110 protein-coding genes and 5 pseudogenes (1 of these 115 cut by a window edge) are annotated in these 110073 nt (G+C 35.4%); 109 read left to right on the forward strand and 6 right to left on the reverse strand.

What is annotated here, in order from left to right; all coding sequences use genetic code 11:
* The 5 genes from mtaB to T513_RS0102180 form a co-directional block, all read left to right on the forward strand.
* A protein-coding gene (mtaB, locus tag T513_RS0102160) for a tRNA (N(6)-L-threonylcarbamoyladenosine(37)-C(2))-methylthiotransferase MtaB (RefSeq protein WP_029072242.1) crosses the window boundary here: on the forward strand, positions 1-512 show its 3' end. It extends 793 nt beyond the left edge of the window; only the last 512 of its 1305 coding nucleotides appear in the window; its start codon lies beyond the left edge, outside the window; the stop codon is at positions 510-512.
* Complete coding sequence (locus T513_RS0102165) at positions 499-1965, forward strand: UDP-N-acetylmuramoyl-L-alanyl-D-glutamate--2,6-diaminopimelate ligase (protein WP_031588713.1); 1467 nt, start codon at positions 499-501, stop codon at positions 1963-1965. The genes mtaB and T513_RS0102165 overlap by 14 nt, the downstream gene beginning before the upstream one ends.
* Positions 1955-2599 carry a deoxyribose-phosphate aldolase gene (gene deoC / locus T513_RS0102170; RefSeq protein ID WP_031588714.1) on the forward strand — a complete coding sequence of 215 codons (645 nt, stop codon included), beginning with the start codon at positions 1955-1957 and terminating at the stop codon, positions 2597-2599. Before T513_RS0102165 ends, deoC begins: the two co-directional genes overlap by 11 nt.
* 122 nt (positions 2600-2721) lie before the next feature.
* Positions 2722-2907 carry a 30S ribosomal protein S21 gene (gene rpsU / locus T513_RS0102175; protein WP_029070322.1) on the forward strand — a complete coding sequence of 62 codons (186 nt, stop codon included), beginning with the start codon at positions 2722-2724 and terminating at the stop codon, positions 2905-2907.
* A 72-nt stretch (positions 2908-2979) separates the two neighbouring features.
* Positions 2980-3930 (forward strand): PhoH family protein, encoded by a 951-nt coding sequence (locus tag T513_RS0102180; RefSeq protein WP_029070323.1) that lies wholly within the window; start codon positions 2980-2982, stop codon positions 3928-3930.
* A 36-nt stretch (positions 3931-3966) separates the two neighbouring features.
* On the opposite strand, the gene T513_RS0102185 is transcribed toward T513_RS0102180, so the two are convergent.
* Both T513_RS0102185 and mutY read right to left on the reverse strand, forming a co-directional pair.
* Positions 3967-5394 (reverse strand): 6-phospho-beta-glucosidase, encoded by a 1428-nt coding sequence (locus T513_RS0102185; protein WP_029072245.1) that lies wholly within the window; start codon positions 5392-5394, stop codon positions 3967-3969.
* A 78-nt stretch (positions 5395-5472) separates the two neighbouring features.
* Positions 5473-6480, reverse strand: coding sequence for an A/G-specific adenine glycosylase (gene mutY, locus T513_RS0102190; protein ID WP_180364531.1), 1008 nt, complete (start codon positions 6478-6480; stop codon positions 5473-5475).
* Positions 6481-6609: 129 nt separating this feature from the next.
* Between mutY and T513_RS0102195 the strand changes: the two genes are divergently transcribed.
* The 6 genes from T513_RS0102195 (at position 6610) to ppdK (ending at position 14912) form a co-directional block, all read left to right on the forward strand.
* The gene (locus T513_RS0102195) at positions 6610-6936 is read left to right on the forward strand and encodes a cyclic-di-AMP receptor (RefSeq protein ID WP_029070326.1); all 327 of its coding nucleotides are present in this window, start codon (positions 6610-6612) and stop codon (positions 6934-6936) included.
* Positions 6937-6978: 42 nt separating this feature from the next.
* Positions 6979-8556, forward strand: coding sequence for a bifunctional folylpolyglutamate synthase/dihydrofolate synthase (locus T513_RS0102200; protein ID WP_035876463.1), 1578 nt, complete (start codon positions 6979-6981; stop codon positions 8554-8556).
* A gap of 128 nt (positions 8557-8684) precedes the next feature.
* Positions 8685-9152 carry an L-serine ammonia-lyase, iron-sulfur-dependent, subunit alpha gene (locus tag T513_RS0102205; protein WP_031588717.1) on the forward strand — a complete coding sequence of 156 codons (468 nt, stop codon included), beginning with the start codon at positions 8685-8687 and terminating at the stop codon, positions 9150-9152.
* A 73-nt stretch (positions 9153-9225) separates the two neighbouring features.
* Positions 9226-10392 carry a deoxyguanosinetriphosphate triphosphohydrolase family protein gene (locus T513_RS0102210; protein ID WP_029070329.1) on the forward strand — a complete coding sequence of 389 codons (1167 nt, stop codon included), beginning with the start codon at positions 9226-9228 and terminating at the stop codon, positions 10390-10392.
* 100 nt (positions 10393-10492) lie between these two features.
* Entirely contained in the window at positions 10493-12061 is a 1569-nt protein-coding gene (locus tag T513_RS0102215) for a DEAD/DEAH box helicase (protein WP_029070330.1), read from the forward strand.
* Between the two features lie 196 nt (positions 12062-12257).
* The gene (gene ppdK, locus T513_RS0102220) at positions 12258-14912 is read left to right on the forward strand and encodes a pyruvate, phosphate dikinase (RefSeq protein ID WP_031588718.1); all 2655 of its coding nucleotides are present in this window, start codon (positions 12258-12260) and stop codon (positions 14910-14912) included.
* Between the two features lie 130 nt (positions 14913-15042).
* Here ppdK and T513_RS11880 read toward each other — a convergent pair whose 3' ends face one another.
* Positions 15043-15249, reverse strand: coding sequence for a transposase (locus tag T513_RS11880; RefSeq protein ID WP_422723611.1), 207 nt, complete (start codon positions 15247-15249; stop codon positions 15043-15045).
* A 48-nt stretch (positions 15250-15297) separates the two neighbouring features.
* Between T513_RS11880 and T513_RS0102225 the strand changes: the two are divergent.
* The 22 genes and pseudogenes from T513_RS0102225 to T513_RS0102345 form a co-directional block, all read left to right on the forward strand.
* Positions 15298-15684 (forward strand): annotated as a pseudogene (locus tag T513_RS0102225) (hypothetical protein); the annotation flags it as partial.
* 316 nt (positions 15685-16000) lie between these two features.
* The gene (locus T513_RS0102235; RefSeq protein ID WP_031588720.1) at positions 16001-16246 is read left to right on the forward strand and encodes a hypothetical protein; all 246 of its coding nucleotides are present in this window, start codon (positions 16001-16003) and stop codon (positions 16244-16246) included.
* A 94-nt stretch (positions 16247-16340) separates the two neighbouring features.
* On the forward strand, positions 16341-16778 hold the full coding sequence (locus T513_RS0102240; protein WP_013282512.1) for a radical SAM mobile pair system MarR family transcriptional regulator: 438 nt from the start codon (positions 16341-16343) through the stop codon (positions 16776-16778).
* Positions 16775-17473 carry a radical SAM mobile pair protein A gene (locus tag T513_RS0102245; protein WP_031588721.1) on the forward strand — a complete coding sequence of 233 codons (699 nt, stop codon included), beginning with the start codon at positions 16775-16777 and terminating at the stop codon, positions 17471-17473. The genes T513_RS0102240 and T513_RS0102245 overlap by 4 nt, the downstream gene beginning before the upstream one ends.
* Positions 17449-18372 carry a radical SAM mobile pair protein B gene (locus tag T513_RS0102250; RefSeq protein ID WP_031588722.1) on the forward strand — a complete coding sequence of 308 codons (924 nt, stop codon included), beginning with the start codon at positions 17449-17451 and terminating at the stop codon, positions 18370-18372. Before T513_RS0102245 ends, T513_RS0102250 begins: the two co-directional genes overlap by 25 nt.
* A 308-nt stretch (positions 18373-18680) precedes the next feature.
* Positions 18681-18905, forward strand: coding sequence for a hypothetical protein (locus T513_RS0102255; RefSeq protein WP_031588724.1), 225 nt, complete (start codon positions 18681-18683; stop codon positions 18903-18905).
* A 99-nt stretch (positions 18906-19004) separates the two neighbouring features.
* Positions 19005-19502, forward strand: a complete 498-nt coding sequence (locus T513_RS0102260) for a GNAT family N-acetyltransferase (protein ID WP_031588725.1) — start codon at positions 19005-19007, stop codon at positions 19500-19502.
* A 282-nt stretch (positions 19503-19784) separates the two neighbouring features.
* Positions 19785-20760: pseudogene (locus T513_RS12375) on the forward strand (DUF4368 domain-containing protein); the annotation flags it as partial.
* A gap of 66 nt (positions 20761-20826) precedes the next feature.
* The gene (locus T513_RS0102280; RefSeq protein WP_031588729.1) at positions 20827-21264 is read left to right on the forward strand and encodes a hypothetical protein; all 438 of its coding nucleotides are present in this window, start codon (positions 20827-20829) and stop codon (positions 21262-21264) included.
* 117 nt (positions 21265-21381) lie between these two features.
* Positions 21382-21546 (forward strand): transposon-encoded TnpW family protein, encoded by a 165-nt coding sequence (locus T513_RS0102285; protein WP_031588730.1) that lies wholly within the window; start codon positions 21382-21384, stop codon positions 21544-21546.
* Between the two features lie 41 nt (positions 21547-21587).
* Positions 21588-22817, forward strand: a pseudogene (locus T513_RS0102290) (VirD4-like conjugal transfer protein, CD1115 family); the annotation flags it as partial.
* Positions 22818-22914: 97 nt separating this feature from the next.
* Positions 22915-23550 (forward strand): hypothetical protein, encoded by a 636-nt coding sequence (locus tag T513_RS0102295; RefSeq protein WP_031588733.1) that lies wholly within the window; start codon positions 22915-22917, stop codon positions 23548-23550.
* Positions 23551-23723: 173 nt separating this feature from the next.
* Complete coding sequence (locus T513_RS0102300) at positions 23724-24677, forward strand: Abi family protein (RefSeq protein WP_031588734.1); 954 nt, start codon at positions 23724-23726, stop codon at positions 24675-24677.
* Between the two features lie 163 nt (positions 24678-24840).
* Positions 24841-25170 (forward strand): Maff2 family protein, encoded by a 330-nt coding sequence (locus tag T513_RS12710; protein WP_479691147.1) that lies wholly within the window; start codon positions 24841-24843, stop codon positions 25168-25170.
* A 251-nt stretch (positions 25171-25421) separates the two neighbouring features.
* A pseudogene (locus T513_RS11645) lies at positions 25422-25778 on the forward strand (VirB6/TrbL-like conjugal transfer protein, CD1112 family); the annotation flags it as partial.
* Between the two features lie 369 nt (positions 25779-26147).
* Positions 26148-26918 (forward strand): nuclear transport factor 2 family protein, encoded by a 771-nt coding sequence (locus T513_RS0102315; RefSeq protein ID WP_031588737.1) that lies wholly within the window; start codon positions 26148-26150, stop codon positions 26916-26918.
* A gap of 57 nt (positions 26919-26975) precedes the next feature.
* A complete protein-coding gene (locus T513_RS0102320) occupies positions 26976-27416 on the forward strand; it encodes an Rrf2 family transcriptional regulator (protein WP_031588739.1) in 441 nt (146 codons plus the stop codon).
* A 54-nt stretch (positions 27417-27470) separates the two neighbouring features.
* On the forward strand, positions 27471-28091 hold the full coding sequence (locus T513_RS0102325; RefSeq protein ID WP_031588740.1) for a 4Fe-4S binding protein: 621 nt from the start codon (positions 27471-27473) through the stop codon (positions 28089-28091).
* Between the two features lie 5 nt (positions 28092-28096).
* A complete protein-coding gene (locus T513_RS0102330) occupies positions 28097-28900 on the forward strand; it encodes a protein-ADP-ribose hydrolase (RefSeq protein ID WP_031588742.1) in 804 nt (267 codons plus the stop codon).
* Positions 28884-29864, forward strand: a complete 981-nt coding sequence (locus tag T513_RS0102335; protein WP_031588743.1) for an SIR2 family NAD-dependent protein deacylase — start codon at positions 28884-28886, stop codon at positions 29862-29864. Before T513_RS0102330 ends, T513_RS0102335 begins: the two co-directional genes overlap by 17 nt.
* Positions 29865-30405: 541 nt before the next feature.
* The gene (locus tag T513_RS0102340; RefSeq protein ID WP_031588745.1) at positions 30406-30882 is read left to right on the forward strand and encodes a MarR family winged helix-turn-helix transcriptional regulator; all 477 of its coding nucleotides are present in this window, start codon (positions 30406-30408) and stop codon (positions 30880-30882) included.
* 70 nt (positions 30883-30952) lie between these two features.
* Entirely contained in the window at positions 30953-31477 is a 525-nt protein-coding gene (locus T513_RS0102345; RefSeq protein WP_031588746.1) for a flavodoxin domain-containing protein, read from the forward strand.
* A 173-nt stretch (positions 31478-31650) separates the two neighbouring features.
* On the opposite strand, the gene T513_RS12630 is transcribed toward T513_RS0102345, so the two are convergent.
* Positions 31651-31812, reverse strand: coding sequence for an IS3 family transposase (locus tag T513_RS12630; protein WP_155266059.1), 162 nt, complete (start codon positions 31810-31812; stop codon positions 31651-31653).
* Between the two features lie 80 nt (positions 31813-31892).
* Here T513_RS12630 and T513_RS0102350 point away from each other — a divergent pair, with 80 nt between their 5' ends.
* The 35 genes and pseudogenes from T513_RS0102350 to T513_RS0102510 all read left to right on the forward strand — a co-directional run bounded on the left by T513_RS0102350 (position 31893) and on the right by T513_RS0102510 (position 62624).
* Positions 31893-32729, forward strand: a complete 837-nt coding sequence (locus tag T513_RS0102350) for a hypothetical protein (RefSeq protein WP_051654356.1) — start codon at positions 31893-31895, stop codon at positions 32727-32729.
* Positions 32730-32741: 12 nt separating this feature from the next.
* Positions 32742-34169: a hypothetical protein gene (locus T513_RS12380; protein WP_201783575.1), complete on the forward strand. Its 1428-nt coding sequence runs from the start codon at positions 32742-32744 to the stop codon at positions 34167-34169.
* A 29-nt stretch (positions 34170-34198) separates the two neighbouring features.
* Entirely contained in the window at positions 34199-34390 is a 192-nt protein-coding gene (locus tag T513_RS12635; protein ID WP_422723612.1) for a transposon-encoded TnpW family protein, read from the forward strand.
* Entirely contained in the window at positions 34299-34790 is a 492-nt protein-coding gene (locus T513_RS11375) for an ADP-ribosylglycohydrolase family protein (RefSeq protein WP_238551719.1), read from the forward strand. The genes T513_RS12635 and T513_RS11375 overlap by 92 nt, the downstream gene beginning before the upstream one ends.
* A gap of 167 nt (positions 34791-34957) precedes the next feature.
* Positions 34958-35113 carry a DeoR family transcriptional regulator gene (locus tag T513_RS11890; RefSeq protein WP_081347152.1) on the forward strand — a complete coding sequence of 52 codons (156 nt, stop codon included), beginning with the start codon at positions 34958-34960 and terminating at the stop codon, positions 35111-35113.
* 279 nt (positions 35114-35392) lie between these two features.
* The gene (locus T513_RS0102375; protein ID WP_031588752.1) at positions 35393-35680 is read left to right on the forward strand and encodes a helix-turn-helix domain-containing protein; all 288 of its coding nucleotides are present in this window, start codon (positions 35393-35395) and stop codon (positions 35678-35680) included.
* 97 nt (positions 35681-35777) lie between these two features.
* Positions 35778-36233, forward strand: coding sequence for a hypothetical protein (locus tag T513_RS0102380; protein ID WP_029072260.1), 456 nt, complete (start codon positions 35778-35780; stop codon positions 36231-36233).
* 330 nt (positions 36234-36563) lie between these two features.
* Positions 36564-36704, forward strand: a pseudogene (locus T513_RS12605) (helix-turn-helix domain-containing protein); the annotation flags it as partial.
* A 215-nt stretch (positions 36705-36919) separates the two neighbouring features.
* Positions 36920-37174: a hypothetical protein gene (locus tag T513_RS12385; RefSeq protein WP_029072261.1), complete on the forward strand. Its 255-nt coding sequence runs from the start codon at positions 36920-36922 to the stop codon at positions 37172-37174.
* A gap of 75 nt (positions 37175-37249) precedes the next feature.
* Positions 37250-37480: a hypothetical protein gene (locus T513_RS12390; RefSeq protein ID WP_202961734.1), complete on the forward strand. Its 231-nt coding sequence runs from the start codon at positions 37250-37252 to the stop codon at positions 37478-37480.
* Positions 37481-37890: 410 nt separating this feature from the next.
* Positions 37891-39507, forward strand: a complete 1617-nt coding sequence (locus tag T513_RS11665; protein ID WP_051654359.1) for an HNH endonuclease — start codon at positions 37891-37893, stop codon at positions 39505-39507.
* 177 nt (positions 39508-39684) lie between these two features.
* On the forward strand, positions 39685-40626 hold the full coding sequence (locus tag T513_RS12470) for an MBL fold metallo-hydrolase (protein ID WP_029071041.1): 942 nt from the start codon (positions 39685-39687) through the stop codon (positions 40624-40626).
* Positions 40627-40679: 53 nt separating this feature from the next.
* Entirely contained in the window at positions 40680-40934 is a 255-nt protein-coding gene (locus tag T513_RS0102400) for an alcohol dehydrogenase catalytic domain-containing protein (RefSeq protein WP_031588757.1), read from the forward strand.
* Positions 40935-41352: 418 nt separating this feature from the next.
* A complete protein-coding gene (locus T513_RS0102405; RefSeq protein WP_031588758.1) occupies positions 41353-42474 on the forward strand; it encodes an HNH endonuclease domain-containing protein in 1122 nt (373 codons plus the stop codon).
* Positions 42464-43072 (forward strand): class I SAM-dependent methyltransferase, encoded by a 609-nt coding sequence (locus T513_RS0102410; RefSeq protein ID WP_031588759.1) that lies wholly within the window; start codon positions 42464-42466, stop codon positions 43070-43072. The genes T513_RS0102405 and T513_RS0102410 overlap by 11 nt, the downstream gene beginning before the upstream one ends.
* Positions 43073-43158: 86 nt before the next feature.
* Positions 43159-43476 carry a nucleotide pyrophosphohydrolase gene (locus tag T513_RS0102415; protein WP_201783574.1) on the forward strand — a complete coding sequence of 106 codons (318 nt, stop codon included), beginning with the start codon at positions 43159-43161 and terminating at the stop codon, positions 43474-43476.
* Complete coding sequence (locus T513_RS0102420) at positions 43473-43835, forward strand: hypothetical protein (RefSeq protein WP_031588762.1); 363 nt, start codon at positions 43473-43475, stop codon at positions 43833-43835. Before T513_RS0102415 ends, T513_RS0102420 begins: the two co-directional genes overlap by 4 nt.
* A gap of 309 nt (positions 43836-44144) precedes the next feature.
* Entirely contained in the window at positions 44145-45194 is a 1050-nt protein-coding gene (locus T513_RS0102425; protein WP_031588763.1) for a Fic family protein, read from the forward strand.
* Between the two features lie 3 nt (positions 45195-45197).
* Positions 45198-46700 carry a type I restriction-modification system subunit M gene (locus T513_RS0102430; protein WP_031588764.1) on the forward strand — a complete coding sequence of 501 codons (1503 nt, stop codon included), beginning with the start codon at positions 45198-45200 and terminating at the stop codon, positions 46698-46700.
* A gap of 46 nt (positions 46701-46746) precedes the next feature.
* Complete coding sequence (locus T513_RS0102435; RefSeq protein WP_051654360.1) at positions 46747-47868, forward strand: restriction endonuclease subunit S; 1122 nt, start codon at positions 46747-46749, stop codon at positions 47866-47868.
* The gene (locus T513_RS0102440) at positions 47868-48296 is read left to right on the forward strand and encodes a ubiquitin family protein (RefSeq protein ID WP_031588766.1); all 429 of its coding nucleotides are present in this window, start codon (positions 47868-47870) and stop codon (positions 48294-48296) included. The genes T513_RS0102435 and T513_RS0102440 overlap by 1 nt, the downstream gene beginning before the upstream one ends.
* Before the next feature lie 45 nt (positions 48297-48341).
* Positions 48342-49310 (forward strand): site-specific tyrosine recombinase/integron integrase, encoded by a 969-nt coding sequence (gene xerA, locus T513_RS0102445; RefSeq protein ID WP_031588768.1) that lies wholly within the window; start codon positions 48342-48344, stop codon positions 49308-49310.
* Positions 49311-49323: 13 nt separating this feature from the next.
* Positions 49324-49887: a DUF1643 domain-containing protein gene (locus tag T513_RS0102450; RefSeq protein WP_031588770.1), complete on the forward strand. Its 564-nt coding sequence runs from the start codon at positions 49324-49326 to the stop codon at positions 49885-49887.
* Between the two features lie 42 nt (positions 49888-49929).
* Entirely contained in the window at positions 49930-51000 is a 1071-nt protein-coding gene (locus T513_RS0102455; RefSeq protein ID WP_031588771.1) for a restriction endonuclease subunit S, read from the forward strand.
* Between the two features lie 11 nt (positions 51001-51011).
* Positions 51012-51167, forward strand: a complete 156-nt coding sequence (locus T513_RS12130; protein WP_155266055.1) for a hypothetical protein — start codon at positions 51012-51014, stop codon at positions 51165-51167.
* Positions 51168-51496: 329 nt separating this feature from the next.
* Positions 51497-54859 carry a DEAD/DEAH box helicase family protein gene (locus tag T513_RS0102465; protein WP_031588772.1) on the forward strand — a complete coding sequence of 1121 codons (3363 nt, stop codon included), beginning with the start codon at positions 51497-51499 and terminating at the stop codon, positions 54857-54859.
* Between the two features lie 1285 nt (positions 54860-56144).
* Entirely contained in the window at positions 56145-56354 is a 210-nt protein-coding gene (locus T513_RS12135; RefSeq protein WP_155266056.1) for a hypothetical protein, read from the forward strand.
* Between the two features lie 138 nt (positions 56355-56492).
* Entirely contained in the window at positions 56493-57482 is a 990-nt protein-coding gene (locus T513_RS0102475) for an IS30 family transposase (protein ID WP_031588773.1), read from the forward strand.
* Positions 57483-57678: 196 nt separating this feature from the next.
* Positions 57679-57942, forward strand: a complete 264-nt coding sequence (locus tag T513_RS0102480; protein WP_031588774.1) for a hypothetical protein — start codon at positions 57679-57681, stop codon at positions 57940-57942.
* Positions 57943-58223: 281 nt separating this feature from the next.
* Positions 58224-59096: a hypothetical protein gene (locus tag T513_RS0102485; protein ID WP_031588775.1), complete on the forward strand. Its 873-nt coding sequence runs from the start codon at positions 58224-58226 to the stop codon at positions 59094-59096.
* Positions 59097-59230: 134 nt separating this feature from the next.
* Positions 59231-60232, forward strand: coding sequence for a DNA-processing protein DprA (locus T513_RS0102490; RefSeq protein WP_029072280.1), 1002 nt, complete (start codon positions 59231-59233; stop codon positions 60230-60232).
* A complete protein-coding gene (locus T513_RS0102495) occupies positions 60225-60839 on the forward strand; it encodes a rhomboid family intramembrane serine protease (RefSeq protein WP_031588776.1) in 615 nt (204 codons plus the stop codon). Before T513_RS0102490 ends, T513_RS0102495 begins: the two co-directional genes overlap by 8 nt.
* A gap of 10 nt (positions 60840-60849) precedes the next feature.
* Complete coding sequence (galU, locus tag T513_RS0102500; RefSeq protein ID WP_031588777.1) at positions 60850-61743, forward strand: UTP--glucose-1-phosphate uridylyltransferase GalU; 894 nt, start codon at positions 60850-60852, stop codon at positions 61741-61743.
* Entirely contained in the window at positions 61743-62189 is a 447-nt protein-coding gene (locus T513_RS0102505; RefSeq protein WP_029070359.1) for a hypothetical protein, read from the forward strand. The genes galU and T513_RS0102505 overlap by 1 nt, the downstream gene beginning before the upstream one ends.
* 9 nt (positions 62190-62198) lie before the next feature.
* A complete protein-coding gene (locus T513_RS0102510; RefSeq protein ID WP_031588778.1) occupies positions 62199-62624 on the forward strand; it encodes a hypothetical protein in 426 nt (141 codons plus the stop codon).
* Between the two features lie 30 nt (positions 62625-62654).
* On the opposite strand, the gene def is transcribed toward T513_RS0102510, so the two are convergent.
* Positions 62655-63224, reverse strand: coding sequence for a peptide deformylase (gene def / locus T513_RS0102515; RefSeq protein ID WP_029070361.1), 570 nt, complete (start codon positions 63222-63224; stop codon positions 62655-62657).
* A gap of 120 nt (positions 63225-63344) precedes the next feature.
* Here def and T513_RS0102520 point away from each other — a divergent pair, with 120 nt between their 5' ends.
* From T513_RS0102520 to T513_RS0102620, 21 genes are all read left to right on the forward strand, one after another.
* Positions 63345-63605, forward strand: a complete 261-nt coding sequence (locus tag T513_RS0102520) for a UPF0223 family protein (protein WP_029070362.1) — start codon at positions 63345-63347, stop codon at positions 63603-63605.
* Positions 63596-64843, forward strand: a complete 1248-nt coding sequence (locus T513_RS0102525) for an FtsW/RodA/SpoVE family cell cycle protein (protein ID WP_031588780.1) — start codon at positions 63596-63598, stop codon at positions 64841-64843. Before T513_RS0102520 ends, T513_RS0102525 begins: the two co-directional genes overlap by 10 nt.
* Complete coding sequence (locus T513_RS0102530) at positions 64840-65214, forward strand: YlbF/YmcA family competence regulator (protein ID WP_029070364.1); 375 nt, start codon at positions 64840-64842, stop codon at positions 65212-65214. Before T513_RS0102525 ends, T513_RS0102530 begins: the two co-directional genes overlap by 4 nt.
* Positions 65195-65746: a 16S rRNA (guanine(966)-N(2))-methyltransferase RsmD gene (gene rsmD / locus T513_RS0102535; protein ID WP_029070365.1), complete on the forward strand. Its 552-nt coding sequence runs from the start codon at positions 65195-65197 to the stop codon at positions 65744-65746. The genes T513_RS0102530 and rsmD overlap by 20 nt, the downstream gene beginning before the upstream one ends.
* 2 nt (positions 65747-65748) lie before the next feature.
* Positions 65749-66228, forward strand: coding sequence for a pantetheine-phosphate adenylyltransferase (gene coaD, locus T513_RS0102540; RefSeq protein ID WP_029070366.1), 480 nt, complete (start codon positions 65749-65751; stop codon positions 66226-66228).
* A 10-nt stretch (positions 66229-66238) separates the two neighbouring features.
* Entirely contained in the window at positions 66239-66994 is a 756-nt protein-coding gene (locus tag T513_RS0102545) for a dihydroorotate dehydrogenase electron transfer subunit (RefSeq protein WP_031588781.1), read from the forward strand.
* Entirely contained in the window at positions 66987-67904 is a 918-nt protein-coding gene (locus tag T513_RS0102550; protein ID WP_029070368.1) for a dihydroorotate dehydrogenase, read from the forward strand. Before T513_RS0102545 ends, T513_RS0102550 begins: the two co-directional genes overlap by 8 nt.
* Before the next feature lie 49 nt (positions 67905-67953).
* Positions 67954-70095 carry an ATP-dependent helicase gene (locus T513_RS0102555; protein WP_031588783.1) on the forward strand — a complete coding sequence of 714 codons (2142 nt, stop codon included), beginning with the start codon at positions 67954-67956 and terminating at the stop codon, positions 70093-70095.
* A 64-nt stretch (positions 70096-70159) separates the two neighbouring features.
* A complete protein-coding gene (ligA, locus tag T513_RS0102560) occupies positions 70160-72145 on the forward strand; it encodes an NAD-dependent DNA ligase LigA (protein ID WP_029072288.1) in 1986 nt (661 codons plus the stop codon).
* A complete protein-coding gene (locus T513_RS0102565; RefSeq protein WP_236700934.1) occupies positions 72142-73239 on the forward strand; it encodes a CamS family sex pheromone protein in 1098 nt (365 codons plus the stop codon). Before ligA ends, T513_RS0102565 begins: the two co-directional genes overlap by 4 nt.
* Positions 73240-73249: 10 nt before the next feature.
* Entirely contained in the window at positions 73250-73534 is a 285-nt protein-coding gene (gatC, locus tag T513_RS0102570) for an Asp-tRNA(Asn)/Glu-tRNA(Gln) amidotransferase subunit GatC (protein ID WP_029070372.1), read from the forward strand.
* The gene (gene gatA, locus T513_RS0102575; protein ID WP_031588784.1) at positions 73535-74977 is read left to right on the forward strand and encodes an Asp-tRNA(Asn)/Glu-tRNA(Gln) amidotransferase subunit GatA; all 1443 of its coding nucleotides are present in this window, start codon (positions 73535-73537) and stop codon (positions 74975-74977) included.
* Positions 74978-74980: 3 nt separating this feature from the next.
* Positions 74981-76414 (forward strand): Asp-tRNA(Asn)/Glu-tRNA(Gln) amidotransferase subunit GatB, encoded by a 1434-nt coding sequence (gene gatB, locus T513_RS0102580; RefSeq protein WP_029070374.1) that lies wholly within the window; start codon positions 74981-74983, stop codon positions 76412-76414.
* Positions 76415-76469: 55 nt separating this feature from the next.
* Positions 76470-77159, forward strand: a complete 690-nt coding sequence (locus tag T513_RS0102585) for a hypothetical protein (protein WP_051551110.1) — start codon at positions 76470-76472, stop codon at positions 77157-77159.
* 37 nt (positions 77160-77196) lie between these two features.
* Complete coding sequence (gene rlmD, locus T513_RS0102590) at positions 77197-78546, forward strand: 23S rRNA (uracil(1939)-C(5))-methyltransferase RlmD (RefSeq protein WP_031588787.1); 1350 nt, start codon at positions 77197-77199, stop codon at positions 78544-78546.
* Between the two features lie 165 nt (positions 78547-78711).
* Positions 78712-79218: a helix-turn-helix domain-containing protein gene (locus T513_RS0102595; RefSeq protein ID WP_031588788.1), complete on the forward strand. Its 507-nt coding sequence runs from the start codon at positions 78712-78714 to the stop codon at positions 79216-79218.
* 87 nt (positions 79219-79305) lie between these two features.
* Complete coding sequence (locus T513_RS12350; RefSeq protein ID WP_031588789.1) at positions 79306-80472, forward strand: hypothetical protein; 1167 nt, start codon at positions 79306-79308, stop codon at positions 80470-80472.
* A gap of 85 nt (positions 80473-80557) precedes the next feature.
* Entirely contained in the window at positions 80558-81199 is a 642-nt protein-coding gene (locus T513_RS0102605; protein ID WP_031588790.1) for a CatB-related O-acetyltransferase, read from the forward strand.
* Positions 81199-81348, forward strand: a complete 150-nt coding sequence (locus T513_RS12145; RefSeq protein ID WP_155266057.1) for a hypothetical protein — start codon at positions 81199-81201, stop codon at positions 81346-81348. The genes T513_RS0102605 and T513_RS12145 overlap by 1 nt, the downstream gene beginning before the upstream one ends.
* A gap of 8 nt (positions 81349-81356) precedes the next feature.
* A complete protein-coding gene (locus T513_RS0102615) occupies positions 81357-81572 on the forward strand; it encodes a hypothetical protein (protein WP_031588791.1) in 216 nt (71 codons plus the stop codon).
* Entirely contained in the window at positions 81566-83239 is a 1674-nt protein-coding gene (locus tag T513_RS0102620; RefSeq protein WP_031588792.1) for a nuclease-related domain-containing DEAD/DEAH box helicase, read from the forward strand. The genes T513_RS0102615 and T513_RS0102620 overlap by 7 nt, the downstream gene beginning before the upstream one ends.
* Before the next feature lie 39 nt (positions 83240-83278).
* Here T513_RS0102620 and T513_RS0102625 read toward each other — a convergent pair whose 3' ends face one another.
* Positions 83279-83692 (reverse strand): YjdF family protein, encoded by a 414-nt coding sequence (locus T513_RS0102625; RefSeq protein ID WP_031588793.1) that lies wholly within the window; start codon positions 83690-83692, stop codon positions 83279-83281.
* 249 nt (positions 83693-83941) lie between these two features.
* Between T513_RS0102625 and T513_RS0102630 the strand changes: the two genes are divergently transcribed.
* The 20 genes from T513_RS0102630 to T513_RS0102730 all read left to right on the forward strand — a co-directional run bounded on the left by T513_RS0102630 (position 83942) and on the right by T513_RS0102730 (position 109806).
* Positions 83942-84850 (forward strand): AEC family transporter, encoded by a 909-nt coding sequence (locus T513_RS0102630; protein ID WP_029072296.1) that lies wholly within the window; start codon positions 83942-83944, stop codon positions 84848-84850.
* A gap of 589 nt (positions 84851-85439) precedes the next feature.
* Entirely contained in the window at positions 85440-86000 is a 561-nt protein-coding gene (locus tag T513_RS0102635) for a DNA-3-methyladenine glycosylase I (RefSeq protein WP_031588794.1), read from the forward strand.
* A 122-nt stretch (positions 86001-86122) separates the two neighbouring features.
* Positions 86123-87565, forward strand: a complete 1443-nt coding sequence (locus T513_RS0102640) for an amino acid adenylation domain-containing protein (RefSeq protein ID WP_029070383.1) — start codon at positions 86123-86125, stop codon at positions 87563-87565.
* Positions 87566-87567: 2 nt separating this feature from the next.
* Positions 87568-88023 (forward strand): GNAT family N-acetyltransferase, encoded by a 456-nt coding sequence (locus T513_RS0102645; RefSeq protein WP_031588795.1) that lies wholly within the window; start codon positions 87568-87570, stop codon positions 88021-88023.
* Between the two features lie 2 nt (positions 88024-88025).
* A complete protein-coding gene (locus T513_RS0102650; RefSeq protein WP_031588796.1) occupies positions 88026-88706 on the forward strand; it encodes an alpha/beta hydrolase in 681 nt (226 codons plus the stop codon).
* 61 nt (positions 88707-88767) lie between these two features.
* Positions 88768-89859: an Mbeg1-like protein gene (locus T513_RS0102655; RefSeq protein ID WP_035876472.1), complete on the forward strand. Its 1092-nt coding sequence runs from the start codon at positions 88768-88770 to the stop codon at positions 89857-89859.
* A 241-nt stretch (positions 89860-90100) separates the two neighbouring features.
* Positions 90101-91486, forward strand: a complete 1386-nt coding sequence (gene mgtE / locus T513_RS0102665; protein ID WP_029072302.1) for a magnesium transporter — start codon at positions 90101-90103, stop codon at positions 91484-91486.
* 307 nt (positions 91487-91793) lie between these two features.
* The gene (locus tag T513_RS0102670) at positions 91794-95528 is read left to right on the forward strand and encodes a SpaA isopeptide-forming pilin-related protein (protein WP_031588798.1); all 3735 of its coding nucleotides are present in this window, start codon (positions 91794-91796) and stop codon (positions 95526-95528) included.
* 67 nt (positions 95529-95595) lie between these two features.
* Complete coding sequence (locus T513_RS0102675; protein WP_031588799.1) at positions 95596-97278, forward strand: SpaA isopeptide-forming pilin-related protein; 1683 nt, start codon at positions 95596-95598, stop codon at positions 97276-97278.
* Between the two features lie 64 nt (positions 97279-97342).
* A complete protein-coding gene (locus tag T513_RS0102680; RefSeq protein ID WP_031588800.1) occupies positions 97343-98191 on the forward strand; it encodes a class C sortase in 849 nt (282 codons plus the stop codon).
* Positions 98169-99002 carry a class C sortase gene (locus T513_RS0102685; RefSeq protein WP_031588801.1) on the forward strand — a complete coding sequence of 278 codons (834 nt, stop codon included), beginning with the start codon at positions 98169-98171 and terminating at the stop codon, positions 99000-99002. The genes T513_RS0102680 and T513_RS0102685 overlap by 23 nt, the downstream gene beginning before the upstream one ends.
* A gap of 13 nt (positions 99003-99015) precedes the next feature.
* Complete coding sequence (locus tag T513_RS0102690; RefSeq protein ID WP_031588802.1) at positions 99016-99879, forward strand: Cna B-type domain-containing protein; 864 nt, start codon at positions 99016-99018, stop codon at positions 99877-99879.
* Complete coding sequence (locus T513_RS0102695; RefSeq protein ID WP_051654361.1) at positions 99876-100457, forward strand: sortase; 582 nt, start codon at positions 99876-99878, stop codon at positions 100455-100457. The genes T513_RS0102690 and T513_RS0102695 overlap by 4 nt, the downstream gene beginning before the upstream one ends.
* A 308-nt stretch (positions 100458-100765) precedes the next feature.
* Entirely contained in the window at positions 100766-104596 is a 3831-nt protein-coding gene (locus T513_RS0102700) for a SpaA isopeptide-forming pilin-related protein (protein WP_031588804.1), read from the forward strand.
* 60 nt (positions 104597-104656) lie between these two features.
* Entirely contained in the window at positions 104657-106324 is a 1668-nt protein-coding gene (locus T513_RS0102705) for a SpaA isopeptide-forming pilin-related protein (RefSeq protein WP_031588805.1), read from the forward strand.
* A gap of 70 nt (positions 106325-106394) precedes the next feature.
* Positions 106395-107222 (forward strand): class C sortase, encoded by an 828-nt coding sequence (locus T513_RS0102710; RefSeq protein ID WP_029070394.1) that lies wholly within the window; start codon positions 106395-106397, stop codon positions 107220-107222.
* 2 nt (positions 107223-107224) lie between these two features.
* On the forward strand, positions 107225-108058 hold the full coding sequence (locus T513_RS0102715; RefSeq protein WP_035876474.1) for a class C sortase: 834 nt from the start codon (positions 107225-107227) through the stop codon (positions 108056-108058).
* 13 nt (positions 108059-108071) lie between these two features.
* Positions 108072-108962, forward strand: a complete 891-nt coding sequence (locus tag T513_RS0102720; RefSeq protein ID WP_031588807.1) for a Cna B-type domain-containing protein — start codon at positions 108072-108074, stop codon at positions 108960-108962.
* Complete coding sequence (locus T513_RS0102725; protein ID WP_035876475.1) at positions 108959-109540, forward strand: sortase; 582 nt, start codon at positions 108959-108961, stop codon at positions 109538-109540. The genes T513_RS0102720 and T513_RS0102725 overlap by 4 nt, the downstream gene beginning before the upstream one ends.
* Entirely contained in the window at positions 109540-109806 is a 267-nt protein-coding gene (locus T513_RS0102730; protein WP_159048253.1) for a S26 family signal peptidase, read from the forward strand. Before T513_RS0102725 ends, T513_RS0102730 begins: the two co-directional genes overlap by 1 nt.
* The last annotated feature ends 267 nt before the right edge of the window (positions 109807-110073 follow it).

Genomic DNA, 110073 nt, shown 5'->3' on the forward strand with positions numbered 1-110073 from the left:
ATAAGACATTAAAACGCATGAATCGTACTTATACTACAGCAGAATTTGAAGAGAAGCTCAATGCCTTGAAAAAGGCTCTTCCAACATTATCAATTACTACTGATGTCATTGTGGGATTCCCTGGTGAAACAGAAGAAGATTTCATGTCCACTTACCAGTGGATCAAGAAGAACCACTTCAATCAGCTTCATGTTTTCCCTTATTCACAAAGAAAAGGAACACCTGCAGCGAAATTTAGAGATCAGGTTCCAGGTGATGTGAAGAAGGATCGTGTTAGAAGACTTATGGAGCTTTCACATGAATTAAAAGAAGATTTCGCATCTTGGCAGATTGGCAAGACGCTGAATGTATTGTTTGAAGAAGAAAAGGATGGCTACAAGGTTGGTCATGCTTCAAACTATCTCATGGTTAAAGTTAAAGATCCTCGTGTAGAATTGGGGACAATCTATAATATCAAGGTTGTTGCTCAGGATGGGGAAGACTTGATAGGAGAATATCATGAAAAAGATTAATGAGCTTTTTGATGTAGAAGAAGATTTTAAGGTACTATCTTTACATAGCGACTCGCGCTATGTCGGGAAAGATTCGGTCTTTTTCTGTATTGAAGGCTTAACGACGGACGGTCATCGCTACGCGGATGACGCTGTCTTCCAGGGGGCGAAAGCCATTGTGCATTCTGCACCCTTAAAGAAAAAGTATCCAGGTGTTCTTTATATTGAAGTAAAGGATGTTCTTGATGAACTTAACCGTGTTGTTAATATTTTCTATGATTATCCTTCTTACAAGATGACAATCATCGGGGTGACAGGAACAAGCGGCAAGACGGTTGTCGCGCTCACCATCAGAGATGTGTTAAGTCAGTATTTGAAGATGGGCTATATTGGTACCAATGATGCACAGTATGGCAGTTCTGTCATTCAGTCATCTTATACAACACCGGAGTCGATCTTTATGCATCGTACATTAAATGAAATGGTCAAGAGTTCGGTGAAAGGGGCAACAATCGAAGTCTCTTCTCATGGCTTGGCCTTAAAGAGAGTTGACAGCATTAATTTTGATATTGCGGTCTTTACCAATGTACATGATGAACATCTTGATTTCCATGGTACGCTTGAAAATGTCATGAAAGCCAAGACGAAGCTCTTTGAGCTTCTTGATGAGAAGGGCTATTGTATCTTGAATGCGGATGAAGTGAGATTTAATCATTATCTAGAAAAAAATGGACATGTCAAAGCCCATAAGATATATTATGGTATAGAACATCGGGCAGATATTATGGCCAAGAAGATCAAGGTTTTCCTTGATCATACAGAATTTGATCTGTTTATTCGTGATGAAGTCTTTCATGTCAGTGTACCCGTGCTAGGGGTCTTTAATGTTTCTAATACATTAGCTGTTTTAGCAACATTGATGGCGCTTGAAATGACAACGGAACAGATTGTCGATGGACTTAAGTATATTGGCAATGTAGATGGACGTATGGAACTTATTAAGACCTGTCATAACTTCAATATCATCGTTGACTATTGTCAATATATCAGTGCCTACAGTGAAGTGTTTAAGTTTGCTAAGAGTGTAACGAAAAAGCCTGGACGTATTATTGCGGTATTTGGTATTTCCTTTAAAAGAGATATCGAGAAGAAACGTAAGCTTGCGAAACTAGTGAATCTCTATTGTGATCAGGTCATCTTGACACAGGAAGATTCTAGTGAAGATGAAGTGCTTGATCTATGTGATGATATGCTGGATATGATTGAATGTACTTCCCTTATCATTACGGATCGTAGAATTGCGATTAGACAGGCTATTGAGCTTGCTGGCAATCAGGATCTTATCTTGATTTTAGGAAAAGGACATGAACAGTTTATGAAGACTTCAGTGGGTAATATTCCATACCCTGGAGATAAATATATTGCCAAGAAGGCAATCGAAGAAATTTATAAAGGAGACGACTATGAACTATAGTAAATTTATCGATCATACTAACTTAAAACAGGATGCTACAAAAGAAATGATCGCCAAGCTTTGCGAAGAAGCAAAAGCCAATGATTTTGCATCAGTATGTGTCAATCCATACTGGGTACCATTCTGTAGTGAAGCATTGAAGGGAACTGATGTGAAAGTATGTACAGTCATCGGTTTTCCACTAGGTGCTACAAGTACTGCTTCTAAAGCTTTTGAAGCAAAGCATGCGATTGAAGAAGGTGCTAATGAAGTAGATATGGTTATCAATGTTGGCGCATTGAAAGATCATGATGATGAAACAGTCTACAATGATATCAAGGCTGTTGTAGATGCTAGCACTGGCGCATTAGTAAAAGTCATCATTGAAACTTGCTTATTGACTGATGAAGAAAAAGTAAGAGCCTGTGAATTATCTGTAAAGGCAGGGGCTGATTTTGTTAAGACTTCCACTGGTTTCTCAACAGGTGGAGCAGTTGTAAGCGATGTTGCTTTAATGAAGAAAACAGTAGGTGAAAAGGCACTTGTTAAAGCAAGTGGCGGTATCCATACAAGAGAAGAAATGTTAGCGATGATTGAAGCTGGAGCTTCTCGTATTGGTGCAAGTGCAGGGATGACTTTAATCAAAGAAGATTAGTTGATTTTTTCACAAAATAAATTGATTAAATTTGAATAAAAAAATGTCAAAAAACCATTGCATTACTTGAGGTGAATGAGTATAATACTTTTGTATGTTATAAGAAAAGGGGGGAAAGTTCAATGGCAAAGACAGTGGTTAGAGAAAATGAATCTTTAGATGATGCATTACGTCGTTTCAAAAGACAGGTCTCTAGAACAGGAACCCTTGCTGAAGCTCGTAAAAGAGAATTCTATGTAAAGCCTGGTTTAAAGAGAAAAATGAAATCAGAAGCTGCTAGAAAAAATCAGAAAAGAAGAAGAAGATAATCTTTTGGAAAAGAGTCTTAGGACTCTTTTTTTTCATATTGTTTTTTAGTAAAATAAGGGTAAGGAGAGCTTATGGGAAAGATTATTACATTACAAGATTATACGATAGAAGAAATACAATCATTCTGTGGTCCTAATGAAGAAAACATTGCCTTATTGGAAGATGAATTTCATGTAGATATTACCATTAGAGGTAATGAAATTCATCTATCAGAAGAAAATGAAAAACTGCAGAGCGTGATTGGAAGATTATTGACACTCGCTAAAAAGAGTGTTCGTGTGAGCACCAAGGATGTCATGTATACTATTTCTTTGGGTAAGACAGCATCCTTAGAAGAGATGGATCGTCTTTATTCTATTCGCATTGCTCGCACTGCGACTGGAAAATTAATTACGCCTAAGACCATCGGTCAGAGAGATTATTTTTATGCCTTGAAAGATCACGATGTAGTCTTTGCGATTGGACCTGCAGGAACAGGGAAAACTTACATGGCTGTTGTTTTTGCGGTTCAGGCACTTAAGAACAATTTGGTTAAGAAGATCATTCTTACACGTCCTGCCGTTGAAGCAGGGGAAAGTCTTGGCTTCTTGCCAGGTGATCTTAAGGAAAAGATTGATCCTTATTTAAGACCTCTCTATGATGCCTTATACGATATGCTAGGGGCTGAACAGACAGAGAGACTTATAGAGAAAGGTGTCATTGAAATTGCGCCATTGGCCTATATGAGAGGCCGTACGCTAGAAGATGCGTATGTCATTCTAGATGAAGCACAAAATACAACTGACAACCAGATGAAAATGTTCTTGACGCGTCTAGGATTTAATTCCAAGATGATCATTACTGGGGATATCACGCAGATAGATTTGCCTAAAGGGGTAAGAAGTGGTCTCAAAGGAGCAATCAACTTATTGCAGGATGTTAAAGGCATTCGTTTTGTATTCCTTAATGCATTAGATGTTGTAAGACATCCAGTTGTTTCTCGTATTATTAGACGCTATGAAGAAGAAAGCAGAATAGAATAAAAAATGACGACATTCATATTGAATGCCGTCTTTTTCTTATAATTTTTCACCGTTAGTAGCGATGACGTCTTTATACCAGTAGAATGATTTCTTCTTGCTTCTTTCAAGAGTCCCTTCACCCTTGTTGTTCTTGTCTACATAAATGAAACCATAACGTTTATCAAATTCACCAGTAGAAGCAGACACAATATCAATTGGAGCCCACATAGTGTAACCAAATAGGTCAACACCTTCTTCATTGACTGCATCAATCATAGCTTTAATATGGCTTCTTAGGTAGTCAATACGATAAGAATCATCAACGCTGCCATCAGCTTCTTTCTTATCATAGGCACCAAAACCATTTTCTACGATGATCATTGGTAAATCATAACGATCAGAGAACCAGTTTAATGCCCATCTTAAACCTGAAGGGTCAATCTGCCATCCCCAGTCACTGGCTTTAAGATATTTGTTTTTAGTGAAATAGTTTTCACTATAATCATAGTATGGGTTATCTTCTCTTTCACCAGTCGCAAAGCTCATGTAGTAAGAGAATCCAATGTAGTCCACTGTTCCTTCTTTAAGAATCTTAAGATCTTCTTCAGTTACATCGATATTATAACCGCATCTTTCCCATTTCTTGAAAACATATTTAGGATATCTACCTTTGCAGTGAACATCCGCAAACCAGTATTTCCCATGCATTGCGCCCTGAGCGGCAAGGTTGTCTTCTGGTTTACATGTTAATGGGTAGATGGGGTTCATCGCAATCATACATCCAATCTGAAGATCAGGATTAATCTTATGACCTTCAATGACTGCTAATGCACTTGCGACTAATTCATAGTGTGCACTCTGATACATCACTTCTTCTGGGTTATCATCTTCTTTAAGAAGAATACCACCTTCCTGAAGAATATGATGCTGAATAGGATCAGCCTGATTGTTTATTTCATTGAAAGTCATCCAGTATTTTACTTTATGCTGATATCTTTCAAAACATACTTTGGCAAATTTTACGAAGAAATCAATAACCTGTCTATTTTTGAAACCATCATATTCTTTAACAATGGTCCAAGGCAATTCAAAATGCGATAAAGTGACGATTGGTTCAATACCGTATTTATGGCATTCATCAAATAAATCATCATAGAATGCTAAACCAGCTTCATTAGGTGTGTCTTCATCACCTCTAGGGAAAATTCTTGTCCAAGCAATAGAAGTTCTAAAAGCTTTGAATCCCATTTCTGCAAGAAGCTTGATGTCTTCTTTATAATGGTGGTAGAAGTCAGTTGCTTCATGGTTAGGGTAATTTTCTCCTTCAATGACACCATCAGTAATACGACGTGGTGCGCCTGTCACATTATCTCCAGCAGTCATGACGTCAGCAATGCTGATTCCTTTGCCGCCTTCCTGCCAGCCTCCTTCAATCTGATGAGCAGCAACAGCGCCACCCCATAAAAAATCTTTTCTTAAACTCATATCCAATTCCTCCTGCGTCTATTGTATAATCAATGACTTATAAAACAGGGGATAATTTCATATATTGAAAAACATCTATCAGATGATAGATGTGATGATCTTCTTATGAGCTGTCGGAATAGGTAATGTAAGAAGTTCTTCTTTTGTATACATATGATCAAGTGGTTTGGAAGAAACAAAGTGATAGACATGCATTTTCCATGTACGATGAGTAAAGACATGACGGTAGTCTTTGATAAAAGAAACAGCTTCTAATCTTTCATGATAGTCCTCTTCAAACTTAGATATAAAACTATAGGGACTTTCTACTTCATATTGAACAAGACCATACATATTTTCTAGAAGGCCATCATCATTCTTGATGAGAAGATATTGATCTTCATAGGTGATGATGCCAGTAATAAGACTCAACTCCTTATGATTGACTTTCTTGATAGAAATAGGAAGAAGCTTTTCACTATGATGCTTATAGGAAAGACAATCATCTGATAATGGACAATTTGTACATTGTGGATTCTTCACCTTGCAGATCATATTGGCAAGATCCATTAAACCTTGATTGTATGAAGAAGAATCATGATCAACGATAAGTTTATTAGATAATTCAGTAATCATCTTTACTGTCTTATTTAAAGCAATATTTTCCTTGATCTCAAATACACGAGAAAGTACACGTAAAGCATTGCCATCAATAGCACTGTAGCTTTTATGAAAAGCAAAGGAAGAAATGGCGCTTGCGGTATAGGGACCGATGCCTTTTAAGGAGAGGATGTCTTCATATTCATTAGGAAAGATGCCGTCGTATTTTTCCATCAGAATCTTGCTTGTTTCATGAATGTGCTTTGCACGACGATAATAACCAAGTCCTTCCCATAACTTATAGACTTCTTCTAAATCAGCCTTAGATAAAGAAGAAATAGTAGGGAAACGATTGATAAATCGTTCATAGTAGGGAATGACGGCTGCAACGGTTGTCTGTTGCAGCATAATTTCGCTGATCCATATTTTATAGGGATCATCAGTATTTCTAAAAGGAAGATCACGCTTGTTTTCTTTATACCATTTAATAAGTTTATCTTGTATCATATTAATCACCACATTGATTATATAGGAAGAAAAATAGGTCGTAAAGAAAGATGCAATCTCTTAGAATCTATGCTTATCTTGTCAAAAGGGTAAAAGATGTGATAGAATGTCGTAAAAGGAGGGCTGAATATGAAACTGATTATTGCAATTGTGAATAACGATGACAGTAGTGCTGTTCAATCAGCTTTAGTAGATGGAGGCTATTTTGTAACAAAAATGGCAACTTCAGGAGGTTTCCTTAAAAAAGGAAATACGACATTTTTGATTGGTACTGACGATGCCAAAGTTGAAGGTGCGTTAACCATCATTAAAGAAAATGCTAAAAAGAGAGTTGAAAAAGAACCAACTGTTACCCCAACAGAAATGGGGGATATCTTTACACCGATCATGGTTGATGTCCTTGTTGGTGGAGCAACTGTCTTTGTTGTTAATGTTGATAGATTTGAAAAAATGTAAGATGAAATGGATGGCCATGCCATCCTTTTTTTAGGAGAAAGAATGGAAATACAGTTATTATCAAAGAAAAATGAAGAACATGTCCGTAAAATCTTAAAACAGTATGACATGGTCAATCATTTTTATATCCCTGGATACGTGATGCTTCTTTGCTTTGAAGACAATCAGCTATATGGTTTTATTGAACTTTATCAATTAGAAACGATTACTGCACTCTACAGCTTGCCTGGAGAGAAGCAGGATGAAACATTTGCTTTGCTTATTGAAGGCGCTAGCCGCATTGGCTTTAGACATCTTACGATGTCTACCACTGCTCAGGGCGCTAGCTACTTCAAGCAGTTTGGATTCCATGTGATACAAGAACAGCCGGTTGTGATCTCTAAGACATTGCCTTGTCCTTATCATTTTAAGGATTATGATGAAATATCTGAATTTATGTCTAAGCAGAAAAGCCGTGTCTATTCATTAGATCATTTTAAAGATTTTATGCATGAACATTTCAATATTCAATATGTCTTAAAATGTGTTCATATTGGTGGTACTAACGGAAAGGGCAGCACAACCAACTATGTTAAGGAAATCATGAAGACAGCTGGATATGAGGTTGGAACTTTTACAACACCAGCCTTGGTTAATAGATTGGATGTCATCAGGGTAGATGATCAAGCTATCGATGAAAAAGTCTATGTGAAATTATGCAATCGTTTCTTAAAAGAAGCAGTGGATGCTGAACTTTCATTATATGAGATGGAAGTCTTTATTAGTGTGATTTACTTTATTTATAAGAAAGTGGATCTTGCTTTATTTGAAGTAGGACTAGGTGGACTTCTTGATGCCACTAATATCATTGGTCCACTTTTATGTGTCAATACGAACATCGGCTTGGATCATACGGATTATCTTGGCTCTACTTATGAAGAAATTGCTAGAAATAAGGCTGGTATTGTAAAAGATGGTGTTCCTTATGTTACAAGTGAAACAAGAGAGGAATGCCTTGATGTCTTTGATGAAGTGACAAAAGCGCATCATGCGCCTTTGTATGTTATTGCACATCCTGAACATGTAGAAAGCTCATCTAAGCAGGTCTTTAATTATCATGGCTATCATGTCTGTCTTAATACACCGGCTACCTATCAAAGTGTAAATGCGGCTTTAGCTATCAATGTAGTAGAGCTTATTAGAGCGCACTTCCCATTTGATCATGAAGATGTAGAAACAGGATTATACAATGCCAAGTGGCCAGGCAGATTTGAGATTATTCATCATGATCCATTGATCATCATTGATGGTGCTCACAATAGAGAAGGCATGGATGCCTTTGTGAAGGCAGCAGAATCTTATAGAAATGCGCATATTATCTTTACTGCCTTAAGAGATAAAGATACAACGCATATGCTAGAGAGACTGCTTACTTTAAGTGATGATATCACTGTCACTCAGTTTGAACATCATCGAAGAGCATTGGCAAAAGATCTTGCGAAAGATTATCCTGTCAAGATTGAAGAAGACTGGAAAAAAGCTGTTGATGAAGCAATGGATTATCCTGTTGTACTCATCACGGGATCGCTTTATTTCCTTTCTCAAGTCAGAAAATATATTCTTGATCAACCTGATAAATAATCAGGTTCTTTTCTTTTGGATGATATGTTACAATTTGGTGAATTGATAATGTAGGAGAGTATTATGGATACGAAAATATATGAGACATATCTTGACATATTAAAAGAAGAATTGGTTCCAGCAATGGGATGTACAGAACCTATTGCGGTTGCTTATGCAGGTGCTTTGTAGGTGAAAGACCTGATGAGATCAAGCTTGTAGTAAGTAGAAATATCATTAAAAATGTTAAGTCGGTTGTTGTTCCATATACAAAAGGAAGAAAGGGGCTTAAGACAGCACTTTGTGCAGGTATCTGCTTCCTCTATGGTGGAAGCTATAGTGATATTGCGCATACGATTGTAAATATTTTAGCGATTAATTCGGGAATGATCTGTGATGGGGCGAAGGCGTCGTGTGCGGCTAAGATTGCATCGGCAGTGGAAGCGGGACTTCTTGGCATGCAGATGAATAAGCATGATAGTCAGTTCTACAATGGTGATGGTATTGTCGTTAAAGGGGTAGAAAACAATATCAAGGCAGTGTGTGAACTAGCAAGAAATGGAATGCGCGAAACAGACAATGAAATCATTGATATGATGACAAAAAAGAATAAATGATAACCTTCCTTGTATAATTTAGTGATTGCTGTATAATACTGTATAATTTATATAAGAAATGGAGGTAATGACTATGGAAAAAGATGCTGTTATTCGCAATGCGTTAAGACAGACAAAAGAATATGATGAGAGATTATCGCCTTATGCGACTAAGAATTCTGAATGCATTAAGGTGAGAGTAAGCAAGAAGCCAATTACTCATCTTGATATAAGATGGCCTTATGAACGAGATATTGATCGTATTCTTTATTCAAAAAGCTATCGCCGTTATGTCGATAAGACACAGGCTCTATCTTTCTTCAGCAATGTGCATATCACAAAGCGTTCTTTACATGTACAGTGGGTTTCACGTATAGCCAGACAGATTGGTCGTGGATTAAATCTCAATACCGACTTAATTGAAGCTATCGCTTTAGGACATGATCTAGGTCATGCCCCTTATGGTCATGTAGGAGAAAAGGCACTTAATGATGCCTTAAAAGAAAAAGGCGTAGGCTTTTTCGCTCATAATGCCAACAGTGTTAGAAATCTATTGTTCGTAGAAAGAAAAGGTAGGGGCTATAATGTCTCATTACAAGTATTGGATGGCATACTATGCCATAATGGCGAAATCATCAACTGCCGTTATGAACCTGATACAAACAAGACTGCTGAGCAGTTCTGGGAAGAGTATCATCGCTGCTGGGTAGAAGAAGATGCTTCTTCTCACATTGCACCGATGACCCTTGAAGGATGCGTTGTAAGAATCAGCGATGTCATCAGCTATATTGGAAAAGATATCGATGATGCGGTCAACGCAGGATTAATCAAGCGTTCAGATCTTCCAGAAGAAGTCACTTCAGTTATAGGGGATGGCAATGATACAATCATCAACAGATTGATCGGTGATATTGTCGTGCACTCCTACAATAAGCCCTATCTGGAGTTCTCTCCAGAAGTGTATGAGGCCCTCATTAAGCTTTACGATTTTATTGGAGAAAAGATTCATCATAATCCCATTCTCGTTAAAGAGAATGAAAAGCTTTACCGCATGGTAAGAGAACTCTTCGATATCTTCTATGAAGACCTTAACGCGGTAGGAATCAAGAAGTATCTTGCCAACATGAATGAAGACTATCTCAAGTCTCCACGTGAACTGCTGGTTACTGATTTCTTATCAGGAATGACTGATACTTATCTGCTTGATTATTATAAGAAAGTCTTCCTGCCAAAGTGGCATACAGACTTTGATGACGAGTAAGAGCTGTGAAAGCAGCTCTTTTTTTGTTTTTTATGAAAATAGACTTGTTTATTATGTGTATTCATGTTAAAGTCAAAAGGCTACAAAGAAAGAGGTTAAAATGAGTAAAGTAAATTTTAAAGAATTACCCTTATCAGAAGCTGTATTAAAAGCTATTGATGAAATGGGGTTTGAGAGCCCAAGTAAGATTCAGGAGAAGAGTATTCCTGAGATCATTAAGGGACGCGACATTATTGGACAGGCTCAGACAGGAACAGGTAAAACATTGGCATTTGGTGGTTCACTATTGTCAATGATGGAGCATACAGGATATGTGCAAGCCATTATCTTATCGCCAACAAGAGAGCTTGCAAAACAGATTTATGATGAGTTCAAGAAGATTGGACGATTCACTGATTTAAGTTTCACATGCGTATATGGCGGAAGTGAAATCGAAAGACAGATTCGTGATATTAAGCGTGGGAAAGATATCGTCATTGGGACACCAGGACGTGTTATGGATTTAATGAGAAGAAAGGTTTTATCTTTATCACAGGTAAAATACTTTGTTCTAGATGAAGCAGATGAAATGTTAAACATGGGATTCGTAGAAGATATTGAAACAATTATGGAAACAATCCCTGAAGAAAGACAGACAATTCTTTTCTCTGCGACAATGCCTGATGGCATTAAGAAGATAGCATCTTCTTACATGAAGAATGATTATCTTCATATTCGCATTAAAGAAAAGCAGCAGACTTCAAACAATGTTAAACAGTATTTCTATGTTGTAAAACACAACCAGAAATTTGAAGTATTATGTAGAATCCTTGATTCTATGGAAATGCAGTCAGTTATTATTTTCTGTAAGACAAAAAGAAGTGTTGATGAAATCACAATGGAACTTCAAAAACACGCTTATAATGTAGAAGCGATGCATGGTGATATGACACAGAATGCCCGTATGCATACATTAAGACGCTTTAAGGAAGGCAAGACACAGTTCCTTATTGCAACTGACGTTGCGGCAAGAGGTATTGATGTTGAAACTGTTTCACATGTTATCAACTATGAATTGCCTCAGGAAGATGAACTTTATGTTCATCGTATTGGTAGAACAGGAAGAGCCGGAAATAAAGGGGAAGCTTATTCTATCATTACTTCAAGAGAAGTGCGTTTCTTAAGAAAGATTGAAAGAAAGACAAATTCTCATTTTGAAGAATTGGAAATTCCTTCACTTGATGATATCTTCAACCAGAAGATCAAAGAGCTTCTCTTTGATGTACAAAAAGTCATGGATGAAAACAAGCATGCTGAATATTTCGATGTTGTAAAAGAAATTCCTAAGCATATGAAAGATGATGTATTGGCTGCTTTATTAAAGATGAACTTTGATACAAGAGTAGGCTATGATTATTCATCAGAAGATCTTAAAGCAGAACGTTCTGATTCATATGATCGTTTATTCTTCAATAGAGGTAAAGCTGATAAGGTCAATAAGAGCAAGATGCTTGAGTTCCTTATTGAAGTAGGTAAGATTGACAAGAAGGCAATCGGAGAAATTACAATCAAGAGAAAATTCAGTTTTGTTAATGTGGATAAGAATGTTACACAGACTATTCTTAACCATTGTACTAACAAGAAGATTGCTGGTAGAAAAGTAAATATTGAAATTGCTGATGCAAAATAATATTGTTTAAAAATCACTCTTAACGGAGTGATTTTTTTATGTTTTCATAAAAAAATAAAAAGAAACCGCATTCAAAAAATGCCTATATAACGGCAAAAAATGGGGGGTGCTTTATAAATTCACTAAATTTAGGTTGAATGTAAGGGCTTTTATATTGTATAATGACAAAGTAAGGTCAAACAGGAGGAATGTTGTTATGAAAAAATATGTATATCTTTTTAAAGAAGGTGCAGCCTTAGAAATGCCACTAGCTAAGAAAAAAGAACTATTAGGTGGTAAAGGTGCAAACTTAGCTGAAATGACTGGAATCGGTCTCCCAGTGCCTCAGGGATTCACAGTGTCAACTGAAGCTTGTACAAAATATTATGATGATGGCGCTAAGATGGGGGATGACTTAAAGTCTGAAATTATAGAAAACTTAAAAGCCCTAGAAGAAATTACAGGAAGAACATTCGGAGATCCTAAAAATCCACTATTAGTATCTGTTCGTTCTGGTGCACGTGAATCAATGCCAGGTATGATGGATACAGTATTAAACTTAGGTTTAAATGATGAAGTTGCTGCTCAGTTTGCAACTGATACAGGAAATGAAAGATTCGTTTATGATTCATATCGTCGTTTCATTCAGATGTTCGCTGATGTAGTAATGGGATTCCCTAAATCAGACTTTGAACATAGATTTGATGCTATTAAAGAAGAAAAAGGCGTTGAATTAGATGTTGATTTAACAGCAGAAGATTTAAAAGAAGTTGTTGCTGCATATAAAGATGCTTATAAGAAGCATGCAGGAACTGATTTCCCACAAGATCCAATTGAACAGTTAATGGGTGCCGTTGGTGCCGTATTTGGTTCATGGAATAATGATCGTGCGATTACTTACCGTCGTTTAAATGATATCCCTGGTTCTTGGGGTACAGCTGTAAACGTTCAGCAGATGGTTTACGGTAACCGTTCAGAAACTTCTGGTACAGGTGTTGCCTTTACTCGTAACCCTGCTACAGGTGAAAACAAATTATATGGTGAATATTTAATGAATGCTCAGGGTGAAGACGTTGTTGCTGGTATCAGAACACCTAACCCAATTGATACATTAAAAGAACAGATGCCAGAATGTTATGATCAGTTCTGCAAGATCTGTGATACTTTGGAAGAACATTACAAAGATATGCAGGATATGGAATTTACTATTGAAGATGGTAAATTATTCATGTTACAGACTCGTAATGGTAAGAGAACTGCTCAGGCAGCATTAAGAATTGCTGTTGAAATGGTAGAAGAAGGAATGATCACTAAGGATGAAGCATTATTAATGGTTGATCCTAAAGCATTAGATCAGTTATTGCATCCAAACTTCGATAATGATGCATACAAAGCTGCAAAAGCTGTTGCTGTAGGTTTAGCTGCTTCACCAGGTGCTGCTACAGGTCATGTATACTTCACTGCTGAAGATGTTATGGAAGCACATGAAAATGGTGTACAGGATATGATCCTTGTTCGTAATGAAACATCTCCAGAAGATATCGAAGGTATGGTATTAGCACATGGTATCTTAACAGTACGTGGTGGTATGACTTCACATGCAGCCGTAGTTGCGCGTGGTATGGGTACTTGCTGTGTATCTGGATGTGGTGTCTTAAAAGTAGATGAAGCTGCTAAGACTTTAGTATTACCTGATGGTAGAACTTTAACTGAAGGTGATTACTTATCATTAAACGGTTCTACTGGTGAAGTATTCGCTGAACAGATCAAGACAGTTGCACCTGAAATTGGTGGTAACTTCGCTACATTCATGCAGTGGGCAGATGCTGCTAGAACATTAAAAGTTAGAACTAATGCTGATAACCCAAGAGATGCTAAACAGGCAGTTGAATTTGGTGCTGAAGGTATTGGTTTATGTCGTACAGAACATATGTTCTTCGATGAAGAAAGAATCTTCAACTTCCGTCGTATGATTACTGCTGAAACAGTTGAAGCACGTGAAGAAGCATTAGGAAAGATTCTTCCATATCAGAGAGAAGACTTTGAAGAATTATATAGAACAATGGGTAAATATGGAGTAACAATCCGTTTCTTGGATCCACCACTTCATGAATTCCTTCCTCATACTGATGAAGAAATCAAACCATTGGCTGAATCATTAGGAATGAGCTTTGAAGCATTAAAAGCACGTGTTGAATCATTAAAAGAATTCAACCCAATGATGGGTCATCGTGGATGCCGTCTAGCTGTAACATATCCAGAAATTGCTGCTATGCAGACAAGAGCTGTCATTGAAGCTGCAATCAATGTATCTAAAGAAACTGGTACATTAATTACACCTGAAATCATGATTCCTTTAGTAGGAGAAGTGAAAGAATTAGCATTCGTTAAGAAGACAGTTGTAAAAGTAGCTGACGAATTAATCGCTGAAAGCGGATTAGATATGAAATACCATGTTGGTACAATGATCGAAATCCCAAGAGCTGCATTAACTGCAGATAAGATTGCGACTGAAGCAGAATTCTTCTCATTTGGTACAAATGACTTAACTCAGATGACATTCGGCTTCTCTAGAGATGATGCTGGTAAGTTCTTACAGGATTACTATAGCAACAATATCTATGAACATGATCCATTTGCTACTATCGATGTAGATGGTGTTGGACAGTTAGTTAAATTAGCTGCAGAAAAAGGTAGAGCTACTCGTCCAGATATCAAGTTAGGTATCTGTGGTGAACATGGTGGAGATCCTAAGACAGTTGAATTCTGCCATAAGGTAGGATTAAGCTATGTATCTTGCTCACCATTCCGTGTACCTCTTGCAAGATTAGCTGCTGCTCAGGCTGCTGTTAAAGAAAAATTAGGTAAATAATTTTTCTAGAAATCATTAATAATAAAACAGAGAGTCCTTATTGGGCACAATTTCAAGAGTGGAGTGTTCAGAATCCTACGGATTCTTGGCTCAATTTCAAGAGTGGGGGGTAAATGATTTTTGAAATCATTTATCCCTTTTTTGTTTCTTCAAAATTAAGAGTGTATTTGAAGCCTAAATGAAGAAGGATTCTCTTTCTCAGATTTATGAAGTACTTATAGCCGAATGCATTTCTTTTGACCAATTTAACCTTGTTGTTCAGTGATTCGCAAAAGCCGTTGTTCAATGATGTCTTGTATGTGATTCCATTTCTTCTGTAGTATGCAGTGTACGTCAATGCTTGATGAATTAAAACAGATGCAGGTCAAAAAATCAGCTTGATGTATATTCGGAAATGTGTGCTGATGGTGATATCTCTAGAGAGGAATATAGGCAAAAAAAACAAAAGATAAAAACACAACTTTCGAAATTAGAAAAAGGAGCTTTAAATTCTAGAGGTGAAAAAGAAGATTTAACTGAAGAGGATATACAGCATCATTATGAAAGCTTAGCAGCATTTGTTGAAATGAAAGCATTTGATCCTTGTGCAAAGGTACCTGAAACGCTAATCGAAGCATTTGTAGATAAAATTATTTATGACAAGGGCACCTTTTCTTGGTATCTAAATCCAAAGTATGGTAACGAAATATTTGTTATCGACACCACAGATTGGAAAAAGAGCATGCTAAATCGTAAAAAAAAACAACAACCACGCCGGTGCCTGAATGGTTAATGCAGAACAGCAAAGAGGCGGAGGCATTTTTTGGGGTAAATATGAAATCTCAGAAGAATTTATGCTTTATAGTATTAAACTAAATAATGATACACATAGACGTTTTCATTTGCCGGAGAAGATTGTAATAAAGGTTTATTTAGTGTAGAGGATCTTAGGATCCTCTTTTTTTAGAACAGTTATTTCGAAAAATAGTGTTAAATTTTCGAAGTGTGCAGATGGGTTCGGAATATGATTTGTCTTGATTTTAGCCAATAAAGGTGCTCTTTTTATTTTGTAACATAAATTACGTTACAAAATAAAAAGAGGGTTGAATATGAAAGAATTTATAGAGAAGAGCATTGGGATGGAAGTAGATATTAAAGATGTAGATTACAATGGAAAACTTCCAATGATTTATTCTTCATTATATGATTTCAAGATTGCGAGTATGCATAATATAGAATGGCTAATAGCAATTCCAAAGGAAAAAATCAATTTGGCGCAGTTACGAAAAAACCATAGGCAAATTGAAAAGCAGAAAGATGGCTTTGTCATTATAAATTCAAGTTTGTCGAGATGAGCGATAGAACATAATACCGGAAGTTATAATATGTGTGCTTGACAAAAATACTCCTATATCGTAGTATAAAACTACGATATAGGAGTATTAAATTATGAAGACAAATGGTGGATTTCTTGTTACAAAAATAAAACAGCTGGGTGATCGTATATTTGAAAGGATACTGGCAGAAAAAAACATTGATGCATTTAACGGAGCTCAGGGAAGGATTCTTTATGTCTTATGGCAGGAAGATGGTGTTCCTATTAAAATTATTTCCGAGAAAAGCGGACTTGCAATTACTTCACTTACAACCATGCTTGAGCGGATGGAAAAAAATGGACTGATAAGCCGCAAAACTGATGAAGCTGATAAGAGAAAAACTCTTCTGTTCCTCACAGATAAAGCCAAAGAACTTAAAGAAGCTTATGACTCCGTATCCAATGAGATGGGGAATATTTATTATCGTGATTTTACGGATAAAGAGATTCTTCAGTTTGAAGAGTATCTTAACCGCATCAGGGTAAACCTTGAGGAATGGAGTGACAAATGAGTATTTGTATTAAAGATCAGATTCAGAACATGAATCTTGTTATAGGGTGCACTGTTGGATGTCCGTACTGCTATGCCAGAAACAATACGAGACGTTATCACATCATAGATGATTTTGAAAAGCCACAGTTTTTTCCAGGAAAGCTTCGTATGATGGAAAAGAAAAAGCCGCAGAATTTTCTGCTGACCGGCATGAGTGATCTCTCGGGCTGGCATGAGGAATGGAGAGAGGAAGTCTTTAAAAAGATAGCAGAGAATCCTCAGCACCAGTTTCTTTTTCTTACCAAACGACCGGATCTTCTGTCTTTTGAAACAGATCTTGATAATGCATGGTTTGGCGTTACAGTTACGAGAAAGTCTGAGTTATGGCGAATTGATGCACTGCGGAGCAATGTGAAGGCAAAAAAATATCATGTTACCTTTGAGCCTTTGTTCGATGATCCGGGTAAGGTTGATCTTACAGACATTGACTGGATTGTGGTGGGAACCATGACAGGTGCAAAGAGCAGGACTGTTAAAACAGATCCCGGGTGGGTTTATTCATTGACAGAACAGGCTCATGAATTGAACATTCCTGTATTTTGGAAAGAAGATCTTGTTCCGATTATGGGAGAAGAAATGATACAGGAAATGCCGGATGCTTTTAACAAAGTGTTGGAGGAACAGAGGATATGGAACAACCAGAAATCAAAGTAAATCATATAGAAACAAAAAGTGTAATGACAAAATCGAAAACTCCTATTGGAGGATATTCGGTGAATCCCTATGTGGGGTGTCCCCATGCCTGTAAATACTGCTACGCATCTTTTATGAAACGCTTTACAGGGCATACGGAGGAATGGGGAACTTTCATGGATGTGAAAGACTGGCCTGAAATAAAGAATCCAAAGAAGTATGCCGGCCAGAAGGTAATCATTGGAACAGTTACGGATGGTTATAATCCGCTAGAGGAAACATATAAAAATACAAGAAGACTTCTAGAAGAACTAAAGGACAGTGGTGCGGACATACTTATCTGCACAAAGTCAGACCTTGTACTAAGAGATCTGGATCTGCTAAAAGAGATCAATGAAAATAGCAGACTTACAGTATCATGGTCAATCAATACTCTCGATGAAGAGTTTAAAGATGATATGGATGCGGCAGTAAGCATAGAAAGAAGGCTTGCTGCAATGAAAGAGGTATATGCGGCAGGCATTCGTACAATTTGCTTCATTTCACCCGTTTTCCCGGGGATTACGGATATAGAAGCAATCATAGACAGGACAAAAGATCAGTGTGACCTTGTATGGCTTGAGAATCTGAATCTTCGCGGAGGTTTTAAGGCAGATATCATGAAATACATTTCCGATAAACATCCGGATCTGGTGCCGCTGTATGACGAAATTTATAACAAAAAGAACCGCAGCTATTTTGAAGCGCTGGAAAAGAAAGCTGAAGAGCTGGCTAAAAAGTATGATTGCAGGTTTGTTGATAATGAAACTCCGTATGAGAGAGTAGAGAAAGGACATCCAACAATCGTAAATTACTTTTACCACGAAGAAGTAAGAGGAACTGCCAATAGTGGAAAGAGAAATGTAATACATAAACCTTGATGGAAGAATAAACCGGAAGTTAATCGCACAAATTCCAGTTTGTTGAGTTCTTGACCGATTTTGTCTCGTCTCGACCGATATTAGCACTTTTCTTATAGTTTTAACGGTACTATTATTATCATAGACAAGTGAGAGGTAAACAAAAGCCACTCACTTGTTTTTCTTTTGCAGAAGAATAGGAAGCAGATTTAAGCGTCCACATGACCAAACCCTCAAGGTCGTGTGTGGCACTTTTTTTGTTATCCGAAACCGGTAAGCGCGCGCCGGTGTTTCTATTAAAACTGTCAAAGAAAAGGAGAAAATTGAATATGAATTATGAAGGTTTCCAGGATGCTTTAAATGCTGAACTTGCTATTAGAGGAGCTGATGTTGAACTTACTGCTCGAAGAGTAGATAAGATGAATGAAAGTTATGATGCTATCACAGTAAGACCTGTAGACAATTTCATTGGAGTGAACATCAGCGTTGAGAAAGCATTTGCTGCTTATGAGAAAGGGATTGGTTGCTTAAAGGAATTATTAGCAAGAATATAAAGCTATAGTGTGTTAAGATAAGAAGAAGCACGAAAAGTGCTTATTTTGATAAATCGCGATTTGTCGTACTCTTGTGAAGATAAATAAGGAGATATGGAAATGGAAACAGTTATTCGAAAAGTACAGCAAGGTGATGCTAGTAATCTTGCTTATATTCAAACTGAAAGCTGGAAAGCAGCTTTTACGAGCATCCTTGACGCTGAGACATTAACAAAATGTACTAATATTGAACGAGCGACCTCTATGTATCAGAGGCTATTAGACGAGAAAAAGGGAAATGGATATCTTCTCACTGTGGACGGAAAACCTCATTGCATTGCATATTGGGATGCAGCAAGAGACTCCGAACTTGTCGGGAAAGCGGAACTGATTTGCATTCACAGCTTGCCCAACAATTGGCATAAAGGCTATGGTAGTATGATGATGAATCGGGTTCTGAAAGACATCAAGGAATCGGGGTATTCCGAAGTGGTTCTGTGGGTGTTCCGGGAAAACCTTCGCGCTAGAGCTTTTTATGAAGCAAACGGGTTCGCATTGACTGATTTTTCAAAGCCTGCGTTTGATACAGAGGAAGTCCTTTATTCCAAAAAAATATGATAGGGACAACTTCCTGTTTGTTGTGTTCTTGACCGACATTGTCTCGTTTTGACTCGTTTTGTCTCGTCTCGACCGACATTAGCATTTTTCCTATAGTTTTAACGGTGCTATTATTATCATAGACAAGTGAGAGGTAAACAAAAGCCACTCACTTGTTTTTCTTTTGCAGAAGAATAGGAAGCAGATTTAAGCGTCCACATGACCAAACCCTCAAGGTCGTGTGTGGCGCTTTTTTTGTTGTCCGAAACCGGTAAGCGCGCGCCGGTGTTTCTATTAAAACTGTCAAAGAAAAGAGGAATTGAAGACCCGTATTTTTGGACACCGACCACAGTAGGTTATATCTTAGAAAAAAGAGAATATATGGGGCATACTGTATTAGGAAAGACAATTAGTTTAGACTATAAAACCAAAAAAGAAGAAAGACAAAAGAAAATGAACTCATTATCTTCAAAAATACCCACGAAGCCATCATTGACGAAGAAACATGGAACAATGCTCAACGATTAAGAAAAACAGTAAGAAGAAGTCCGAAGTATGGAACAACCTCACACCCCTTTACAGGGCTTTTAATCTGTTCCGATTGTGGAGGTAAGTTAAGCTATCGAGAGCCGGCAGAACATAAAGAAAAGAAATACGATTGTGATTATTGTTTTGTATGTCAACATTACAGACACAGAAAAGGCTCTTGCAGTATGCACTACATCAAAGTAAAAACAGTGAATGAAATTCTCTTAAAATCAATTAAAGAAATAACGGATTTTGCAAAAGAAGATAAACAAGAATTTCTAAAAGTGATGACCAAATTATCCGATGAAAAAAGGGAAGAAAAATATCAAGGATATAAAGAGAAATTAGAAAAACTGTCCTCAAGGAATGAAGAACTAACAACCCTCATTACAAAGCTGTATGAAGACCACGCACTTGGGAAAATTCCTGTAAAACACTTTGATAGATTATTTAATATCTATGATACAGAGCAACAAGATTTAGAAAAACAAATACAGTATTTTGAACAAGAAATAGAAAGTTATCATCAGAAAAAAGTTGACACCGATAAATTCCTAAAATGATAGAGAAATATACAGATATTGAAGAACTGACAGTACCAATGATAAATGAGTATATAGAAAAAGTTGTAGTCCATGAAGCAACAGGAGAAAGAAAAGGCAAATACAGAAAACAACAAGTTGATGTGTATTTTAATTTTATAGGGAACTGTCAAGTACCACAGAAAGTAGATATAGAAAAAATGGCTTAAAAATGGTATAATATTACTAGTTATTGAGAGAGAAAAATGAGAATTTGATAAGGAGCGAAAAGAAAAATGTGTGAAGAATGTTACTCTGATGAAAATAGAATAACACCATTACTAAATCCCTTGGACTGCTTAGAAAACCACACTCAATATATTTGTGGAACTTGTGGACGTTGCATTTGTATTGAACATGACCCAAATAGAGGATTACAAAGATGGAATTTTCCTTTTAAGTCATTGGAAATTGCAAAACTTTATTTACGAACAGCCGATTATACAACGAAAAGTTCATGTGGTATTTATGAGATAGAGAACAGTAAAGGCAGAGTATCTTATAAAATATTCGCCGGGAATGAGGATCTACATCTATTCTTGAAAAAGAATAAAGACAAGAAATGCAAACAAATGACACCTGTGTTTAATGTTGGAGAGTATAAAGAATATCCACATACAGAAGTACGAAAATTGACTGCTGATGAAATAAAACAATATATGAGTGAACGTTAAATTCCAGTTTGTCGAAGTAAAACAATTAAATACAAGCAATGATATAACAACTTACGAAACAGTAAATCAAAATAGGTTTACTGTTTTTTGTTTGTCTAAAAACGGAAAGGAGGACTTATGGAAGAAGAAAAAAGAGTAACAAAAGAACCATCACACAAACAGTTAATAATGGATATTGGAAAGACAAAATATACTGTAAACCTATATTTTAAGCAAGGTACAGGGGAAACATACAAGGATAAAATACTAAAGCTAATAAAGAGAGAAACAGAGAAGATATAAATTTATTAAAGAAATTTTGTTTATGTCTTTGACAAATCTTCCCAAAGGGTGACGTGATGATCAAAGCTGGTAAGACTCTTTTGAAGCATGGATACAGATTGAAAATCTTTAATACCATCAACTTCAAAAAGAGCATGCACTACAACCCTTTTGCCTACATTCACTCAGAAAAGGACATCCTGAAACTGGTGAATACCCTTATCGCAAATATGAAGGGCGATGGCAAGGAAGGGGATGAATTTTGGACGAAGGCCGAGACTCTTCTTTATTGTGCGCTGTTTGGATATATACATTATGAGGCACCGGAGGAAGAGCAGAACTTTTATACGCTACTAGAATTTCTGAATGCTTCAGAGGTTCGCGAGGATGATGAGGATTATGAAAATCCAGTAGATATGATGTTTCATGATCTAGAAAAGAAGAGTCCAAATCACTTTGCGGTAAGGCAATATCGTAAACACAATCTGGCGGTGGGTAAAACAGCAAAATCTATTCTTGTGAGCTGCGGTGCAAGACTTGCTCCATTTGATATTGCAGAGCTTCGAGAAATCACAAGCTACTATGAATTAGAACTGGACACCATGGGAGATAGAAAGACAGCATTATTTCTCATTATGAGTGATACAGATGCTACCTTTAATTTCTTGATTTCTATGGTCTACAGTCAGCTTTTCAATCTGCTTTGTGAGAAGGCCGATGATGTGTATGGTGGTAGACTTCCGGTACATGTTAGATGCCTCATCGATGAGACAGCCAATATCGGACAGATCCCAAACCTGGAGAAACTAGTAGCAACCATTCGAAGTCGTGAGATTAGTGCTTGTCTGTTCTTGCAGGCAAAGTCACAGCTGAAAGCCATCTATAAGGACAACACGGATACCATTATTGGAAATATGGATTCTCAGTTGTTCCTTGGTGGCATTGAGCCAACCATGCTGAAGGATTTATCCCAGTTCCTTGGAAAAGAAACCATCAACATGTATAACACCGGCGAGAGCAGGGGCAACAATCCTTCCTACTCTATGAACTATCAGAAGAGTGGTAAGGATCTCATGACCATGGACGAAATTGCAGTCATGGATGGTGACAGATGCATCCTGCAGCTTCGAGGTGTACGTCCATTTTTGTCGGACAAATATGATGTCACTCAGCATCCACTTTATAAAGAGACTGGCGAGTATGATGAGAGGAATAAGTTGGATATAAAACGGTTTCTGCATCAGGGGATTAAGGTGAAAAGTGGAGAGATTTTTGATGTAATTAAAGTATAGAAATTGTATTTCTTCTCACTGCATTTCATGTATAATTAAATGCAGTGGTGAGAGGTATTCCTCAAAAAGTCCTATAAGAATTGTGGGAGAATAAACTATGGATAATAAAGGACAGACATTTGCTGAAAAACATCCTAAGTTAAATACTTTATTTGGCTTAGTATTGTTTTTACTACTAGTTGCAGGTGGAATTTATCTGCTAAATTTAATTCTTGTTTTTTTGAAAAATCTTTTTACGACGTTTGGTTCTTTTTTAAGTAATTTTGTTTCATCAACTGATAAGGTAATTGTAGTGGCAATGATAACTGGAACGGTTTCAATTACAGGTGTGGTTATTAGTTCTATTATAGCCAAAATTGTAGATTATCGTTTTAACGTTAAGAAGCTTTTATATGATAAGCGGGAAGTTCCCTATGAACAATTTATTGAAATGGTATATTCTATAATGGAAGATACTAAAAAACCTGAAAATAAACGAATGACTGAAGAAGAAATAAATAAAAAGGTCTCAGAGTTTTCTAGAGGGCTAACATTGTGGGGGTCTAATAGAGTAGTAAAAAAATGGATAAAATATAGAAAAAATGCTGCACAGAATCCTGATAATGAGAATTTGTTTCTATTAGAACAGATATTATACGAGATGCGTAAAGATGTGGGGTTAAGAAGAAAAATGAAAAAAGGGGTAATGTTATCCTTTTTTATCAATGATATCGAGAATGCGCTAAAAAAGTAGCTACAAATTAAGAAAGCTATTTATTTTGATATTACGCAGTGTTATATTAACATTGTAGTGCTTGTTTTTGATAATGATTATGGCTTGACAGATAAGGGCAATCTATCTATAATGTAAGCATAGGATTAGGTCAGGAAGCGTACGACGCCCTGGCCATTTTTTTTGGAGAAAATATGAAAGAGTATAAGACTTTTAATCAGCAATTAAAGATATTACGACAGAGAGGGATGATAGTTCCAACAGATGGAACTCCCAAGCGATTTCTTGAACAAGAAAACTATTATAATGTTATAAATGGATACAAGGATTTGTTTTTAAAAAAGGATGCTAATGGTGTTCCTTTGGATCCAGAGGAGTATCAAACAAATACTCAATTTAAAGAATTAAAGGCGCTTTTTCTCTTTGATAGAGAGCTAAGATTCTTGTTTTTAAAATACATTCTTATTTTTGAAAACTCTTTTAAAACTGTTTTTTCGCATGAGTTTTCTAGAAAATATCCTAAAGCAAATTCATACTTGGAATTACAGAATTATGTTGATAATAATCCTAAGAATGTTTTGAAACAGTTGTCTATTCTAACTAAAACTATTCATGATCAAGTGGATAAGAAAGGGGCGATAAAACATTATATTGAAACGTATGGTGCTGTACCTTTGTGGGTGTTAGTTAATAATCTTACAATTGGAAACATGTCTCATTTATATAATGTTCTTAAAGATACTGAGAAGAATATAATCGCCAAATATTATTCAGATAAGTTTGCAAAACAATATGGCACAACTAATTTGCTCAGAGTTAGTGCTGAAGATATGCAATCTGCACTCAAAATATTCAATTTAGTAAGAAATAGATGTGCCCACGAAGAGAGACTTTACAATTCTGACTTTGGTAATGTTAGAGTAGCTAATATGGCGAAACATTTTGGGATGACAAACTACAATAACAGAAGAATTGTTGTGGCTATTATTTACTTAAAAATAATGCTTAATAAGAAGTATTTTAAAAAGTTTTATTCTGAGTTGATGGATATTCTTAGAAGATATCAGGGAGAATTTGTAACAGTTTCTTTTGATAGTATACTTGACATAATGGGAATTGATTTGTTGGATATTCAAAAATTAAATTAATAGAAATGCACTTTACATAGACCAGTACCTCTGGGGACGCCTAGATTTGTACTGGTCTATTATTATGCCCATTTTTAGCGCAAGGAATGGACATGAGCCGAAACTATTAATCAATTTTCAAGAAAGGAAAATTCGGGAGAAGCTACTTCCGAATGAAGGTACGATGATGAAGGTATTTAGGGTGATCAGATCCTGGTGTAGAAAAGTGTTTAGGAAAATTAAGAGATGGATGATGAAGCCGTTTAGGAAGAAAGCGAAGCCCGGACCAGAAGAGAAAGACATGGCATTTTTCAATTCAGCAATCACTGTATTACAGACACTTGTTATCGCACTTGACGCAGGCCTTGGAGTATGGGGCGTTGTAAACCTTCTTGAGGGTTACGGCAACGACAACCCTGGTGCTAAGTCACAGGGAATGAAGCAGCTCATGGCTGGCGGTGGTGTTGCACTCATCGGTACACAGCTCATCCCACTTCTTTCTGGGTTGTTCTAATCTGAGGGAAGACACAACTGAATATGGAACAGGTAGCAGGCTGGCATTCGCCAGCTTTTTTGCTACCCAAATCAAAATGAGGGAGATCATTGCATGGAAAGAATATTTGAGCAAATGACCTCTTGGCTCAAGGACTGGATTGTAGATGGGCTGATGAGCCTGCTGACAGGAACATTTGACAGTATCAATGCCAGGTTGGAAGTGTAGCTGCAGATGTAGCAACATGCCCGGCGGATTTCACGCCGGGTGTTTTCAACCTAATGAAGACGGTGTCTAACAATGCGATTATGCCGATTGCCGGTATGATTCTCACATTCATTGCATGTTATGAGCTGATTCAACTGGTCATCGCCCACAACAATCTGGCAAACTTTGAAACATGGATATTCTTCAAATGGATATTCAAGACTTATGTAGCAGTAATGCTGATCACGTATTGCTTTGATATCACCATGGCAATTTTCGATGTGGCGGGGCATGTGATTTCTCAGAGTGGAAATATTATCCAAAACTCTACAGCAGTGAATGCATCCCAACTTGCGCAGATGCGTTCCACACTAGAGGCCATGTCCATCAGAGAACTGTTGCCACTGTTTATGGTAATCTAAATGAATATTATAACTTAGCGTCAGCTCAGGATTAGATTGATCCTGATGCTGGCGTTTTTCTTTGTAAGAGTTCACATTATGTGTACTTTATGTCCACATTCGCGCTAACGATTCATAGGCGCATTCCAATTAGAATTACTCTGGTACAGGAATTCAAGCGAAGAGAGTATGTCATTGTGATGATGGCTGATGGATATGCTTCTTTCAGACACATCTTTTTTTGAAAAAATTTAGATGTAACCATTGACATTACATCAAAGTGATGCTACATTAGCATTGTAAGATGAAACTGTTACGGTTACATCGATGAACTTTATAACATTCGAGGATAATTACCTCGAAGGGCAGAGCCCAGAAAGGAAAATAATCATGACAAATAAGGAAAAAGCATTAGCACTCATCGGAACATTCGTATCAGGAGATACAGCAAAGGCAAAGGAACTTCTTGCACCAGGTTATATTCAGCATAACCTTGCATTTGGTACAGGAGCAGATGCATTTGTAGCAGCAGTTGAAGGACTTGCACAGGCACCTGTAAAAACAACGGTTAATAACATTCGCGCATTTGAGGATGGAGATAAGGTTTTTCTTCAGACAGTATATAATTTTGCAGGAGCAGGAGAGCAGGTCGGATTCGATGTTTTCAGATTCGATGAAGACGGTAAGATTGCAGAGCACTGGGATAATCTGGCAGACAAGGCAGATCCTAATCCTTCAGGACATACTCAGATTGATGGAACTCTTGAGAAGAAAGATGTAGATAAGGAAGAGACACGTAAGGTTGTAGCTGGATTTGTAGGCGATGTACTTCGTGGAGAGAATCCTGACAAGCTCACATCTTACTACGATGGAGATAAATATATTCAGCATAATACTTCAATTGCAGATGGTCTTTCAGGTCTTGGAGCTGCACTTGAAGCTATGGCTAAGCAGGGAATCTCAATGGTTTATAACAAGACTCATATGGTTCTTGCAGATGGAGATTATGCTCTTGCCTGCTCAGAAGGAACCTTTGGCGGTGTACCTACAACATACTATGATCTGTTCCGTGTTGAGAATGGATTTATCGCAGAGCACTGGGATGTAATGGAGACATTAGCTGATAAGTCTACATGGGCTAATGAAAACGGAAAGTTTTAATGTAACCATTGCAACTACATCTGTCACGAAGTAAAATGATGGCAGGAGGAATTAAAAATGCAGATATCAAGCAGATTTACGGTTGCACTTCATATTTTTACATGTGTGGATACATTTAAAGATGAACATAAGGTAACGAGTGCTTTTCTTGCAGCCAGTATAAATACGAATCCTGTCATCATTAGAAAGATACTTACTCAGCTTAAAAACGCAGGGTTAATAAATGTTATCAGAGGAACAGGCGGAATAGAGCTTACAAGAGATCTTAAAGATATAACTTTTTATGATGTGTATCAGGCAATAGAGCCTTTGGAGGATGGAAATCTATTCAGATTTCATGAAGCACCCAATCCAGAGTGCCCTGTTGGTAGGAATATCCATTCACTTTTGGATGATAAGTTGAAAAGCATCCAGGAAGCGATGGAATCAGAGATGAAAAAATACACTCTTAATGATTTAAGATCCGGAATGCAGGCTCTATTGGCAAAAGAAGCTTAATAATGAGACTCTGAGGTGTTTACTTCAGAGTCTTTTTTTAGAAGGACGTGGAATATGGAAACTAAGGAATATTTGAAATATATAGTGGAAGAAATCCATACAACGATCGTGGCAACGGTAGATGATGAAGGACTACCTGTTACAGCTGCTATAGATATGATGGATTATGATAATGACAGTTTATATTTCCTTACAGCAAAAGGAAAGGGATTTTATGACAGGCTGATAAAAAGACAGTTTCTTGCGTTTACGGCAATGAAAGGTGAGGATACCATGTCAAGTGTTGCAGTATCCATTCGTGGTAAAGTAAGAGACCTTGGACATGGCAAGATACCGGAGCTGTTTAAGAAAAATCCATACATGCATCAGATTTATCCGACGGAAGAATCCATGAAGGCATTAACAGTATTTCAGATATATGAGGGAACTGGTGAGTGGTTCGATCTGTCAAAGAAGCCTATAGAAAGGGCATCCTTTAACTTTGGAAAAGTAGAAATAAGGCATGAAGGATATTTTATTAAAGATAATTGTATCGGTTGTGGAAGATGCTTATCAGTCTGTCCCCAGAGATGTATCATTACTACCAGAATTCCGTATGTCATAGAGCAGGAACATTGTCTGCACTGTGGTAATTGTTTGAATACCTGTCCTGTCGGGGCAGTGGTTAGGAGATGAAAGCTATGTCAAAGAATACAAAACAAGAAGAACGTCTTGATTATCTTGTAGAAGAGTTCAAGGCAGATTCAGATGAATATAAGGAATTACAGACTCCAAATAGTACGGAAGATAAAAGACGAATCTTAAGGTCGCTTATGAACATCCGTATGCCAAAAGAATTGTCATCTGAAGTAATGAAAGTACAGGATGAATATCTGACAGAAAGATTAGCTGAAAAAGGTGTAGTGAATCTATCAGACATCCCGGTTATCAGGGATGGACTTTCTATCTGGCAAGGAGATATCACAAGACTTTCGGTGGATGCTATTGTTAATGCCGCTAATTCGCAGATGCTTGGTTGTTTTGTTCCGATGCATACTTGCATAGATAACTGTATTCATACTTTTGCAGGAGTGCAATTAAGAGCTGAGTGCAACAGGCAGATGAATGAACTTCGAATCAGATATGGAAGAGACTATGAACAGCCTACTGCCGTTCCAATGCTCACTGAAGCGTATAATCTTCCGGCAAAGAAAGTTATTCATATAGTAGGACCAATTGTCCAATACAAACTTACTCCTGAATTGGAAAAGGATTTGGAGAACTGCTATAGAAACACTTTGGATATGTGTGCTGAAAATGGCCTGAAGAGTGTTGCTTTTTGCTGTATTTCGACAGGGGTATTTCATTTTCCTAACAAAAAAGCAGCTGAGATTGCGGTTAAGACTGTATCAGAATGGCTCCGTGATAATCCTGGTAAGGTAGAAAGGGTGATATTCAATGTTTTCAAAGATGAAGATAAGGCCATTTATGAAAAAATTATATGATGATATGCCTAATGGTTATCAGGAGACTATAAAGAAAGGAATGAATGCTGTGAGATACTTTTCTAGAAGCATGTCCCATGGTAAAGGAAGCAAAGAAGAGCAAATAAAAAGGCTTTTGCAAGAAATCAAGGAAGCAGACGCCATTGTCATTGGAGCAGGAGCGGGACTATCAACATCAGCAGGGTTTACTTACAGTGGCGAACGTTTTGAAAAATATTTCTATGACTTTGCCAAAAGATTTGGTATCAGGGATATGTATTCAGGTGGATTCTATCCGTTTCCAAGTGAAGAAATCCGCTGGGCCTGGTGGGCAAGACATATTTATTTTAACAGATATATTGATGCTCCAAAGCCAGTGTATAGGGATCTTCTTAAGATGGTTTCCGATAAGGATTATTTTGTTATCACAACAAATGTAGATCACCAGTTTCAAAGAGCAGGTTTTGACAAGAAAAGACTATTCTATACTCAGGGTGATTATGGTTTATTTCAGAGCGTGAATCCTGCTATTCAGAAAACCTTTGATAATGAAGAGTGGGTAATGAAAGCTATGGAAGCACAAGGGTTTGTAAGAGATGATCAGGGAGTATTTCAGGTACCGGTTGATGGGAAGTTATTGATGGAAATTCCTTCTGAAATGATTCCAAAGTGCCCTGATGATGGCTCTGATATGACTATGAATTTGAGAGCGGATGATTCTTTTGTTGAAGATGAAGGATGGCATAGGGCATCTGCAGCATATTCTGATTTTATTCGTAGACATGAGAATCTTCATGTTCTTTATCTTGAATTGGGAGTAGGAGCTAATACGCCCGTAATAATAAAGTATCCGTTCTGGCAGATGACGCTGGCAAATGAAAAAGCGGTATATGCCTGCTTAAATTATGGTGAATCATTCTGTCCAGAGGAAATTGCAGATAGAAGTATATGTATTGATGGTGATATTGCAACCATATTACAATAGTCATGACTAGCATTATCATAGACAAGTGAGAGGTAAACAAAAGCCACTCACTTGTTTTTCTTTTGCAGAAGAATAGGAAGCAGATACAAGCGTCATTCCATGACCCTCAAGGTCGTGTGTGGCACTTTTTTTGTTATCCGAAGCCGGTAAGCGCGTGCCGGTGTTTCTATTAAAACTGTCAAAGAAAAGGAGAAAATTGAATATGAATTATGAATGATTCAAAGAAGTTTTCCAGGATACCCTAAAGGCTGAACTTGCTGTTAGAGGAGCTGATGTTGAACTTACTCTCGTAGAGTAGATAAGATGAATGAAAGCTATCTGGACATGGAGACCATGAATATTGTAAATACGCAGATGTACATTGGCGGGTATCAGGTGAAGCTGGTCAGTGATACAAGCTATGGAAGCTTGTGGGAGGTGAGTTTTACGTTGAAAGAGTTCTAACGTTTACAAGAAATTTAAACTTCTTCCTTGACACAAAAAGGTAATATGTTACCTTTTAGGAGAACGGTAATATATTACCTTTTTAAGGAGAAGATAAATGCTGATAGAAGAGGTTATGCAAAATGGCAATGTGGACTTTTCCAATATTCCATCAAATTATTACTTACTCGGGCTCTTAAGTGCTTTTGAGAATCGCTTTCAGGCAATGGCTGATAATACCATGCAGGAAATCAGCTGGAAGCAGTTCTTTGCGATAATATGCATCAACATGTGTAAGGAACCGCCGACACTAAAAGAATTGTCAGATATTCTTGGAAGCTCACATCAGAATGTGAAGCAGATTCTGTTGAAGCTTGAAAAGAAGAGCTTTATTCAGTTTCAGACGGACGATGCCGACAAGAGAAAGCAGCGTATTGTTCTGACGGACTACTGTAGGGAATTCTGTGAGAGAAACGACGAAATGAGCAAAAGCATTATGGAGAAAATGTTTAATGGAGTAACAGAGAAAGAAGTCGCTACAACGATACAAACTATCATCAAAATCGAAAAGAATCTAAGGGGCTATGAAGGATGAAGATTTCATATATTTTGACGGGACAATAAGTGATATTACATACGAATAAAAAAAGGAAGGTAATCTGATCATGAGTGGAATCATTTTATATAAGTCAAGGTATGGAGCGACAAAACAGTATGCGGATTGGATTGCAGAGAAAACAGGATTTTCGTGCATCAAGACAGATGATGCTGATATGAAAAGGGTTTCTGGCTGTGATGTAATTATTCTAGGTGGCGGTATCTACGCATCGGGGATAGCAGGCCTTTCGTTCTTGAAGAAAAACATAGGAAAACTGAAGGAGAAAAAGATAATTGTATTTTGCTGTGGAGCATCGCCCTATGAGGAGAGTGCATTTGCGGCAATCGTACAGCGCAACTTCAAAGGTGATCTTGCCGGTATTCCATGCTTTTACTGTCGAGGAACTTTTGATATGAGTGAGATGTCTTTTATAGATAGGTCATTGTGCAAAATGCTTCGAAAGGTTGTTGCCAAGAAAAATCCTGATGAGTATGAGATATGGGAAAAGGCATTGATGGCGGTTGGCGATAATGAAAAGGGAAATTGGATTGACAAGGCATATATAGAACCAATTATCAAAGCAATAGGATAAGTTCAAAGAGAGTTGGAAGCTTTAGAGAGTCGAGTAACATCGACTCCTTTTTCATGTCCGGAGGGAGGTGGTCATTTGTATCCGATCAGCAATGCCTTCCTTGATTGTACTGGTCAACATTTTTGGTAACAAGTCGGATGGATAAATTAGCTAAATCTTAATTCCATTGATGTTTAATTTTTATTATGAGTATGTGGCCTGACGTAGTTATACCAGTTAGTATATTGCTTAGTCATCTTGTCTAACATTTCAACGCTATCAAATATAAACCTATAATAAAAACTATTCGTTACGATAAAAGGTCTGTGTAGAGTGTACAGACCTTTTAAGTTTATATATAATCTGTTAAATTGTCAGACCATTTAGTATAATATAATTATTATAATATCTAAAATCAAATATGGGGTGATATGATATGAAAAATGAGAATAAAGCAGAAACTATAATAAATGGATATGAACAAGCTAATAAAGACGCTAAAGAAGTTTTACAGTATTTGGAAAAAATAGATGATCCATCTCAAATGGAGGAATCTCAACTTCCTTCAATTGTGAGAAATCTAGAAAAAGTTGATTCAAAAGTTTCTAAGTCTTATATAGGAACTGCATCTGTTATGGGGGGAGCTGTAGCTTTTGCTGTTGGAACATCTATTTCATCGAGCGCATTTGCTGGTGGTTTGGGGATGGCTGCTTTAGGCGGGGCAGGATTAGCAGGTGCTGGAGCTGCTGCAGCGGCTGTACCATTTCTTGGAGGGTTTGTTGTTCCGGCAATAGCAGTGTCTGTATCTACGAAATTGTTTAGTGATATCAAAATAAAGAAGTATCTTAATGATAATAAAGAAACTATGAAAAAAAATAAGGCTAAGATGGATAAACAAAGGAATAGACTTCTTACATGGTTAAAGACTTTACAAGAACGCGGTGCAAAGCTTGATACGGAAATTAATGAAGAAATAAATAAAAAGTTTTCCGAATTTAAGAAGAAGTCAAAAAAAATGGCAAAAGATATTTCTATTCAAATAGATGATTGTTTGAATATGGATACAAATAAAAGAATACTTCAATATAATGAGGTGATTTTAAAACAATATCGTTTACAGAAAGATTTAGAGGAAAAAGTTGAGTTTCTATTTGATGAGTATAATGAGCTTCTCAAAGAAAAGAAAGAGTTAGAAAGACAGGTAAACTGTATTATAAAACTGTTGAATGCTATGGGATGTCCGGAGTCGGTAATTAATCAGGCTTTGAATTGAGGAGGCGAAATTATGATTTCATATAGAGAAAAAGAAATGATGATGGCCATGAAATATTTGGCAAATCATACAAATGAATTTGCTCAAGCTGTTCTCTCGGCAAACAATAGTATGATAAATGAAGAATCTGTAGATTTAGAATTAAGCAAATTGCCGAATGTTTCATCATATGATGATATTGTCAAACTAGCTAGAGAAAATGGTTACGAACCGATTTTTAGAATAGAAGATTTATTATCTCCAGAAGAATTAGAACAATTAGATAAAGAATATAAAGCAATAAAAGAAGATTTTAGAAAACAAACTGGATTAAATAAGACGGATGCTGTTTTTATTATTACTGCGGTTATACTTCAAATGATTAGACAGGTATTTCAACCTAAAGTGAATTTTGATGCATTTAAGAGCATGGATGATAGAGATTCACATGATAAAACTGCTGAAGATGCGAAAGATAATGATTATGATAGTGAAAAAGCCGATAAATATAAAGAGGATGCCAAGAAAGATAAAACAAAAGGTTCTAGATATTATTACGCAAGATTAGATGAAGTGGCTGATATTGCGCATGTTCCTTATGATGTAATTAATGGTTCGAAGAAGTTTGGTTTAAAACTAAATGGTAAAAATCATAGAGCTAAAACTTTAGGACACGATCCTTGGTTAGGTTATATTTTTGGTACTTGTAATATATTGACAAATACAATGTCTCTTGGAAAAGATAATGAATTTAGAACTGTTCATATAGGAAAAGATAAAAAAGGTTCCCCTGCTGTTATTGCTGAGGCGGATGCCATAAAAATGCTAGAGTATAGCATTAATAGATTTCGTGAATCGAAAAAAACTGTTGGATTAGCAGTTATTAAGCAGGCATACCATATAAAGTCAGACGAATACTCAAAAGAAGGGCTTTCGTTACCTTTCTTACAGCTATTTTTAGATTCTGATGTTATAAAAGAATTATGTGAGTCTGGAATTGATTATGCTAAATTACAGTTTCTAGGTACAGTTGGTGTTCAAACTATTTTATCTGAGTTTATAAGTTATATTATTTCTGTTGCACATAGAATAACTATTATTTGCGATGACAACAAAAAATTAGGTAAAGATAAGATTATAACGAAGGAAGAAGTCATTCAGTCTTTAACTAAGAAAAAAACTTTAAATGAAGTTAGAACACGAAAAGTAATTGTTATTTCAGAAAGCATAGCATCTATAGCAAATGCAATTGTTATAGCAGGAATTGAAGTGGGGGCTACATATACTGAAAATGTAGAGTTGTCGGGGAAGGCAATAAAATATCTAGATATAGGAGGGTATCTGTCTACAGTTATTCATTTATTTTCAGACATCAGGTTTATAACAAAGATAAAGAAAGAGTTTATAGCTCAAGCGGTAGAAAAGAATTATCAGGAAAAACTTAATTCATTAGGAATATGATTTCAAAACAATACAGCGATATGGCGTCTATGAGTAGTGCACTTGTAGGCGCTTTTTTAATGCCCGGGCGGGCGGAAAGGATAAGGGATGATACAGAACAGGTAGCATCTAATACATTTGATATGCAAATTGGTCGAACGAATTATATTGTTAATGTTCATTTTGAAGAGGATAGCAAAGAGACCTATTCTGATAAGGATTACAGCAGAGGTTACGCATAATCATCCTGAAGGAATAAAAGGCGCAGAAGCTACAGCTTCAGCAATTTTCATGGCTCGTACAGGAAAATCAAAGGATGAGATTAAGAAGTATATTATAGATGAATTTGGATACGATTTATCAAGAACACTTGATGAAATACGACCTGCTTACCGACATGTAGAAAGCTGCCAAGAAACAGTTCCTGAAGCAATCACAGCCTTTTTGGAAGGAACTGATTTTGAAGACGTAGTTCGATGCGCAGTATCTCTAGGAGGGGATTGTGATACGTTAACTTGTATCGCATCTGGAATTGCAGAAGCGTTTTATGACGTTCCGGAAAACTATAAAGAAGAGGCTTTATCTCGGATTGAACCGGATATGCGCCAGGTATATGAGCAATATATGAAGCATAGAAAGTAAAACTTAGTATGGGATGATTATTACAAAGAGATTTAAAACAAATTTTACAGAAGAGGAATTGAAGAAAGCTCTTTTTTCAAATAAAGGTAAAGCTGAAGAAATACTTAATGATGCAAATAAGTGGGAAAAATTTAAGATTAAAGAAGTTATCAGATTGAAAACAGGCTATTTATAATTTAATCTGTGAGAATAAACATTTTACTGTAGAGCAGGTTATGGCTGAGTTTGATATTTCAAGGGCAACAGTATTTAGAGACTATGCTAAGATAAAGAAAATCACAGGTGCTGTCTATGATAAAAATGAATCTGTGTGGAAATTATAATACTAAGTCTCATATCAGTCTCATCAAAATGAGACTATAAATTAATTGAAAAATGCTGAAATGCTGGGATTTATATAGGAAAGTCTCATTGCAGTCTCATCATAGTCTCACTGAGTCTCATGCGTAAATGAGACTTTATGAGACTTAGTTATAAAATCTATATATGAGACCTAAATCAAAACAGCAAAAAATATAAGTGCCTGTCCATATTGGCTCTCTGTTTTTATTTTACTTCGACTTTATATAGTTATTGATTATATTAGAAAGGATGAATAGGTTATGAAAACATTTAATGATGTGCTTAATGAGCAAATGCAAAATAATGAATTCAAAAAAGAATATGAAGCTATTCAACCTGGGATGAATGTAATCAGAGCTATTGTAGATGCTAGAACTTCTCAAAACCTTACTCAGAAGGAACTTGATAGACGTTCAGGTATTAACCAAGCTGACATAAGCAAGATTGAGAATGGAACGAGAAATCCATCACTTAAGTTGCTAAAAAGATTAGCTGATGGTATGGGAATGGTACTCAAGATTGAGTTTGTTCCTAAAGAGAATGTATAGATAGAATAACAAAGAAGAGAACATGTTTTTGTAAAGATTAATAAGTTAATTGGATTATAATTCTTCTTCAATAGTTCTATAAACCGAGGTGATTATAATGAGAAAAATGAGTAAGAAAGTAACTGCAGTCTTATTGTCTATGATGATGGTATTTACATTAACAATAAGTAATGCAAGTGCAAAAACAGTTTCTGGGTATTATTTGATTTCTGCTGTTTCAACTACATACTTCAAGAAAAAAGGACGTACATTAACTGTTAAGACAAAGAAAGCTAATCCTATCTCATATGTTAAAACAAATGATTATGGTAAAGCAAAAAAGACAGTTCGTAATAAAAAGTTTAAATTAAGTAAGACATGTAAGTATTATCTTTCAAGTATTGGTAGTGGTAATAAGTTATATGATTTTAAAAGTATGAAGAAGAAAACTTCATACTCTGCAATTAAAAAACATATTAAGGATGTCCATAGTCTAAAAGATGGAAGCAACTTTGGTGTTGTATTTGTAGTGAAGAAAGGAACTGTCACAAAAGTTGTGATGGTTTCTGCATAACAATCTTTGTATTATTATTTTAGTGGTCATTCAATTAACATTAATCTTTGTAGCATATAAAACGGAGCTTTTTATAGCTCCGTTTTATATATTGTGATTGTAGAGGGAAGATTTTTCGAAAAAATGTAATTGACTCATAAAGAAGGATTTTTTTAAGTGGTCACTGATAATAGTGCTTGCTTAGTACAGTAATACAAATGATGAATCAAAGTAGATAAAGAATTTAAAGAAAAAGTATTAAATAATCTAGATGTAAAAGATGAATATGATATTATTCAGGAAATGATTAATGTACGTATAAAGCAACATATCACTTAAAAAGAATTAGCTGATAGAATAGAGATTACTCAAGCTGATATTAGCTGTATTGAGAATGGAACACGAAATCCAAGTTTAGCAATGGTTAAAAGAATAGCTAAGGGGGTTGGGATGCAAGTGAAGCATGAGTTTATTCATGATTCAATGAATTAATAGATAAGGAGCTTATTTAAGCTATTTTTTTTGTACTGCAACAAGTAATCTTTGATATAAAAAACCATTATTAATATATGTAGAGGAAAAGAATATATTCATAGTGTTGAGATTCACTTCATTAAACTAGGGGGAGCTGATTAATTAAAAAAGAGAAGGATGATGTCTATAAAGTCTCAATCGCACCTGATCATAGTTTATTTGATTTTATTTTTGTGAGTGTCGCAAGTGGGAAGCTTGCGAGTGCGATTGAGACTATCAAGAAGAAAGATATTAAAGGAACAATTGTACTGTTCTGTAATTTTTGGGATGAAAGAAGAGAAGTGGAAGCACTGCTTGGTGATTATGAATATATAACAGCTTTCCCTACAGCTGGAGGGCATATGGAGAGCCAGATACTTAATTGTGTATTGTTTGATCATATTATGCTTGAAGGCAAAGAAAAAGCGCATATCTCAAATTATGACTAGTTAATTTCATTACTCAATTCAGCTCACATTAAACAAGAAATACCACACGACATGTTTGAATGGATTTGGATTCATATGGCAATTAATGCCGGAGTGACATCGACTGCTGGCCGAAAAGGAGATATTAGTCACCCTAATGAGCTCGCAGAAGAGCTTATGTCAGATGCGAAAGCACTGACACTCGCCGTAAAAACAATTAGAGAGACACTGAAATGTGTAGAAGCAAGAGATTCAAATAGAGAAAAGAAGTATTCAAGAGTATTTATAGATGAGTATATAAATAAAGTAGAGGAATACTGGAAATAACAGAATCCAAGTTGGATTCTGTTTTAATATAATTCCAATCAAAGAAATATTTTGATTAATGATGTGTCACTGATTAGTTAAGTAATATGAATCTTCTAAAGGCAAAAGAATATTACGTTAAGTATGATGAAATCATTGCGGCGAAGTAGCAAGTTGTACTTAAAAGCGAGTGTAGAGAAGTTTAAATGAAATCAATAGCATCAATAAAAAAACGTAAATCGTTTTTTGTTTAAAATTGTATTTGAATCATGAGCGACTGAAGAGTATAATTCTGCCTAGATTTATTTATAAGAATGGAAGGGTTCTTTACTAATATTGAAAGCAAAAAGTATATAGAATGGCATTTCTCATTTCAATGCTTTTTAAGTTTTGTTGGGGCTATTAGTATAAGGAATAGAGGGGAAGTTAAAATGACAACGATTATTATTATAGTTCTTGCTGCTTATATAGTAATTGCAGTATTTAGAACTAGATTGTTACATGAAGTATTAAATAGTTTACACTTGGAAAACATCAATAAGATATTAACAAAATGCGATGATAAAGTGGTAGTGAAGAGTCGCCAGGCTTTATCGAATTATTCTGATTTAAAGTATTTTAAAGATAATGATTGTTTTGAACAAGTAAAAAGTATATCAGATGAAAAATTATTTATACAAAATAAGTTGATGTCCTTTTTACAAGATAATGATTTTAAAACAAGAAAGTTGTACAAATATGTAGAAAAAAGATTGAATAAATATATAAAATTGGCTGATGGATATTGTGTACAGGTTACATATATTACTTCGGCAGGAAACAATAAAGGTCAGAGAACAATTTTTATTCCAAACTCAAGAATAAAAGAAATATATAATCATCCTGAATATTTGATGACAAAAGGTGAATTCAATAAGTTTAAGAAGCAAAAAGACAAGGAAAAATTAGAGAATAAAAAACATAGTTTTTATGATAAAGTTAATTCAATAATTGATTTTGCAAATAATTCAAAAGATGAATTGATTGTAAAATCTAAAGCAAGAATGCTTGATGATTTGGTTCAGCGATTATTCGATAGAACTATTAATAATATTCAAAAAATAAAAAAACTTGATAGTGATGAGTGGAATATGTTTAATAATTTTATTGCTGATATTGATTCACAGGTAAGAAAAATTGTTGAAGATGATAAGCGTATTAGTGATTATTATGCATCTGAAGATTTTGTAAAAATTAAAGAAACGTGCAATTTGTTGACTCAATCAAGAAAAGAATTTAATGAATACATTGATGAAAAAGCTCAGTCTATATCTCAGTTGTTTGGAACAAGAGTGGTTAGAAATGAGACTAAAAATGAAGATACTTATAATTATGTAAGAGCGTATAAAAAAAGCATTACGCCTTTTACAGCCGAGGTATCTTCAAGTGTTTTTAGCAGTGCAGAAAACAATCCAATGGGATACATTATAAAATACTTTTATCCAAACAAAAGTCAGTATAAAGAACAAATATATAAATTGAAGCTTCTTATTGAAGAACTTGAAACTTTAAAAGAAGCGAAAGTGATCATTGATAATTATAAGAAAGATTATGATCAGTATATTCAAGATGTACCTAAGTTTATTATCGAAAATGATGAAGATGGTTTTTATTCTAGATTGGGATTAACAATTGTTGATGAAGCAATCTTGAATGTTGAATATAAGTTTACATATACTAGTAATGGAGGTATGGCTCAGCGTTCATTTACTGTTCCAATGAATGAAGAAAATATAATTGAGTTAATTCATGGTCTTGAAAGTAAGTTAACTAAAGCAGCTTTAGCAAAAGAACAAAGAGCAATGATGACAACTAAACTTAGAAACCACATAAAAGAACGTGATAACTATACGTGCTGTAATTGTGGTAATTCAACACATAAAGAACCGAATCTTTTGCTGGAAATAGATCATATAATTCCTGTTTCAAAAGGTGGATTAACTCAGGAAAATAATTTACAAACACTTTGTTGGAAGTGTAATAGAAGTAAAGGCTCAAAACTTATTTAAGACAGTATTATATGTTATATGAATAGAAATGTGAAAAAGAATCCATATCGGATTCTTTTTTTGTTTATGTTGTAAATAATGACTTTCAACATAGTAATACAGTATAATTTAAATATAAATGAGTATAGGAATAATTCTTCTTTTGGATATTGTGAAACATTATTATGGAGGTATGACATGGAAATTAAAGCAGTAAAATTTAGAAAAGATGGATTCTATACACAGCCTATGGTAATGGGTGGAGAAGAAGGTATGGAACAGTATGATAAGAATGTGAGATATAGAGGAAGTCTACAAAATTATCTTATCGATACTGGTGATGAAGTTATTCTAGTAGATACAGGAATACCATCAGGAACTCCTGAAGAAGTTCCTGATGAGAATAGTCTTCTCTATACAGGAAAAGATATCTGTAGTTATTTAGAAGCATTTGATGCACTTGGATATAAGAGGGAACAGGTGACTAAGATTCTATTAACTCATAAACATGCGGATCATTCTGGAGAGATTAGTTCTTTCCCTAATGCTAAGGTGTATGTTAATGAAGAAGAAATGAGCGCTGATGAATTAAAAGGTAAAGATAATCTAGTACCAGTTAAGTTTACAGATGGAGCATACTATAATTTCCCTGAAAGTCAGAAGATACAGGATGGTATTTATTTCATTAAAGCGAAAGGACATACTAATGGGAATAGTATTGTCATTGTAGAAAATGATGGATTGTTCTATATGATACATGGAGATATTACTTATGTAGATGAAGCTCTATATGAAAATAAGTTATCTATTGTATTTGAAGATTTAGCAGCTGCTCGTGAGACTATGGATAGAGTAAGAGAGTTTGTAAAGGATCATCCTACAGTTTATTGTGGTACCCATACACCTCAGGGATATGAGAATCTTGAAGCTAAGAGAGTGATTGATTTAGATCATCCTGTAGAGACAGTACTTGCGGATGTTGATTTTTCTTCAAAGAAAGGTACTGGTAAGTATGTATGTTCAGTTTGTGGTTATGTGTATGATCCTAGTGAACATGATGGTGTAGCTTTTGAGGATTTACCTGATTATTGGACTTGTCCTAGATGTAAGCAGCCTAAGGAGAAGTTTAATAAGGCATAATAGTTGATGATTAATGAATATAAAAGATGTTTTTAGAAGAGTTGTTATAAGGAGTGATATATCTGAAAGCAGCAATCTTGAATGGATATGATAAAAAAGGATGTGATCTTGTAGTAAAGGATATACCAATTCCTGATATTAATGATCAGGAAGTACTTGTAAAAATCCATACTGCAGGAGTAAATCCACTTGATAATATGATTATCCGCGGTGATGTGAAAATGATTGTCCCATATAAGTTTCCACTAGTCATGGGTAATGAGTTTGTGGGAGTTATAGATAAAGTTGGGGCATCTGTCGTGTACTAGATGAATCAACAACTGACAGTTGGGGCATAGCAGTAAATGAATGGGACATTGTAGATTGTGAGGAAGACGATCATTGTGCATCTTTATAAAGGATTATCGCTCAAATTCTTCTTCAATCTCTAACAAGTTTGCTAATTTTATTAGTTATCGTTCTTATAAAGGATTAATCTTTATTTGATTATCAAGAAAAAGAATTATCTAGTAGTATCAAATATGTTTAAAAAATAACTCAACATGGAATGATTACGATTAGGATAAGGATACACTAAGGGAATATCGATTGTTTGAGATGTAAACTTAAAGAGATTTCATTATTTAAAATAGAATATTAATCAATAAATGACATTCAAGAAGATTGAATGTCATTTTTGCGTGGAATATAATATTAATGTGTTTAAAGTTAATTGGAGGGAATAATATGCAATTACCATATTCAGAAGAACTCAATATTGGTCAATTGAGTAGACTCTTTGACAATACTACAAATTGTTATAAATTCTTTTGGTTTCAAGCAATAATAAGAAAACTAGATGGTAAGCATAGGAGCTTCTCATTTGATGAACTTATTAACGAAATGATCGCTGATGCGTGGTATATGGTAACTGAGTATCATTTACGATTAGGACCATTAGGAATAACAGATAACTTAGAAGAAGTAGTAAAGTATATTTATGATCAATATGATTTTCGCTCTTCTGAAAAAAGAGTGAAGATCATAGAATTTCTTCAAAGTACTAAAGATAAAAAAATAATAAAGTATAAAAAAGATTTAACACTTAACGTACCATATCGATTACAGGTTCCTTTTTATGATGAAATAAAGATAGATAGAAAAGTATGGTATGGATCTAAGAAGACATTAACTGATGAAATTAATCGTCAACGAAGACTGATGTATTATTTTGTTTATGTTTCGGGGTTATCTACAATAATTGAAGTAGATGAAACATGGGCAGAATATCTATATAAGAATAAAGAAATTCTTAAAGGATGGACACAGTTGAAACTCATCCATTATCTTCAAAATAAAAATCCAAGTGTACCTGGAATTGCAGATAAGATAGAACCACCAGTAGAAAGAAATATTGAACGAGTAAGAAAGTATTGGAAGTTAATAATAAAGAAAGATCCAACCATAAAAGATATTTATGGAGATATTGTACTTAATGATGTCGATATATCTATTGATCATTTTATTCCATGGCAGTATGTAGCACATGATGAATTATGGAATCTTCATCCTACTACTAAATCAATTAATAGTAGTAAAAGTAATTCATTACCTTCATGGAAGAAGTATTTTGAATCACTTGGAGAACTTGAATATCGTGCTTATGTCATGCGTGATCAATATGAAGATATTGCTCGTGAGTTTAATAAGATTGCTCCTTATCATTTGAATAATCAGGATATACGTAATCTTTTATATGTTAAAGGATTAAATAAAAATGATTTCATAGAACGATTAGAACACGTCATAAGACCAGTATATGAATCAGCACAAACATTAGGATTTAAAGAGTGGGTATATGAAAGATAAAACAAGTTACACGTTAGATTATTATAATCAGCAAGCAGAAGAGTTTGCTAACAGTACTGTTGATGTAGATTTCTCTAATATACAAAATCAGTTTATTAAAATGTTGCCAAAAGGAAGTACTATACTTGATTTAGGATGTGGATCAGGTCGAGACAGTAAAGCATTCAAGAATGCAGGCTACAAAGTTATAGCTGTAGATGGATCAGAAGAACTTTGTAAAATTGCAAGTAAGCATATAGGACAAGAAGTTATCTGTAGTACTTTTCAGGATTTAGAATTATCTGAGGAGATAGATGGAATATGGGCATGTGCTTCATTACTTCATCTTGAAAAGGAAGAGATTATTTATACAATCAATAAACTTTCTAAGAATTTAAAACCTGGTGGCATATTATATGCTTCATTTAAGTATGGGGATTTTACTGGTGAGAGAAATGGAAGATTCTTTACAGATATGACTGAAGAGAGTTTTTCTATTATGATGAATGACATCAAAGATTTAAAAGTCATTAAACAAATGACTTCAGATGATGTAAGAGAAGATAAGACTATCAAGTGGTTGAATGTATTTCTTAAAAAAGAGAATGTTCTCTTGTAAATGATTTATAGAAGTAATTTATATATATTACTTTCATTAATCTACAATAACGAGATATAATAAAGATGCTTATATGAGGTGACATGATGGAAGAACTACAACAATTAGTAAATAAATTCGTAAGTGATAGAGACTGGGATCAATTTCATGCACCAGTACATTTAGCAAAGAGTATTGTAATTGAAAGTGCTGAATTATTGGAATGTTTTCAATGGGATAATGATCACTTTGATTACCAACATGTAAAAGAAGAATTAGCTGATGTGATGATTTATTGTTTACAAATGTGTGATAAGCTCAATGTTAAAGCAGATGATATTATCAAGATGAAAATGAAGATGAACGAAGAAAAGTATCCAGTAGAAAAAGCAAAAGGAAAAAGCGATAAGTATAATGAACTATGATTATTTATAAAGAGACTAAGAGACAATTTATTGAAGATGTTTTTAATGATGAAATAGAAGGTAATATTGATCATCTTGTATTAGAAAAGATGCATAGACATACTGGAAAAGCAGAGTTTAATTCATGGATGAATTCAATGCAGTACATGTATAAAGTACTAAATACATCAGATATTCCTGACGATAGTGATGTTGCGATTGAATATAGAATTCCTAATACAAATAGACGTGTTGATTTCATTGTTGCAGGGGAAGATGAAACAGGTAAACAAGCCAAAGAGCTGATTTCATGTAACTTTTCATATTTTATAAAAAAACGGCGTACGAATGGCGTGATTTCAGTAGATTTAGTCGATTGACTACAAAGTGATTATTATAGTAACCTCCAAAACTGAGTCTTGGTGCAAACGCACTTATTCATAAGTGCTTGAACAATACAAAATAAACCCTCCCGGAAATGTCAAAAGCAGTAGAAATGAGCTGAACTTTGACATTGCTGAGGAGGGTTTGTTATTTACTCATTATAATACTTAATTTAGTCATAGTGCGCCAAAATGACTGAATTAAATTCATTGACATCAAATTAAAAAGAGAGTAAGATTAAAAAGAACTTAATTAAGTCGTGAGAGATGAAAATGACTAAATTAAAATGATTATGAGGTAATTGGATGAGAGATTATAATTACAAGGAAAAATGGCAGAAACTGCTAACGCCAGAGATCGTCCAGAAACTTACGCTTATCAACGAATTTAAGGGTGAGCAGCGCTTGTTTATTGAAGCACATAAGGATGAATTGAACGGGTTAATAGAGATTGCCAAGATTCAAAGTACAGAGGCTTCAAACAGAATAGAGGGAATCTTTACTGCGGATGACAGACTTAAAAATCTTGTACAGGAAAAGACAACGCCTAGAAATAGGGATGAGTCTGAAATTGCAGGATATCGAGATGTATTAAATACAATTCATGAAAGCTATGAGTATATTCCGATTAACGCGAATTACTTTCTTCAGTTACATCGTGATTTGTATAAGTTTATTGGTAATGTTGACGGCGGTGTTTTTAAGAATGGTGACAACATAATTCGAGAACGTGATGAGCAGGGAAATGAAAAAATAAGATTCAAACCGGTTCCAGCGTGGGAAACTCCTGAATCTTTGGATGCGCTCTGCTTAGCATATAAAGATGCGAAGAATGAGGCGGATCCGCTTATTTTGATGAGTATGTTTATTTTGGATTTTTTGTGTATCCATCCGTTTGATGATGGAAACGGAAGAATGAGTAGACTTCTGACGTTGCTTCTTTTGTATCAGTCAGGGTTCATCGTTGGAAAGTATGTCAGTATCGAAAAAATCATCGAGGAGTCAAAGGAAACCTATTACGAGGTGCTTCAAGATAGTTCGGTTAGTTGGCACGAGAACGAAAATGATTATAAGCCATTTGTAAATTATATGCTTGGCGTAATAGTAAATGCATATAAGGAATTTGAATCGAGAGTAAAATTGGTGACGAATCCTAATTTATCTAAAGCAGATCGAATCCGAGAGATTATAAAAAATCATATTGGAACTATTACAAAAGCAGAACTTATTAAGATGAATCCGGATATCAGTGATACTACGATTCAGAGAACATTGGCTGAACTTTTGAAAAATGATGAGATTAAGAAAATTGGCGGTGGCCGTTATACGAAATACACATGGAATGTGGAGGATTAATTAATGATTACAGGTGAATTGAAAAACAAAATTGATGGACTTTGGGATGTGTTTGCTGCAGGTGGATTGGTAAATCCTTTGGAAGTAATCGAGCAGATTACATATCTTATGTTTATCAGAGATTTGGATGATGTAGATAATAAACGTGAAAAAGAGAGCGCAATGCTTGGTCTTCCTTATACAAGTATTTTTGCAGAAGAAGTGAAAATCGGTGATCGTTCTATCGACGGAAAACAGTTGAAGTGGTCTGTATTTCATGATTTCCCTGCAGGAAGAATGTATACGGTAATGCAGGAGTGGGTGTTTCCATTCATTAAGAATCTTCACAGCGATAAGAACAGTGCATATTCTAAATATATGGATGATGCAATCTTTAAGTTGCCAACTCCGTTATTGTTATCTAAGGTTGTGGATTCATTGGATGAAATCTATGAAATTATGAATAGCATACAGTCTTCTGATGTACGTGGGGATGTGTATGAGTATCTTTTAAATAAGATTGCGTCTGCAGGAAGAAATGGTCAGTTTAGAACACCGAGACACATCATTCGTATGATGGTAGAAATGGTAGATCCGAAGTCTGACGATGTAATCTGTGATCCAGCTTGTGGTACCTCTGGATTCTTGGTATCTGCAGCGGAGTATTTGAAGGAGACAAAGAAAGAAGAAATCTTCTTTGATAAGGATAAAAAAGAGCATTACATGAATTCTATGTTCAATGGATTTGATATGGATAGGACTATGCTTCGTATCGGTGCCATGAACATGATGACTCATGGGATTGATAATCCGTTTATTGAATATCGTGACAGCTTGTCTGATCAGAATGCAGACCATGATAAGTATTCCCTTATTCTTGCAAATCCACCTTTTAAGGGTAGTTTGGATGCAAATGCAGTATCCGCTGACTTGCTTAAAGTTTGTAAAACAAAAAAGACGGAATTATTATTCCTTGCACTTTTCCTTCGTATGTTAAAGGTTGGTGGAAGATGTGCATGTATCGTTCCGGATGGAGTTCTTTTTGGCTCATCTAAGGCTCATAAGGGTATTAGAAAACAGATTGTAGAAGAGAATAGGTTAGAAGCAGTTATTTCAATGCCTTCCGGTGTGTTTAAGCCATATGCCGGAGTGTCTACAGCGATTCTTATTTTTACAAAGACTAATCATGGTGGAACCGATAATGTGTGGTTTTATGACATGACTGCTGATGGATATAGCTTGGATGATAAACGTACACCGGTAAATGAAAGTGATATTCCGGATATTATCGAACGCTTCAAGAATCTTGATAAAGAAGCAGATAGAAAACGTACAGATAAATCATTTATGGTTCCGAAGCAGGATATTGTAGATAAGGACTATAATCTTTCTATAAATCAATATAAGGAAATTGAATACGAAAAAGTTGAGTATCCACCTACATCTGAAATCATGTCTAATATCCGTGAGATTGAAGCGGAGATTGGTAAAGAGATGGATGAGTTGGAGAGATTATTAAATTTGTAGAAAGGAAAACAAGTCTTAAACAAATTGAGATTTGTAGGGATGATAGATGGAGAAAATAATATTAGAAGATTGCTGTGAAATATTGGATTCCATGAGAGTTCCAATTACTTCATCAGATAGAGAAGAAGGACCATATCCATATTATGGAGCAAATGGGATTCAGGACCACGTGGCTGATTATATATTTGATGATGAGTTAGTTCTTCTTGCGGAGGATGGAGGTAACTTTGGATCCAAAAAAAGACCCATTGCTTATCGCGTTTCTGGGAAATGCTGGGTTAATAATCACGCTCATGTATTAAAGCCAAAGGAAGGACTAGATGTTGATTATTTATGCTATTCATTGATGTTCTATAACGTTGGCGGGATGGTCAATGGAGCTACAAGGAAAAAACTCACTCAGGCAGCAATGAGACAGATGTTGATTCCGAAAAGAACTTTAGAGGAGCAGAAACGTATAGTTGATTTGCTTGCAAAGGTGATTGCCGTTAAAGAAAAAAGACAGCAGGAATTGGAAGAGTTGGACAACCTCATCAAAGCCCGATTTGTCGAGCTCTTTGGTGATGAAAGTAATTCTAAAAACTGGGATGTTATAAATATTGAAGAAGTAGCGGATGTTCAGGTCGGAGTTGTTATAAAACCAGCACAGTATTATACGGATGAAGCTAATGGAATAAAAGCTTTTCGTTCCTTAAATATAGGCGAAGGATACGTAAAAGATTCTGATTGGGTATATTTTTCAGAGGAGGGACATCGTAGGAACTCAAAGTCTAAACTTAAGGAGAATGACATTCTTATTGTTAGATCTGGAGCTCCAGGCACTGCCTGCGTGGTAAGTAAAGAGTATGAGGGATGCAATGCAATTGATATTATAATTGCCCATCCAGACTGTGATAGAGTGAATCCGCATTATCTATGTACTTACACAAATATGCCTCATGGAAGGAAACAGATCGATGAAGGAACAGGTGGGGCAGCGCAGCAACATTTTAATGTTGGAAAGTATAACAAGATGAAATTGATGCTTCCGCCAATGAATAAGCAGAATGAGTTTGTAGATTTTTTAAAACAAGTCGACAAATCAAAAGTTGTAGTGCAGAAGGCATTGGATGAAGCACAATTGTTATTTGATAGTTTGATGCAGGAATATTTTGGGGAGGGGAAATAATGGATAAAAAAGCCTTAAGTGACGCGATATCTCAAATTGGGAAATTAGATTTGAGTAAGATTTATGATTCTTGTAATAATTTTGCAAAGTTAGATATGCCTAAAATTGATATTCCACAATATGAAATGCCGGAAATTACTGCAATTGATCCTGAAGATACAATAGTAGGCGACATAAAGAGAAAAATAGAAGAGCAGAATAATTTGGTATCTCAACAGATGTCAATACTATTGGAGCAAAATCAGTTGCTAGCGGATAATTATGACAAATTAAAGAATATGTATGATCAGCAGGTCAAGCTTAATAGTGAATCGAAAGAGGAATTAGAAAAAAGTAAATGGTATAACCGCTGGATGATGGTTATAGCTATTGTTGCGATGATTGCTGCAATAGCTGGACCGATTGTCACGTTGGTTGTAAGTAAATAATAAATGGTCGCAGGGATGCTGGTATTTATGAAAGGAGATACCAGTATGGAGGAAAAGGTTGTATCAATTCTAAACGAGATGGCAGAGTATTTGTCTGTGGCTCAAATGAAAAAGCTTCAGGAAGTTATGCTTAAAAATTTTAGCGAAAAAGTTGTTGAGAAAAAACAAATTTCAAATGAAGAATACTTGGCGATGTTTATTGCTGCCAAGAGCATTGAAGGATGTTCAAAAAGGACGTTGCTCTATTATAAATCAACAATAGAAACAATGCTTAAAGAAGTCACGATTTCAATTCGAAAGATAACGACTGAGGATTTGCGTCAATATCTTGCGGATTATCAAAAACGCAATAATTGTAGCAAAGTAACAGTGGATAATATCCGTAGGAATATATCAAGTTTCTTCTCTTGGCTGGAAGAAGAAAACTATATTTTGAAAAGCCCCATGCGAAGGATACATAAGATTAAGACTAATCAACAGGTGAAAGAAGTTATTTCGGATGAGGATATTGAAAAGCTTCGAGATCATTGTAACTGCAAGCGAGATTTAGCAATGATTGATTTGCTATATTCTACTGGAATCCGTGTTGGCGAACTTGTGAATCTGAATATTTCAGATGTGGATTTTGAAGCACGTGAGTGTGTTGTTTTTGGAAAAGGCGGAAAAGAGCGTCGGGTATATTTTGATGCAAAGGCAAAATTGCATTTGAAGTCTTATATAGAAAGCAGAAAAGATGATAATCCGGCGTTGTTTGTAACATTAGATTCGCCGAATGACAGATTGAAAATCAGTGGAGTAGAAATAAGGATACGCCAATTGGGACGAAGCCTTAATCTGACTAAGATTCATCCGCATAAGTTCCGCAGGACGATGGCTACTAGAGCTATTGACAAGGGGATGCCTATAGAGCAAGTGCAGAAGATTTTGGGGCATTCTCAGATAGATACGACTATGCAGTATGCGATGGTGAATCAAAGTAATGTTAAGGCATCGCATAAAAAATTTATTTCATAGAACGAGGAAATACATGAACAAAATAACGAAACATGTCTTGAAATATCCTAAGGGGGAAGAACCTGATTTTATTTTGCCTCAGAAATATGGCAGATATAGATACGCATTAGGAAAAAAAGGAACGAATCCATTAGTAGCTATTTGTATGAATCTAGTAGCTATTTGTATGAATCCATCTGCGGCAAAAGAAGATTCAAGTGATATGACTATTAATAGAGTTATAAGTGCAAGTGAGAAACTTAATCATGATGGCTGGATTGTATTTAATCTCTATCCGGAAAGAGCTACTGATGCTAAGAATTTAGAAGAGTTTAATGAAGCTATCAGTAAGGAAAATATTGATATAATTAGGAGGTTTCTTATAGAACATAAGATAAAGGAAGTCTGGGGAGCTTGGGGGAATGCTAAGGGTATAGAGACGTTGAGACTAGCAAAGAAAGATATATTTAATATGCTTTCGGAGATAAGTGTCCGAGTATTTTATTTTGGCACGTTGAGTAAAGAAGGAAATCCAAGACATCCTTTGCAAAGAAATGAAAAGGTTGTCTTTGCGGATAATTGTAAAAAATATTTATAAGTATTGTTATTCTTCACAAATTGAGATTTGTAGGGATGATAGATGGAGAAAGTTAAACTTGGAGATATTGCTGTATTAATAAATGGTGATCGAGGTAAGAATTATCCTTCTCAGGCGGATATAACGGAAGAAGGGGATGTACCTTTTGTAAATGCAGGGCATTTAACGGGGCGTACGATTGATTTTGGGGACATGAATTATATCTCTAAAGAAAAGTATGAAAAACTGAACTCTGGTAAATTTGAAAAGGGCGATATACTCTATTGTTTGAGAGGTTCACTGGGGAAGAAAGCTATTGTAAATGATGATGTTGTAGGTGCAATTGCATCATCATTGGTTATCATTAGACCTGACTATGAAAAGATTGATGGAGAGTATCTGATGTTTTCCCTGGATTCACCATCAATAAAGGAGCAACTTGTAAAAGCTAATAATGGAAGCTCACAGCCTAACTTGTCAGCTGCTAGTGTGAGAGAGTATCAGATTGAATTGCCGGACATTAGTCTTCAGAAGGAAGTTGTAGAGAAACTAACCAGAGTAAGAAATGTTATGGATGAAAGACAAAAGGAATTAAATCTGTTAAACGAACTCATCAAAGCCCGATTTGTCGAGATGTTTGGAGATCCAATAGCAAATACAAAAGGACTTGAGGTAAGAAGTCTGAAAGACGTGATGGTATTAAAAGCAGGTGATTTCACTGCAGCTTCGGATATATCAGAAGAGCCTAATGAAGTAAACATGTATCCTTGCTATGGTGGCAATGGTATTCGCGGATACGTGGCTGAGTATAATCAGGAAGGTAATTATTCATTAATTGGTAGGCAAGGGGCACTAAGTGGTAATGTTCAGTATGCTACTGGTAAGTTTAAGAATACAGAGCATGCTTTGTTGGTTACACCAACAATTAAAATGAACAGTATATGGTTAAATCAATTATTGATTAACCTTGACCTGAAGAGATATCAAACAGGAGCAGCGCAACCTGGATTATCAGTAAAGAATTTACAGGAAATACAGATTATTATTGTTCCAATTGATGAACAGAATAAGTATGCAGAGTTTGTTCGACAAGTCGACAAATCAAAAGTTGTAGAGTTAAACGCAGTTGCATAAATGGAGATTATATGGGATTAGTAGAAAAGGCTCCCAAGAAGATAGTTTGGCGGGCGATTAAATACTATAAACAGAATAAGGTTTCGGATGTAAAGGAAACAGAACCTGATTGTTATATGGGAGAAGTTTCCGGAAGTGGGAAGTCAAAGTATAAGGTATTTATTTGATACCAAGTCTCTGAAGAAAACTATGTGTATTTGTCCATTTGTAAAAGAAAATGATATAATATGTAAGCAGATGTTTTCGGTATATTTTAAGATGAACTTGGAATATATAGATGACTTTCTTGTAGATGAAAAACGTTGTTTAGAAGATAAGGTTTATCGTTATCAAAGAGACAAGTAAAGTTGAAAGTGTTTACCAGAAAAAAGTCGAAACAAGAACTTATAGGTGAATTAGTAGAGTGTAGATTTGTTGATTTAAAACCACATGTTGTTGGATTTTAAGTTGCTATACCAGATAGTGCTATTTCGTCAAAAAAGTAGGGGGCGGTTATATGATTACAAATTTTGATTATTTAAAGGAAGAACCAAAATTTAAGAGTTTTGCAGACGTTGCGATTTCTGCAGAACGTATTATTTTGATGGATCCAGAGGCAAGTATCATTAATAGCCGACGTGCTATGGAGTTTGCTTTGAAGTGGATGTATTCCGTAGATAAAGAGTTGGAGATGCCATACCAGGATAATCTTCAGAGTCTTATGAATGCGGAAGAGTATCGTCAGATTATCGGTCCGGATTTGTGGAAGAGAATGGATTTTATCCGTAGGTGCGGTAACAACGTGGCTCATAGAGGAAAGAAGCTTGGTCGAGATGAGGCTATGCTTTGTCTTGAAAATCTTTTTATCTATTTGGATTATATTGCTTACTGTTATTCTGACTTGTATGAGGAAAGAAGTTTTAATCCAAATCTTGTACAGGAGAGAATCCAAAAGAGTAAAGAGTTTCGTGAGCAGGCAGAAGCTACAAAAGTAGAGCTGAAGAAGGAAATTGAAAACTCTGCTCAGAAGGAATTGGATTTACAAAAGCTTCGCGAAGAAAATGAGTCTTTAAAAGAAGCTTTGTCTTCTCGACGTGTAGAGAAACAGCAGACGTATGTTTCGAAGCCTCTTGATCTTTCTGAGTATAAGACCCGAAAGATATATATTGATTCCATGCTGATTGATGCGGGCTGGACGGAAGGAAAAGATTGGATTAACGAAGTAAAACTCCCGGGAATGCCAAATAAGTCCGAGGTCGGAGTTGCAGATTATGTTCTCTACGACGATGCACATAAACCTCTCGCAGTTGTAGAAGCAAAGAGAACATGTGTAGATGTTGCAAAGGGACGCCAGCAGGCAAAGCTTTATGCGGATATACTCGAAAAAAAATATGGCAGAAGACCTGCAGTATTTTTAACAAACGGATTTGAAACAAGAATTGTAGTTAATCAGTATCCGGAACGAAGAGTAGCTGAGATTTATTCAAAGCGTGATTTGGAAAAGCTTTTTAACCTTCAGTCTATGAAGAAAAGCCTAAATCACGTAAATGTAGATAAAGAAATTGCAGGAAGATATTATCAGGAAGCTGCAGTGAGAGCTGTTTGCGAAAGTTTCGATAAGAAAAATAGACGCAAAGCACTGCTTGTTATGGCTACAGGATCTGGTAAGACTAGAACGGTGATTGCACTTTGTAAAGTTTTAGTAGACGCAGGATGGGTGAAGAATATTCTTTTCCTTGCAGATCGAAATTCTCTGGTTACACAGGCAAAGAGAAGTTTTGTGAATTTTCTTCCTAATTTGTCATGCACAAATCTTTGTGAGGAAAAAGATAATTATAATGCTCGTTGCGTATTTTCAACTTATCAGACTATGATGGGATGTATTGACACAGTAAAAGATAAAGATGGAAAACTTTTCACCAGTGGACATTTCGACCTCGTGATTTGCGACGAGGCCCATAGATCCATTTATAACAAGTACAAGGATATCTTTAACTATTTTGATGCTCCGCTTGTGGGCCTTACAGCGACACCAAAGGATGAGATTGATAAGAATACGTATTCTATTTTTGAATTGGATAATGGAGTTCCGACTTATGGATATGAATTGGCGCAGGCAGTAAAGGACGGCTATCTGGTTGATTATATGTCTGTTGAGACCAAGCTTAAGTTTATCGAGCAGGGAATCAGTTATGCTGAGCTTTCTGAGGAAGAAAAAGAAGAGTATGAGAATACTTTTGAAGATGAGAACGGGGAACTTCCAGAAAGAATCAATTCATCTGCGCTGAATACTTGGCTTTTTAACGAAGATACTATCCGTCAGGTGTTGCATATTGTTATGCGTGATAGTTTGAAGGTGGACTACGGCGAGAAAATCGGTAAGACGATTATTTTTGCGAAGAATCATGCACATGCTGAGAAGATATTGGATGTGTTCAATAAGGAGTATCCTAATCTTGCGAAAGGTTCCAATGGTCAAGCATTTGCCAAGGTTATTGATAATTATATGACCTATGCACAGAGTGCAATTGATGAGTTCTCTGATGCGAAAAAATTGCCTCAGATAGCGATTTCCGTAGATATGTTAGATACCGGTATTGATGTTCCGGAAGTTTTGAATCTTGTATTTTTTAAGAAGGTTATGAGTAAAGCAAAGTTCTGGCAGATGATTGGTCGTGGTACTAGACTTTGCCCGGGGCTTATGGACGGTGATGATAAGTCTAAGTTTTATATTTTTGATTTTTGTGGGAACTTTGAATTCTTCCGAATGGGAGAAGGTCGTCCGACTGCAAATATGATTGCACTTCAGGGAGCTGTATTCAACTTGGAGTTCCAAATTGCGTATAAGTTACAGGATATCAATTATCAAGTAGAACGATTGATAGCTTATCGAAATCGATTGGTTGAGATGATGACCGGAAAGGTAAAAGAGCTTAATCGTGAAAACTTTGCGGTACGTCAGCATATTAAGTATGTAGATTTATATTCATTTGAATCAAATTATCAGACGCTTTCCTACGAAGATACATTATTGGTCCGTGAGGAACTAGCACCGCTTATTTTGCCGGATAGTGATGAGGCAACAGCGGTTCGTTTTGATGCATTGATGTATGGTATGGAATTGGCTCAGCTTGCAGGACGCAAATATGGTCGATTAAGAGCGGATCTTATGAATAAGGTAAGTGGTATTGCCTCTGTTGCAAATATTCCGCAGATTCAGGCTCAGAAGGACCTTATCGACAAGATTCTTAATACGGATTATGTGGAGCGTGCCGGAATAGATGACTTTGAGCATATCAGAGAGAACCTCAGAAATTTGATGAAATATGTGCCAAAGAAAAAGCTTCGTTACGATACGGATTTTACAGATGATATTTTGGATTCGTCTTGGAATGAGTCTGAGCTTGAAAGCGATGATTTGGCAAACTACAGAGCAAAAGCTGAGCATTATATCCGCCAGCATCAGGATAATATTGTTATTGCTAAGTTAAAAACGAATCAGCCTTTGACACACCTAGATGTGGAATCATTAGAGCAGATTCTTTGGTCTGAAGTTGGACCTAAAGAGGATTATGAGAAGGAGTACGGTCAAAAGCCGTTGGGAGAGCTTGTTCGAAGTATTGTCGGAATGGATATGAATGCTGCAAAAGAGGCTTTTTCAGAGTTCCTAAATGATGCAAATCTCGATAGTCGACAGATTTATTTTGTAAATCAAATTATAGAGTACATAGTCCATAACGGTATGATGAAAGACTTTTCTGTGCTTCAGGAATCTCCGTTTACGGATCAGGGAAGCATGGTTGACATCTTTACGGATATATCTGTATGGGCGTCGATAAGGAACGTTATAGAGAGAATTAACATAAATGCGGTAGCGTAAGAAATATAGAAGTGGTTGGTTTGTATTATGAAGGGTGCAAAGGCAAAGCCGATTTCATATAAGCAGGGATCTGATAAATGATTCATTATTTCAGGGGGGATTAGATAATATTGAGACTGAAAATAGAGAACTGCAAACGACTATAAGATGATCGGGTTTCAATTATCAAGAAGGTTTGTAAGAGTCTTTTTTCGGTAGTATCGTATCTGTTCATATTGATTGGAAATACAATGATTGGGATTCTTATGTAAGCGATTCTCCCTCAAAATTGCGCTACTCTTGATTGCAATAGAAGTTATGAGACTAAGTCGTCTTCTATTTTTGTACATTTGACGAATGTAGGTACTTCCAATGAAATTGATTGGATTCAGATGTCAAAATTTCATGCAAAATGGGAAAAATATGACGTATTTGTTCTATTGTGAAGAGAGTAGGTAAGTCATGCTAAGACTATGGAACTTTGACTGTAGCTGATAAATATCTTAATATAAAAGACCACTTTTCACATAACAGACAAATATAGGTTTTAAGGAGCTTCTTAAAGCAGAAAGTTGAGGATTGAATTATGAGCACTGTAAAACCTAGAAAAGATTCTTTAGTTGATTTCATCAAAAGATTTTCCAAGGAAGATAAATAGATCAATTTCTTTTTAAATCTGAAATGGCCTAATGGCTTTTCCTGTGATAAATGTGACTGTCATGACTATTACCTGGTCAAAAGAAAGAATGTCAAAAATGGATATCTGCTTATCTGTAGAAAATGTGGACATCAGCACTCACTTCTGGCCCATACTATTTTTCAGGATTCAAATCTACTGATTGGCTTATATGTTTTCTTTAGCTCCAATAATGGGGTAAACGGTAATCAATTAGCCAATTATATGGATGTCAATGTCAAGATAGCCCGAAAATTCAGCAAAAAATGTCGCATCTTAATGGCTGAAAGCAATATTACAAAATTCATTCTATGAATCGATATACTTGAAATAGGTGGACATCATACCGGAAAACGTAGGAAATGCTCTGAAAACAGGCATCCCACGCTTTTGGTATTGTCTACATCTGAAGATAATGAATATCCTCAGTATATCAAGCTTCATGCTTTGCCTGATTATAAAGGTGAACCTATTGAAAGCTATCTTAAAGAAAAATGCCTATTCAACGATCAATAGTTATTAATTGCGATGGTGATAGAGCTTTTTTTCACCTGGAAAAATTAACACAGTTAGAAAACAGTGTAGTAGATTATACAAATGAAAATCATAAATTAAGATGGCTAAATACATTTGCAGGAAAATCACCTTTATAGATCCGTAAAGAAAAGAGATCTGCCGCTATTCTTAGCTGAACAGGAATGGAGAACAAATCACCGTTATTCAGGGAAGAACATCATGAAAAAGGTGATGAAATACATCAGTATGTCATGGCCAATTACATTTAAGCAAATAACCAATTCAGTACGTGCTTATGAAAAGCAGTTTCTACTAACGAAGTGAGAAAGGTGGTCTTTTATTTATTTAATATATCCTTTTTTACACTTGAATTTACAATCTAAGTGCAACAAATAGAAAATGACACATAGGTCTCTGATATAATGGTGTTTGCAAAGACAATCATTTATCAGGAGGAACCGTATGTGCCATTACAAACATCTTACACTAATTGAGCGAGAAAAGATAATGTTTTTTCTGGCTCAGAACTATTCTGTTACAGAAATTGCTAGAGCTATTGGTCGAAATAAATCTACCATATCCAGAGAAATCAAACGAAATTCCAAGGAGGATTATTATCAGCCAGCTGTAGCTCATAATAGTTATTTAAAGAGACGTACAGCCTGTAAGCCTCATAAGAAACTTGAAGATCCAGATCTATATTTATTAGTAAAGGAAAAATTCCTTGATCACCAATGGTCTCCAGAAGAGATATCCGGCAGATTAAGATATGAATCCGGCAAATGTATTATTAGTTGCAATACTATTTATAGAGCCATCTATTCCGGAATGTTTGATGAACCAAACAAATCCCACGTAAACAGAGGCGCCATTAGAAAGCTTAGACATCGCGGCAAGTCTCGTCATACAAAAGATTATGAGGAGCGCCGCGGTAAAATACAAATATCCAATGATATTTCTCAAAGACCTGTCGGGTCGACAAATCGCTCTCAAAGAGGCCATTGGGAAGGAGACAGTGTTGTTGGGAAAAAGGGCAAAGCATGCCTGGTTACATTAGTTGATCGCAAAACAAGATTTCTAGTTGGCGGCAAAGCTTTCCGCAAAGCCGCTGCTGATGTCAATGTTGTTATAATACAATCACTTAAGGATCATCCTGTAAAATCAATAACTCCAGACAGAGGAAAGGAATTTGCAAATCACAAAGAGGTAATTGTGGCACTGGATTATGTGCAATTCTATTTTCCATTACCTCACCATCCATGGCAGCGAGGAACCAATGAAAACACAAATGGTTTATTAAGAGAGTACTTTCCTGAAGGTGTCGATATAACAGAGATATCAGAAGAATATATTCAAGCAATGTATGATGAATTAAATAAGCGTCCACGAAAATGTCTTGGATACAAAACACCATATGAGGCTTATTACTCAACATCGTTGCACTTAACTTGACAATTCAAGAATAAAACTTTTGATTTAAATATTTTACCATCTCAATTTCATTAAAGAGAAAATTATGAAGATGTGGAAGAGGTTTTTTACTTACTTCAAAGTACACCAATAAGAAGTAAGAAATCTTTTGATTCTTTAAGATCGGACGTAAGTGGAATAAGTAAAAAATGTGGACAATTTGTTAGGAAAGAATTTGATGTTAACATTTACAGGATCAATCAGTTATAATATTTTAGGGAATAATGTTACTTTATACACTGCAAATTGTTTATTTAATGCCAAAGTGGCTAGATTTGATGATCATGAAGGTTCTATTATATTAAATCCAATGGAAGATAAATCCATGTATATTGCATATACAACATATCAGGTAAATGAAGAGGCCGAAAAAGAACTTCAAAAAATAGAAGAAGAATTAAATGTGTATTATAACGCTATTAACAATAGATCAGTTGATTAAGAAAAGATATGAAGAAGAAAAGTAAATGCCAATTTATCTGACTAATTTTATATATAGAGAGCAAAATAAGAGCATGAACTTATTTTTCTCTCTTTTTTTTGGGGATTCTACATAATATTTGAATGCAGTATTATTTTTTTTAATAAAACATATTCGACACCATCTAAAAAAATGACATTTGTACAACTGATGAAATTATATTTGAAAATAGTTAAAGGGAGACATAAAATGTAATATAGAATTCTTGATAAGAAATAGATGTAAAAGTTAGGAGGGGAAATATGGCTAATCTAGTTAGTTTGGAAAAAATATCATTAAAAAATCATCCAGAAATAAAAGAAGATCTAATTCAAAAGTTTATTTTTGAACATCCTGAATCATTAGGACTGGGTGAACTTACACCTATACAAAGAGAACGTATCCAGCCTGCAGGAGGTAGATTGGATATATTGATGGGAACAGCTGATAATGATACAAGATATGAAATAGAAATACAGTTGGGAGCAACTGATCCAAGTCATATTATTAGAACAATAGAATATTGGGACACAGAAAAGAAAAGATATCCACAGTATGATCATTGTGCTGTTATTGTTGCAGAGGAAATAACAGGACGCTTCATGAATGTAATAAATCTATTTAATGGAGCAATTCCTCTTATTGCATTACAAGTATCAGCATATAAAGTTGGAAATGATGTTTCTCTTGCTTTTACTAGAGTAATAGATAGAATCACACTTGGAACAGATGAAGAAGATGAATACGAAGTTACTGATCGAAAGTATTGGGAAAATCGAAGTACTAAAAAAATAATGGGAGTAGTAGATAAGATTTTCACTGATCTTGAGAATTATACATCTGGTTATGAACTTAAATATAATAAATTTTATGTTGGTTTAGCAAAAGATGGAATTGCAAAAAACTTCATATCTTTTAAGCCAAAGAAATCATTTTTGTATATGTTTTTTAAAACAAATGAAAATCAGGAGTTATCTCAGAAACTTGAAGATGCAGAACTTGATGTAACATATGAAGGTAGATGGAAACAATATAGAGTAAAGCTTCAAGGATATGATGAATATAAAAAACATGAAGAACTTATTAGAAAGTGCGTAGAAGCAGCAATGGAATATTTTAATATTTCAGAGTATTAAAAGAAATGTTTTGCAAGTAAGCCTAAAGCTTACTTGCTTTTTAAATAAAAAAATAACGCTATTCCTACATATAATAAACAAACAAATGATTTTTATTGTTACCATTATGATATAATAAACATCAGGTGATACATATGAAGATATATTTAAATCTAAATAGTTTTTCTGCAATTCTATATTGCAGTACGCTTATTCCAACATCCATACCACCATTGACCTATGATGAATGGTATGAAGTAGAAAAGAAGATAGAAGAACATAATTTAAATGATGTCAGTCGTTTAATGGGGATGAACGAAATGACATTAACGAATGTAGTAGGACTAGATGCCTATCTTTCATTAAAGATTATTGCAAGAGCAACCTTGATGGCAGAAATGTTCTATGCGCTCTATCGATTAGAACAAGAAGGAATACAGGTGACAACCAAGTATGAAGATAACTATCCAAAAAGTCTATTAAAACTAAAGAAACGTATGCCTCCTGTATTATTCTATGCTGGAGATTTATCTTTAATTAAAGAAGATAATGTTTCCATAGTAGGTCCACAGACTTCAAGCAAGAAACTAAAGAGAATGGTCAAGATGGCTGTTTCAAAGCTTGCTAGAGAAAGACGTACTCTTATAAGTGGAGATATCAAAGGCGTAGATCAGTATGCCTTAAAACAGATGCTTTCTAGTGGAGGCAATGTAGTAGGGGTATTATCTGATCATCTTATTGATAAAATAAAAGAGTATAAACGATATATATCTAAAGGAAAGCTCTGTCTTATTAGTGCCATTGATCCTTATGCCTTCTTTGATGTCACTAATGCTTTAGATCGTAATATTTATGTATGTGGTCTTTCATCTTGTCAGATCATTGCGGCTGTTCTTATTAATAGTGGTGCTGTATGGTTTACAGCCATACAGAACTTGCATTATAATTGGACAAGACAGCTGGTCATGGAAGTTCCTGAATATAATGGAAATCTTCGTCTTGAAGAGATGGGGGCTATTCCTATTAGCCGCGATGATCTTCAATCACCATTATCTATTGATGAAATCATAGAAAAAAACAATGTCTATGGAGAAGATGAACAGCCACAGATAGATCAGATGTCAATTTTTGAATTTATTGGAGAAAAGAATGGATAAAAATTTTAAACATTACCCTATAACTTATGGTATGATTCTATTATGTATGGCGGTCTATATTGTCACAACATTATTGTATGGTCCAGAAATGGATGCCACTCAAGCATTGAACATGGGTGCTTTTAATGGTATCGCTGTAGATATGTACGGTGAGTATTGGCGATTGTTGACGGCTAACTTTCTACATTTTGGATTGGTTCACATTTTTGTAAACTGTTATTCACTCTATAATGTAGGACTCATTTCTGAAGAAATCTTTGGAAAAAGAGATTATGCGATCATCTGTCTTGCAAGTGCTATTTCTACAAACTTGATTCCATTGCTTATGTATATGTACAATGGCTTTGAAGCTTCTGTTGTATCAGCAGGAATCAGTGGTGTCATCTTTGGAATCATCGGTTCATTATTGGCACTTGTGTATGTCAGAAGAGATTTAACAGATATCTTTAAGCCACTATTTATCAATGTAGCTTTTATGATACTAATATCTGTCATTGTACCAAACATATCATTAAGCGGGCACATGTCAGGGCTTGCTGGAGGATTCTTTAGTGCATTGCTCATATTGAAATATCGAATGAAAAAGAAGAATCAGTTATTGAATTAAGGAGATTAAAATGAGACAAACGAAAGTAAGAAAAGCAGTTATACCTGCAGCCGGTTTAGGAACAAGATTTTTACCTGCCACTAAGGCATTGCCAAAGGAAATGCTGCCAATTGTAGATATTCCTACAATTCAGTATATTATCCAGGAAGCAGTAGATAGCGGCATTGAAGAAATTCTTGTTATCACTAATAGCAACAAGCATGCTATGGAAAACCATTTCGACGTTAACTATGAACTAGAAGAACGTCTAAAAGCATCAGGAAAAACTGAACAGGTCAAGATGGTTAGAGATATTGCCAATATGGCCAATATCTATTACATTCGTCAGAAGGAACCTAAAGGTTTAGGTCACGCAATCATGTGTGCAAATGACTTCATCGGAGATGAACCATTTGCGGTATTGCTTGGTGATGACGTTGTCATCAATAAGGAAGGGCAGCCTGCTTTAAAGCAGCTTATTGATGCTTATCAGGAAACTAAGTCTTCAGTAGTAGGGGTACAGACTGTACCAAAGGAAACTGTTAACAAGTATGGTATTATTGCACCATCACGTTCACATCCTGCTAAGGGACGTTTAGTTAAGTTATCAGACATGGTAGAAAAACCAAAAATAGATAAGGCACCAAGTCAGATGGCTATCTTAGGTCGTTATGTATTAACACCAGAAATCTTTGATTTCCTTGAAACACAGGGTAAAGGTGCTGGAGGAGAAATTCAGCTTACTGATGCAATCAAGAGATTGATGGATCGTCAGGCTGTTTATGCTTATGATTTTGAAGGTAACAGATATGATGTAGGGGATAAATTTGGATTCATCCAGGCGACAATAGATTTCGCTCTTGATCGTCCAGAATTACATGATGCTGTTGCAAAATATATTAAAGAAAAGGCTGAAAAGTTATAATGAGTCTAAAAGAAAAAGTTCGAGAGTATCAAAAGAGAAGGGAAGCTAAAAAGTATTTTCGTTCACAAAATCAGTATGTCATTCATGGTAAAGATCTGCCTAAGTATATTGCTGCTATTGTTGTAGCATCAATTGTCATTGGGGGAATTGCGGCTTATATTGAAAGAGCACTTCCAATTGTACCAATGGTACTTTACCTTATAATCGGTATTGCAATCGCTGAAATTCTGTATCGTGTATCTGGCATGAAATCCAAGGAAATGGGTATCCTTGCAGTTATAGCCTGTATTCTTTGTTATATTGTAAAAGGCATTGTCACATTGCTTCTAGCTGGAGTGATGATCACTCTTTCAAATGTGTTATCAGTGCTATTTAACAATAGTCTTATAGGATACTTGTTCATGTTTGCAGGATGCTACTTTGCCTATATGAGATCTGTTGATTAGGGTGAAACAATGAATATCGCTGTTGTAAACTTAGGAAGAAGTCAACAGATCAAAACATTAGCTGATGACATGGCAAGACAGGCACGTACCTATATGCGAGAAGCTGCTGATTTTTCAAGCACTGAACATGCTGATCTATTACTCATTGGATTTGATACACGCTTTTTCAATAAAAAAAGAGAAAGAGAAGTCTTCTCTTTCTTATCACGATTAAATCGAGAACACATTAACAATGTTGCTTTATTTTCAGTATACAGTCATTCCAACAAAATGATGAAACATGTCGTTTCCTACTGTCAAAAGCAAGATCTCCCATTACTTAGAGATCTCTACAGCGTACAGGTCTCTTTCTCCAAAGAACTGCCTCCGTCAGTTCTTCAGGGAGGAAGAGTGTACGTTGATGATATGGTCAATATTGTTAATAATTACTATTAAAAAAGATTGTCAAAAAGACAATCTTTTTTGTTATTCGATTACCATTGCATTAGGAATAGGTGCTGTAGGATTTTCTTTGTTGAAATGATCATAGTAAAGAACACCGTCAAAATGATCCATTTCATGCTGAATACAGATGGCAGTAAAGCCTCTTGCTACAATCTTGACATCTTTTTTAGTTAAGGCATCATAAGCTTTTAATGTAATCTTGGCATGTCTTGGGACAAGTCCTGATTTATCTTCAGGAACAGAAAGACATCCTTCACCATGTCTTAAGTAAGCTTCTTTTTCTGTATAAGAGATAACCTTAGGATTTACAAGAACCCATTGGTCAATATTCTTTACATTACCTTCACTATCCACATTTGGAATATAGATAGCACACATTCTTTTAAGCTGTCCTACCTGAACGGCTGCAAGGCCAACACCTGGTCTTAAATCATATTTTTCTGCGATTTCTTCATCCTGTGAATTTTTAAGATATTCAAACATATCTAATGCTAGTTTTTCATCTTCTTCACTTAAAGGGACTTTAACTTCCTTAGAAATTTCCCTGATTAATGGATGACTGTCATCGATTATATCTTTCATAGTAATCATGTTTTTATCACCTCGCACGCATTATATCAAATATCCTTATTTGTTGCTAGTCAAATGAAACTGAAGTATTTTATTTTGATGTAGAATCATGTATAATATTTTTAATATTGGGAGGTTTCTATGTACGATTATCCTTTATTGGAAGAATGGACAACACAGGAAATCTGTGATGTCATTGCATTATATAACGCAGTTGAAAAAGCATATGAAGGCGGTATTAAACGTGATCAGTTCATGAAAGCCTATCGTCGTTTTACTGAAATTGTAGACTCCAAGTCTTTACAGAAACAGTTGGATCGCGCTTTTATGAAAGCATCTTCGTATTCAATCTATAAAGTATTTAAAGCGTCGCAAGAAGGGAATGATATGATTTGTCTTTAAGTGAAAATGTAAAAAGCATACTTCGTATCTTTAAGCGTTCAGGCGTTGACAAGAGTCTCTACTTTGCGACTTTTCTATTGGCCATATTTGGTATCTATATGATTGCGGATGCTTCAGTAGGAAGCACCATCCGTTTAGGACCAAAGTTTGTTTTTGTGAATCTATTTAAACAGCTGTTCTTTGTTTCCATTGGTACTGTCGCATTATTTGTGGCGGCTAAAGGGATGAATAAAAAACTAGGAATGAACAATCTTAATAAATGTAAACTTTATTATGGGATTGCTTTAATCGCACTTTTTGCCTGTAGACTATGGAATATCAATGGGTCACATGCCTGGATTGTACTTGGTCCAGTGACCATTCAGCCGGCTGAATTCATGAAGATTATACTTGTCTTTGTATTAGCCTATACACTTGGAGAATTACCAAAAAGATATAAAATAAGCAAGTACATTAGTCCAAGAAAACGTCGTGAACTCTTAAGAATCAAAAAGAGAGATTGCTTATATTGGCCAGTGGGCATGGTACTTGGTGCAACTGCCACTATCATTGTGATTCAGAAAGACTTTGGGTCAGCAGCCATCTTGCTCGCGATGTGTTTCGTTGTCTTTTTATGTGCGCCAGATCCATACTATCGTCCTTATAAGAAAATGGCGATTATGGCTGCGGCTGTTGGGGTTGTAGTAGTAGCTGTTGGTTCAACTTTTATCTTTAGATCACATCAGCTTCAACGTATTGTCACTTGGAAAGATCCATTAAATGAGAAATACATCTATTCTAAAGCTATGCAGGTCATCAATGGTCTCATTGCTTTTACTAACGGTGGACTTATCGGACGTGGTGCTGGAAATTCCGTTATGAAATTCGGTTATATCCCAGAAGCACAAAACGACTATATTTCAGCTATTGTCGCTGAAGAATTTGGATTCTTTGGTATATTGATTATTATTGTTTTATATTGTTATATTATCTTCAAGTTATTTAACTATGCACAAAAAATCAAGAATGATAAATATAAGCTTATCCTTGTCGGAATCTCAAGTTACTTCTTTATGCACATGATTGTAAACTTAGGTGGTGTATCAGGATACATTCCAATGACCGGTGTGCCACTTCTTCTGATCAGTGCCGGGGGAACATCTACAGTTGTCGCGATGTATTCAATAGGGGCTGCTCAGCGAGTGATTTCTATCTACAATAAAGATAAGCTAAAAAGAGAGGCGGAAGAATCATTATGATCTACGATCTAGTCGCCGATTTTGTATCCTCACTCAAAGATGAAGATATCTATAAAACATATATTGAAGCACGACAGCGTGTTGTATCTCACGAGACTTTATCTCGTGAGATACGCACGCTTGAACGCTATCGTGATGAAAAAGAAGCGCTTTCTCAATACGGAGAATATGCCAATACAAAAGAATTAGATGAAAAGATTTCAAAGCAAAGATTGCTGATAGATTCTTATGAAGAAATGAGAGAGTATCGTAAAGCTCTTTTAGATTTAAATAATTATCTAGATGAACTAAACAGTATTATCTTTGCTAATATTTCTGATGAACTAGTACTAGGAAGGATGGGAAAAATCTATGCGCGTCATCGCCGGTAAATATCGCAGCAGACAGCTTAAGAGCGTAAAGTCTGATTTAACAAGACCAACTACCGATAAGAATAAAGAAAATCTATTCAATATGATAGGTCCTTACTTTGATGGAGGCGTAGTCCTTGACCTCTTCGGTGGAAGCGGTGGACTTGGCATTGAAGCCATGAGTCGAGGAATGGATGAACTCTATAGTGTCGATAAACAGTACAAGGCTTTTGCGGTAATCAAGGAGAATGTCAATATGCTTAAGATTGACAATGCTCACGTCTTAAAGATGGATTATCGTAAAGCATTAATGAAGTTCAACGATGAACAGGTTCACTTTGATCTTGTTCTCCTTGATCCACCTTATGCGATGAAGATCAATAAGGATATCATTGAAACACTAGCTAAACAAGGAAACCTCAATGATGGTTGTACTATTGTCATTGAAGATCTAAAAGAAGAAAGAATAGAGGTCGAAGCACCTTTTGTATTAAAAAAAGAAAAAGATTTTGGGATTACTATAATGCAGATACTTGAATACAGGGGGAACTAGTTATGCGAAAAGCTGTCTATGCAGGCACGTTTGATCCCATTACAAATGGGCATCTTGATATCATTGAACGCTCTTTGTCGTTATTTGATGAAATCCATGTCGTAATATTCTATAATCCTTATAAGAAAACAGCGTTTTCTTTAGAAGAGAGATTAGAGATGATAAGACAAGCTACAAGTCATTTAAAAGGCGTTGTAGTTGATTCAAGTGACGATCTAGCCGTAGAATATGCACGTAAGATTGGTGCAAGTGCACTAGTTAGAGGACTAAGAGCGACTCAGGATTATCAATATGAATCACAGTTGGCTTATACCAACCAGTATTTAGCAGAAGATATTGAAACAGTCTTTCTTATGACAAGACTATCTCAGATGTTTATATCATCATCTTCAGTTAAAGAAATTGCATCACACAAAGGTGATGTATCGGCACTCGTACCTGCCTATGTCAACGAAAAAATAGTAAATAAGTATGGAAAGTAGGAAAGAAGAAATGAATTATCAGGGGAAGATGACAATTTCGTCTCACAAGGAACTGACAAAAGATGTATTTGAAATGGTTGTAGAAGGGGACGCAGCTAAATATATCAAGGAGCCAGGCCAGTTTGTGAATATTAAGATTACAGATGATATGACACCTTATTTAAGAAGACCAATGAGCATCTGTGATTATGATGAACATTCAATCAAGATGATCTACAAGGTTGTAGGAGAAGGCACTAAGCTCATGTCAAAAAAACAGGTCGGAGACCAGATGGATTTCTTAACTGGATTAGGACATGGATTTATTGATTATGAGGCTAAAGAAGCCATTGTGATTGGAGGAGGACTTGGGGTTCCACCAATGTATAATCTTGTCAAGAAATTAAAAGAAGAAGGCGTAAAAGTCAGTGCCGTATTTGGCTTTGGGAAAGAGTCAGATATGTTCTATATCAAAGAATTTGAAGCACTATGTCCAGTCTATGTTGCAACTATGGATGGCAGCTATGGCGTAAAGGGCACAGTGATTGATGCGATTAAAGAAAACAATCTTTCTTTTGATAAATACTATGCCTGTGGACCAGTACCAATGCTTAATGCCTTAGTGAAAGCTTATCCAGACAATGGCTATCTTTCATTTGAAGCAAGAATGGGCTGCGGTTTTGGTGCCTGCATGGGATGTTCTATGAAAGTAAAAGGCGCTTCCTACAAGCGCGTATGTGTAGAAGGTCCAGTATTTAAATCAGAGGAGGTTATTGTCAATGGCTAAGTTACATGTTACATTACCAGGGTTGGATATGAAAAACCCTGTCATTCCAGCGAGTGGAACATTTGGATTCGGATATGAGTTCACTAAATTTTATGATATTAATGTATTAGGTTCTATCGCTACTAAAGGAACAACATTTACAGAACGCTATGGCAATCCTCTACCAAGAATTGCGGAAGGACCTGCCGGCATGCTTAATGCGATTGGTCTACAGAACCCTGGTGTTCACGCTGTTGTCAATGAAGAATTTGATAAGCTTTCCCATGTCTTCAATGGAAAAGTATTAGCCAATATGGGCGGACACAGCTTAGAAGAATATATTGAAACAGCTAAAGTACTTTCACAAAGTGACATTGTCGGTGCCTTGGAATTAAATATTTCATGTCCAAATGTCAAAGAAGGCGGTATGCAGTTTGGAACAGATCCAGAACTTGCAGCTAAAGTCACTCGTGAAGTCAAGAAGGTTTCTTCAAAACCAGTCTATGTCAAGCTTTCTCCAAATGTCACTGATATAGTCGCTATCGCTAAAGCCGTAGAAGCAGCTGGCGCTGATGGAATCTCTATGGTCAATACTTTATTAGGTATGCGCTTTGACATTAAGACTGGTGCACCTATTATTAAAAATAAGACAGGGGGCTACTCTGGCCCTGCCATCTTCCCAGTAGCCTTGAGAATGGTTTATCAGGTTTCTCAGGCCGTCAATATTCCTGTCATCGGAATGGGAGGTATTTCATCTGGAAAAGATGCTATTGAAATGATGATCGCTGGTGCAAGCGCCGTAGAAGTAGGATGTGCCAACCTCGTAGATCCTTATGCTTGTCCTAAAATCATTGAAGAAATGGAATCCATTCTTGATGAAATGGGAATCGAAGATGTCAACGACATCGTCGGTAAATCACATCAATTTTAACAAGAGTGCAACGCACTCTTGTTTTCACTAAAACGAAAGGATGATACATATGAATTTGGATAATCTATTAAATCCTAAACAAAAAGAAGCAGCCACATACCTTGATGGACACTTGCGTATTATCGCTGGTGCAGGATCAGGGAAGACGAGAGTTGTTACATATAGAATTGCTTATCTAATTGAAGAAATAGGAGTCAACCCACGTAATATCTTAGCCATCACATTTACCAATAAGGCGGCTAATGAGATGAAAGAAAGAGTAGAAAAGATACTTGGTGCTTCCGCATTTGGAGCAACTATCTGTACTATTCATTCTTTATGTGTAAGAGTTCTCCGTCAGCATGCTTCTTTATTAGGTTATCCACATAATTTCATCATCATGGATGAAGAAGATCAGAAAGCACTCATTAAAAAGCTATTTAAAGAAAAAGAAATATCAAGTAAGTCATTAACAGTAAAATCAATGATCAATTATATTTCATCATATAAGATTGCGATGATTTCTCCAGATCGTGCATTGAAGATGTCTTCAATACCAATTGAAAAAACCAAAGCAGAAATCTATCAGCTATATGAAGACTATAATAAATCACATGCCATGATGGACTTTGATGATCTTCTTCTTAATACCTTAAGACTCTTCCAGGATAATGAAGATGTCGTAGAAAAATGGTCAAGACGATACCAGTTTGTACATGTAGACGAATTCCAGGATGTTGGTGAAATAGAATATCAGCTTATCCATTACTTTGGAAAACAATCCACAGTCTGTGTTGTAGGTGATCCTGATCAGACAATCTATTCATTTAGAGGAAGTGATGTCAACTTCATCCTTAACTTTGATAAAGACTATGAAAATGTAAAGACGGTTATACTAGATCAGAACTATCGTTCTACTAAGACCATTTTGGAGATTTCCAACAATCTTATTAGAAAGAATAAGAACAGACTGGAAAAAGATCTTTTTACTGAAGGAGAAGATGGCAACAAGGTTGTTCATTATGTTGGTAAAGATGAAGCTTCAGAAACACATTTTATTACCAATACGATATTGGATTTAGTCAATAAGGGAGAAGCCGAATACCGTGATTTCTGTATTCTTTATCGTGCTAACTACCTCTCTCGTCCTATTGAACAAGATCTCATTAGCAAGAATATGCCTTACAAGATTTTTGGGGGACTTAAGTTCTTTAGCCGTAAGGAAGTCAAGGATGCCTTAAGCTATCTTAGACTGGTGGTTTCCAATGATGATCTGTCTTTTGAACGTATTGTCAATGTGCCAAGCCGTGGCGTGGGTGCTAAGACATTAGAAAAGATTCAGATGTGTGCTATTGATAATCATTTAAGCAACTATGAAGCATTGTGCTTCTACAGCGATGCTATTGGAATTGGTGGTAAGGCAAAGAAGGAATTAAAAAACTTTGTACAAGCTATTGAAAAGGCAAGAGCATCAATCAAGTCAGTTGAAGAGATGTATGATGATCTTATGAAAGATACCGGCTATCTGGATATGTTAAAGAATAACAATGAAGAAAGCCGTATTGACAACTTGATGGAATTAAAGAATTCCATCGCTACCTATATGAGAGAGCATCCTGAGAATGCGACTTTAGAGGAATATCTTCAGGATATTGCTTTATATACAACACAAGATGATGCCACATCAGAAAACTATATTTCCTTGATGAGTATTCATATGGCCAAGGGTCTTGAATTTGACTATGTCTTTGTGACAGGCATGTCAGAAAACATTTTCCCATCTATTCGTTCTATTGAAGAAGAAGGGGATGATGGTATTGAAGAAGAAAGAAGACTTGCCTATGTAGCCTTTACTAGAGCTAAGAAGAGACTGTATTTAACGGATAGTCAAGGATATAGCTTTGTCTCTCAATCACCAAAGATGACTTCTCGTTTCATTAATGAAGTAGGAAGAGATTTTGTGGAACATGTCGGAACACCTTCTCGCTTTAAGACGGAAAACTACATTAAAGTAGGAGAAACACCAGAAGAAATGATTGGTGATAATGAAGTGGGAGAATGGAAGAATGGCGATCTTGTAGAACATTCGGTATTTGGTAAAGGGGTTGTCATTGGTGTTCATGAGCGTACTGTTGATATTGCTTTTAATGTGCCCCATGGCATCAAGACTTTGATGTCTAATCATAAAGCCTTAAAGAGACTCGCTAGCTAGGGGAAGAATGAGGTTTTAATGTAAATGATTATTTGTTATAATACAACAGGAATGGTGAAGAAAAATGACAATTGAGAGACTTAATGAACTTAAGGAACTACTAAATAAATACAATTATGAATACTATGTTCAAGATCAGCCGACTGTCAGTGACCAGGAATATGATACATTGATGGATGAGCTGATCCATATTGAACAAGCCCATCCTGAATGGCAGACACCTGATTCTCCTAGTCAAAGAATCGGGGGACAGGTGTTAGATGGTTTTCGTAAGATTACGCATACAAGACCAATGATGTCATTAGGAGATATCTTTAATGAAGAAGAAGTGATGGACTTTGATCGACGTATTACACAGACAATTCCAAATCCTGAGTATATTGCAGAACTGAAGCTTGATGGCTTATCAGTATCTTTAGTCTATGATGAAGGCTATCTGCAGTACGCTGCGACAAGAGGGGATGGAACAATTGGGGAAGATATCACCCATAACGTCAAAACCATCAAGTCCATTCCATTAAAAATCAATTTTGATGGACCGTTAGAAGTACGCGGAGAAATCATCATGCCACGTGCTTCTCTTAATAAACTTAATGAAGCCAGACGTAAGGATGGCCTTCAGGAATTTGCGAACTGCCGTAATGCGGCCGCAGGAAGTGTTCGTCAGCTTGATTCGCGAGTAGCAGCATCAAGGGGATTGGATGCTTATCTTTATCATGTACCTGAACCTGCACAGATTGGTGCGCATACTCATGAGGAGTGCCTATTAAAAATGAAAGAGCTTGGCTTTAAGGTCAACCCTCATATCATTAAGGCGAAGACGATCACTGAAGTATGGGATTTCATCAATCAGGCAGCAGAGATGAGAGATTCGCTTCCTTACGATATTGATGGAATCGTCATTAAAGTCAACGATCTTGCATCACAAGAGCGTTTAGGCTTTACAGCCAAGGTACCAAAATGGGCTATTGCCTATAAGTTCCCGGCTGAAGAAGTGATTACGAAATTGAAAGATATTGTCTTTACAATCGGTCGTACAGGACAGATTACACCAAATGCGGTATTGAATCCGGTACGTGTTGCTGGTTCATTAGTGCAAAGAGCGACTTTGCATAATGAAGATAATATCAAGAAGAAAGATATTCGCATCGGTGATGATGTCATCATCAGAAAAGCAGGAGATGTTATTCCTGAAGTTGTGCGTTCTTTAAAAGAAAGACGTACTGGCAGTGAACGTCCTTTTGAGATGATTAAGGTGTGTCCGACTTGCGGTGAACCTTTATCAAGAAAAGAAAATGAAGCTGCTTACTACTGTCTAAATGAAGCATGTGATTCTAAGGTTATTGAGAAGATCATTCATTTTGCATCACGTGATGCCATGAATATTGATGGCTTAGGAGATCGTATTATTGAACAGTTCTATTCTTTAGGATTAATTTCTTCTATTGAAGATATTTATCATTTAAAAGAACATGAACAAGAAATCATCGATATCGAAGGATTTGGAAGAAAATCCATGGATAATATGATTGAAGCCATTGAGAAAAGCAAAGAAAACTCTTTAGAAAAGCTTCTCTTTGGTCTTGGCATTCGTGGTATTGGTGCAAAGATGGCAGATACATTAGCAAAAGAGTTCAAGACACTAGATCAGCTTCTTGATGCGTCTTATGCAAAACTTACATCCATCAGGGATGTAGGAGATACCATCTGTGAAAATCTTGCTAACTATAAACGCAATCCTAAGAATATGGAAACCATTGCCCATCTTAAAGAGTTAGGTCTTAATATGACTTACTTGAAGGAAGTGGCAAGCGTTGATAATCCATTCAGCGGATTGACAATTGTCGTTACAGGTACACTTGAGCATATGAAACGTAAAGAAATCAAAGATTATCTAAGCGCACATAATGCTAATGTGACAGGTAGTGTTTCAAAGAAGACAGACCTTGTCATTGTGGGAAAAGATCCTGGCAGCAAGTATGACAAAGCCATGTCTCTTAACATTCGTATTATGAATGAAGAAGAGTTCTTGGAGGTAGCAGATCTATGATGAAAAAAACTTTAAGTGCAGTTGTTGCACTATGTATATTGACAGGATGTGGAGGATCTTCAAAGGCACCTACATCCAAAGGGTCAACAGCTTCCACTGAATCTTTTACAGGTGATTATTACAATATGATCAATACTGGTAGAGGTACAAACAGTGAAAACTTTTACTTGGAATTTAGCAATACGAAAGATCTAGTCACAATTGGATCAGGACTACAGATTCTTTCTACTTCACACTATTCAACATCTTCTTATTATTTAGCTGAAGGAAGACAGCTCAACAATAATGACTTGTCTCAGCTCTTAAAAAGAGACGGGGCTAATGTGAAGAAGGAAGATAAGCAGTATAACTATACTTTACAGGTAGAACATGGAAATACTCTTGATGGTGTTAAAGATCCCATTATGGTAGACAATTTAACAGAACAGGATTACTACAAGAAATCCGGTACAAAGTATGAATTGTCAGGATTATCTTTTGCGATCATTATTGATCCAAGAACAGAAGATAATAAGAAGCTAGACAAGAAAATGAGTGATGCGACAATCAAATCATTTTCTAATACAGCCATCAAGAAACTCTATGAGTATATTCAAAAGAAGAAAAAAAGCTTGAAAGATATTCCTTGTTTAATTACAATTTATCAGGCTAATGATAATGAAAAATCAGAAATCAACGGAAATTATATCTATCAGGCTTACTGCAGTGATGGCAAAGTAGGTGGCATGAGCAGAGTTGTTCATGAAAACGTGACATTTACTAGCAGTCGTGCTAAAGCACTAGATCCTACAACTTATGCAGATTTCTCTACTATTAAAGATGTAGTCAAGAAATCTTCTACTGAAGCAGCAGGACTAGTAGGAGAAGCGCAGTATATCAATAAGACAATTCAGTCCATGAAGATTACTGCCCATTTCAATATTAAGACGTATACAGAATTGCTTTATATTACATCAGTGCTCGCTGATCATATTGGCAATAAGTTTACTTCTGATTTTACGGTTAAATGTCTTGTCTATTCACAAGATAAACTGATGGCCGTTATTATTAAGAACAAGGGTGAAAGTGCCCACACAACAATTATTGAACAGTAGGAGGAGCATAATGGAAGAAGAAATGTTAAAAGAACTTGGTCGTAAGACTATGTTCAATATTACCGATGAAGAAATGCCTGCGCTACGTGAAGAATACCATGTCTTCATGAACCATGTTAAAGCGTTGGATGCAATAGATACAGAAGGAGTTGCCCCATTGGCATTCCCTTATGAAATAGAAACAACTTTCCTTAGAGAAGACGAACCTGTACAGATGATTTCAAGAGAAGATGCACTTAAGAACTGTAAGGATGTACAGGCTATGCAAATCAAAGTTCCAAAGGTGGTAGGATAAATGGTCACTTATTCAATTGAAGAATTACATGAATTATTAAAAAACAAGAAAATTGATATCCATGAATATTATGAAGAACTCATGAAAGAAGCAGAAGTTCAGCAGGAACGTCTTAATGCGTTTGTCACAATCACAAAAGATGAAGCAATGAAGAACCTTGATGAATTTGATGAAAATGATCTTCTTTCAGGTATTCCTTATGTATTAAAGGATAACTACAATACAAAAGGCATTAAGACAACTGCATCAAGTCGTATGCTAGAAGATTATGTACCAGTATATAATGCATTCGCAGTAGATCAGCTTTCTAAACATGGAGTACATCTAGTAGGGAAAGCATCAATGGATGAATTAGCAATGGGTGGTACAAACAAGTCCGCATTGACTGGACCTGTCTATAACCCATGGGATGTACGCCGTATTGCTGGTGGTTCATCAGGAGGAAGTGCTGCCTTAGTAGCCTCTGGTCTTGTACCATTTGCGACAGGAAGTGATACTGGGGATTCAATTAGAAAACCTGCAGGATACTGTGGTATCGTTGGATTTAAGCCATCTTGGGGACGTATTTCTCGTTATGGTGTTATCCCTTATGCTTCATCATTAGATCATATGGGAATGTTCACAAGAAACGTAAGAGATGCCGCTATTGTACTTGAAGCTATGGCTGGTAGAGATGATCGTGATATGACATCATCATTCAAGGAAGTTCCACATTATATTGAACATTTAACTAGTGATATCAAAAATGTAAAAATTGGTGTCTTAAGATCAGTTTCTGATGAAATCAGAAATGAAGAAATCAAAGAAAACTTTGAAATGGTTGTTAATATATTCAAGAAGCTAGGTGCAACAGTCGAAGATGTAACTATGGATAAGACATTATTAAGAACAATCTTACCTTCTTATACAATCATTGCTAACTCAGAAGCAACATCAAACCACTCTTGTCTAGATGGTATCCGTTATGGTAATAGACAAGAAGGAGAAACACCTGATGATGTTATGATCAACTCAAGAACAAATGGATTTGGTGCACATATCAAAAGACGTTTCATTCTTGGTAACTTAGCATTAGCGACAGAAAATCAGGAAAAGATGTTCAGAAAAGCACAGAAGGTAAGAAGAATTATCGTAGAAGAACTTAATAAAATCTATGATGACTACGATATCATTCTTACACCAAACTGTGGTAGCGTTGCACCATTGGTAGATGAAGCCAACGATGATCGTTTAAGCGATGAATACTTAATTCTAGAAAACCATTTAGCATTAGGTAACTTTGCTGGTACACCATCATTAACATTGCCTTCAGGTTTTGTAGATGGTATGCCAATCGCAGTTAACGTGATGGGACGTTTATTTGAAGAACAGACTGTATTAAATACAGCATATGCATTAGAAGAAGAATTAGGATTAAAGAATCAGTTTAAAAGGGAGGGTTAAGAGATGAATTTTGAACAAGTTATTGGATTAGAAGTCCATTGTGAGTTAAAGACAAAATCTAAAATGTTCTCTGGCGCTCCTGTAACATTCGGTGAAGCACCAAATACAATGGTCAATGAAATTGATATGGGTATGACTGGTACAATGCCAGCTCTTAATAAAAGAGGTGTAGAATACGCCCTAAGAGTATGTCATGCATTACATATGGACATTGACGAACTATTATGTTTTGATCGTAAGAACTACTATTATGCCGATCTACCAAAAGGATTCCAGATCACACAGGATAAAAGACCAATTGGTAGAAATGGTTATCTTATGATTGAAGTCAACGGTAAAGAAAAGAAGATTGAAATTGAACGTCTTCATATGGAAGAAGATACAGCTAAACAGCTACATCTTTCAAAATACACTTTACTTGACTACAACCGTGCAGGTATCCCACTAATCGAAATTGTAACAAAACCATGTATTCGTTCAGGTGCTGAAGCAGCTGCTTATCTTGAAGCATTAAGACAGATCTTCCTTTATACAGAAGTATCAGATGCTAAACTTGAAGAAGGTTCAATGCGTTGCGATGTCAACGTATCAATTCGTCCTTACGGTAGTGAAACTTTCGGTACAAGAACAGAAATCAAGAACTTGAACTCTATTTCCAATGTACAGAAAGCTTTGGAATATGAATCATTAAGACAAGAAAAAGTATTGCTTTCTGGTGGAGAAGTCATCCAGCAGACAATGCGTTATGATGAATTAAACAAGGAAACAGTACCAATGCGTTCTAAAGGGGATGCGGTTGACTACAAGTACTATACTGAACCAAATATCCTTCCAGTACGTATCAGTCATGAATGGGTAGAAGAAATCAAAGCTAATCTACCAATGATGGCAAGAGAAAGAGTAAAGAAATACGTAGAAGAATATGATATTCCTACTGTAGATGCTAAAATTCTTGTTTCTACAAAAACTGAATCAGAATATTTCAATGAAGTAATCAAGTACACAAACAATTACAAAGCAGCTTCTAACTGGTTAATTGGAGATGTACAGGCATACTTGAATGCGGAAGGTCATTCATATGATGACATCACATTAAATCCTGAATATCTTGCAAAATTAATCAACTTCATCGATGAATCAGTTATTTCATCTAAACAGGCTAAAAAAGTCTTTGAAATCATGATGAAAGAAAACAAAGATCCAGAAGTGATCGTTGAAGAAAAAGGCATGAAACAGATTTCTGATGAAGCTACTCTTGTAGCCTTAATTAATGAAGTACTCGACAACAATCCTAAATCAATTCAGGATTATGCGAACGGTAAAGATCATGCTATTAAATATCTAGTTGGTCAGGTTATGAAAGCTACAAAAGGGCAGGCCAACCCTCGCAAAACAAATGAATTGCTTTCTAGCATGTTAAAAGAAAGAATAAACTAAGCTATACAAAACAATATATTTTTGATAGAATATTGTTAATAGTAGGTGATAAAAAATGGCGCAAAAACACTTTAGTTTTGATAATGATGAATCTTCTACAGGTAGAAGATCATCATCACCAAAAAGACAGACAAAAGTAAATCAAAGTAAATTTACTTTTACTGAAGGTGAAAAAAGAAGAGTCAACAGAAGACCAGTAGATAAAAAATCTAAAGGTAAATTCAAACTTAAAAAATGGCAGATTGCTTTAATTGTACTCGCTGTCCTTGCAATAGGAGGAGGAACACTTCTATTTGTGGCAGGTAGAGATGATGGACCAGTCTATGGAGATAGATGTAAAGGAATCTTAAGTCTTTCTTCTTCTGTATTAAGAGAAACTGAAACAGAAATGAAGAACAAACATTCTAGCATTGAAAACATCAATATTTCTATTCAATGTAAAGAATTGAGATTCGATATCAAGTTTGCATCTGGCACAAAGGCTGCAACTGCAGAAAAGATTGTCAAAGAAGCAGTTAAGCTTGTCGATCAAAAAGCAGGAAAGAACAGCTACAGCGGTTCTTCTTATAGTGAATTGTTTAACTACTCTAATAAAGTAAGACAGTTTGAAGCATACATCTATATGACATGTGATGGAAATAGTGATTTCCCAATCTATGGTACTAAGCTTGCTGGTAAAGATAGTTTTAGTTTCACTTATGCATCCATCAAAGATGAAAGTACTTATAAGAAAGCAAAGAAGTAAAAGCGAGCTAAACACTCGCTTTTTTTGAGGGAATATTATGAAAAAGAAAGATCGTTTTATAGGTAAATGTGTAGATTATACACACGATTGTCTTGGTGTTGTAAAACATGAAGGCACAGCCGTATTTGTAAAAAATCTTATTCTTGATGAAGAAGCAGAAATAGAAATCATTAAGGTATTAAAGAACTACTGTGTAGGTAGAGTAGTTAAGCTTATCAAGACATCTGAGCATAGAGAAGAACCAGTATGTGAAGTCTATAAGCAATGCGGTGGATGCCAATTGATGCATATGAGTCAATTAGGACAGAAAATCTTTAAGACACAGCGTGTCAAAGAAACACTTCATAAGATTGGTCATTGTGATGTAGAAGTTCTTGATACAATCATGGATGATGTTCCTTATCATTACCGTAATAAAGTACAAGTCCCATTCGGCATGAAAGACAACAGAATTGTCAGTGGATTCTATAAAGCGCGTACCAACGATATTATCAATCAGGATCACTGTCATATTCAGAATACTTTTTCTAATGAAGTTACACTTAGAGCAAAACAGCTTTTTGAAGAATATCATATTCTACCTTATGATAAACAATCACATAAAGGAATCATCAAGCATGTCTTAACAAGATATGGTACGCATACTAATGAGGGAATGGTTGTCTTTATTACTTACAAGAAGAAAGTCAAACATCTTTCTCATATTGCTTCTATTCTTGCTAGTGAGTTTCCTGAAATCAAATCAGTTATTCAAAATGTCAATGAAAGACATGACAATGTGATCTTAGGAGATGAAGAAATTCTTCTTTATGGAGAAGATGTCATCGAAGATACTTTATTAGATAAACGCTATCACATCAGCATGAAATCTTTCTATCAGATCAATCCAAGACAAGTAGAAAAGCTTTATACGAAAGCCATTGAATTTGCTGACTTCAAGGGTGATGAAACTGTCATTGATGCATACTGTGGCATTGGGACTATCGGTTTATCTTTAGCTAATCATGTCAAGCAGGTCTACGGTGTAGAAGTCGTACCTGACGCTATCAAGAACGCTAAAGAGAACGCTAAAAGAAATCATGTCTCTAATATTGAATTTACTTGTCAGGATGCAGGAGAGTTCATGTTAAAGTGTGCTAATGAACATAAGACTATCGATGTAGTCATGGTTGACCCACCACGTAAAGGATGTTCAGAACTCTTCCTAGATCAGATGATGACACTTTCTCCTGAAAAGATTGTCTATATCTCATGCAATGTGGCAACCCAGGCAAGAGATGTTGCATATCTACAAGAACATGGCTATCAGGCAGTCATTGCTCAACCAGTGGATATGTTCCCACAGACTAATCACATTGAATCTATTGTATTATTAATCAAGAAATAGAAGGGATTCCAGTTGGGATCCTTTTTTACATGTTAACAATTATAGATAACGATGCAACAGAATGATATACTAATGAAAAATAGGCTTATTTGCTATTGTTAACATGCGTTGCTTGAGGCAACGCACACTGTAAGACTAGAATGATGGAGAAAGGAGGTTTTCAATATGTTAAATGAAAACATTAAAACAATAAGAAAATCCAAAGGACTTTCTCAGGAAGAGTTTGCGATTAAATTAAATGTCGTAAGACAGACAGTATCAAAATGGGAAAGAGGATTATCAGTTCCTGATTCTGACATGCTTATTACTATATCTGATGTTCTTGAGACACCAGTGAGTGTGCTTTTAGGAGAAAAGGTGAGTGAAACAAAACCAGATGATTTAAAAGTCATCTCTGAAAGATTGGAAGCTATTAATCTTCAGTTGGCTCGCAGAAAAACTTTAAAAAGAAAAATCTTGCATTACTCATTTGTGGGATTAGCTGTCTTAATATTATTAACATTTCTGATTATTGTATTAGTAGGTAGTCCCTATTTAACATGGGATTACAGTGATCCAGAAACAGCTGTCATGGGAACTTTTATTCATGCTTTTGAATTTGTCTTTGTGAGACTTTCACCTTTTTTGCTTATTGGATTAATTGCAGGTGCTATATTAACAAGAAAACAATAAGAGGGATATCTTGAAGATATCCCCTTTATTATTAAATAATGTTATGATAATAGATGTATAGTTTAGGAATAATAAGAGGTGGAAACAATGAAAAAATGGAGTATAGGCATAATGGTGATTATGCTTATTTTTGCTTTATGTATTTATAAGATTCACAGTTCACATCCTATATCTGCAAGATCACAAGTCGATATCTGGGATGAGTGGGAACAATCACATGGCATTAATGTGTTAAAGACTTCTAAGAAAGGATATAATGTCATTTGGGCGAGTGCACAAAAGACAAGTGAGAATGGAGACTGGACACATGACGTCTATGGGATGATTTATAGAAACGGTCATACTATAAAAAAGACACTTGTATCAGCACATGAAGCACAGGAACCCTCTAGTGCTTCGCAATGTGCTGATGGACATATCTTAGTGACATTTGAAGATGGCAATGCGGTAGGAGATTATGGTGTCATGCAGCGATATGCGATCTTTGATAAAAATCTTAACAATGTTGTATCTTATGATCCTTATAAAACAATTATAAAAAATGGAGGACATTCTGGACATGTCACAAGTGTAAGCAATACATTTGTAGTCGTCTGTGATGAAGGATGGATCAATAAAGATGGTATTCTTAATCGTGGAACTGGAAAAGAGATCTATATTACCATAATGAATTCAGTTGGAAACAATAAAAAGACATTTAAAATAGCGAATACATCAAGTCGCTACGATTGGCCACTTGTAGCGGGGTCAAAGAATAAAGCTTTTATTTTATGGCAAAAAATTGTTCCTAATAAAAAATATACAAAGCTTATGATGGCTACATTTAACTTAAAAACAAGAAAAGTTTCTAATCCAAAAGCTGTTTCGAAAATAAAGTGTCAATATTATAACTATAGTGTTAGCTACATGCCAAAAGTAAATTGTTTTATACTAACAGCCACTGATCATCATGGAGTAGGGCATATGTATTTATATAATACAAATGGTAAACAGCTTTGTCATAAATCAGGCCTGGGAAGATTCAGTATGGAATCTTCACCAGCTGTTTCTAATAACAGTATTGTTTATCCTACACATAAAAAGTCTTTGACATTATTCAAGGTCACTCATAAATCTATTAAAAAGATTAAGATAAAAAAGACTTCACTTTCGTGGAGCTCTCGTGGGCAGGCGGGTGTCTTTGATACGAAAGGTAAAGTTGTCTTTTATGCTTTCCAAAAGAACAAGTTAAAACATATTAAGATGAAGATATAAGAGATACTTACTAAGAGTATCTCTTTGTTTTATTTACAAGAATACATGTAGCCTGTAAAATTATTCTAATAGGAGAGTGGTATAGATGAAAAACAAGAAAAAACCAGATCCAAATACAATTCATCCCATTGCTGGATATGATCAAGAAATATATGTAAAGCCAACAATCAGTAATCCCAATATCATAGTTGGTGATTTCACTTATATGGCAGATAAAGAATTTGAAAGTCATGTTACCCATTTGTATGAATGGAACAATGATAAATTAATCATTGGAAAATTCTGCCAGATCGCAAGTGGTGTAGAATTCATTATGAATGGCGCTAACCATCAGATGAATGCTGTGAGCACATTTCCATTTTATACATTAGAAGGTTGGAACATGAACGCACCTTCTATTGAAGACCTTCCTCTTAAAGGAGATACCATCATAGGCAATGATGTATGGATCGGACAAAATGCAACCATTTTGCCCGGTGTCCATATTGGCGATGGTGCCATTATTGGTGCCAACAGTGTTGTAGGAAGTGATGTTGAGGCGTATACAATTGTTGCAGGAAATCCTGCAAGATTAATTCGTAAACGTTTTGATGATGAACTAACTTCCTTATTGTTAAAATACAAATGGTGGGATCAATCAATTGAAGACATTCAAGAGTTAATTCCCATTATCACTAATCATGATTTAGAATTTGTTAAAGAATTCTTGAAGGATAAACTTAAATAATGAAAATAGGAAAATTAGGAAGACAATTAGGACTAGTTAGATTATTTTATCAGGATAGCACATTGCTTTCTTCTTCAACCAAAAAAACAATCTATCGTGCTATCGTTTCTAAAAATCTACAAAAGAGATTAAGCAATCTCATAAGATAGATATTCCTATGTTGCTATATGTTTTTTATGGAAAAGAAATTGCAGTAAAAAACTGGATTCAATTACAAGAAGATTATGCTTCTCATTTAACACACGCTAAGCTGCTTAAGCTCGAATGTGGTCATTATGTCCATAATCATAAGCCTAACTCTATTAGTAAAGAGATGAAATTATTTATTAATAAACTATATATAAATAAAAGAAAAGAGATGAAAACATGGTAAAATTTATTCCTCCCTATATTGGAGAAGAAGTAAAAAGCAATGCTGAAAAACAGATGTATGAAATATTACAAGAACTAAATCTAGAAGATGCGTATGTGCTGCATTCATTGGGATTACCAAGACATGAAGATAAGAAATATGGAGAAGTAGATTTCGTGATTGTATGTAAAAGAGGAATAGCTTGTCTTGAAATAAAAGGAGGGGGAGTAGAGTGTCAAGAAGGAAAATGGGTCTTCACTGATCGATATGGTATTCAAAGAAAAAAGACAGAGGGCCCCTTTGCACAAGTCACAGGCAATATGTACAGTCTTATGCAGGCGCTTAGAGAAAGGTTTAAAAATGATTATCACTTCACATACTTCAATATGGCCTGTGGTGTCTGTTTTCCAGATATTTATTTCAACTCATATTCAGAAGAAATGATTCCTGAAATCATATTTGATAATTCTACAGAAGATATAACATGTTATATTAATGAAATATTTGATTATTGGGAATCACGACATCCAAGAGAAAACACCAAGTTCTCAAAAGAAGATATCGAAGAAATTGTAGATTATTTAAGAGGAGATTTCTGCTTTATTCCTACATTAAGAGATGAAATTAACAGTTTAGAAAAACGAATGATCCGTCTTACAAGAGAACAATATAAAGTTATTGATGCATTACGCACACAGCCTCGTATTCTTATACAAGGTGGTGCCGGAACAGGAAAAACAGTCTTGGCAATGCGTTATGCAACAGAACAAGCAACACAGGGAAAGAAGGTATTATATCTTGCTTATAATAAGAATCTCATCAACAGTATCAAGAAACAATTTGAAGAGTATATAAATATTGATGTTATCAATATTCACGCATTATTTGGAGAATATATAAAAATTGATGACACTAAAGTGAAAGAAAATCCCAATAAATATTTTGGTGAACAAATGCCAGAAGAATTTTTAAATTGGGTAAGCGAGTTATCAGATACAAAACTTAATGAATTAAAATATGATGTCATTGTCATAGATGAAGGACAAGACATCATTAAGCCGGTATTTCTATTTGCATTGGACTCACTACTAAAAGATGGATTTGAAAATGGGGAATGGGCCATATTCTATGATGAACATCAGAATATCTATAATTCAGAATATAATGATGGAATGGAAATCATTAAATCATATAATCATGTTTTTACATACTTATTTGTAAACTGTCGTAATACTGTCCAGATTGCAAAATACACATCAAAGATAAGTGGAATAGAAATTAATGACTACATGAGTGAGAATGGAGAAGAAGTGCAGACACTTGTATTTTCTGAGAATAAGGAATTTAAAGAGAAGATCAAGACATTAATTAGACATTTACGTGAAGAACAAATTGAACTATCAGATGTCCTTTTCTTATCCCCAAAAAAATATGAGAACTCTCTTCTTTCACAGATTAACTTTAAGGTCAATGAACTAGGGCAAAACTTTGATGAAAAATCATCTCTTCCAAGATATGCGACTATACAAGGTATAAAAGGATTGGATGCAAAAATCATTATCCTTGTAGACGTAGAAAAAATATTAGATAAGAATTTCTCAAAATATATGTACATTGCTGGTACAAGAGCAAGAACAATGCTTTATGTGATTGTAGAGCAGTCTTATTGCTTAGATCATTCAGTATAAAAGCGATCATGTATAATCATGATCGCTTTTTGTGTAGAGTTAATGTCCCTTGTGTTTCTGTTTCTTTTTAAGTTTCTTCAATTCAAACTGATGCTGCTTCTTTATATGAGTTAACTTCTTTTTCTCTTGCCGATGCTGAAGCTTATTTTCTTCAAACTGCTTCTTTAAAGCCATCTGAGATTTTGTTCCCACACCAGCATCTTTCATCTGTTTTTTTACAAGTCGTATTCTACGTTTAGGATTGATGACTTTCTTCTTCTCTTTGACATCAACAGGTGAACTAAATCGTAAAGTATGAAAACGATGAATAATAAAATCATAGATTTCATTATCTTTCGGTTCACTGCCGAAGGTGATTTTAGAGACTGTCAATTGTTCATCTTCAATACGTTCAAAGATACCTACCCAAAAGGGAGATTCAAAAAACACTGTCAGTTTACATTTTGTCTGCACTTTGTATTCCTCCTTATTTAGAAAATACAAAGAATGGACAACCCAAGGAGGGAGGGTTACTTACCCCATTATAAAGATGGGACGGACTGGCTACCTACCGACTCTAGTACATGTACATTGCGTTTTTATCTTTGCATGTTCATTATATCAAAAAGAACATAAATGACAAAATAATGACTTTTTTATAACTGCCTTGTTTTTCTTAGAAACAGACATCATGTTTATTATAATAAAGGTGAGGTGAGGATTATGTTTGATGTTATTTTAACAGCATGTAGTTTTTTTGTATGTATCATATTAGGATATATGAGCAAGAAGATGAAACTCGTATCAGGTGATGGGAACTTCATTGGAAATATAGTCATGACATTTACACTGCCTTGTGCATTGATTGTTGGTTTCAATGGCGCTACATTTTCCTATTGGATGATTATCGCATTATTTATAGGATTAGTTACAAACATTATCGCCATGTTCTTTGGTAAATATATTACAGGTCATAAGCAAACACGCGAGGCACAGGCATCTTACATATTAAACTGCTCAGGCTTTTCTATTGGTAATCTTGCAATTCCTTTCTGTCTTACTTTTCTGCCATCCACTGCTATTGGTTATCTGGCTATGTTTGATATTGGAAATTCCATTATCTGCCTTGGTGGCAGTGCCGCTTATGCATCAAGTGTACTTGATGCTTCTAATAAGACAGATATAAAAGCAATCATTAAAAGATTATTAAGTGCCATACCAGTAGATACATATTTTGTATTGTTGCTTTTATCAATCTTTCATATCACATTACCTAAAACATTTATTACACTTATTTCTCCTGTAGCAAGTGCCAATATGTTCTTGATGATGTTCATGGTTGGACTTCAATTAGAGTTTGTTATTGATAAAGCATTTAGTAAAGGCATGTTCAAGATCTTTGTATCTCGTTTATTCTTATCTTTAGTATTTACTGGATTATTCATGATTCTTCCACTTGATCCATTACTAAAGAAAACATTGATCATTGCGGTCTTTGCACCAATTGCAGGGGCTACTATTATTTTTGCGACAGAACTTAAAGCACAAGAAAAGCTTTGTGCCATGATGAGTTCTTTAACAATGATCTTCTCATTGTTTGTTTATGTTCTATTAATGATCATTCTTGTTTAAAAAAAGAGGCCTAGGCCTCTTATTATAGAGCCAAATTGATTAGAAAAGACATCCTTGTGATGTCTTTTCTTTATTGATTCTTCTCTTCAAGATGATATGATGACAAAGAAGGAGATTATCATTCTATAATAAGAACGGCTTTAGACAGCTGCATTGTAAAGTAGAAGAACAAGGTGTCCTCTATGAAATACTATCTACATCATCAATGAGTAAAGAAGATTACTATTCCATAGTGAATCCGTTCTTTTCTCCACTTGTCTATAAATTAATGTCTTGCTAGAAGATGTTTTTTATGAAAAGCTGTTTTATTGACAACAGATAAAAAATAACACTATTACTATATACACGTGATTGTCTTAATAATCATATTCCATTGATTATATGAATAAGTAAGCATGTAGCATATATGAATTTTAATCTCGTGGTAGAATATCTTATAAGATCATTGTTAATGATGAAGAGCTTCATCATTATCTTGAAAAAACAAAGAGAAAGTCTGTAAGCTTCAAAACCAGTTTTTATGATGGAACGCAAGAAAGCTTACGAAAGAAGAAATAGAACGCTATATGAGCGAACATAAGGAGAACATATGAAACAATTGGATGTCTGTCAGTCATGGGCAATGGGAGATGTGTTATTGGAAGATTATCATGATCATGAATGGTGCAAGATCAATCATGATGATCAGTTTCAATTTGAAATGCTTTGTCTTGAAGGCGCAAGCGTAGGCTTATCATGGAGTATTATCCTTCATAAAAGAGAAGCCTATAAAAAAGCATTTCATGATTTCAATATCGAAAAGTGTGCCAAGATGAGCGATGAAGAACTAGAAGCATTATTAACAAATAAAGATCTCATTCGCAATCGCAATAAGATCTTTGGCGTAAGAAAGAACGCATTAGCAGTGTTACGTATTCAAGAAGAATATGGAAGTTTTGATAAATACCTTTGGTCGTTTATAGATGGTGAACAGATTGTAGGCCATTGGCATCATTTAGAAGAAATACCGACTCAATCAGAAATCTCGCAGGCTCTTTCTAAAGATCTAAAGAAACGAGGAATTGTCTATGTGGGACCTATTATCACTTACTCATTTATGCAATCAATTGGGATGGTCAATGATCATCTTGTAGACTGTCATTGTTTTTGATTTATTATTGTATCATTTTGAAAAAGAAGACAATCATGTTAAAATGCGCATATGCATAGTAACCTAGATTGTTTTTTTACTGAATCAAATCTCATGAAAAATGATACAGATAGGAGATCAATATGCAGTCCATCATTGATTACATTGAATTAAATAGAAAACAATATCCTGATCATATTGCAATTAAGGATAAAAATAGAGAATTAACTTGGAATGAACTTGTCTTATTAGCTAACACTATTGCCTCAAGGCTACCTCATCGAGTAGATAGAGTAGGAATCATTATGAATCATTCTGTAGAAATGATTGCGTCAATATTAGCCGTACTAAAAAAAGGAGCAGGCTATGTTCCTGTAGAACCATTCTTTCCTAAAGAAAGAATCTATTACATGATGGAAGAATCACAAGCTGATGTTATTATTGCAAATAGTCAATATCAGAATTTAACTCATAAAGATACTGTTATTGTAGATGAAGGATTTATGATAGAAGATAAAGAAGTCATGAATGAATCTACTAGTCAAAGTGAAGCCTATGTTCTTTATACTTCAGGAACAACCGGAACACCAAAAGGAATATCCGTGGCTCATCATAATGTCATTCATTACAGTCAAGCTTTTGCTAATGAATTTAATCTTACTTTAGATGATGTCATGCTGCAGTATTCAGTTTGTTCCTTTGATATCTTTGTAGAAGAAGTTTTTGCCTCATTGATTAATGGTATAACTTTAGCTATTATTGATGAAGATCATAAAGATGTAGCACATACAATGAAGTTTGTAGAAAAACATCATATTACAATCATGAGCGGTTTCCCTTATCTTATTCAAGAAATCAATGAATTAGATGAGTTGCCATCAAGTTTAAGATTACTGATCAGTGGAGGAGACGTACTAAGAGGATCATATTGTGATCATCTTGTCGATAAAGTTACAGTCTATAATACCTATGGACCAACTGAAACAACAGTATGTGCCACTTATTATAACTGCTCTAAGGGTGAAGTTCTTGAAGATGGGACTTATCCCGTAGGAAAGCCTGTCTTAAATGTAGAAGTCTTTCTTTTAGATGATCTTCAACCAGTAAACAAAGGTGAAACAGGAGAAATCTGCATTGCAGGAAAAGGTGTATCCAATGGCTATATTGGAAATCGTAAAGAAGAAAATAAGGCTTTTATTAATTATAAAGGAAAAAGACTATATAGAAGTGGAGATTTAGGATATGAACTGCCATCTGGGGATATCGCTTTTCTTCATCGTAAAGATTCTCAGATTATGATTTATGGAAAACGAGTAGAGATTTCTGAAGTAGAAAATGTGATGGCCAATTCAGATGATATAAGACAAGTTTATGTTGATGCTAAAAAAGACAAGAACAATCTTTCCTATATGATTGCTTATATTGTCAAAGAAGAAGGAGCCACTCTAGATGGAATCAAAGACTATCTAAAAGATTATCTTACAGACTATATGATTCCAGAATATATTATTGAAATAGAAGATATGCCACTCACCCCAAATGGAAAAGTAGACACAGAAAGATTGCCTCATATTGAAAGGAGATAAAAATGGAACTTGTGATTAAAAAAATGAGCTTAGAAGATCTAGACATGCTTGTAGAATTAAGAATGGAAGTTCTTAAACATGTATTTCATCAAGAAGAAACAGAAGAGTTAAAAAATGCCAATAAAGAATACTATAAGACTCATTTAAAGGATGATACACATATTGCAGCCGTAGGATTTCTTGGCGATAAAGCAGTATGTTGCGGGGGCGTCTGTTTCTATGAAGAAATGCCTTCACCAGATAATCCTTCAGGTAAATGTGCTTATCTGATGAATGTCTACTGTAAAAAAGAATACCGCCACCGTGGATACGGCAGAGCAATCTGTCAATGGCTTATTACACAATCACAAGAAAGAGCAGATAAGATTTATTTAGAAAGTTCTAAAGCAGCCAAGAAAATGTATTACAATTTGTATTTTGAAGATATGCATGATTATCTTCAATTGAAGGAGAAATAAAAATGTATACGACTCATATTAAAGACAAACATATTGCCCTTTATCCATCAAGTGAAAAGGATGCCCCATTAATCGTACTTCATGTCTTTGAAGAAAACGAATCAATCTATGAAGCTATAAAAGAAAAGACGTCACAGCCTTTCTCATTATTGGTTATCGCTCATCTCGATTGGGACGCAGACATGTCACCATGGATAGCACCACCGCTTTTTAAAGGAGATCATGGATGCAGCGGCAAGGCCAATCTATATCTTGAGACATTATTAAATGAGATTATGCCTTGGGCCTTGTCTCATCTTGAAAACAAACCAACATACAAGGCACTTGCAGGATACTCATTGGCAGGACTCTTTTCAATCTACGCCTTATATCACACTGATATCTTCTCACGTATTGCGAGTGCATCGGGATCTTTCTGGTTCCCTAACTTTTTAGAATATGTCAAAGACCATGAACTTAAAGTAGAACCAGATTATATCTACTTCTCACTTGGAGACAAAGAAGCACGTACAAGACATGCTTTATTGAAAACAGTGGAAGAGCATACGTCATCTCTTGTTTCTTACTACAAAGAAAAAGGAATCAAGACAGACTTTGAAATGAATCCTGGAAATCATATTCAGGACGCCATGAACCGCATGGCGAAAGCCATTGCTTCACTGCTTGAAGAAACCCTGTCATAGGGTTTCTTTTTTCGTTTGTTTCATTTTATTTATGTTACTATATTTGTAAGGGAGTGATTTCATGAACATTCTAGATTATTTATCATGGCGTAATGATGTACCATTTACTGTTTCAAAGTTCAATGAAGTGGATAGTCTGATTTTATCTGAACTAGCCTATATTGATTTTGAGAAGATCGTAGAATCATCATCAATTTCATTACAGGATGTTAATGACGAGTTCTTTCTTCATCATAATAGAGAAGAGATTGAAGAAGAAGCAACCTTTACCAAAAGAGCACCGCTTCTTTTTAAAGATATGTTGCTGGGGGAACGCTTTTCATCAATGAAATTGTCCCATTATATTAATGAGATAGAAGAAGCAACAAACAAGCAGTTTTCTGCCATCACTTTTCTTTTTGATCATTTCATCTTTATCGCATTTAGAGGAACAGATCAAAGCGTAGTAGGGTGGAAAGAAGATTTTCTTCTAAGTTCCATGTCCGATACAGAAAGCCAAAAGGCAGCTGTATCTTATATAAATAGAGTAGGTCATTATTATTCAGATAAGGATATCCTCGTAGGAGGACATTCTAAAGGCGGTCATCTTGCAGTATATGGTGCCACTTATTGTGATCAAGATATCAAGAAGAGAATCAAGAAGGTCTATTCCCATGATGGACCTGGTTTTCGTCATGAAGTGCTTCAATCAAAAGAGTATGAAGAACTTAAGTCACGCATTATTCACATTGTGCCAGACATGGCAGCGGTGGGGCTGATGCTTTCTTATGAAAAGGAAGCCATTGTGATCAAGAGTGATGCCTTAGGTCTCTTTCAACATGATGCATTTACCTGGCAGACAGAAAGTCATCAATTTCAAAGAGCAAGCTTAAGCAAGTTAAGCACACTCTTTAGCATTGGGCTAGGAAGCTGGCTAGAAGATATTGATGATAATACAAGAAAAGAAGTAGTCAACACGACCTTCTCATTAATAGAAGCAACTGGTCATAAGACAATAGGGGATTTCAAGGAGAAGAAGCTCAAAAGTCTATCCATGATTATAATGGAATCAAAGAAATTGCCTGCTTCAAAAAGAAAAGAACTACTTACATGTATGAGTGAACTCATTAAAAGTGAAAGTCAGGCATTTAAAGATGCAATGACTACAAGGTAGAGTCGTGACACAAAAAAAATACTATGTTATACTAACTACATATGAGAGAAAGAAGGTGGTTGCATGAGAAATAGTGATAATTATGATCCTGATGGTCGAGCGCAGAAGATATATCTACCAATGTATGCAAACGACATGATTAATGCAGCCACATCTATTTGCTTTTATTGATCTATTTGTTTGTTTTCATTGATAATGATATGTGATCTGCTCTTATAAAAGAAAATATAGGAGGAGACAAATGAATAGAGAAGAACTTATACAAGAAATAAAAGCTATTATTACAAGTAATAAGACACCTAAGATCATTAGGGAACAGCTAGAAGATTATCATGAAAACGATATTGCACAAGCCATGCAATATCTAGACGTAAAAGACAGAAAGAAACTCTATCGCATTGCAACAGTGACAATGCTGGCAGACTTCTTTGAATATCTAGATGAAGATGAAGCAGTAAGATATTTCAATGAAATGGATATACGTAAAGTCGCAGATGTCATTTCTGAATTAGAACCTGATACAGCTTCATTTATCTTAAAAGAATTAGACAAAGATAAAAAAGATTTCCTGATTGACTTCCTCAATCCAGAAATCAGAAAAGAAATCCAGATGGTCTCTGCCTTTGATGATGATGAAATTGGTAGTCGTATGACAACTAACTATATTGTGATCAGAGAAAACCTGACTGTACCACAGGCCATGAAAGAACTTGTGACACAGGCTGAAGAGAATGATAATATTTCTATTATTTTTGTAGTAGATGAAAACAATACATTCTATGGTGCCATTGATTTAAAGGATCTCATCATCGCAAGAAAGACAGATAATCTAGAAGATCTCATCATGACAGCATTCCCATATGTCTATGCAAGTGAATCCATTGATGAATGTATTGAAGAATTAAAAGACTACTCAGAAGATTCCATTCCAGTATTGGATAACTCTAATAAGCTATTAGGCGTTATCACATCTCAGGGATTAATCGAAGTAGTAGATGACGAAATGGGAGAAGACTACGCGAGATTCGCCGGTTTAACTGCCGAAGATGACTTAAAAGAACCATTGGCATTAAGTATCAGAAAACGTTTGCCTTGGCTTATGATCTTATTAGGATTAGGAATGATTGTATCAAGTGTCGTTGGCATCTTTGAAAAGATCATTGCCCAATTGACAATCATCATGGCCTTCCAGTCACTGATTCTAGACATGGCCGGAAACGTCGGTACACAATCTCTTGCGGTAACAATCAGAGTACTTGTCAATGAGAAGCTTACTGCCGGTGATAAAGTAAAGCTTGTCTTAAAAGAAATGAAAGTCGGATTATGTAATGGTGTCATGCTTGGCTCATTATCATTTATCTTCATTGGACTTTACATTCATTTCTTTAAAGCAAGAGCATGGCTCTTCGCTTTCTCAGTATCAGGATGCATCGGTATTTCATTATTTACAGCTATGTTAATATCAAGTGCCGTTGGTACACTTATTCCAATGTTCTTCAAGAAGATCAACATCGACCCAGCTGTTGCCTCTGGTCCATTGATCACAACCATCAATGACCTTGTTGCAGTGGTGACATACTATGGAATGAGCTGGATCTTACTTATTAATATTTTGCAATTATCATAGAGACAGGAGTAATCCTGTCTTTTTTATTTATCAAAATAATCCCATTTTATATAAAAAGGCACACTGATGTAAAAATGATTCTCTTTTCTTAAAATTGCGTGTCAAATAAAAGTCACTCTATTTACAATTATTTTTTCTTAAATAAAATAAAAGTGAAAATTAAAACAAAAGCGATTTCATCTATCAAAATAATGTTGATAAACACACAGTTAATTAAATTTCAAAGATGCCATTTATTATTGTTCATATAATCTGTCTATGGCATCTTCTGTCACGAATAATCGAAAAGAAGTATGGGGGTAACAATATGAATAAGAAAAGGGCGACGATAGTATTCGTGGTTTTATTAGCCATGCTCTTTAGCAGCATGTTAACTATGAAGAACCAGACAGTTGTCAGTGCAGAGGAAGTGACTACTGAAGAATCACAAGATAAGAAGTCAGAAGAAACAAGTGAAAACAAGACTGAAGAAAAGAAAAAAGAATCTGCTGCACTTGAAGCATCAACTGATGATGTCAAAGTGACTGTTACCTTCAATGATGACGCCAACATTCCTGAAGGTACAAAGCTTACAGTGAAGCAGTATTCTGAAAAAGATGAAAACTATGACAAGAAGATGTCTGAAGTTGAAGACTACCTTCTAAAAAAGAAAACAAAAACAAAGAAGTATGAAATAGAAACCTTTGATTTATTTGATATCTCTCTTATCAATGATGATAAAGAGATTGAACCAGAAAATGATGCAAAAGTATCCGTTTCACTTTCTTATATTAATAAAGATATAGAAAGTAAAAAGAAACTTAAAATCATGCATTTTGTGGATGACAAGATTGAAGAAGTTGAAATCAATAAATCATCTCTAGATGATGGTGAGGTTAAGCTTGAATTTGAAACAACGAGCTTCTCTGAATTTAGTTCTACTTCCGTTCAGGAAAATGAAATTAAGACTCAAGTAAGACCTGCATTAAGAGCTGCCGCTTCAGGTACAATCAATACAGCTGACAATAGAGCTGATGGTATTACTATTAACTTGTTTGATTACTATGGTGAAAGAAGCAATTACGGAAGTACAGTTAGTCTTAATGATAGTAGTAACGTACCTTCTCAAAATGGAAACTATAATGTTCCTTATAACTATCAATTAGGAATCAATGATAATCATCGACTTAAGTTTACATCTTGGGGACAGGTAGGTAACACATTAAACCACTTCACTGGTGAAAACGGACCTGCACGTACAGGAATTGTACAGGACAGATTGATCAATGGTTATCCAGTATTATCAAATAATACAACGTTACAGACAAATGGAGAAAGTCTTGCTTATTTGTTTAATACGAATAATATTTCAGGAGCTAAGAAAGTCTATAAAAATGTCAGCTATCTGATGACTAAAGATTCTGATGGTATGTATAGCTACAATAGTAATAATAATTATGCCTATTATGATCCTAGTCAAGGTGACAATGGTAATTTTAGAGTTTATAGCGATACATATAACACAACGAATAATACAAGCTACAAAGTAGGGTTCTTCCCATTTACTGAATATGAATCAAGCCAGAAAAATATTGATAATAGACAAAGTAATTATTATAACCATCATTTCGGTATGCACATGAATGCATCGTTTACTATTCCAAGTGATGGAAAAGTCAACGGTAAACATATCGTTTACGAATACAGTGGCGATGATGATATGTGGCTCTATATTGATGGTGTACTTGTACTTGATATCGGTGGTATTCATGAACCAGTACATGGAAAAATCAATTTCACAACTGGTGAGGTTACTGTTTATCCGCAGAACAATCCATCCAATGTGACAAAAACGACTTTAAAAGCAATCTTTGAAAAACAAGGATTAACTTGGACAAGAAATACTATTCATTCATTAGATATGTTCTATCTAGAACGTGGTGGACAGTATTCAAACTTGTCAATGTCATTGAATGTTCCTATTATCAAAACAGTCTCTATTAGAAAAAATGTCGAAGGAGAGATGAGTGAAGAGTATCTGGATAAAGACTTCTCATTCACTGCCTATGTAGACAAAGGAAACGGTGAATATGTTCCTTATTCTGGCAAGATTGAAATTGGATCAGAAGAAAAGACTATAAATGATGGTAAGTTTACACTCAAGCCAACACAAACGGCGAGACTTCTAGAAATGAATACTTCATGGAAGTATAAGATCGTAGAAACCGGATTAGATGGCAACACCTTCTCAGCAGTTGTCATAGATAGTGATGGCTCTGTGACACGGACCCTTAAAGAAGGGGAGACAAATCAGAGTACTTCAAGTGAAAACACTTCAGTATCTAATGCTGGTGATATGGTATTTACCAATAAGATCAGAGAAGAACATGGCAATATTAATGTTGGAAAGAAATGGGTTGGCGATACTGAAAGTGAACGTCCATCAAGCATTAAGTTCCAGCTGTATCGTGTCAAGAATGGTGATGAACAAAATAAAGAACTTTATCTCGATGCAAATGGCAATAGCCTATTTGAATTAAATTCATCTAATTGGAATAAAGTCTTTAGTAATCTTCTAAGAAGAAGTGGAAGTGATGTTTATACATACATCGTACAAGAAATATCAGTTCCTTCTGGATATACGGATACGTATTCAAGTGAAGATGCATCTAACCATGGTCAGAATCTTTTTATTACCAATACTAAAGAGACAAGTGTTTCCTATGAAAAGAAATGGTTAAAAGCTGATGGTCAGACACCACTGACTACTAATCTTCCAGATGAAGTAAAAGTACAGCTTTATCAATATAAGATGAAAGCTGAAAAGACTACAATTGAGAATCCTATAGAGTATAAGAAAGTTACATTTAAGACGACTTATAAAGGAAATGCAGGAACTCATGGAAGCAACACAGTACATAATGTTGGTACGCAACAGGGGGATTACACAATCAGTGAATATGTACAAAAGAATGGTAAGATTCGATTTACTGTTCGTTCTTATAATGACTTGTTTGGAATATTAAGTATAAATGCATCAAATGGTACTTTAACAAAAGTTGAAGGAAGTGAAGTGAGATCGGAAAACGGTCAATATCAAGATGAATCTTATAACTGGCCATATTATTTATGTGAAGCAACTTATGAATTATCAGGTGTAACTGATGATACGACTGTCACAATTAATATGGTTGGATATCTGTATTATGAAGGTTCGACACCTAAAGTAAGTTCCACAATGGATGTTAGAAATATCACTGTCACAAATCCAAGTGACACTGGTACAACAGTTATTTACACTACACCAACTCCGCCAAGTACAATGCCTGAAGAAGGCACTGAAGGATTAGTGAAGTATGGTAGTGAACGTACACTTAACAATGGCAATAACTGGAAAGATGTTGTAAGTTCTCTTCCTGTAGAAGAAACTATCAATGGAGAAAAATACTATTACTTCTATTATGTAAAAGAAGTAAAAGCTCCAGCTGGCTTTAGCGTAAGCTATGAAGGAAATAACGGTACTGGACAGAGTGTCATTATTAAGAATATAAAAGATTATTTCCCAATGACCTTCAAGAAAATAGATAGTACTGATAACTCTAAAGTACTTGAAGGAGCAACATTCTCATTATATAAGGATGAAGATTGTACACAAATTGTTACATTCTACAGTGATGAGAATATGCAGCAAGAAGCAACAACCTTTACAACAGGTAGTGATGGTAAATTTACTGTCTATGGATTAAAAGAAGGAACATACTACCTTAAGGAAGTTAGTGCTCCATCAGGATATTATCTCATCGATCATCCTTTAAAGATCACAATGGATCTTGAAGGCGTGATTACGATTGATGATAAAGATAAGGATGTAGTTCAAGTCCATGTCAATGAAAGTAATGTATCCGATATCACAGTTGTGGTAAAGGATAGCCCGCTCTATTATCTTCCTAATTCAGGAGGAATAGGGACACATATCTTTACGATGATGGGAACGATGCTCATAGCCCTAGTAGCTACTTTCTATATCGTAAACAAACGTAATGAGGAGGGGGATGTATCATAGGGAAATGGAAATAAAGTTAATTAATAAACCAACATAAAAAAATAAAAGAGTAACAAAGGAGAAAAATATGAAAAGGTTCAAAAAATTAGCAAGTATGTTAATGAGTCTTATGATGGTGCTTGGAATGAGCGCTGTAACCGTAAATGCGGCTGGTCCACTAGATAAGACTGCAAAAATCACAATTGAAAATGTAGAAGATGGTTCTACAGTTAAACTTTATAAAATCTGGCAGGCAAACTACAATGCGTCAGGTGACAGTATTACAGGCTGGGAAAAAGCTGATGGTACTAACTTCGCAGATAACAGCAAGCCTACTGCAGAAGAAATCAATACAATCGCAGCTGGTCTTCAGGCTGGTTCTATCACAGCATTAGATACAAAGGAATCAACTGTATCTGGTACAACTTATACTTATGATGTGACTGATGGTGCTTCTGCTTATATCGCAGTTATCACTTCAAAAAATGGAAGCGATACAATCTATAACCCAATCTTATTATCTGTAAAATATGCAGGTGATTCTACTGATTTGAGTGACGAAACAATCAACACTACAAGCAGCTATTTATATGGTGCTAAGACTGTTGCAAAATCATCTAAACCTACGGTAGATAAGAAAGCTGAAGCTACTACTGATCCAACTGGTAATGATGGTGATCATGAAACTGGTAAAGTTGGGGATACTGTAACTTATACATTAGATATCGCTATGCCAGTATATCCATCAAACGCTACAAACAAAACTTTCTATATTACAGATAACTTAGCTGAAGGTTTAACTTTCAACTATGATTCATTAACAGTAAAAGTAGGAGATACTACTTACACAATCGATACAGCTTCTAATGAATTAAAAGACGCTAGCGGTAATGTGATCGGTAAAACTGTTAAGAATGAAAATGGATTCGATATCAGCTTTGATTATGATAAATTAAACTATGTTGCTCCAGTTGTAACTTATACTGCAGTTATCAATGAAAAAGCAGTTATCGGTGAAGCTGGAAATGAAAACAAGGTTACTCTTTACTACACAAATAACCCAACATCTGGAAATACATACGATACTGAAAATAAACCTCAGGATCAAGAAGATGAAAATATCCAGAAAAAAGAAGATGAAGAAAAAGTTTACACTTACCAGGTTTCATTCAAGAAAACTGATGACAGTGATGAAAAGAAACCATTAGCTGGTGCTGTATTCGGTATCTATTCAGATAAAGACTGCACTAAATTAGTTGATACAGTTACAACTAACGAAAATGGTTATGCATCATCTTCACAGGTTGGATATGGAACTTACTATGTAAAAGAAATTACTGCTCCTGCAGGATATGCATTAAATAGTACAGTATTTGAAGTCACTTCAAGCTGGGCTACAGTAACAACTAAGTCTACAAGCGAAACAGTAACTACAAGCTATACAAGCAACATTGATGAAGCAACTGTTAAAGAACAGGCTGGTTGGTTAAAAGATAATGTCTTCTATAGCTTAGACAATAAACCAACTGGTGAAGGTGTAGTAGAAGCTTATATTAAAGATACAACTACTACAAATGCTACTACTTCTACATTCACTACTAATAGTGGTGAAGGTGCTGGTGTTGTTGTAATGCCAGACATTATCAATACAAAGAACCCTGAATTACCTTCTACAGGTGGTATGGGTACTGTAATCTTCACAGTTGTAGGTGCTGGCTTAATTACATTAGCTATCGCTTTAAAACTTTCAAGAAGAAAAGAATCTGAATAAAACATTGTATGATGAGAATTGGTCTTTATGACCAATTCTCATATACAATATTATGGAGATGCACATGAAAATAAAAAAGAATGATATAGTATTGGCTTTACTTGTTTTCGTAGGTATATCCATACTATTGTATCCAACAGTCAGCAACAAGTGGAACGCCTATAGAAATAGTAAGCTGATTTCAGAGTATAAAAATAATGTTTCCAACTTGACGGAAAACAAGGCTGAAAAGATGCTTGAAGCCGCAAAGAAATACAATAGTACACTAGGAAATCCGAAGGTTCCTGATGCGTTCTCTATTCGTGATGGAAAAAGAGACAAAGAATATGACTCGCTTTTGAACATGGGAGATGGCATGATGGGTTATGTGGAAGTGCCTTCCATTGATGTCAACCTACCACTTTACCATTACACCTTTGATTCAGTTCTATTAAAAGGGGCTGGGCATCTGTTTGGCAGTGCTCTTCCTATTGGGGGAGAAAGCACACATAGCGTTGTATCAGCACACCGTGGCTTGCCAAGTGAAAAGATGTTTACTGATCTTAATCTAGTAGAAAAAGGGGATCAGTTCTATTTCCATATTCTTGGTAAGGTGTATGCCTATGAAGTAGATCAGATTCTTACAGTGAAGCCAAGTGATGTAAAATCATTATCTATCGAGTATAAAAAAGATTATGCGACACTTGTTACATGTACACCTTACGGTGTCAATACACAGCGTCTACTAGTAAGAGGTCATCGTGTACCTTATAACAAAAACAAGAAGAACATTAAAAAGCATGGTCAATCAGTCAGCTTTATTATCTTGCAGATCATCTCTGCAGTTGCTGGTATTATTTTAGCAATCGTGCTTCATTATCTTTATTCGCGTAAGAAGAAGGGTGTAAAAAATGAAGAAAGACAAGCTGATTAATATCTTTATTGCATTAATGATCTTCGTTGGTCTTTCAGTTATGTTTTATCCGGTAGTTAGTGATATGTGGAATACATATCGTAACTCATTGTTAATATCATCTCATAAGAAAGATGTTAACGACTTAAGCAAGAAACAAACTGAACAGATATGGAATGAAGCTGTAAACTACAATAAGAACCATAAAGAAAACTTTATCAAAGAAGATGTCTTTACGAATCTAAAGAAACATACAAAAAGCAAATATGATTCTTATTTGAACATTTCTAAAAATGGTGTCATGGGCACTATTGTCATACCTAAGATCAATGTAGAAATACCCATTTACCACGGTACCGGTGAAAAGGAACTCCAGACAGGGGTGGGACATATGGAAGGGACTAGTCTCCCAGTGGGCGGGACGTCTTCCCATTGTGTTCTCTCAGCTCACCGCGGGTTGCCAAGTGCCAAATTATTTACAGATCTAGATAAGATGAAAAAAGGAGATCTCTTCTTTCTTCATATTCTAGATAAGACTTTGGCTTATAAAGTAGAAGATATCTTTACTGTTAAGCCTAATGAAACAGATAAGCTTTCCTTAATTAAAGGAAAGGATTACGTGACACTTCTGACTTGTACGCCTTACGCTGTCAATACGCATCGTCTGCTTGTTAGAGGAGTGCGTACTGCCTATAAGCAAAATCAAGAACAGAATGTATCCATTCTTAAGGATTATCGTGTATGGATTCTTATTGGAACAATTGTAGCTTTGATCATAGTCAATGTATTTATGGTCATCAAGAATAAAAAGAAAAAACGTTCTAAGAAATAGGGGGGCAAATAATATGAAAAGATGCATAAAATGGCTTACAGCAGTGCTTGTCATCTTGTTTTCTTTAACACCAGTCATCGCCGAAGAGAAGATGGGAGATATTACAATTAAATATCCTGTTGATAATGTCACATTCAAGCTCTTCTATTTAGGTGAATGGAAAGCAGAAAAGATTAACTATCAAGGTGCTTTTAAAGATGCAAAGATTACAGATGATTTAAATGAAGCTGCAGATGCACTTTCAGCATTTGTGAAAAAGAATAATATCAATCCAAGCGCAAGTGAAAAAAGCAAGGATGGGGAAGTGAATTTCTCTAATATCAAGAAAGGTATCTATTTAGTATTAGGTGAAGAAAAGATTGATAATAAAGTTCATTATCGTGTAAGACCAATGTTATTATCAATGCCAGCTTATAACGCCAACACTGAAAGCTGGTCAACAATCGTTAATGCGAAATATGAACAGGAAACAATTCCTAGCAATACCAGTCTTGAAGTATTAAAAGTCTGGAAAGACAACAACAGTAAAAATCGTCCAAAAAGTATCGAAGTTGAACTTTTAAGAAACAATGAAGTGTATGATACAAAAACGCTTTCTAAAAAGAACAACTGGAAACACACATGGAATAATCTTGATGGAGATTATGAATGGACTGTATATGAAAAAACGACATTCAATGATTACAGTGTTTCAATCAGTCGTTCAAATAGAAAAGTTGTCATTACAAATAAGCTCAACAAAGAAACACCACCAAAGACTCCAAAGAAACAGAGCATACCACAGACTGGACAGTTGTGGTGGCCAGTTGTGATCTTGGCTGGCATTGGTGTTGTACTTATCAGCATCGGTTTAAGTAAAGGGAAGGCCGATAGATGAAAGGGCAAATCATAATTAAGATTGGGCTGCTGTTTATTATAGCAGCTCTTTCACTTACACTTTATAACGTATATGAAGGATATCTTGCGGATCAATCTTCATCTATGGTTGTGAAGCAGCTTAAAAAGAAAGTCACTGCGCGAGATGAAAAGCATGTCTATGAATATTCAGATAGAGACATGCCAACGATCTTAATTGATGGTCATTATTATGTAGGATGGATTTCTATTCCTTCTTTGCATTTAGATCTTCCTGTAATGGATACATGGAGCTATCCTCATTTAAGAATTTCTCCTTGTCGATATGAAGGAACAATCTACAAGCGCAATATGGTTATTGCAGGTCACAATTATGCCAGACATTTTTCTCGTATCAAAGGATTAAAGAATGGTACAAAAGTTACTTTTACTGATGTAGAAGGATCAGTATTCCCATATCGTATTACCTCTCAGGATATTTTATATCCAACTGAGAATGAAAAACTTATCAAAGAATCTGATCAGTGGGATCTGACAATGTTCACATGTACATGGGGTGGAGAACGTCGTCATGTCGTCAGATGCTCACTTGAAGTATAATTTTTCATTTGACAGGACTTTGTCCTGTTTTTATTTTTGTCAAATTAATGTCAAATATTCATATAAATTTACACATGAATGACTTCAAAATACTTAGTTTTGTCAAATAATAGTAAAATTTATTCTCAAAAGTAAAATTAGCAGTCAAACACAAGTTACATCTATTTACTTTCGTTTTTCTTGACTATAAAATGAAGGTAAGAAAAGAGGTAAGGGCTTACATTTTTGGAATAATATCGGTTTGATGCAAAATAATAATTAAAAAAGCATCGTTTAGGTAATAAAAATTTTTGATGGGGGTAGCAGATATGAAAAAGAGTAGATCGACAGTTGTCTTTATAATATTTATGGCAATGCTGCTGAGTAGCATGACTGGCGTGCCTCTTTCTTCTCATTCATTCTATAGTGATGTTAACGCTGAAGATAAAGTAAGTGAAACAACAGATGAGACTGAGGCTTCTAAAACTGATCAAGATGATAATCAGAAAGAAAAAGCTGAAGAGGATAATAAGAAAGAAGAGAAAGAAGAGAACGAAAAGCAACAAGCTAAAGTAGAGACAAAAGAAGAAAAGAAAGAAGAAAAAACTGAAATTATTGATGTTCCTACTACACTTAAGACATCGGTTGATGATGTGCGTGTAACTGTTACCTTTGATCAAACAGCTAACCTTCCAAAAGGAACAACGTTGACGGTAAAAAAGATTGTTAATAAGCATTCATCATATCGTGAAGATAAGTCTAAAGTTGAGAAATGGCTTAAAGAAAAAAAGACAAAGAAGTTAAAACATGAACTTGAATCATTTGATTTGTTTGACATTTCTCTTATGTATGATGGTAAAGAAGTTGAACCTGAAGGTAAGGTTACAGTGAAGCTTTCTTATGAGAATGAAGAGTTCGAAAATAAAAACAAGCTTAAGGTTGTACACTTTGTAAAAGATCAGGATACTGATCTTGAAGAAGTTGAAATGAGTGAAACAACATTAAAGAACGATAAAGTCACATTCGAATTTGAAACAGAGAGTTTCTCTAAATATGGTGTTGTAGAAGAACAGGTCAACGCATTAAGAGCTGGTCCAGAGAACACTATTCAAACTGCGGATAGTAGAGCTGATGGTATTACGATGAATCTATTTGATTACTGGGGTGAATCAAGTGATAAAACTCGTAATCTTAATCAGTCTGGAAACTTGCCACAAAATGGTAATGCTCAAGTTCCAAACAATTATCGAATTGGTATTAATGCAGGACATAGGCTTCAATTTACAGCCTATGGTCAAACTGGAAATACTCTTAATCATTTTACTGGTGCAAATGGTCCAGCTAGAACTGGTATCGTTCAGGATACATTAAATAAAGGTTATCCGATTTTAACAAATAACACAACATTGCAGACAGATGGTTCAAGCCTTAAATACTTGTTTGATACAGACAATATTGAGGGTGCAAAAAAGGTTTATCGCAATGTTAATCATCTTATGACTAAAGATGCTAATGGTGTATACAGCTATAACAGTAATGAAAACTACGCATACTATGATACTTCTCAAGGAGATAATGGTAGTTTCAAAGTTTACAATGATACATACAATACATCAAATAATGACAGTTATAAGATTGGGTTCTTCCCATTCACTGAATATGACAGCAATCAGACATACATCGATAACCATACGAATAATACGAACAATGGAATTAATCATCAGTACTATAATCACCATTTCGGAATGCATATGAATGCAACATTTGCGATTCCAACAAATGGTAAGGTCAATGGAAAAGACGTTGTCTATAAATACAGTGGCGACGATGATATGTGGCTTTACATTGATGGTATCTTGGTTCTTGATCTTGGTGGTATTCATGAACCAGTACATGGTACAATCAACTTTACAACTGGTGAAGTTGTAACATGGCCACAAAATGATCCTGATAATAAGACACGGACAACGTTAGAAGCCATCTTTAGTAAGCATGGTATTACATGGAAGAATGATACTGATCACAGTTTGGATATGTTCTATCTTGAACGTGGTGGACAGTATTCTAACCTTCAGATGACATTAAATATTCCTATCACAAAGACTGTGTCAGTCAAGAAAGAAATATCTGGTGAGTTAAGTGATGAATATTTAAATAAAGATTTCTCATTTATCGCTTATGTAGATAAGGGCGATGGAAATATGGTCCCTTATGAAGGCATGGTAGAAATCGGTAAAAATACAACTCATATTACAGATGGTAAATTCAAAATCAAGCCTACGGAAATTGCTAAACTGCTTGATATGAAGTCATCATGGAAATATAAGATTGTTGAAACGGGAATGAACGGAACGGAATTCTCAAGTGTTGTAATCATTGACAGTTATGGCAATATCACCCATAACTTGATAGAAGGCGAAGACAATCAAAGTGCTTCATCAGATACTCATGAAGTTGAGCAGAATACTGAAATGAGAGTCAAGAATGTTCTTAGAGAAGAACATGGTGATATAAAGGTTGGTAAGAAGTGGCGAGGCGATGATGAACTCAATCGACCATCAGAAATTACATTCCAGCTCTATAGAGTGAAGAATGGTGATGAAAGTACAAAAGAATTGTATAAGAGTCCGGATGGACATTCAGTCTTCACGTTAAATACTCAAAATTGGAATAAGATTTTCACTCATCTACTTAGAAGAAGTGGTAAGGATACTTACAGTTACATTGTTCAGGAAGTTTCAGTTCCTCAAGGATATGTAGATACATATTCAATTGAAGAAACAGCTGGAAATGGGATGAATATCTTTATTACAAATACAAAATATGGAAATGTTGATTTACAAAAGAAATGGGAGAAGGCAGATGGGTCTGCGTTGACAACAGTTCCAGATCACGTTAAGGTTCAGCTTTATCAATATAGAATGAAAGGTGTAAAGACAACAATTGATAATCCAACTGATCCTAAACGTGTAAAATTTGTAACTACATACAAGGCTGTTGAAAAGGGAATTGGAAGTGAGTATTCATCAGCAACCACATTACCTGGAGATTATACAGTAACGAATTATGTACAAAAGAATGGCTCAATTACATTTACAATTCATTCCTTCGTACAGTCATTTGGTGTACTTAGTGTTACATCAACTGGTGGCACACTTGAAAAAGTGAGCAATAGTGATAAAACTTCTGACTATTACAAATATCATAATAGATCATGGAAACCGATCGTTTATGAGACAACATATAAATTAAGCAATGTCAGTGAAGACATTCAGGTAAAGATTAATATGATTGGAACATTTACTACTAAGACACCGCCTACAGAAGTGAGTGAATTAATGGATATCAGAAATGTTACAATTACTAATCCGACAAGTGGTGGGACAACTGATGTTTATAATGTTCCTACTCCACCTACAACGATGCCTGATGAAAATACCGAGGGCTTAGTAAAATATGGTGATGAAATCATATTAAATAATGCTAATAGCTGGAAGAATAAAGTTGATGAACTTCCTTTACAGACAACAATCAATGGAGAAATCTACTATTACTTCTACTATGTAAAAGAAGTAGATGCACCAGCTGGCTTCACAGTAAGCTATGAAGGAAACAATGGTACAGGACAAAGCATTATCATCAAGAATATTAAGGATTATTTCCCAATGTCTTTCAAGAAAGTCGACAGTACAAATAATGCGAAAGTTCTTGAAGGTGCAGTATTCTCACTTTACAAAGATGAAGACTGTGAACAGATCGTTGAATTCTACAAAGATGAGAACATGCAGCAGGCAACTACAAGCTTTACAACTGATAGCAATGGTACATTCACTGCATATGGATTAAAAGCAGGTACATACTATCTGAAAGAAGTTTCTGCACCATCTGGTTATTATCTCATTGATCATCCATTGAAGGTCACAATGGATCTTCAAGGAAAGATCACTGTTGATGAAAAGGATAAGGACACAATCAGAGTTCTTATCGAAAATAGTAACGCTACTGATATCATTGAGGTAAAGAATAGCCCAGTATACTATCTTCCAAATTCTGGAGGAATTGGAACTCACATCTTCACGATGTTAGGAACTGCATTCATTGCCTTAGCAGTAACACTTTATATCATGAAACGACGCGATGAGGAGGTGAAGACCTCATAAACAATATGTTCACAATAAAAGAAAAACCAAAATAATTACAAGGAAGACGAGGAGAAAATTATGAAACGAATTAAGAAATTAGCGAGCATGATAGTCAGTCTTATGATGGTTCTAGGCATGGGCATTATTAATGTCAACGCTGCTTCACCATTGGATAAGACAGCTACTATTACAATTCAAAATGTAGAAAAAGGCTCAACTGTAAAACTTTATAAGATTTGGAAAGCTAACTATAATGCATCTGGCGATAGTATTACTGGTTGGCAAAAAGCAGAAGGTACTAATTTTACTGACAACAGTAAACCAACGGCTGAAGAAATTACTACAATGGCTGCTGGTCTTCAGGCTGGTACTATCACAGCATTAGATACAAAGGAATCAACTGTATCTGGTACAACTTATACTTACAACGTAACTGATGGTGCTGGTGCTTATATCGCAGTTATCACTTCACCTAATAATAGTGATACTGTTTATAACCCAATCCTATTATCTGTTAAATATGCTGGTACATCTACTGATTTAAGTGATGCGACTATCAATACTACAAGCAACTATTTATATGGTGCAAAGACAGTTGCAAAATCTTCTAAACCTGAAGTAAAGAAGGAAGCAGAAGGTACAACTGATAAAAGTGGTACTGAAGGAACTCATGTAACTGGTGGTGTAGGGGATGTCATTAAATACACTGTTGATGTAACTATTCCTGTATATCCATCTAATGCGAAAAACAAGACTTTATACGCAGCTGATAATCTTACTGAAGGTTTAACTTTCAAGTATGAAACTTTAAAGGTTAAAGTTGGCGAAAAGACTTATTCAATCGATACTGATACTAATGCATTAAAAGATACTGGTGGCGAAGTGATCGGTACTGCTAAGAAAACTAATAATGGTTTCGAAATTAATTTCGACTATGACAAATTAGATTATATAAATCCTGTAGTAACTTACGATGCAGTTATTAATAATAAGGCTGTAATTGGTAGGGAAGGTAATGATAATACATTCACACTTTACTATGCTAATAATCCTACTACTGGTAATACTTACACTACTTTACCTCCTCAGGATGCTGAAGATGTTAAGACTAAGAAGGATGAAGAAAAGGTTTATACTTACCAGATCTCATTCAAGAAAACTGATGACTCTGAAGAAAAGAATCCATTAGCAGGTGCGGTATTCGGTATCTATTCTGATAGCGGATGTAAGAAACTAGTAGATACAGTAACAACTAATGAAAATGGTTATGCATCATCTTCACAGGTTGGCGCTGGTAAATACTATGTTAAGGAAATCACTGCTCCTAAAGGTTATACTTTAAATAATGAAGTATTTGAAGTAACTTCAGAATGGACTTCTGTTACTACTAAAGCAACTGAAGAAACAGTAACTACAAGCTATACAAGCAACGTTGCTGAAGCTACAGTTGATGAACAAGCTGGTTGGTTAAAAGACAATATCTTCTATAACTTAGATAATAAACCAGCAGGTGATGATGTTGTGGCAGCATATGTTAAAGATACAACTACTACAAATGCATCTACTACAACATTTGCGACTAACAATCCAGGTTCTGGTGTTGTAATGATGGCTGATATCATCAATACAAAGAACCCTGAATTACCATCAACAGGTGGTATGGGTACAGTGATCTTCACAGTACTTGGTGCTGGACTAATCACTTTAGCAGTAGTACTTAAGCTTACAAGAAAAAAAAGAAGCTAGATTAATCACATTATGTAATGAGAATTGGTCTTCATGACCAATTCTCATATACAATATTATGGAGATACTTATGAAAATTAAAAAGAATGATTTGATACTGGCTTTGCTTGTTTTCGTAGGTATTTCCATACTATTGTATCCAACAATAAGTAATAAATGGAATGCTTATCGTAACAGCAAACTCATTTCACAATATAAGAAGAATGTATCCTCTTTATCAAAAGAGAAAGCTGCATCAATGATAGAAGCAGCTAAAAAATATAATCAGACTTTAGGTACACCTAAAGTGCCTGATGCCTTCTCCATCCGTGATGGAAAGAGGGACAAACAATACGATAGTCTTATCAATATGGGGGATGGAATGATGGGATATGTGGAAGTTCCTTCCATTGATGTCAATCTTCCTCTTTACCACTACACCTTTGATTCTGTCTTATTAAAAGGGGCAGGACACCTATTTGGGAGTGCTCTTCCAGTAGGAGGAGAAAGTACTCACAGTGTTGTTTCGGCTCATCGAGGGTTGCCTAGTGAAAAGATGTTTACTGATCTTAATCTAGTAGAAAAAGGGGATCAGTTCTATTTCCATATTCTTGGACAAGTGTTCGCATATCAGGTTGATCGTATTCAAGTCATTGAACCAAGTGATGTAAAATACTTATCCATTGAATATAAAAAAGATTATGCGACACTTGTGACATGTACACCTTACGGTGTCAATACACAGCGTCTACTAGTAAGAGGGCACCGTATACCTTATAACAAAAATGCGAAAGTAAATAAAAAACATGATACCGCAGTAAGCTACATTTTTCTTCAGATCGTATCGGCAATCGCTGGTGTCTTTGCAGCAATTGTGATTTACTATGTATATAGACATAGATTTAGAAAAGAGAGATGAACATGAAGAAAGATAAGATAATTAATATTTTTCTGGCATTGATGATTTTTGTAGGCTTATGTGTCATGTTCTATCCAGTAGTCAGTGACATGTGGAATACCTATCGCAATAACTTGTTAATATCTGACTATAAGAAAGATGTGAATGATTTAAGTAAGAAGAAGGCTGACAAGATATGGAATGATGCCATCACTTACAATAAGAATCATAGACAGAACTTCATCAAGGAAGATGTCTTTACCAACTTAAGAAAACGCAGTAAGAGTCAATATGATTCCTACTTGAACATTTCTAGTAATGGCATCATGGGAACCATTGTCATACCTAAGATCAATGTAGAAATCCCCATCTATCACGGTACTGGAGAAAAAGAGCTTCAGACGGGGGTGGGACATATGGAAGGCACAAGTCTACCAGTGGGTGGGACGTCTTCCCATTGTGTACTATCAGCCCATCGTGGACTTCCTAGTGCGAAGCTCTTTACTGATCTTGATAAGATGAAAGAAGGGGACATGTTCTTCCTTCATGTTCTCGATAAGACGCTCGCCTACAAGGTGGATGCGATCTGTACCGTGAAGCCTGATGAAACACAGAATCTTTCACTGGTAAAAGGAAAGGACTATGTCACATTGCTTACTTGTACACCTTATGGAGTCAATACTCATAGGTTATTGGTAAGAGGGATAAGAACCCCTTATAACAAGACTCAAGATCAAAATGTATCGATCTTGAAGGATTATCGTGTATGGATTCTTATAGCCACAATTATCGTATTGATTATTGTGAATGCTTTTATAATCATAAAGAATAAAAGGAAAAAACATTCCAAGAAATAGGGAGGCGAAAGCTATGAAAAAATGGATAAAGATGATAACTGCTGCTCTTGTCGTTTTGTTTAGCATAGTACCAGCAATGGCGGATGAAAACGTTGGTGAGGTTGTTATTAAATATCCACTCAATAATGTGGAATTCAAGCTTTTCTATCTGGGAGAATGGAAAAATAGAAAGATTGATTATCAGGGAGAGTTCGCGAATTCACATGTTACTGATGATCTGACTCAAGCTGCAGAAGCTTTAGCTGTTTATGCCAATAAGAATCAATTGACACCAACAAAGGTAGAAAAAACAAACAATGGTGAAGTAATGTTTACCAATGTCAAGAAAGGTATCTATCTCGTTTTAGCAGATGATGGCATGAATGGAAAAGAACGTTATCATGCCATGCCTACATTGCTTTCAATGCCAAACTATGTAGACAGTACTGAAAGCTGGTTCACTGAAATCAATGCAAAATATAATCAGGATGAAGTCCCTGATGAGACTGAACTTGAAGTGATTAAAGTTTGGGATGACAACAACAGTAAAAATCGTCCTAACAGCATTGAAGTAGAACTATTGAGAAACAATGAAGTCTATGATACTAAGACTCTTTCTAAGAGCAATAATTGGAAATATAAATGGACAAATCTAGATGGTTCATATGAGTGGAGCGTTTATGAAAAATCTGTATTTAATGATTATACAGTAGCGATTGAACAGGAAAATAATCAAACGATTATTACAAATAAATCAAACTATAAAACGCCTAACTATAAATCATCATCATCATCATCTACATTTAGATCTCGTACAAGTAGAATTCCACAGACTGGACAATTATGGTGGCCAGTTGTTGCATTAGGTGGATTTGGTGTGTTATTCATTGTCATTGGCATTATAAGAGGAAAATATAGTCAATGAAAGGAAAAATCTTTATAAGGATTGGAATTCTCTTCATTGCGGCAGCCGTAGCGCTGACAATCTATAATGTCTATGAGGGATATCGTGCAGATCGTTCTTCTTCACAAGTTATGGAACTTTTAAGAAAGAAGATTGTTGTGAAAGAAGAAACACATGTTTATAGATTTTCTAAAAGAGATATGCCTACAATAGTAATTAAAGGGCATCGCTATGTTGGATGGATTTCCATTCCTTCTTTAAAGCTCGATCTTCCAGTCATGGAAACATGGAGCTATCCTCATCTGAGAATAGCCCCATGTCGATATGATGGATCAATATATAATCGTGATATGGTTATTGCCGGTCATAATTATGCCAGACATTTTTCTCGTATCAAGGGATTGGAGAATGGCACGAAAGTGAGATTTACGGATGTGGAAGGACATGTCTTTCCATATCGTATTACTTCACGCGAAGTACTTTCTCCTACTCAAAATGAAAAGCTTATCAAAAAATCTGATAAGTGGGATTTAACAATGTTTACTTGTACATGGGGGGGAACACGTCGACATGTCGTACGTTGTTCATTAGAAAATTGATGAAATTATTCAAAGTAGAGGGACAATCAATGACTCCATCTATTGAAGATGGACAATATGTGATTGTAAGGAAAAAGAAGCGATATAAATATAATGATATTATTGTATTTACATTTGATCATCGTTACTATGTTAAACGTGTTCAATCAGTTTATCAGGATGGTTATTTTGTATTAGGGGATTGCTTTTCATCTTCTGTTGATAGCCGTACGATGGGCTTGATTAACTCTAAAGATATTATTGGTAGTGTCCTTGTGGTTATTTAAATGTTCATGATTTTCTCTTTAAATAATCTCACTAGAAAGAAATGAGGTAACATCTTGTGATGTTACCTCATTTTCTGTCACATTATCATCAAAAATTAAAGAGAATTAAAAAATTACAATATAAATATGAGTGAGCGTATATACTTTATAAACACCTTTCCTTTAAAATATTATGGCACTTTTCCAAGTAGCGGGCTATCCTGATTGATGGGGTGTCACTAATTGAGGGAAAATGCCTTTCCCACGAAAGTGGAAAGATAAAATCGA

Origin of the sequence: Kandleria vitulina DSM 20405 (assembly GCF_000702065.1) — a bacterium.
Lineage (GTDB): Bacteria > Bacillota_I > Bacilli_A > Erysipelotrichales > Coprobacillaceae > Kandleria > Kandleria vitulina.

Coding starts and splice junctions, on each gene's coding strand:
- T513_RS0102645 (WP_031588795.1), top strand. CDS start 87,568: ATGGAACTTGTGATTAAAAAAATGAGCTTAGAAGATCTAGACATGCTT.
- T513_RS0102195 (WP_029070326.1), top strand. CDS start 6,610: ATGAAACTGATTATTGCAATTGTGAATAACGATGACAGTAGTGCTGTT.
- T513_RS0102685 (WP_031588801.1), top strand. CDS start 98,169: ATGAAGAAAGACAAGCTGATTAATATCTTTATTGCATTAATGATCTTC.
- T513_RS0102425 (WP_031588763.1), top strand. CDS start 44,145: ATGAGAGATTATAATTACAAGGAAAAATGGCAGAAACTGCTAACGCCA.
- T513_RS0102210 (WP_029070329.1), top strand. CDS start 9,226: ATGGAAAAAGATGCTGTTATTCGCAATGCGTTAAGACAGACAAAAGAA.
- deoC (WP_031588714.1), top strand. CDS start 1,955: ATGAACTATAGTAAATTTATCGATCATACTAACTTAAAACAGGATGCT.
- T513_RS12130 (WP_155266055.1), top strand. CDS start 51,012: ATGGGATTAGTAGAAAAGGCTCCCAAGAAGATAGTTTGGCGGGCGATT.
- T513_RS0102440 (WP_031588766.1), top strand. CDS start 47,868: ATGGATAAAAAAGCCTTAAGTGACGCGATATCTCAAATTGGGAAATTA.
- T513_RS0102465 (WP_031588772.1), top strand. CDS start 51,497: ATGATTACAAATTTTGATTATTTAAAGGAAGAACCAAAATTTAAGAGT.
- def (WP_029070361.1), bottom strand. CDS start 63,224: ATGATTACTATGAAAGATATAATCGATGACAGTCATCCATTAATCAGG.
- T513_RS12145 (WP_155266057.1), top strand. CDS start 81,199: ATGAAAATAGGAAAATTAGGAAGACAATTAGGACTAGTTAGATTATTT.
- T513_RS0102335 (WP_031588743.1), top strand. CDS start 28,884: ATGAAAAAATTATATGATGATATGCCTAATGGTTATCAGGAGACTATA.
- T513_RS0102320 (WP_031588739.1), top strand. CDS start 26,976: ATGCAGATATCAAGCAGATTTACGGTTGCACTTCATATTTTTACATGT.
- T513_RS0102695 (WP_051654361.1), top strand. CDS start 99,876: ATGAAAGGGCAAATCATAATTAAGATTGGGCTGCTGTTTATTATAGCA.
- T513_RS0102380 (WP_029072260.1), top strand. CDS start 35,778: ATGAGAAAAATGAGTAAGAAAGTAACTGCAGTCTTATTGTCTATGATG.
- T513_RS0102675 (WP_031588799.1), top strand. CDS start 95,596: ATGAAAAGGTTCAAAAAATTAGCAAGTATGTTAATGAGTCTTATGATG.
- T513_RS0102300 (WP_031588734.1), top strand. CDS start 23,724: ATGAAAGAGTATAAGACTTTTAATCAGCAATTAAAGATATTACGACAG.
- T513_RS0102325 (WP_031588740.1), top strand. CDS start 27,471: ATGGAAACTAAGGAATATTTGAAATATATAGTGGAAGAAATCCATACA.
- rpsU (WP_029070322.1), top strand. CDS start 2,722: ATGGCAAAGACAGTGGTTAGAGAAAATGAATCTTTAGATGATGCATTA.
- T513_RS0102285 (WP_031588730.1), top strand. CDS start 21,382: ATGGAAGAAGAAAAAAGAGTAACAAAAGAACCATCACACAAACAGTTA.
- T513_RS0102495 (WP_031588776.1), top strand. CDS start 60,225: ATGGATAAAAATTTTAAACATTACCCTATAACTTATGGTATGATTCTA.
- T513_RS0102595 (WP_031588788.1), top strand. CDS start 78,712: ATGTTAAATGAAAACATTAAAACAATAAGAAAATCCAAAGGACTTTCT.
- T513_RS0102620 (WP_031588792.1), top strand. CDS start 81,566: ATGGTAAAATTTATTCCTCCCTATATTGGAGAAGAAGTAAAAAGCAAT.
- T513_RS0102235 (WP_031588720.1), top strand. CDS start 16,001: ATGAAAGAATTTATAGAGAAGAGCATTGGGATGGAAGTAGATATTAAA.
- T513_RS0102630 (WP_029072296.1), top strand. CDS start 83,942: ATGTTTGATGTTATTTTAACAGCATGTAGTTTTTTTGTATGTATCATA.
- T513_RS0102250 (WP_031588722.1), top strand. CDS start 17,449: ATGGAACAACCAGAAATCAAAGTAAATCATATAGAAACAAAAAGTGTA.
- galU (WP_031588777.1), top strand. CDS start 60,850: ATGAGACAAACGAAAGTAAGAAAAGCAGTTATACCTGCAGCCGGTTTA.
- gatC (WP_029070372.1), top strand. CDS start 73,250: ATGGAAGAAGAAATGTTAAAAGAACTTGGTCGTAAGACTATGTTCAAT.
- T513_RS0102505 (WP_029070359.1), top strand. CDS start 61,743: ATGAGTCTAAAAGAAAAAGTTCGAGAGTATCAAAAGAGAAGGGAAGCT.
- T513_RS12635 (WP_422723612.1), top strand. CDS start 34,199: ATGAGTAGTGCACTTGTAGGCGCTTTTTTAATGCCCGGGCGGGCGGAA.
- T513_RS0102655 (WP_035876472.1), top strand. CDS start 88,768: ATGAACATTCTAGATTATTTATCATGGCGTAATGATGTACCATTTACT.
- T513_RS0102180 (WP_029070323.1), top strand. CDS start 2,980: ATGGGAAAGATTATTACATTACAAGATTATACGATAGAAGAAATACAA.
- T513_RS12350 (WP_031588789.1), top strand. CDS start 79,306: ATGAAAAAATGGAGTATAGGCATAATGGTGATTATGCTTATTTTTGCT.
- T513_RS0102490 (WP_029072280.1), top strand. CDS start 59,231: ATGAAGATATATTTAAATCTAAATAGTTTTTCTGCAATTCTATATTGC.
- T513_RS0102605 (WP_031588790.1), top strand. CDS start 80,558: ATGAAAAACAAGAAAAAACCAGATCCAAATACAATTCATCCCATTGCT.
- T513_RS12380 (WP_201783575.1), top strand. CDS start 32,742: ATGATTTCATATAGAGAAAAAGAAATGATGATGGCCATGAAATATTTG.
- T513_RS0102415 (WP_201783574.1), top strand. CDS start 43,159: ATGGAAGAACTACAACAATTAGTAAATAAATTCGTAAGTGATAGAGAC.
- T513_RS0102710 (WP_029070394.1), top strand. CDS start 106,395: ATGAAAATTAAAAAGAATGATTTGATACTGGCTTTGCTTGTTTTCGTA.
- T513_RS0102345 (WP_031588746.1), top strand. CDS start 30,953: ATGAGTGGAATCATTTTATATAAGTCAAGGTATGGAGCGACAAAACAG.
- T513_RS0102555 (WP_031588783.1), top strand. CDS start 67,954: ATGAATTTGGATAATCTATTAAATCCTAAACAAAAAGAAGCAGCCACA.
- ligA (WP_029072288.1), top strand. CDS start 70,160: ATGACAATTGAGAGACTTAATGAACTTAAGGAACTACTAAATAAATAC.
- T513_RS0102475 (WP_031588773.1), top strand. CDS start 56,493: ATGTGCCATTACAAACATCTTACACTAATTGAGCGAGAAAAGATAATG.
- T513_RS0102240 (WP_013282512.1), top strand. CDS start 16,341: ATGAAGACAAATGGTGGATTTCTTGTTACAAAAATAAAACAGCTGGGT.
- T513_RS0102520 (WP_029070362.1), top strand. CDS start 63,345: ATGTACGATTATCCTTTATTGGAAGAATGGACAACACAGGAAATCTGT.
- mgtE (WP_029072302.1), top strand. CDS start 90,101: ATGAATAGAGAAGAACTTATACAAGAAATAAAAGCTATTATTACAAGT.
- T513_RS0102725 (WP_035876475.1), top strand. CDS start 108,959: ATGAAAGGAAAAATCTTTATAAGGATTGGAATTCTCTTCATTGCGGCA.
- rsmD (WP_029070365.1), top strand. CDS start 65,195: ATGCGCGTCATCGCCGGTAAATATCGCAGCAGACAGCTTAAGAGCGTA.
- mutY (WP_180364531.1), bottom strand. CDS start 6,480: ATGATACAAGATAAACTTATTAAATGGTATAAAGAAAACAAGCGTGAT.
- rlmD (WP_031588787.1), top strand. CDS start 77,197: ATGAAAAAGAAAGATCGTTTTATAGGTAAATGTGTAGATTATACACAC.
- T513_RS0102330 (WP_031588742.1), top strand. CDS start 28,097: ATGTCAAAGAATACAAAACAAGAAGAACGTCTTGATTATCTTGTAGAA.
- T513_RS0102565 (WP_236700934.1), top strand. CDS start 72,142: ATGATGAAAAAAACTTTAAGTGCAGTTGTTGCACTATGTATATTGACA.
- T513_RS0102550 (WP_029070368.1), top strand. CDS start 66,987: ATGGCTAAGTTACATGTTACATTACCAGGGTTGGATATGAAAAACCCT.
- T513_RS0102375 (WP_031588752.1), top strand. CDS start 35,393: ATGAAAACATTTAATGATGTGCTTAATGAGCAAATGCAAAATAATGAA.
- T513_RS0102480 (WP_031588774.1), top strand. CDS start 57,679: ATGTTAACATTTACAGGATCAATCAGTTATAATATTTTAGGGAATAAT.
- T513_RS0102340 (WP_031588745.1), top strand. CDS start 30,406: ATGCTGATAGAAGAGGTTATGCAAAATGGCAATGTGGACTTTTCCAAT.
- T513_RS0102715 (WP_035876474.1), top strand. CDS start 107,225: ATGAAGAAAGATAAGATAATTAATATTTTTCTGGCATTGATGATTTTT.
- T513_RS0102295 (WP_031588733.1), top strand. CDS start 22,915: ATGGATAATAAAGGACAGACATTTGCTGAAAAACATCCTAAGTTAAAT.
- T513_RS0102280 (WP_031588729.1), top strand. CDS start 20,827: ATGTGTGAAGAATGTTACTCTGATGAAAATAGAATAACACCATTACTA.
- T513_RS0102705 (WP_031588805.1), top strand. CDS start 104,657: ATGAAACGAATTAAGAAATTAGCGAGCATGATAGTCAGTCTTATGATG.
- T513_RS0102185 (WP_029072245.1), bottom strand. CDS start 5,394: ATGAGTTTAAGAAAAGATTTTTTATGGGGTGGCGCTGTTGCTGCTCAT.
- gatB (WP_029070374.1), top strand. CDS start 74,981: ATGAATTTTGAACAAGTTATTGGATTAGAAGTCCATTGTGAGTTAAAG.
- T513_RS0102700 (WP_031588804.1), top strand. CDS start 100,766: ATGAAAAAGAGTAGATCGACAGTTGTCTTTATAATATTTATGGCAATG.
- T513_RS12390 (WP_202961734.1), top strand. CDS start 37,250: ATGGCAATTAATGCCGGAGTGACATCGACTGCTGGCCGAAAAGGAGAT.
- T513_RS0102255 (WP_031588724.1), top strand. CDS start 18,681: ATGAATTATGAAGGTTTCCAGGATGCTTTAAATGCTGAACTTGCTATT.
- xerA (WP_031588768.1), top strand. CDS start 48,342: ATGGAGGAAAAGGTTGTATCAATTCTAAACGAGATGGCAGAGTATTTG.
- T513_RS0102730 (WP_159048253.1), top strand. CDS start 109,540: ATGAAATTATTCAAAGTAGAGGGACAATCAATGACTCCATCTATTGAA.
- T513_RS11665 (WP_051654359.1), top strand. CDS start 37,891: ATGACAACGATTATTATTATAGTTCTTGCTGCTTATATAGTAATTGCA.
- T513_RS0102455 (WP_031588771.1), top strand. CDS start 49,930: ATGGAGAAAGTTAAACTTGGAGATATTGCTGTATTAATAAATGGTGAT.
- T513_RS0102450 (WP_031588770.1), top strand. CDS start 49,324: ATGAACAAAATAACGAAACATGTCTTGAAATATCCTAAGGGGGAAGAA.
- T513_RS0102405 (WP_031588758.1), top strand. CDS start 41,353: ATGCAATTACCATATTCAGAAGAACTCAATATTGGTCAATTGAGTAGA.
- T513_RS0102435 (WP_051654360.1), top strand. CDS start 46,747: ATGGAGAAAATAATATTAGAAGATTGCTGTGAAATATTGGATTCCATG.
- T513_RS0102690 (WP_031588802.1), top strand. CDS start 99,016: ATGAAAAGATGCATAAAATGGCTTACAGCAGTGCTTGTCATCTTGTTT.
- T513_RS0102245 (WP_031588721.1), top strand. CDS start 16,775: ATGAGTATTTGTATTAAAGATCAGATTCAGAACATGAATCTTGTTATA.
- T513_RS0102410 (WP_031588759.1), top strand. CDS start 42,464: ATGAAAGATAAAACAAGTTACACGTTAGATTATTATAATCAGCAAGCA.
- ppdK (WP_031588718.1), top strand. CDS start 12,258: ATGAAAAAATATGTATATCTTTTTAAAGAAGGTGCAGCCTTAGAAATG.
- T513_RS0102215 (WP_029070330.1), top strand. CDS start 10,493: ATGAGTAAAGTAAATTTTAAAGAATTACCCTTATCAGAAGCTGTATTA.
- T513_RS0102205 (WP_031588717.1), top strand. CDS start 8,685: ATGTACAGAACCTATTGCGGTTGCTTATGCAGGTGCTTTGTAGGTGAA.
- T513_RS0102420 (WP_031588762.1), top strand. CDS start 43,473: ATGATTATTTATAAAGAGACTAAGAGACAATTTATTGAAGATGTTTTT.
- T513_RS0102545 (WP_031588781.1), top strand. CDS start 66,239: ATGAATTATCAGGGGAAGATGACAATTTCGTCTCACAAGGAACTGACA.
- T513_RS0102650 (WP_031588796.1), top strand. CDS start 88,026: ATGTATACGACTCATATTAAAGACAAACATATTGCCCTTTATCCATCA.
- coaD (WP_029070366.1), top strand. CDS start 65,749: ATGCGAAAAGCTGTCTATGCAGGCACGTTTGATCCCATTACAAATGGG.
- T513_RS0102615 (WP_031588791.1), top strand. CDS start 81,357: ATGTTGCTATATGTTTTTTATGGAAAAGAAATTGCAGTAAAAAACTGG.
- T513_RS12470 (WP_029071041.1), top strand. CDS start 39,685: ATGGAAATTAAAGCAGTAAAATTTAGAAAAGATGGATTCTATACACAG.
- T513_RS0102260 (WP_031588725.1), top strand. CDS start 19,005: ATGGAAACAGTTATTCGAAAAGTACAGCAAGGTGATGCTAGTAATCTT.
- T513_RS0102680 (WP_031588800.1), top strand. CDS start 97,343: ATGAAAATAAAAAAGAATGATATAGTATTGGCTTTACTTGTTTTCGTA.
- T513_RS0102430 (WP_031588764.1), top strand. CDS start 45,198: ATGATTACAGGTGAATTGAAAAACAAAATTGATGGACTTTGGGATGTG.
- T513_RS0102640 (WP_029070383.1), top strand. CDS start 86,123: ATGCAGTCCATCATTGATTACATTGAATTAAATAGAAAACAATATCCT.
- T513_RS0102720 (WP_031588807.1), top strand. CDS start 108,072: ATGAAAAAATGGATAAAGATGATAACTGCTGCTCTTGTCGTTTTGTTT.
- T513_RS0102350 (WP_051654356.1), top strand. CDS start 31,893: ATGAAAAATGAGAATAAAGCAGAAACTATAATAAATGGATATGAACAA.
- gatA (WP_031588784.1), top strand. CDS start 73,535: ATGGTCACTTATTCAATTGAAGAATTACATGAATTATTAAAAAACAAG.
- T513_RS0102585 (WP_051551110.1), top strand. CDS start 76,470: ATGGCGCAAAAACACTTTAGTTTTGATAATGATGAATCTTCTACAGGT.
- T513_RS0102200 (WP_035876463.1), top strand. CDS start 6,979: ATGGAAATACAGTTATTATCAAAGAAAAATGAAGAACATGTCCGTAAA.
- T513_RS0102670 (WP_031588798.1), top strand. CDS start 91,794: ATGAATAAGAAAAGGGCGACGATAGTATTCGTGGTTTTATTAGCCATG.
- T513_RS0102635 (WP_031588794.1), top strand. CDS start 85,440: ATGAAACAATTGGATGTCTGTCAGTCATGGGCAATGGGAGATGTGTTA.
- T513_RS0102165 (WP_031588713.1), top strand. CDS start 499: ATGAAAAAGATTAATGAGCTTTTTGATGTAGAAGAAGATTTTAAGGTA.
- T513_RS0102315 (WP_031588737.1), top strand. CDS start 26,148: ATGACAAATAAGGAAAAAGCATTAGCACTCATCGGAACATTCGTATCA.
- T513_RS0102510 (WP_031588778.1), top strand. CDS start 62,199: ATGAATATCGCTGTTGTAAACTTAGGAAGAAGTCAACAGATCAAAACA.
- T513_RS0102485 (WP_031588775.1), top strand. CDS start 58,224: ATGGCTAATCTAGTTAGTTTGGAAAAAATATCATTAAAAAATCATCCA.
- T513_RS12710 (WP_479691147.1), top strand. CDS start 24,841: ATGATGAAGGTATTTAGGGTGATCAGATCCTGGTGTAGAAAAGTGTTT.
- T513_RS0102530 (WP_029070364.1), top strand. CDS start 64,840: ATGATCTACGATCTAGTCGCCGATTTTGTATCCTCACTCAAAGATGAA.